The 112,190-nt window shown below is 70.5% G+C and carries 98 protein-coding genes and 10 pseudogenes (2 of these 108 only partly in view); 41 read left to right on the forward strand and 67 right to left on the reverse strand.

The features are described 5' to 3' along the window. Positions 1–1,281 carry the start of an alpha-mannosidase gene (locus ACFV7R_RS28060; RefSeq protein WP_385268291.1) on the reverse strand. 1,740 nt of this gene lie to the left of the window's left edge, so 1,281 of the gene's 3,021 nt are visible here — the first part of the coding sequence; the start codon lies at positions 1,279–1,281; its stop codon lies off the left edge, out of view. A gap of 200 nt (positions 1,282–1,481) precedes the next feature. Between ACFV7R_RS28060 and ACFV7R_RS28065 the strand changes: the two genes are divergently transcribed. From ACFV7R_RS28065 to ACFV7R_RS28075, 3 genes are all read left to right on the forward strand, one after another. Beyond that, on the forward strand, positions 1,482–2,153 hold the full coding sequence (locus ACFV7R_RS28065; protein WP_385268292.1) for a TetR/AcrR family transcriptional regulator: 672 nt from the start codon (positions 1,482–1,484) through the stop codon (positions 2,151–2,153). Positions 2,154–2,335: 182 nt separating this feature from the next. Next, positions 2,336–3,883, forward strand: coding sequence for a DHA2 family efflux MFS transporter permease subunit (locus ACFV7R_RS28070; protein ID WP_385268552.1), 1,548 nt, complete (start codon positions 2,336–2,338; stop codon positions 3,881–3,883). Positions 3,884–4,083: 200 nt separating this feature from the next. Continuing rightward, on the forward strand, positions 4,084–5,427 hold the full coding sequence (locus ACFV7R_RS28075; RefSeq protein WP_385268294.1) for an amidase: 1,344 nt from the start codon (positions 4,084–4,086) through the stop codon (positions 5,425–5,427). Positions 5,428–5,437: 10 nt separating this feature from the next. Here the strand turns inward: ACFV7R_RS28075 and ACFV7R_RS28080 are convergent, their stop codons facing one another. Continuing rightward, positions 5,438–5,920 (reverse strand): GNAT family N-acetyltransferase, encoded by a 483-nt coding sequence (locus tag ACFV7R_RS28080; RefSeq protein WP_385268296.1) that lies wholly within the window; start codon positions 5,918–5,920, stop codon positions 5,438–5,440. 64 nt (positions 5,921–5,984) lie between these two features. Next, positions 5,985–6,158, reverse strand: a complete 174-nt coding sequence (locus ACFV7R_RS28085; RefSeq protein ID WP_129802632.1) for a hypothetical protein — start codon at positions 6,156–6,158, stop codon at positions 5,985–5,987. A gap of 471 nt (positions 6,159–6,629) precedes the next feature. On the opposite strand from ACFV7R_RS28085, the gene ACFV7R_RS28090 reads away from it, so the two are divergent. Further along, positions 6,630–7,190 carry a metal-dependent phosphohydrolase gene (locus ACFV7R_RS28090; RefSeq protein WP_385268298.1) on the forward strand — a complete coding sequence of 187 codons (561 nt, stop codon included), beginning with the start codon at positions 6,630–6,632 and terminating at the stop codon, positions 7,188–7,190. Between the two features lie 41 nt (positions 7,191–7,231). On the opposite strand, the gene ACFV7R_RS28095 is transcribed toward ACFV7R_RS28090, so the two are convergent. The 5 genes from ACFV7R_RS28095 to ACFV7R_RS28115 all read right to left on the reverse strand — a co-directional run bounded on the left by ACFV7R_RS28095 (position 7,232) and on the right by ACFV7R_RS28115 (position 13,664). Then, positions 7,232–8,725, reverse strand: a complete 1,494-nt coding sequence (locus tag ACFV7R_RS28095; RefSeq protein WP_385268300.1) for an SDR family NAD(P)-dependent oxidoreductase — start codon at positions 8,723–8,725, stop codon at positions 7,232–7,234. A gap of 105 nt (positions 8,726–8,830) precedes the next feature. Further along, on the reverse strand, positions 8,831–10,192 hold the full coding sequence (locus ACFV7R_RS28100) for a wax ester/triacylglycerol synthase family O-acyltransferase (protein ID WP_385268302.1): 1,362 nt from the start codon (positions 10,190–10,192) through the stop codon (positions 8,831–8,833). 248 nt (positions 10,193–10,440) lie between these two features. Then, a complete protein-coding gene (glgC, locus tag ACFV7R_RS28105; protein ID WP_385268304.1) occupies positions 10,441–11,661 on the reverse strand; it encodes a glucose-1-phosphate adenylyltransferase in 1,221 nt (406 codons plus the stop codon). Between the two features lie 51 nt (positions 11,662–11,712). Further along, on the reverse strand, positions 11,713–12,864 hold the full coding sequence (glgA, locus tag ACFV7R_RS28110) for a glycogen synthase (RefSeq protein ID WP_385268306.1): 1,152 nt from the start codon (positions 12,862–12,864) through the stop codon (positions 11,713–11,715). A gap of 38 nt (positions 12,865–12,902) precedes the next feature. After that, complete coding sequence (locus ACFV7R_RS28115) at positions 12,903–13,664, reverse strand: (2Fe-2S)-binding protein (RefSeq protein WP_385268308.1); 762 nt, start codon at positions 13,662–13,664, stop codon at positions 12,903–12,905. Between the two features lie 211 nt (positions 13,665–13,875). On the opposite strand from ACFV7R_RS28115, the gene ACFV7R_RS28120 reads away from it, so the two are divergent. Further along, positions 13,876–15,006, forward strand: coding sequence for a DMT family transporter (locus tag ACFV7R_RS28120; protein WP_385268310.1), 1,131 nt, complete (start codon positions 13,876–13,878; stop codon positions 15,004–15,006). Here the strand turns inward: ACFV7R_RS28120 and ACFV7R_RS28125 are convergent. Beyond that, complete coding sequence (locus ACFV7R_RS28125; protein ID WP_385268312.1) at positions 14,996–16,144, reverse strand: transglycosylase family protein; 1,149 nt, start codon at positions 16,142–16,144, stop codon at positions 14,996–14,998. The genes ACFV7R_RS28120 and ACFV7R_RS28125 overlap by 11 nt on opposite strands. 303 nt (positions 16,145–16,447) lie before the next feature. Between ACFV7R_RS28125 and gndA the strand changes: the two genes are divergently transcribed. Then, positions 16,448–17,887, forward strand: coding sequence for an NADP-dependent phosphogluconate dehydrogenase (gene gndA / locus ACFV7R_RS28130; protein ID WP_129802623.1), 1,440 nt, complete (start codon positions 16,448–16,450; stop codon positions 17,885–17,887). A 514-nt stretch (positions 17,888–18,401) separates the two neighbouring features. On the opposite strand, the gene ACFV7R_RS28135 is transcribed toward gndA, so the two are convergent. The 10 genes from ACFV7R_RS28135 to ACFV7R_RS28180 form a co-directional block, all read right to left on the reverse strand. Then, entirely contained in the window at positions 18,402–19,049 is a 648-nt protein-coding gene (locus tag ACFV7R_RS28135) for an aspartate/glutamate racemase family protein (RefSeq protein WP_385268314.1), read from the reverse strand. Positions 19,050–19,067: 18 nt separating this feature from the next. Continuing rightward, complete coding sequence (locus tag ACFV7R_RS28140) at positions 19,068–19,415, reverse strand: GNAT family N-acetyltransferase (protein WP_385268316.1); 348 nt, start codon at positions 19,413–19,415, stop codon at positions 19,068–19,070. A 23-nt stretch (positions 19,416–19,438) separates the two neighbouring features. Further along, positions 19,439–19,858 carry an aspartate 1-decarboxylase gene (panD, locus tag ACFV7R_RS28145; RefSeq protein WP_224735807.1) on the reverse strand — a complete coding sequence of 140 codons (420 nt, stop codon included), beginning with the start codon at positions 19,856–19,858 and terminating at the stop codon, positions 19,439–19,441. Positions 19,859–20,054: 196 nt separating this feature from the next. Next, the gene (locus ACFV7R_RS28150) at positions 20,055–22,049 is read right to left on the reverse strand and encodes an acetoacetate--CoA ligase (protein ID WP_385268318.1); all 1,995 of its coding nucleotides are present in this window, start codon (positions 22,047–22,049) and stop codon (positions 20,055–20,057) included. Further along, complete coding sequence (locus tag ACFV7R_RS28155; RefSeq protein WP_385268320.1) at positions 22,046–22,669, reverse strand: RBBP9/YdeN family alpha/beta hydrolase; 624 nt, start codon at positions 22,667–22,669, stop codon at positions 22,046–22,048. Before ACFV7R_RS28155 ends, ACFV7R_RS28150 begins: the two co-directional genes overlap by 4 nt. Beyond that, positions 22,666–23,952: an MFS transporter gene (locus ACFV7R_RS28160; protein WP_385268322.1), complete on the reverse strand. Its 1,287-nt coding sequence runs from the start codon at positions 23,950–23,952 to the stop codon at positions 22,666–22,668. The genes ACFV7R_RS28155 and ACFV7R_RS28160 overlap by 4 nt, the downstream gene beginning before the upstream one ends. Positions 23,953–24,043: 91 nt before the next feature. Next, entirely contained in the window at positions 24,044–24,961 is a 918-nt protein-coding gene (locus ACFV7R_RS28165) for a TauD/TfdA dioxygenase family protein (RefSeq protein WP_385268324.1), read from the reverse strand. 36 nt (positions 24,962–24,997) lie between these two features. Beyond that, on the reverse strand, positions 24,998–25,972 hold the full coding sequence (locus tag ACFV7R_RS28170; protein ID WP_385268326.1) for a quinone oxidoreductase family protein: 975 nt from the start codon (positions 25,970–25,972) through the stop codon (positions 24,998–25,000). 73 nt (positions 25,973–26,045) lie between these two features. After that, the gene (locus tag ACFV7R_RS28175; RefSeq protein ID WP_385268328.1) at positions 26,046–27,104 is read right to left on the reverse strand and encodes a 3-keto-5-aminohexanoate cleavage protein; all 1,059 of its coding nucleotides are present in this window, start codon (positions 27,102–27,104) and stop codon (positions 26,046–26,048) included. Positions 27,105–27,409: 305 nt separating this feature from the next. Further along, a complete protein-coding gene (locus ACFV7R_RS28180; RefSeq protein WP_385268330.1) occupies positions 27,410–28,432 on the reverse strand; it encodes an AraC family transcriptional regulator in 1,023 nt (340 codons plus the stop codon). A 185-nt stretch (positions 28,433–28,617) separates the two neighbouring features. On the opposite strand from ACFV7R_RS28180, the gene ACFV7R_RS28185 reads away from it, so the two are divergent. Further along, entirely contained in the window at positions 28,618–29,727 is a 1,110-nt protein-coding gene (locus ACFV7R_RS28185; protein WP_385268332.1) for a TauD/TfdA family dioxygenase, read from the forward strand. A 23-nt stretch (positions 29,728–29,750) separates the two neighbouring features. Further along, complete coding sequence (locus tag ACFV7R_RS28190) at positions 29,751–31,256, forward strand: long-chain fatty acid--CoA ligase (protein ID WP_385268334.1); 1,506 nt, start codon at positions 29,751–29,753, stop codon at positions 31,254–31,256. A 20-nt stretch (positions 31,257–31,276) separates the two neighbouring features. Here ACFV7R_RS28190 and ACFV7R_RS28195 read toward each other — a convergent pair whose 3' ends face one another. From ACFV7R_RS28195 to ACFV7R_RS28210, 4 genes are all read right to left on the reverse strand, one after another. Then, the gene (locus ACFV7R_RS28195; protein ID WP_385268336.1) at positions 31,277–32,188 is read right to left on the reverse strand and encodes a bile acid:sodium symporter family protein; all 912 of its coding nucleotides are present in this window, start codon (positions 32,186–32,188) and stop codon (positions 31,277–31,279) included. A gap of 61 nt (positions 32,189–32,249) precedes the next feature. After that, complete coding sequence (locus ACFV7R_RS28200; protein ID WP_385268338.1) at positions 32,250–33,584, reverse strand: Dyp-type peroxidase; 1,335 nt, start codon at positions 33,582–33,584, stop codon at positions 32,250–32,252. A gap of 20 nt (positions 33,585–33,604) precedes the next feature. Beyond that, positions 33,605–34,543, reverse strand: a complete 939-nt coding sequence (locus ACFV7R_RS28205) for a hypothetical protein (protein ID WP_385268340.1) — start codon at positions 34,541–34,543, stop codon at positions 33,605–33,607. 145 nt (positions 34,544–34,688) lie between these two features. Further along, positions 34,689–35,222 carry a hypothetical protein gene (locus ACFV7R_RS28210; protein WP_385268342.1) on the reverse strand — a complete coding sequence of 178 codons (534 nt, stop codon included), beginning with the start codon at positions 35,220–35,222 and terminating at the stop codon, positions 34,689–34,691. Positions 35,223–35,421: 199 nt separating this feature from the next. On the opposite strand from ACFV7R_RS28210, the gene ACFV7R_RS28215 reads away from it, so the two are divergent. Then, positions 35,422–37,506 carry a SpoIIE family protein phosphatase gene (locus tag ACFV7R_RS28215; protein WP_385268344.1) on the forward strand — a complete coding sequence of 695 codons (2,085 nt, stop codon included), beginning with the start codon at positions 35,422–35,424 and terminating at the stop codon, positions 37,504–37,506. A gap of 257 nt (positions 37,507–37,763) precedes the next feature. Here ACFV7R_RS28215 and ACFV7R_RS28220 read toward each other — a convergent pair whose 3' ends face one another. Then, complete coding sequence (locus tag ACFV7R_RS28220) at positions 37,764–38,714, reverse strand: LysR substrate-binding domain-containing protein (protein WP_385268346.1); 951 nt, start codon at positions 38,712–38,714, stop codon at positions 37,764–37,766. Positions 38,715–38,825: 111 nt separating this feature from the next. Between ACFV7R_RS28220 and ACFV7R_RS28225 the strand changes: the two genes are divergently transcribed. After that, on the forward strand, positions 38,826–39,953 hold the full coding sequence (locus ACFV7R_RS28225; protein ID WP_385268348.1) for a YeiH family protein: 1,128 nt from the start codon (positions 38,826–38,828) through the stop codon (positions 39,951–39,953). Positions 39,954–40,477: 524 nt separating this feature from the next. On the opposite strand, the pseudogene ACFV7R_RS28230 reads toward ACFV7R_RS28225, so the two are convergent. Further along, positions 40,478–40,681, reverse strand: a pseudogene (locus ACFV7R_RS28230) (integrase); the annotation flags it as partial. Positions 40,682–41,921: 1,240 nt separating this feature from the next. Here ACFV7R_RS28230 and ACFV7R_RS28235 point away from each other — a divergent pair. The 3 genes from ACFV7R_RS28235 (at position 41,922) to ACFV7R_RS28245 (ending at position 45,344) form a co-directional block, all read left to right on the forward strand. After that, complete coding sequence (locus ACFV7R_RS28235; RefSeq protein ID WP_385268554.1) at positions 41,922–42,473, forward strand: CGNR zinc finger domain-containing protein; 552 nt, start codon at positions 41,922–41,924, stop codon at positions 42,471–42,473. Between the two features lie 1,055 nt (positions 42,474–43,528). After that, on the forward strand, positions 43,529–44,002 hold the full coding sequence (locus ACFV7R_RS28240; RefSeq protein WP_385268350.1) for a VOC family protein: 474 nt from the start codon (positions 43,529–43,531) through the stop codon (positions 44,000–44,002). A 226-nt stretch (positions 44,003–44,228) separates the two neighbouring features. Then, complete coding sequence (locus tag ACFV7R_RS28245; protein ID WP_385268352.1) at positions 44,229–45,344, forward strand: alpha/beta fold hydrolase; 1,116 nt, start codon at positions 44,229–44,231, stop codon at positions 45,342–45,344. Between the two features lie 600 nt (positions 45,345–45,944). On the opposite strand, the gene ACFV7R_RS28250 is transcribed toward ACFV7R_RS28245, so the two are convergent. From ACFV7R_RS28250 to ACFV7R_RS28260, 3 genes are all read right to left on the reverse strand, one after another. Then, on the reverse strand, positions 45,945–46,871 hold the full coding sequence (locus ACFV7R_RS28250) for a hypothetical protein (protein ID WP_385268354.1): 927 nt from the start codon (positions 46,869–46,871) through the stop codon (positions 45,945–45,947). 153 nt (positions 46,872–47,024) lie between these two features. Next, a complete protein-coding gene (locus ACFV7R_RS28255) occupies positions 47,025–47,528 on the reverse strand; it encodes a hypothetical protein (protein ID WP_385268356.1) in 504 nt (167 codons plus the stop codon). A gap of 178 nt (positions 47,529–47,706) precedes the next feature. Next, positions 47,707–48,048 carry a MerR family DNA-binding transcriptional regulator gene (locus ACFV7R_RS28260; RefSeq protein WP_385268358.1) on the reverse strand — a complete coding sequence of 114 codons (342 nt, stop codon included), beginning with the start codon at positions 48,046–48,048 and terminating at the stop codon, positions 47,707–47,709. 81 nt (positions 48,049–48,129) lie between these two features. Here ACFV7R_RS28260 and ACFV7R_RS28265 point away from each other — a divergent pair, with 81 nt between their 5' ends. Both ACFV7R_RS28265 and ACFV7R_RS28270 read left to right on the forward strand, forming a co-directional pair. Beyond that, complete coding sequence (locus ACFV7R_RS28265) at positions 48,130–48,726, forward strand: sigma-70 family RNA polymerase sigma factor (protein WP_385268360.1); 597 nt, start codon at positions 48,130–48,132, stop codon at positions 48,724–48,726. Between the two features lie 106 nt (positions 48,727–48,832). Further along, positions 48,833–49,629: pseudogene (locus tag ACFV7R_RS28270) on the forward strand (DUF4397 domain-containing protein); the annotation flags it as partial. A 247-nt stretch (positions 49,630–49,876) separates the two neighbouring features. Here the strand turns inward: ACFV7R_RS28270 and ACFV7R_RS28275 are convergent. Continuing rightward, positions 49,877–50,341 (reverse strand): DUF4383 domain-containing protein, encoded by a 465-nt coding sequence (locus ACFV7R_RS28275; RefSeq protein ID WP_385268362.1) that lies wholly within the window; start codon positions 50,339–50,341, stop codon positions 49,877–49,879. Positions 50,342–50,621: 280 nt separating this feature from the next. Beyond that, complete coding sequence (locus ACFV7R_RS28280; RefSeq protein ID WP_385268364.1) at positions 50,622–51,224, reverse strand: sigma-70 family RNA polymerase sigma factor; 603 nt, start codon at positions 51,222–51,224, stop codon at positions 50,622–50,624. A 108-nt stretch (positions 51,225–51,332) separates the two neighbouring features. Between ACFV7R_RS28280 and ACFV7R_RS28285 the strand changes: the two genes are divergently transcribed. Beyond that, complete coding sequence (locus ACFV7R_RS28285; RefSeq protein ID WP_385268366.1) at positions 51,333–52,496, forward strand: MerR family transcriptional regulator; 1,164 nt, start codon at positions 51,333–51,335, stop codon at positions 52,494–52,496. Positions 52,497–52,580: 84 nt separating this feature from the next. Here ACFV7R_RS28285 and ACFV7R_RS28290 read toward each other — a convergent pair whose 3' ends face one another. Together ACFV7R_RS28290 and ACFV7R_RS28295 are read right to left on the reverse strand one after the other, a co-directional pair. Further along, positions 52,581–53,969, reverse strand: coding sequence for a cryptochrome/photolyase family protein (locus tag ACFV7R_RS28290; protein ID WP_385268368.1), 1,389 nt, complete (start codon positions 53,967–53,969; stop codon positions 52,581–52,583). A gap of 154 nt (positions 53,970–54,123) precedes the next feature. Further along, complete coding sequence (locus ACFV7R_RS28295) at positions 54,124–55,653, reverse strand: SDR family oxidoreductase (RefSeq protein ID WP_385268370.1); 1,530 nt, start codon at positions 55,651–55,653, stop codon at positions 54,124–54,126. 635 nt (positions 55,654–56,288) lie between these two features. Between ACFV7R_RS28295 and ACFV7R_RS28300 the strand changes: the two genes are divergently transcribed. The 5 genes and pseudogenes from ACFV7R_RS28300 to ACFV7R_RS28320 all read left to right on the forward strand — a co-directional run bounded on the left by ACFV7R_RS28300 (position 56,289) and on the right by ACFV7R_RS28320 (position 59,346). After that, the gene (locus tag ACFV7R_RS28300; protein WP_385268372.1) at positions 56,289–56,801 is read left to right on the forward strand and encodes an SRPBCC family protein; all 513 of its coding nucleotides are present in this window, start codon (positions 56,289–56,291) and stop codon (positions 56,799–56,801) included. Continuing rightward, positions 56,794–57,345: pseudogene (locus ACFV7R_RS28305) on the forward strand (phytoene desaturase family protein); the annotation flags it as partial. The gene ACFV7R_RS28300 and the pseudogene ACFV7R_RS28305, both read left to right, overlap by 8 nt. Further along, positions 57,318–57,511, forward strand: a pseudogene (locus tag ACFV7R_RS28310) (hypothetical protein); the annotation flags it as partial. The pseudogenes ACFV7R_RS28305 and ACFV7R_RS28310, both read left to right, overlap by 28 nt. Before the next feature lie 89 nt (positions 57,512–57,600). Further along, complete coding sequence (locus tag ACFV7R_RS28315) at positions 57,601–58,482, forward strand: SDR family oxidoreductase (protein WP_385268374.1); 882 nt, start codon at positions 57,601–57,603, stop codon at positions 58,480–58,482. A 702-nt stretch (positions 58,483–59,184) separates the two neighbouring features. Continuing rightward, a complete protein-coding gene (locus ACFV7R_RS28320; protein WP_385268376.1) occupies positions 59,185–59,346 on the forward strand; it encodes a DUF6233 domain-containing protein in 162 nt (53 codons plus the stop codon). Positions 59,347–59,726: 380 nt separating this feature from the next. On the opposite strand, the gene ACFV7R_RS28325 is transcribed toward ACFV7R_RS28320, so the two are convergent. The 8 genes and pseudogenes from ACFV7R_RS28325 to ACFV7R_RS28360 form a co-directional block, all read right to left on the reverse strand. Continuing rightward, positions 59,727–59,945 (reverse strand): hypothetical protein, encoded by a 219-nt coding sequence (locus ACFV7R_RS28325; protein ID WP_385268566.1) that lies wholly within the window; start codon positions 59,943–59,945, stop codon positions 59,727–59,729. Between the two features lie 80 nt (positions 59,946–60,025). After that, positions 60,026–60,214: pseudogene (locus tag ACFV7R_RS28330) on the reverse strand (DUF4158 domain-containing protein); the annotation flags it as partial. A 244-nt stretch (positions 60,215–60,458) separates the two neighbouring features. Then, on the reverse strand, positions 60,459–61,076 hold the full coding sequence (locus ACFV7R_RS28335) for an SUKH-4 family immunity protein (protein WP_385268556.1): 618 nt from the start codon (positions 61,074–61,076) through the stop codon (positions 60,459–60,461). A gap of 731 nt (positions 61,077–61,807) precedes the next feature. Then, entirely contained in the window at positions 61,808–62,281 is a 474-nt protein-coding gene (locus tag ACFV7R_RS28340) for a carboxymuconolactone decarboxylase family protein (protein WP_385268378.1), read from the reverse strand. 206 nt (positions 62,282–62,487) lie between these two features. After that, positions 62,488–63,705, reverse strand: a complete 1,218-nt coding sequence (locus ACFV7R_RS28345; RefSeq protein ID WP_385268380.1) for an NAD(P)/FAD-dependent oxidoreductase — start codon at positions 63,703–63,705, stop codon at positions 62,488–62,490. Positions 63,706–64,445: 740 nt separating this feature from the next. Beyond that, positions 64,446–64,628: a hypothetical protein gene (locus ACFV7R_RS28350; RefSeq protein WP_385268382.1), complete on the reverse strand. Its 183-nt coding sequence runs from the start codon at positions 64,626–64,628 to the stop codon at positions 64,446–64,448. Then, positions 64,625–65,434: a nitrilase-related carbon-nitrogen hydrolase gene (locus ACFV7R_RS28355; protein ID WP_385268384.1), complete on the reverse strand. Its 810-nt coding sequence runs from the start codon at positions 65,432–65,434 to the stop codon at positions 64,625–64,627. Before ACFV7R_RS28355 ends, ACFV7R_RS28350 begins: the two co-directional genes overlap by 4 nt. A 357-nt stretch (positions 65,435–65,791) precedes the next feature. Beyond that, positions 65,792–66,439 carry a TetR/AcrR family transcriptional regulator gene (locus tag ACFV7R_RS28360; RefSeq protein WP_385268386.1) on the reverse strand — a complete coding sequence of 216 codons (648 nt, stop codon included), beginning with the start codon at positions 66,437–66,439 and terminating at the stop codon, positions 65,792–65,794. 71 nt (positions 66,440–66,510) lie between these two features. Between ACFV7R_RS28360 and ACFV7R_RS28365 the strand changes: the two genes are divergently transcribed. From ACFV7R_RS28365 to ACFV7R_RS28375, 3 genes are all read left to right on the forward strand, one after another. Then, positions 66,511–67,209: a hemerythrin domain-containing protein gene (locus ACFV7R_RS28365; protein ID WP_385268388.1), complete on the forward strand. Its 699-nt coding sequence runs from the start codon at positions 66,511–66,513 to the stop codon at positions 67,207–67,209. Next, entirely contained in the window at positions 67,206–68,177 is a 972-nt protein-coding gene (locus ACFV7R_RS28370) for a hypothetical protein (protein ID WP_385268390.1), read from the forward strand. The genes ACFV7R_RS28365 and ACFV7R_RS28370 overlap by 4 nt, the downstream gene beginning before the upstream one ends. A 462-nt stretch (positions 68,178–68,639) precedes the next feature. After that, complete coding sequence (locus ACFV7R_RS28375; RefSeq protein WP_385268392.1) at positions 68,640–69,836, forward strand: amidohydrolase family protein; 1,197 nt, start codon at positions 68,640–68,642, stop codon at positions 69,834–69,836. Between the two features lie 12 nt (positions 69,837–69,848). Here the strand turns inward: ACFV7R_RS28375 and ACFV7R_RS28380 are convergent. Beyond that, positions 69,849–69,941, reverse strand: a pseudogene (locus tag ACFV7R_RS28380) (IS5/IS1182 family transposase); the annotation flags it as partial. 2,149 nt (positions 69,942–72,090) lie between these two features. Here ACFV7R_RS28380 and ACFV7R_RS28385 point away from each other — a divergent pair. Then, the gene (locus ACFV7R_RS28385) at positions 72,091–73,110 is read left to right on the forward strand and encodes a LacI family DNA-binding transcriptional regulator (RefSeq protein ID WP_385268394.1); all 1,020 of its coding nucleotides are present in this window, start codon (positions 72,091–72,093) and stop codon (positions 73,108–73,110) included. Between the two features lie 61 nt (positions 73,111–73,171). Here ACFV7R_RS28385 and ACFV7R_RS28390 read toward each other — a convergent pair whose 3' ends face one another. From ACFV7R_RS28390 to ACFV7R_RS28405, 4 genes are all read right to left on the reverse strand, one after another. Beyond that, positions 73,172–74,014 carry a carbohydrate ABC transporter permease gene (locus ACFV7R_RS28390; protein WP_385268396.1) on the reverse strand — a complete coding sequence of 281 codons (843 nt, stop codon included), beginning with the start codon at positions 74,012–74,014 and terminating at the stop codon, positions 73,172–73,174. Further along, positions 74,004–74,966 carry a carbohydrate ABC transporter permease gene (locus ACFV7R_RS28395; RefSeq protein WP_385268398.1) on the reverse strand — a complete coding sequence of 321 codons (963 nt, stop codon included), beginning with the start codon at positions 74,964–74,966 and terminating at the stop codon, positions 74,004–74,006. The genes ACFV7R_RS28390 and ACFV7R_RS28395 overlap by 11 nt, the downstream gene beginning before the upstream one ends. After that, positions 74,963–76,330 (reverse strand): ABC transporter substrate-binding protein, encoded by a 1,368-nt coding sequence (locus ACFV7R_RS28400; RefSeq protein ID WP_385268400.1) that lies wholly within the window; start codon positions 76,328–76,330, stop codon positions 74,963–74,965. Before ACFV7R_RS28400 ends, ACFV7R_RS28395 begins: the two co-directional genes overlap by 4 nt. A 79-nt stretch (positions 76,331–76,409) precedes the next feature. Continuing rightward, on the reverse strand, positions 76,410–77,501 hold the full coding sequence (locus ACFV7R_RS28405) for a glycoside hydrolase family 172 protein (RefSeq protein ID WP_385268402.1): 1,092 nt from the start codon (positions 77,499–77,501) through the stop codon (positions 76,410–76,412). A 231-nt stretch (positions 77,502–77,732) separates the two neighbouring features. Between ACFV7R_RS28405 and ACFV7R_RS28410 the strand changes: the two genes are divergently transcribed. Together ACFV7R_RS28410 and ACFV7R_RS28415 are read left to right on the forward strand one after the other, a co-directional pair. Further along, positions 77,733–79,211 (forward strand): FGGY-family carbohydrate kinase, encoded by a 1,479-nt coding sequence (locus ACFV7R_RS28410; RefSeq protein ID WP_385268404.1) that lies wholly within the window; start codon positions 77,733–77,735, stop codon positions 79,209–79,211. 41 nt (positions 79,212–79,252) lie between these two features. Next, positions 79,253–80,890, forward strand: coding sequence for a fucose isomerase (locus ACFV7R_RS28415; RefSeq protein ID WP_385268406.1), 1,638 nt, complete (start codon positions 79,253–79,255; stop codon positions 80,888–80,890). Between the two features lie 143 nt (positions 80,891–81,033). On the opposite strand, the gene ACFV7R_RS28420 is transcribed toward ACFV7R_RS28415, so the two are convergent. The 6 genes and pseudogenes from ACFV7R_RS28420 to ACFV7R_RS28445 form a co-directional block, all read right to left on the reverse strand. Continuing rightward, positions 81,034–81,255 carry a hypothetical protein gene (locus ACFV7R_RS28420; RefSeq protein ID WP_385268408.1) on the reverse strand — a complete coding sequence of 74 codons (222 nt, stop codon included), beginning with the start codon at positions 81,253–81,255 and terminating at the stop codon, positions 81,034–81,036. 5 nt (positions 81,256–81,260) lie between these two features. Continuing rightward, positions 81,261–81,782: a hypothetical protein gene (locus ACFV7R_RS28425; protein ID WP_385268410.1), complete on the reverse strand. Its 522-nt coding sequence runs from the start codon at positions 81,780–81,782 to the stop codon at positions 81,261–81,263. Beyond that, entirely contained in the window at positions 81,779–82,780 is a 1,002-nt protein-coding gene (locus tag ACFV7R_RS28430) for an FAD binding domain-containing protein (RefSeq protein WP_385268412.1), read from the reverse strand. Before ACFV7R_RS28430 ends, ACFV7R_RS28425 begins: the two co-directional genes overlap by 4 nt. An 11-nt stretch (positions 82,781–82,791) precedes the next feature. Beyond that, the gene (locus ACFV7R_RS28435) at positions 82,792–83,211 is read right to left on the reverse strand and encodes a (2Fe-2S)-binding protein (protein ID WP_385268414.1); all 420 of its coding nucleotides are present in this window, start codon (positions 83,209–83,211) and stop codon (positions 82,792–82,794) included. A 261-nt stretch (positions 83,212–83,472) separates the two neighbouring features. Next, complete coding sequence (locus ACFV7R_RS28440; RefSeq protein WP_385268416.1) at positions 83,473–84,672, reverse strand: CaiB/BaiF CoA transferase family protein; 1,200 nt, start codon at positions 84,670–84,672, stop codon at positions 83,473–83,475. A gap of 81 nt (positions 84,673–84,753) precedes the next feature. Further along, a pseudogene (locus ACFV7R_RS28445) lies at positions 84,754–84,867 on the reverse strand (3-oxoacyl-ACP reductase); the annotation flags it as partial. 98 nt (positions 84,868–84,965) lie between these two features. Between ACFV7R_RS28445 and ACFV7R_RS28450 the strand changes: the two are divergent. Then, on the forward strand, positions 84,966–85,691 hold the full coding sequence (locus ACFV7R_RS28450; RefSeq protein WP_385268418.1) for an SDR family NAD(P)-dependent oxidoreductase: 726 nt from the start codon (positions 84,966–84,968) through the stop codon (positions 85,689–85,691). Positions 85,692–85,695: 4 nt separating this feature from the next. Here the strand turns inward: ACFV7R_RS28450 and ACFV7R_RS28455 are convergent, their stop codons facing one another. The 3 genes and pseudogenes from ACFV7R_RS28455 to ACFV7R_RS28465 form a co-directional block, all read right to left on the reverse strand. Further along, positions 85,696–86,463, reverse strand: a complete 768-nt coding sequence (locus ACFV7R_RS28455; RefSeq protein ID WP_385268420.1) for an SDR family NAD(P)-dependent oxidoreductase — start codon at positions 86,461–86,463, stop codon at positions 85,696–85,698. Between the two features lie 91 nt (positions 86,464–86,554). Next, positions 86,555–86,908: a cyclophilin-like fold protein gene (locus ACFV7R_RS28460; RefSeq protein WP_385268422.1), complete on the reverse strand. Its 354-nt coding sequence runs from the start codon at positions 86,906–86,908 to the stop codon at positions 86,555–86,557. A gap of 326 nt (positions 86,909–87,234) precedes the next feature. After that, a pseudogene (locus tag ACFV7R_RS28465) lies at positions 87,235–87,485 on the reverse strand (alcohol dehydrogenase catalytic domain-containing protein); the annotation flags it as partial. A gap of 191 nt (positions 87,486–87,676) precedes the next feature. On the opposite strand from ACFV7R_RS28465, the gene ACFV7R_RS28470 reads away from it, so the two are divergent. From ACFV7R_RS28470 to ACFV7R_RS28480, 3 genes are all read left to right on the forward strand, one after another. After that, on the forward strand, positions 87,677–88,558 hold the full coding sequence (locus ACFV7R_RS28470; RefSeq protein ID WP_385268424.1) for a helix-turn-helix transcriptional regulator: 882 nt from the start codon (positions 87,677–87,679) through the stop codon (positions 88,556–88,558). Between the two features lie 136 nt (positions 88,559–88,694). After that, positions 88,695–89,171 (forward strand): hypothetical protein, encoded by a 477-nt coding sequence (locus tag ACFV7R_RS28475; protein ID WP_385268426.1) that lies wholly within the window; start codon positions 88,695–88,697, stop codon positions 89,169–89,171. 133 nt (positions 89,172–89,304) lie between these two features. Then, positions 89,305–89,874: a hypothetical protein gene (locus tag ACFV7R_RS28480; RefSeq protein WP_385268428.1), complete on the forward strand. Its 570-nt coding sequence runs from the start codon at positions 89,305–89,307 to the stop codon at positions 89,872–89,874. 35 nt (positions 89,875–89,909) lie between these two features. On the opposite strand, the gene ACFV7R_RS28485 is transcribed toward ACFV7R_RS28480, so the two are convergent. The 6 genes from ACFV7R_RS28485 to ACFV7R_RS28510 all read right to left on the reverse strand — a co-directional run bounded on the left by ACFV7R_RS28485 (position 89,910) and on the right by ACFV7R_RS28510 (position 96,222). Next, positions 89,910–90,404, reverse strand: coding sequence for a TetR family transcriptional regulator (locus ACFV7R_RS28485; RefSeq protein WP_385268558.1), 495 nt, complete (start codon positions 90,402–90,404; stop codon positions 89,910–89,912). Positions 90,405–90,518: 114 nt separating this feature from the next. Beyond that, positions 90,519–90,851, reverse strand: a complete 333-nt coding sequence (locus ACFV7R_RS28490; RefSeq protein WP_385268430.1) for a non-heme iron oxygenase ferredoxin subunit — start codon at positions 90,849–90,851, stop codon at positions 90,519–90,521. 175 nt (positions 90,852–91,026) lie between these two features. Next, positions 91,027–92,220 (reverse strand): XdhC family protein, encoded by a 1,194-nt coding sequence (locus ACFV7R_RS28495; protein ID WP_385268432.1) that lies wholly within the window; start codon positions 92,218–92,220, stop codon positions 91,027–91,029. Between the two features lie 171 nt (positions 92,221–92,391). Next, positions 92,392–94,590 carry a xanthine dehydrogenase family protein molybdopterin-binding subunit gene (locus ACFV7R_RS28500; RefSeq protein ID WP_385268434.1) on the reverse strand — a complete coding sequence of 733 codons (2,199 nt, stop codon included), beginning with the start codon at positions 94,588–94,590 and terminating at the stop codon, positions 92,392–92,394. Further along, positions 94,587–95,567 (reverse strand): FAD binding domain-containing protein, encoded by a 981-nt coding sequence (locus tag ACFV7R_RS28505; protein WP_385268436.1) that lies wholly within the window; start codon positions 95,565–95,567, stop codon positions 94,587–94,589. Before ACFV7R_RS28505 ends, ACFV7R_RS28500 begins: the two co-directional genes overlap by 4 nt. A gap of 7 nt (positions 95,568–95,574) precedes the next feature. Further along, positions 95,575–96,222 (reverse strand): (2Fe-2S)-binding protein, encoded by a 648-nt coding sequence (locus tag ACFV7R_RS28510; protein ID WP_385268438.1) that lies wholly within the window; start codon positions 96,220–96,222, stop codon positions 95,575–95,577. Between the two features lie 281 nt (positions 96,223–96,503). On the opposite strand from ACFV7R_RS28510, the gene ACFV7R_RS28515 reads away from it, so the two are divergent. Together ACFV7R_RS28515 and ACFV7R_RS28520 are read left to right on the forward strand one after the other, a co-directional pair. Then, a complete protein-coding gene (locus tag ACFV7R_RS28515) occupies positions 96,504–96,911 on the forward strand; it encodes a YciI family protein (RefSeq protein ID WP_385268440.1) in 408 nt (135 codons plus the stop codon). 8 nt (positions 96,912–96,919) lie between these two features. Next, on the forward strand, positions 96,920–98,059 hold the full coding sequence (locus ACFV7R_RS28520; protein ID WP_385268560.1) for an RNA polymerase sigma factor: 1,140 nt from the start codon (positions 96,920–96,922) through the stop codon (positions 98,057–98,059). On the opposite strand, the pseudogene ACFV7R_RS28525 reads toward ACFV7R_RS28520, so the two are convergent. Together ACFV7R_RS28525 and ACFV7R_RS28530 are read right to left on the reverse strand one after the other, a co-directional pair. Further along, positions 98,049–98,384, reverse strand: a pseudogene (locus tag ACFV7R_RS28525) (CoA transferase); the annotation flags it as partial. The gene ACFV7R_RS28520 and the pseudogene ACFV7R_RS28525 sit on opposite strands and share 11 nt — an antisense overlap. A gap of 31 nt (positions 98,385–98,415) precedes the next feature. After that, a pseudogene (locus ACFV7R_RS28530) lies at positions 98,416–98,613 on the reverse strand (MaoC family dehydratase); the annotation flags it as partial. 222 nt (positions 98,614–98,835) lie between these two features. Here ACFV7R_RS28530 and ACFV7R_RS28535 point away from each other — a divergent pair. Then, entirely contained in the window at positions 98,836–99,279 is a 444-nt protein-coding gene (locus tag ACFV7R_RS28535; RefSeq protein ID WP_385268442.1) for a MarR family winged helix-turn-helix transcriptional regulator, read from the forward strand. A gap of 9 nt (positions 99,280–99,288) precedes the next feature. Beyond that, positions 99,289–100,059, forward strand: a complete 771-nt coding sequence (locus tag ACFV7R_RS28540) for an IclR family transcriptional regulator (protein WP_385268444.1) — start codon at positions 99,289–99,291, stop codon at positions 100,057–100,059. Positions 100,060–100,395: 336 nt separating this feature from the next. Here the strand turns inward: ACFV7R_RS28540 and ACFV7R_RS28545 are convergent, their stop codons facing one another. Both ACFV7R_RS28545 and ACFV7R_RS28550 read right to left on the reverse strand, forming a co-directional pair. Next, on the reverse strand, positions 100,396–102,063 hold the full coding sequence (locus ACFV7R_RS28545; RefSeq protein WP_385268445.1) for an amidohydrolase: 1,668 nt from the start codon (positions 102,061–102,063) through the stop codon (positions 100,396–100,398). A gap of 23 nt (positions 102,064–102,086) precedes the next feature. Continuing rightward, positions 102,087–103,610, reverse strand: coding sequence for an APC family permease (locus tag ACFV7R_RS28550; RefSeq protein ID WP_385268447.1), 1,524 nt, complete (start codon positions 103,608–103,610; stop codon positions 102,087–102,089). Positions 103,611–103,762: 152 nt separating this feature from the next. On the opposite strand from ACFV7R_RS28550, the gene ACFV7R_RS28555 reads away from it, so the two are divergent. Continuing rightward, positions 103,763–104,470, forward strand: coding sequence for a TetR/AcrR family transcriptional regulator (locus ACFV7R_RS28555; RefSeq protein ID WP_385268449.1), 708 nt, complete (start codon positions 103,763–103,765; stop codon positions 104,468–104,470). Positions 104,471–105,138: 668 nt separating this feature from the next. Here ACFV7R_RS28555 and ACFV7R_RS28560 read toward each other — a convergent pair. From ACFV7R_RS28560 to ACFV7R_RS28570, 3 genes are all read right to left on the reverse strand, one after another. Further along, positions 105,139–106,002 (reverse strand): flavin monoamine oxidase family protein, encoded by an 864-nt coding sequence (locus tag ACFV7R_RS28560; RefSeq protein WP_385268451.1) that lies wholly within the window; start codon positions 106,000–106,002, stop codon positions 105,139–105,141. Between the two features lie 97 nt (positions 106,003–106,099). Next, positions 106,100–106,975: a glutathione S-transferase C-terminal domain-containing protein gene (locus tag ACFV7R_RS28565; protein ID WP_385268453.1), complete on the reverse strand. Its 876-nt coding sequence runs from the start codon at positions 106,973–106,975 to the stop codon at positions 106,100–106,102. A gap of 383 nt (positions 106,976–107,358) precedes the next feature. After that, complete coding sequence (locus tag ACFV7R_RS28570) at positions 107,359–108,240, reverse strand: LysR family transcriptional regulator (protein ID WP_385268455.1); 882 nt, start codon at positions 108,238–108,240, stop codon at positions 107,359–107,361. Positions 108,241–108,674: 434 nt separating this feature from the next. Between ACFV7R_RS28570 and ACFV7R_RS28575 the strand changes: the two genes are divergently transcribed. The 5 genes from ACFV7R_RS28575 to ACFV7R_RS28595 all read left to right on the forward strand — a co-directional run. Continuing rightward, a complete protein-coding gene (locus ACFV7R_RS28575) occupies positions 108,675–109,406 on the forward strand; it encodes an alpha/beta hydrolase (protein WP_385268457.1) in 732 nt (243 codons plus the stop codon). Next, entirely contained in the window at positions 109,403–110,254 is an 852-nt protein-coding gene (locus ACFV7R_RS28580; RefSeq protein ID WP_385268459.1) for a sulfurtransferase, read from the forward strand. The genes ACFV7R_RS28575 and ACFV7R_RS28580 overlap by 4 nt, the downstream gene beginning before the upstream one ends. A 50-nt stretch (positions 110,255–110,304) precedes the next feature. Continuing rightward, positions 110,305–111,192: an ABC transporter permease gene (locus ACFV7R_RS28585; protein WP_385268461.1), complete on the forward strand. Its 888-nt coding sequence runs from the start codon at positions 110,305–110,307 to the stop codon at positions 111,190–111,192. Between the two features lie 5 nt (positions 111,193–111,197). Next, positions 111,198–111,923 carry an ABC transporter ATP-binding protein gene (locus tag ACFV7R_RS28590; protein ID WP_385268562.1) on the forward strand — a complete coding sequence of 242 codons (726 nt, stop codon included), beginning with the start codon at positions 111,198–111,200 and terminating at the stop codon, positions 111,921–111,923. Positions 111,924–111,991: 68 nt separating this feature from the next. After that, a protein-coding gene (locus ACFV7R_RS28595) for an ABC transporter substrate-binding protein (protein ID WP_385268463.1) crosses the window boundary here: on the forward strand, positions 111,992–112,190 show its beginning. The gene runs 794 nt beyond the window's last position; 199 of the gene's 993 nt are visible here — the first part of the coding sequence; its start codon is at positions 111,992–111,994; its stop codon lies off the right edge, out of view.

Consider the following 112,190-nt stretch of genomic DNA (forward strand, 5'->3'; position numbering starts at 1 on the left):
CGGGAAGTGGGCGAAGATCCGGGTGCCGTCGATGCCCTCCCACGTGAAGGTGTGGTGCGGGAACTTGTTGGTCCGGGACCAGGAGATCTTCTGCGTCAGCAGGTACTTGCTGCCCGCGGCCTTGATGATCTGCGGCAGTCCGGCGGCGAAGCCGAAGGTGTCGGGCAGCCAGGCCTCGTCGTTCTCGATGCCGAACTCGTCGAGGAAGAACCGCTTGCCGTGCACGAACTGCCGGGCCATCGCCTCGGATCCCGGCATGTTGGTGTCCGACTCGACCCACATCCCGCCGGCCGGCACGAACCGCCCGTCCGCCACGGCCTTCTTCACCCGCGCCCACACCTCGGGCCGGTGCTCCTTCACCCAGGCCCACTGCTGGGCCTGCGACATGGCGAACACGAAGTCCGGCTCGTCGTCGAGCAGCGCGGTCATGTTGGACGTCGTACGCGCCACCTTGCGGACCGTCTCGCGCAGCGGCCACAGCCACGCCGAGTCGATGTGCGCATGGCCGACGGCACTGATGCGGTGCGCGGACGGAGCCGCCGGGGCGGCGAGGACGTCGGTGAGCCGGGAACGGGCCTCGGCCGCCGTACCGCCCACGTCCTGGAGGTCGACCGCGTCCAGGGCCCGCTCCACCGCCCGCAGGATCTCCCAGCGGCGCGCCGACTCCACCGGCAGCTCGGCCATCAGCTCGCCGAGCACCTCCAGGTCGATCACCAGCTGCCACACCGTCTCGTCGAGGACGGCCAGATCCATGCGCGTGAGCGTGTACTGCGGCTCGCTGCCGGCGGTCTCCTTGTCGCCGAGCTGCGTGGGCAGGAACGGGTGGTAGCCGAGGACGACCGGGTTGGAGGCGGCCTCGATGTGCAGGCGCACCTCCTCGCCGCCCTCGGCCGGGGCGCCGATGCGCACCCACTGGTTGCGCGGGTTGAGGCCCTTCACCGGCGTGCCGTCGGGCCGGTAGACCAGGCCCTCGCACTGGAAGCCGGGCATGTTCTCGTCGAAACCGAGGTCGAGGATCGCCTCGACGGTCCGGCCGGCCCACGCCTCGGGCACGGTCCCGGTGACCCGGAACCAGCTGGTGCCCCAGGGAGCACCCCACCGGGCGCCCACCTCGATCGGGGCGGGCTCGGCCGCGAGCCCTTCGGCGACCGGCACGGGTTCGTCGGGGGCGTGCCAGACGGCCACGTCGAGTGGCACGGACTCGGGATACACGGCGGGTCGGATGCGTTCGTCGAGGACACGCCTCAGGCGGGCTTCCACGAGGCTGCGGTCGTCATGCATGCGGGGTGCCTCCGTAGCTGGGTCGCGATGGTTACCAGGTGTGGTTCACGGTCACGGGGTCCGACGAGGTGTAGAGCTCCCCTACGGCGCGCAGTTCGAACCGTGCCGCCCGAAGCGCAGGTCATCTGCGGAGGCGGCGGCACGGGGCGGCCGAGACGCGGGCCTGGGCCAATTTTGCAGGGCGTGCATCTTTGCATACCATGCAAGTTATGCCGGAGAAGGGTGCCGCAGGGGGCGGCCTGCGTGAGCAGAAGAAGCGGGCCACCCGGGCCGCGCTCGCGGAGGCGGCGGTACGCCTGGCCGCCGAGCACGGGGTGGAGAACGTCACCGTCGAGGCCATCAGTGCCGCGGCGGGTGTCTCCGTGCGGACGTTCTTCAACTACTTCGACGCACGTGACGACGCCTTCGTGGTGATCGACACGGACATCAGCGCCCGGGTGCGGAGCACCGTGCTGCACGCCCCGGCCGAGGTCCCCCCGCTCGACGCCGTGCGCGACGCCATCGCGGCCGAGCTCGCCGAGGCCGAGCAGCAGCACGAGCTGTGGCAACTCCATGCCGAGGTACTGCGGGCCGCGCCGCATCTGCTGGTGCGCAGCCTCGGCGCCCACCTGGCGGACGAGACCGGGCTGGCCGTGGCCATCGCCCGGCGCCTGCGCGGCGGCCCCGCGGACGTCCCCGGGACGACCGCGACGGACGAAGACGCCCGCCGGAGCCTCGACCTGTATCCGCGACTGCTGGCCGCGGTCGCGGGCACCGCCGTCCGGGTCGCCGTGGAGCACTGGAGCGCCGACCCGGCGGAACGCCAGTTCGCGGACGTGTTCCAGGAGACGTTCGCGAGCCTCGCCGCCGGGCTGCCGGCGCCGCCCGGCTGAGCATCGCACCCGCCGCCCGGTCCGACCCCGGGTCAGCGTCCCCTCTCCCGTCGCGCGCCGCCCGAGCACCTCCTCCCCGCCTCCCGAGCGTGCCCTCTCGCGCGGATCATCCGATCACCACCATCGAAAGAGCTGTCGTGACCGCACCACCGCAGACGCCGGAACAGGCGTCGCCCACCTCCATGACCCAACGGCAGATACTCCAGGCCATGTCCGGTCTGATGGCCGGCATGTTCGTCGCGATCCTGGCGGGCACCGTCGTCTCGAACGCGCTGCCCCGGATCATCGCCGACCTGGGGGCCGGCCAGTCCTCCTACACCTGGGTCGTCACCTCCGAACTGCTGGCGATGACCGCGACGGTGCCCCTGTGGGGCAAGCTGTCCGACCTCTACAACAAGAAGCTGCTCCTGCAGCTGTCCCTGTCGATGTTCGTCGTGGGGTCGCTGCTCGCGGGCTTCTCCCAGGGCGTCGGACTGCTCATCTTCAGCCGGGTCGTTCAGGGCATCGGCGCCGGTGGTCTGACCGCGCTCGCCCAGGTCGTCATGGCCGCCGTCATCCCGCCGCGCGAACTGGGCCGGTACGCGGGCATCTTCGGTGCCGTGTTCGCCGTGGGCACCGTGGCCGGACCGCTGGTCGGCGGTGTGCTGGTCGACACCGACTGGCTGGGCTGGCGCTGGTGCTTCTTCATCGGCGTGCCGTTCGCCCTGCTGGCCATCGCGCTGCTGCAGCGCACCCTGCGGCTGCCCACGGTCCGGCGGAAGGTACGGATCGACTGGCTCGGCGCGTTCCTGATCGTCGCCGGTGTCTGCGCGCTGCTCATCTGGGTCTCGCTGGCCGGCAACCAGTTCGACTGGGCGTCCTGGCAGACCGCGGCGTTCACCGGCGGTGGCGTGCTGCTGCTGGTGGCCGCGGTGTTCGTGGAGTCCCGCACCCCCGAGCCGGTCATCCCGCTCGGCATCTTCCGCAACCGCACGGTCACGCTGACCACCGTGGCCAGCCTGCTGGTCGGTGTCGCCATGTTCGGCGGGACCGTGTTCCTGTCGCAGTACTTCCAGGTGTCCCTCGGCAAGTCGCCGACTGTCGCGGGTCTGATGAGCCTGCCGATGATCCTGGGCCTGCTGGTGTCGTCCACCGTCGCCGGCCAGGTGATCAGCCGGACCGGCAAGTGGAAGCGGTACCTGGTGGCGGGCGCCGTCATCATGACCGCCGGACTCGGACTGCTCGCCACGATCGGCACCGACACCCACTTCGGCCTGCTCAGCATCTACATGGCGGTACTCGGCGTCGGCGTCGGCATGCTGATGCAGAACCTCGTGCTGGCCGCCCAGAACGACGTGCCCGCTGCCGAGCTGGGCACGGCGACCTCCGTGCTGTCCTTCTTCCGCAGCATGGGCGGCACCATCGGCACCAGCGTCCTCGGCGCGATCCTCGCCAACCGCGTGGCGACCGAGATGACCAAGGGCCTCGAGGAGGCCGGCCTCACCGGGGCGGCGGGCCAGGATTCGGGCGGCGAGTCCTCGCACGTGCCGGACATGACGACGCTGCCCGCCCCGATGCGGTCGATCGTGGAGCACGCCTACGGCGTCGCCACCGCCGACCTGTTCCTCATCGCGACGCCGTTCGCGCTGCTCGCGCTGATCGCCGTGGTGTTCCTGAAGGAGAAGCCGCTGAAGACCACCAGCGGCATGGAACGCCTCGCCGAGGAGTCGGCGGGCGCTCCGGTCGGCTGAGCCCGGAGAGGCTGCCCCGCCGCACGCGGGGCAGCCCCTTCGCCGTACGGTCAGTGACAGGGCCGGAGTTGAGGAAGTCGTCGGATGTCAGCCGGATTCGTGGTCGGCACTCTCGACGTGACGGGCGCGTCCGGGCACAGTTCTGCCTACGTACTCGCGAGTACGTGCGCATCAGCCGCCCCCTGCCCCAAGGAGCGCCCGTGACCCACTGGGTCGGACGGACCGCCGTCGAGATCGCCGCCGCCGTACGCGAGAAGCAGGTCACGCCGCGGGAGGTGGTGGCCGAGCACCTCGCGCGGATCGAACGGATCGACGGCCGTGTCGGCGCCTTTCGCACGGTGCGGGCACAGGCCGCGCTCGCGGAGGCGGACGAGGTGGGCGCCCGCGGTGATCTGGGCGAACTCCCGCTCGCGGGCGTGCCCGTGGCCGTCAAGGACAATCTGGCGGTGCGCGGCGAGGCCGTGCGGATCGGCTCGGCCGCGACTGCCGACACGCCGGCCGACCAGGACCATGTCACCGTCGCCCGGCTGCGGGCGGCGGGTGCGGTGGTCGTGGGGCTGACCAATGTGCCGGAGCTGTGCGTGTTCGGTACCACCGAGGGCGTGCACGGCATCGCCCGGAACCCGTGGGACACGACGCGCACGGCGGGCGGCTCGTCCGGCGGCAGCGCGGCCGCCGTCGCCGCGGGCCTGGTGCCGATCGCCCTGGGCAACGACGGTATGGGCTCGCTGCGGATACCGGCGGCCAACTGCGGTGTCGTCACCATCAAGCCGGGCCGCGGGGTGGTTCCGGCGGGCATCAGTGACGGCGACTGGTTCGGCATGTCGGAGAACGGGCCGCTGGCGACGACCGTGGCGGACGCGCGGCTGATGCTGTCCGTCCTCGCGGACACCGAGGTCGTACGGCGTGGCGCGCCCGACACCCACCGCGTCGCCGTCTCCCTGCGCAGCCCCCTCGCCGGGGTCACCGTCAGCAGACCGTATACGGCCGCCGCCCAGGAAGCGGCCCGGCTGCTGATCAAGGCAGGGCACCAGGTGCGGCGTGCTGATCCGCCGTATCCGCTGTCGCTGAGCTTCACCTCGCTCGCCCACTGGACGGCAGGCACCTCCGTCGACGCCCAGGGCCTGGACCGGCGGCTGCTGGCCCGGCGCACCCGGGTGCACGCGGCCGTCGGGAGGCGGTTCGTGGGAGCCGTGCGCGGCGGCGGGAGCCGGGACGCCCTGCGCCGGCGTCTGGAGCCGTTCTTCGCCGAGTACGACGTGCTGCTCACACCGGCGCTCGCCCGCCGTTCCCCCAAGGCCGGGCCCTGGCACGAGCGGGGCTGGCTGCGCAACGTGGCCGCCAACACCGCCTACTCGCCGATGACGCCGCCGTGGAACCTGACCGGCTGGCCCGCGATGACGGTGCCGCTGGGCACCCTCCCCTCCGGCGCCCCCTGCGCCGTACAGCTCGTGGGGCGGCCGGGTTCGGAAACGGAACTGCTGGGGCTGGCAGCCCAGTTGGAGGCCGCGCGTCCGTGGCAGCGGACGGCGCCGCTGGAGTAGGCGGCCCTGACTACAGCGCCTTGTACATGATGTGCAGCCCCACGGGGCCGTGCCGGGGGTGGTCGTAGGCGCCTGGCACGGTGCCGAGGATGGTGAAGCCGAGAGAAGTCCAGAGCTCGACCGCGGGGTTGGTCTCGACGACCGCGTTGAACACCATGCCCCGGTAGCCCTGGGCTTCGGCCTCGGCCAGGATGTGCTCGGCGAGGGCGCGGCCGATACCGCGGCCGCCCTGGTCGGGGTCGACCATGAAGCCGGCATTGGCGATCCGGGCGGCGGGGCCGCCGTAGTTGGGGATGAGGTAGGCGGAGCCGACGACGGCTCCGGTCTCGTCCTCGGCGACGTACACCCGTTTGGCCGGGCTCATCCACAGGGCGCGGGCCGCTTCCTCGGTGGTGTCCGGGTCCCAGGCGTAGGTCTCGGCGGCGGCGACGATGCGGTGCCAGAACGGCCAGATGTGCGGCCAGTCGTCGGCCGTTGCTTCCCTGATCAGCATGGGCGTGAGTCTCGCACGCCCATGCCGTCGGCGATCGCGAAGGGGCCTGCCGGGTATATCCGGGTCAGTCCACGCTGGGCAGGATGTGCGGCTCGGCGAGGTCGTCCTCGTAGCCCGCCAGGCGGATCGGGGCGGACCTGGCCCACACGTCGAGGTTGCCGAGCTCGCCGGGGCGGCGGCCCGCGCGCTCCGTGCGTTCCTTGGGGCGCTGTTCGCGATTCGTCTTCTCCGGTGTCACCGCGCACTCCTTATGTGTCGGGTCACCCTCGGGGCGCGTCGGCGGTCTGCGGTCCGCTGCCCGACGCCCGTTGGGTCTGACGTGCTGCTGCGCGGACGCGGTGGCGTCGGTGGGTCGCGTGAGAGCAGGCCGTTGTGCACCGGCTTGCCCCGGGACGGACGGTGGGTGTGGGTAGGGACCCGTTCTGGCTGTCCGCCTGAACCAGACTAACCAAATGAGCGGGGGTCCGCTCGATAGGGCTGAAAACAGTGGGTAACTATTGCGCGTCACCCCGTGCGCAATAAGGGGAAATCTACACTTATTTGTTACGCAATGGACTCTTTTGGTTCACTCGAACGGCCTACCCGGGCGAACACGCCCTCGACCAGCGGCTGCGGGGGGCCACGCAGTTCAAGTCCCGTTGGCCGATTCGCAAGGCGGCCATGATCTGCTGACGTCCGGCAACGGCTTGTCCGGCGGGAGGACTGGCGCATGGAGCTGCGCAGTATCGAAGAGCTGATGGATCTGCTGAACGCCTGCCGCGGAGTCCGGGACACCCCGGACTGCACCGGCGACCCGGTCGACCTGCACGACCACGCGCTGCAGACGGCCGCACTGCTGCGCCGAAGTCGCCCCGCCGACAAGGAACTCCAGATCGCGGGCCTGGTGCACGAGATCGGGTATCTGCTGCGGCCCGGCGACGACGCCGGTCACGCCGACCATGCGGCGGACGCCGTCCGGGCCTTGCTCGGTGAACGGGTCTCCCGTCTCGTACGACTGCATGTGGCCGCCAAGCGCTATCTGGCCGCCGTGTCTCCGGGGCGTGAGCTGTCCCCGCGAAGTGCTCAGACCCTGAGCAGGCAGGGCGGCCCGATGAGTCCCGCGGAGGCGGCCGCGTTCGAGCGGGACCCGCTCGCCGACGACGCCGTGACCCTGCGGCAGGCCGACGAGGCCGGCAAGGCCATCGGGTTCGACGCGGGGGTCCTGGAGGACTGGCGCACGGTCCTGGAGCTCGTGGCGGCCCGCAACTCACGGCTCGGGGCCGTCGAGTAGCGTCCGCCCGGTCCGGCCTCGTGGCGGACGCCCGCCGGGCCTCACCACTTGCCGGGCGCGTAGTCCTTCAGGAAGACGCCGTACAGGTCCTCGCCCGCCTCGCCGCGCACGACCGGGTCGTAGACGCGGGCCGCGCCGTCGACCAGGTCGAGCGGGGCGTGGAAGCCCTCCTCGGCCAGGCGCAGCTTGTCGTAGTGGGGGCGCTCGTCGGTGATCCAGCCGGTGTCGACCGAGGTCATGAGGATGCCGTCGGTCTGGAACATCTCCTGGGAGCTGGTCCGCGTGACCATGTTCATCGCGGCCTTGGCGGCGTTGGTGTTCGGGTGGCCCGCGCCCTTGTAGCCGCGGCCGAAGACGCCCTCCATCGCCGAGACGTTGACGACGTACGCGCGCCCGCTCGCCGCCTTCTTCGCGGCGTCGGCCATGACCGGGCGGAGCTTGCTGATCAGGATGAACGGCGCCGTGTAGTTGCACAGCTGGGTCTCGAGGAGCTCCACCGGGGAGATCTGCTCGATGGTCTGCACCCAGGTGTTGGTGTCGACGACGTCGGGGACGAGGCCGCCCGCGTCGATGGCGGTGCCGTCGTGGTGCCGGGCGACGCTGGCGTTGCCGGCGACCAGGGCGAGGTCGGCGACCTGCTGTGCGTCGAGGCCGGAGATCCCGACGGGCAGCGCGGCCAGGCCGTCGACGGCACCGGAGCCGAAGGCGCCGATCACGTGGTGGGCGGGCAGCTCACCGGCGGGCAGCGGGGCGCTCTCGCCCTCGACCAGGGCGGCGTAGGCGGAGGGCAGACGGCGTACGGTCTGCGTCGCGTTGTTGATGAGGATGTCCAGCGGGCCCGCCTCGGCGACCTGGTCGGCGAGGGCCACGGCCTGCGCCGGGTCACGCAGGTCGATGCCGACGACCTCGAGGCGGTGCATCCAGTCCGCCGAGTCGTCCATGGCCTTGAAACGGCGGATGGCGTCCTTCGGGAACCGTGTGGTGATCGTCGTGTGCGCCCCGTCGCGCAGCAGCCGCAGCGCGATGTACATGCCGATCTTGGCGCGGCCGCCGGTGAGCAGCGCACGCTTGCCGGTGAGGTCGGCGCGGGCGTCGCGCTTGGCGCGGTTCAGGCGGGCGCAGTCGGGACAGAGCTGGTGGTAGAAGTAGTCGACTTCCACGTACCGGGTCTTGCAGGTGTAGCAGGAGCGCGGGCGCTGGAGTATCCCCGCGATCTTGCCCTCTTCCGTGATCGACGACGGGAGGATGCCCTCCGTCTCGTCGTCGATGCGCTGGGCGGAGCCGGTCGCCGTGGCCTCCGTGACCGTCTTGTCGTGCGCGGTCTTGGCGGCCCGGCGCTCCTGGCGGCGGCGCTGCTTGACGGTGCGGTAGATGCCCGCGGTGGCCCGGCGCACGGCGATCGCGTCGGGGTGGTCGACCTCCAGCTTGTCGAGCTCCTCGAGCACGCTGAGGCAGACGGCCAGCCGCTCGGGGTCGATGCCGGGCCCGTACACCACCTCGTCCGTGATCGCCGAGCCGTCCTCTGTCACCGTCATCGCCGCTGCCGTTCCCTGTGTCTGCCGTCGCGGCGCTCCGGTCGCGCCCGCATTCGAACGGCAGATTTTACGGAGCGCCGGGCCGCACCACCAAACCCGTCACGATCAAGGAGCGCAGGCCTTGATCAGCGTCTCCACCTCGTCGGACACCGCCTGGGCGAACCGGTCCAGGTCCGGTACGGCCCGTGCGTCGGCGACGAGCCCGTAGTGGACCCGCCCCCGGTACGTCGAGACGGCGACGGCGAGGGACTGGCCGGCGGCCAGCGGGGCGAAGGGGAACACCTCCGTGAGGGGGTTGCCGCCGAGCTTCAGGCCGAGGCCGGGCAGCGGCACGCTGGTGACCAGGATGTCGAACCACAGCCGGGCGGCCTGGCTGACCAGCGGGCCGCCGAGCCGGTGGCCGAGCGCCGGCACATGGTCGGCGAGCAGCGCGACGGCACCCGCGCCCCGGTTGGGGCCGGCGTCCTTGTTGCGGCCCATGGCCGTGCGGACCGTCTCGAGGCGGCCGAGCGGGTCGGGGTCGTCGACCGGGAGCTGTATCAAGTAACCGGACAGCCGGTTGCCCCGTGGGTGCGCGGTGCGCGGGCGGCGCTTGGAGACGGGGATCAGCGCGCGCGGCGCGACGCCCTCGCTGCCGTCGCCGCGTTCGTCGAGCCAGCGGCGCAGGGCGCCCGCGACGACGGCGATCAGGACGTCGTTGACGGTGCCTCCGACGACCTTGCGGACGCGGTGCACGTCGTCGATGTCGAGGACCACTCCGGCGGTACGACGGGTGCCGGAGGGCTCCGAGGTCAGCGCGGGCGACGAACGCATACCCAGGGTGGACAGGGCGACGGAGGCGCCGATGTCGAGCGCCCGGCCCATGTCGGACACGGCGCCGCGCAGCAGTCCGGGCAGCTTGCGCACGTCGGGCAGCAGGCCGCGCGGGGGCTCGGCGGGGCGGGGCCGCGGGGCCGGCATGTCCGTGGGGTCCAGGACGGCCGCGGCCAGGGTCAGCGCGCGCAGACCGTCGGCCAGGGCGTGGTGGAACTTGAAGAGCACGGCGAACGAGACGCCGTCCTCCCCCGGCAGCACGTGCGCCTCCCACGGCGGCCGGCCGCGCTCCAGCGGACGCTCCATGAGCCGGCCCGCCATCCCCTGGAAGTCGGCGGTGGGGGCATGCAGCCGGACGTGGTCGAGCGGGTCGAAGTCGGGGGCGGGCTCCCTGGCCGCGCCGCCGAAGGCGAGCGGCCGGCGGAGTCCGAAGGGGAACGGCTGCCCCATGTCGAGCGGCCGCCACACGTCCCGGATCCGCATCCGCAGCCCGGGCACCGCGGCGGCACGGGCGGCGAGCAGATCGGCGGCGTGGGCACCGGCGGCGGGCGAGTGGGACGCGAACACGCCGAGCGCGCCGAGATGCATGGGATGCAGGTCGGACTCGATGTTCCAGAACGCCAGGTCGAGTGGTGCGAGCAGGTCAGGAGTCAATGGCTTGCCTCGCGACGATGACGGGTGGGCCAGCAGTCAATCGCCCTGGGGCGATTACGGTCAAGTACGATCAGGCTACGTACAGTTAACAGCAGATTAAGTCCCGCCTCCTGCGAAAGAGGCGGGACTTATGTGGCGTAAGAGGTCATAGTGTCGAGGTCAGCGCCCACGAAGGCGTGAACCGAGGCCCGGCCCGGCGTGTCCGCTCGATCGTGTGACGGGCCGCCGCTCCTGCCGAAGCGGCCGGGCTACGGCACCCGCTGCCCCTTGCCCAGCGCGATCACGCCGCCCTTGGACACCGTGTACAGCTCGGCGTCCCGCTCCGGGTTGACGCCGATCGTCGCGCCGGGCGGCACCTCGACATTCTTGTCGAGGACCGCGCCGCGCACCACCGCACCCCGCCCGATGTGGACGTTGTCGTGCAGCACCGACCCCTGCACCACCGCCCCCGGGTCGACCACGACACCCGGCGAGAGCACGGACCGCGTGACCTGCCCCCGGATCAGGCAGCCGGCGCTGATGATGGACTCGCCGGCGATGCCGCCGGCGTTGAAGCGGGCCGGCGAGAGCTGGTTGGAGTGGGTGTAGACGGGCCAGCTGCGGTTGTAGAGGTTGAAGGCGGGCCGCTCGGCGATCAGGTCCATGTGGGCCTCGTAGTACGCGTCGAGCGTGCCGACGTCACGCCAGTACCCCTGGTCGCGGCTGGTCTCGCCGGGGACGTGGTTGTCGCCGAAGTCGTACAGGTGGGCCTCGCCGCGCTCGGTGAGCTGGGGCAGGATCGAACCGCCCATGTCGTGCACGGAGCCGGCGTCGTCGGCGTCCCGCTGGAGGGCCTCGATCAGCGCCTTGGTGGTGAAGATGTAGTTGCCCATGGAGGCGAGGACGGAGTCGGGGTCGTCGGGCAGGCCGGGCGGGTCCGCGGGCTTCTCCAGGAACCGCTCGACGGTGCTTCCGTCCGAGCCCGGGGTGATCACGCCGAAGGAGGAGGACTCCGTGCGCGGGACGCGTATCCCCGCCACCGTCACGCCCGCGCCGGACTCGATGTGCTGGGCGAGCATCTGCCGCGGATCCATGCGGTACACATGGTCGGCGCCGAACACCGCGACGTACTCGGGCCGTTCGTCGTAGATCAGGTTCAGGGACTGCAGGATGGCGTCCGCGCTGCCCAGGAACCAGCGCGGGCCGAGCCGCTGCTGGGCGGGGACGGGCGTGACGTAGTTGCCGAGCAGGCTGGACATCCGCCAGGTCGTGGTGATGTGCCGGTCCAGCGAGTGGGACTTGTACTGCGTGAGGACACAGATGCGCAGGATGTCGCCGTTGACGAGGTTGGAGAGGACGAAGTCGACAAGTCTGTACGTGCCGCCGAAGGTCACCGCCGGTTTCGCGCGGTCCGCGGTCAGGGGCATCAGGCGCTTGCCCTCTCCGCCTGCCAATACGATCCCGAGCACCGAAGGCCCACCACGACGCATGGCCGCTCCCCTCACCCTGGTTGACCCATGATTGCCCTTGAGCCGGGCGGGCTAAGCCTGTTCGAGGATCTCCGCGTAGAGCCGGGCCGTACGGCGGGCGACCGTGTCCCAGCCGAACTCCCCCACCGCACGCTCCCGGCCCGCCTCGCCCATCCGCCGGGCGCCCTCCGGGTCGGCGAGGAGCGCGCCCAGGGCGCGGGCGAGGCCCGTCTCGAAGTCGTCGTCCACGGGCACCAGCAGGCCCGTCTTGCCGTCCGCGACGACCTCGGGGATGCCGCCGACCTGGGAGGCCACGACGGGTGTGCCGCAGGCCATCGCCTCCAGGTTGACGATGCCCAGCGGTTCGTACACCGAAGGACAGACGAACACGGCGGCGTGCGTGAGGAGTTGGATCACCTCCGGGCGCGGCAGCATCCGCGGGATCCAGTGCACACCGTCGCGGACGCGGCTCAGCTCCTGGTACAGGTCGCGGAACTCCCGGTCGATCTCCGGGGTGTCCGGCGCCCCCGCGCACAGCACGACCTGCGCCGCGGGGTCGATGTCCCGTGCCGCGCGCAGCAGATGGGGCACGCCCTTCTGCCGGGTGATCCGGCCGACGAACAGGAGGTACGGGCGGGCCGGGTCCAGGCCGAGGCGGGTCAGGACGTCGGTGGCGGGGTCGGGCCGGTAGAGGTCGGTGTCGATGCCGTTGTGCACGACGTGGACGCGGGCGGGGTCCAGCGCGGGATAGCAGTCGAGGATGTCCGTGCGCATGGCACCGGACACGGCGATCACCGCGTCGGCGGCCTCGATCGCGGTGCGCTCGGCCCAGCTCGACAGGGCGTATCCGCCGCCGAGTTGCTCGGCCTTCCAGGGGCGCAGCGGCTCCAGGGAGTGGGCGGTCATCACATGCGGGATGCCGTACAGGAGCTTGCCGAGGTGGCCGGCGAGGTTGGCGTACCAGGTGTGGGAGTGGACGAGTTCACGGCCCTCGATGGCGGCGGTCATGGCGAGGTCCACGGAGAAGGTGCGCAGCGCGTCGTTGGCGGTGTCGAGCGCGGGCCAGGGGCGATGCCGCAGCACGCCCTCCGCGCGGCCCTCGCCCCAGCAGTGCACCTCGAGGTCGACGAGGGATCTCAACTCCCGGGCGAGGAACTCGACATGGACGCCCGCGCCGCCGTACACGTCCGGGGGGTACTCCCGGGTCAGCAGTCCCACTCGCACCCGCAAACCCCCTGTCTCGGCGGCTGGTTCCCTCATGGTCACCCAGATGTGGCGCGTGGGGAAGAGCCCGGGGGCCGAGTGAAGCAGCAGTCGCCGCACAGTCCACCGCCGGGCACCCGGTAGTACAGGCAGCAGCTGCGGCGCCGGAAGGCAGTGCCCGTGAGCGTGCCGGTTGCGGTGAGGCGGGGGTGGGCGAACAGCTCGCCGGCCAGCGCGCGGGCCCGGACGGCGGCCTCGGTACGGCCGTTCGCGCACGCCCAGCGGTCCAGCTCGCGGACGGCGCCCGCCAGCGCGGATCCGGCGTTGCCCCACAGCAGCCCCGCCGCGAGCCGGTGGCGGGCGCGCAGAACGGCCGCCAGCGGTTCCAGGTGACCGTGCAGCACGACGTCCACGACGGTCGCCGCGTCCCCCGGCAGCGGGCGCACCTGAGCGAGCCACAGGTCGTCGGGTGCGCTGCCGTCGGCGTCCCAGTGCAGCAGCCGCGAGTCGAGGTCGGGGATGCGGCCGTACAGGACGGCGCAGCCGAGCGCCGTCGACCACAGCCGGGCCGCGAGCCCGAGGTGCGCCACCGAGGCCGCGATCCGCACCTCGGGAGCGCTCAGAGCGGCCGCCACTTTTCGGATCCGGACGCCCAGGGGATCCGGATCCGAGGCCGACAGGTCGTAGGCCTGCGCCAGGGTCGGCAGCGGTCTCCCGGGGACTGGCGGCCCGTCCACGACCGTGCGCAGGGCGAAGAACCCGCCGAGCGGACTCAGGGCGGCGAGATCGGGGTCGAGGTCCACGAGGAGCAGTAGTACCAAGCCCCCTAGGGGACGGGATCAGGGGGTCTCCGTCCCGGTTCACCCACCCTGGGGATGACCGGGGGGCGTTCGTACTCCATCGGCAGTAGGACTCATTGCGTGCTCAGGGACGACGACGGGGAACAGGGCGAGCAGGCATCGTGTTGGTCATGGAAGCCGACCGTTCGCCCCGCCGGGCCCAGCGCCCCAGCCTCAGGCAGAGGAGCAGCTCATGAGCGCCCTCGCGTTGTCCGTGCTCCTGTCGCTGGTGTCCGCTGTCGCGTACGCGGGCGGGGCGATCGTGCAGGAGCGCGTCGCGGTGTCGTTGCCGGGTGGTGAGTACGCGCCGATGCGACAGGCGGGCTGGTGGGCCGCGGTGGCGCTCAACGGTCTCGGCGGGCTGCTGCACGTGGCGGCCCTCGCCTACGGTCCGCTGAGCGTGGTGCAGCCGCTGGGGGCGCTGACCATCGTGTTCGCGCTGCCGATGGCGGCGCTGTTCGTGGGCCGCAAGGCCGGTGGGACGGCCTGGCGGGGCGCTGTGATGGCGACCGTCGGCCTCGCGGGTCTGCTGTCCCTGGTCGGCACGTCCGACTCGCGGTCGCTGGAGGGGGCACAGCAGGTGTCCCTGTTCCTGGCGACCGCCGGCGGGGTCGCCGCGCTGATGCTCGCGGGCCGCGCGGTCCGGCATCGTCCGGCGGTGCGGGCCCTGCTCCTCGCGACCGCGTCGGGTATCGCGTTCGGCATGTCCTCGGTCTTCACGAAGACGGTCGCGGTCGACTGGACCGGCGGGGTGTCGAGCGCGGATCTGCCGTCCCTGGCCGCGATCGGAGTGTTCGCCGTCTCGGGTCTGCTGCTGTCCCAGGCCTCGTACCGGGGCGCCGGCCTCGCGGCGCCGCTGGCCACTCTGACGGTGGTGAACCCGGTGGTGGCGGCCGCGGTGGGCATCACGATGTTCGGCGAAACCTTCCGCTACGGCGCCACGGGCACCGTGCTCGCCCTGAGCTGCGGGGTGGTGGCGGCGGGCGGTCTGATCCTGCTGACGACGGAGCGCATCCGGCAGTCCGACGACTCCGACAACGCGGAGCCGCTGCCCGAGCCCCTCACCGGGCAGCTGTCCGGCATCGTCGCCCCGGCGCGGCCCGCCGACGAGCCCGCCACCGCGTTCCTCGAGGGCCTCCCCGAGAAGCCCGCCGTGCACCGGGAGGGCGGCGTCTTCCTGCCGAGCCCGGTCACGGAGAGCACGTACGGCAACGACGCGCCCGTCGGTCGCGCCGACGGGACCGCGCCCTACTACTCCTCCCTGTACGGCGCCTCGTACATCCCGTTCCCGAGCGTGGAGCAGCGCGCCGGCGTCAGATCCTGACCCCGCCGGCCCGGAGGTACGCCACCGGGTCGACGTCCGTTCCGAAGCCGGGCCCGGTCCGCACCTCGAAGTGCAGATGCGGGCCCGAGCTGTTGCCGGTGGACCCGACCCGGCCGATCCGCTGTCCGCCGCCCACGGACTGGCCGGCCTTCACGGAGATCGCCGACAGGTGCGCGTACTGGGTGTACCGGCCGTCGGTGTGCCGGATGACCACCTGGTAGCCGAAGGAACCGCCCCATCCGGCGGTGACGACCCGGCCCGCCCCGACGGCCTTCACGGAGGTGCCGGTGGCTGCGGGGAAGTCGACGCCGGTGTGGTAGCCCTTCGACCAGCTGGAGCCGGTCGCCCGGTAGGGGGTGCCCAGGGAGCCGCTGACGGGGGCGACGAGGGAGTCCTCGCGCCGGTCGTCGGCGTCGTCCGAAGCGCTCGTCCTCGGCCGGGACTCGGGTGCCGCCGGTGTGGTCGGCGCGGGGGCCGGGGCAGCCGTGGCCTTGGCGCGCAGGTTCAGCCGCTGGCCCGGCAGGATCAGGTCGGGATCCGTCCCGATCGTGCTGCGGTTGGCGGCGTACAGCCGTTGCCAGCCGCCCTGGACGCGCTGCTCCTCGGCGATGGTGGAGAGCGTGTCGCCGCGGACGACGGTGTACATCTCGGTGGTTCCTGCGCGCGACTGGGGCGTGGTGTGCGGCCGTACGTCCGCCACGGAGCTCTTGGCGGTCCGGATCGAGGTGCCCCCGCCCGGCCGGATGTCGGGCGTCTCGCCACCGCGCGTGAGTCCGGCCCGCACCGAGCACATGGGCCAGGCGCCGGGCCCCTGCCCGTCGAGCACCTTCTCCGCGACGGCGATCTGCTGGTCCTTGGTGGCCAGATCCGCGCGCGGCGCATAGGCCGTACCGCCGTACGCCTCCCAGGTGGACTGGCTGAACTGCAGCCCGCCGTAGTACCCGTTGCCGGTGTTGATGTCCCAGTCGTTGGTCGACTCGCACGCGGCGACCTTGTCCCAGGTGTCCACGTCGGCCGCCTGCGCGGCACCGGTGCCGACGAACGGGAGGGCCATTCCGGCGCCGCCCGCCGTGACGGTGAGCGAGGCGCGGTTGATCCTGTTCGGCTGATACCGGCGGTGCCGGCCGCGTAAGGCCATGGAAGTGCCCCCTCGACAAGCGTCAGGAGGGCCAAAAGTAAGGGCCACGAACAGGCCATGACAAGACGGCAATCGGCCGCCCGGTCAGGCCAAGTGGCGCAGAAAGCACCCTCGTTGACGAGTTCGGGCGCGGACCGCTGAGGCACCTGGCCCCTCCCCTACGTACTGAGCCCCGTAGGGTCGGACGTGCGGTCGGCGTTTCGGCACGTCAGGATGGCCCGGGGGGCGATACTGACGGCATGACCGGCACGACCGGCAAACACGATCTACGGGATCCACTGGACCCCTTGAGGAGCAGGCGGAATGAGCACTTCAGCCCAGATCGGCGTCACGGGTCTCGCGGTCATGGGCCGCAACCTCGCCCGCAACTTCGCGCGCAACGGCTACACGGTCGCGGTGCACAACCGGACGGCGTCCCGGATGCACGCGCTGGTGGAGGAGTTCGGAAGCGAGGGCGAGTTCGTCAAGGCCGAGACCGCCAAGGAGTTCGTGGCCGCCCTGGAACGGCCCCGCCGTCTGGTCATCATGGTCAAGGCCGGCGATCCGACCGATGCGGTGATCCAGGAGTTCGCCCCGCTCCTGGAGCCCGGCGACATGATCATCGACGGCGGCAACGCCCACTTCGCGGACACCCGGCGCCGGGAGCGCGAGCTGCGCGAGCAGGGCATCCATTTCGTCGGTACCGGCATCTCCGGCGGCGAGGAGGGCGCGCTGCACGGTCCGAGCATCATGCCGGGGGGTTCGAAGGAGTCGTACGAGTCGCTGGGCCCGATGCTGGAGAAGATCTCCGCGAAGGCGGCGGACGGCGCGCCGTGCGTCACACACGTCGGTCCGGACGGCGCCGGGCACTTCGTGAAGATGGTGCACAACGGCATCGAGTACGCCGACATGCAGCTCATCGGCGAGGCGTACCAGCTGCTGCGCGATGTCGCCGGGTACTCCCCCGCCGAGATCGCGGAGATCTTCCGCACCTGGAACACCGGCCGGCTCGACTCCTACCTGATCGAGATCACGGCCGAGGTGCTGTCGCATGTGGACGCGGCCACGGGCAAGCCGTTCGTGGACGTGGTGCAGGACCAGGCGGAGCAGAAGGGCACCGGCCGCTGGACCGTGCAGATCGCGCTGGACCTGGGTGTTCCGGTCTCCGGGATCGCGGAGGCGGTGTTCGCCCGCTCACTGTCCGGACACGCGGCGCTGCGTGAGGCGTCTCGAGACCTGGCCGGCCCGAAGGCGTCCCCGCTGGACAAGGCTGAGGCCGGTGCCTTCGCCGACCGGGTCGAGCAGGCGCTGTACGCCTCCAAGATCGTGTCGTACACCCAGGGCTTCCACGAGATCGCCGCGGGCAGCGAGCAGTACGACTGGGACATCGACCTCGGCCAGGTCGCCTCGATCTGGCGCGGCGGCTGCATCATCCGCGCGGCGTTCCTGGACCGGATCCGCGCCGCCTACGACGCCCGGCCGGATCTGCCGAGCCTGCTGTCGGACGAGACGTTCGCCCAGGAGATCGCGGCGGCTCAGGACGACTGGCGCGAGGTACTCGTCGCCGCCACCCGGCAGGGCGTACCGACGCCGGGCTTCGCCGCGGCCCTCGCCTACTACGACGCCCTGCGCGCCGAGCGGCTGCCCGCCGCGCTCACCCAGGGGCAGCGGGACTTCTTCGGCGCGCACACCTACCGGCGCACCGACCGGGACGGTTCGTTCCACACGCTGTGGGGCGGGGACCGCTCGGAGGTGTCGGGCTGAGCGCTCCGCCGGAAGTCCGGTACGCCACGTGCAGGTGCGTCGTGGCCAGGGCCGGTCCTGCGGTACGGCAGTGGTGGGCGGCCTTCGTGGTCGCCCACCACGCGTCAGGGGCGCTCACCGCCCTTCGTGATGCGGCCGCTCAGGAGAGCGGCGGTCCCGGCTCCGGGTTCGGAACGGGCTCCGGGCCCGGGGGGATCGGGGAGGGATCGGGTTCCGGGACCGGGCGGGGCCCCGGCGGCGGCTCGGGAGCCGGAGGCGGAGGGGTCGGCCCGGGGCCGGGGGGCGGTTCCGGAGTCGGCACCGGGTCGGGGTGCGGCTCGGGGTGATGGGGATCCGGTCCGGGAGTGGGACCCGGCGGGACCGGATCGGGGTACGGATTGGTCATGATGTCCTCCGCCAGTCGGTGAACGTCGGCTGTGGACTACTCCCCGCCTACCCGGGGCCCGGCGCCGCCAGTCACTCGCCGAAGTCACCGCGTGCCCCAGGTGGACCCTCCGGGGTCTGTCCGGACACGTCAGCGCGACAGCCCGGTCCGCGCCGCCCGTGCCCCCGCCGCCAGCCCCGGGCGGGGGCTGGACAGCACCGGCACCGATGTCGTCGTCAGCTGCTGGGCCGGGGCCATGGAGGGCTGGGCGAGGACGAGCGCGTCGGCGTCGGTGACCTCGTCGGCCGCGGTGGCGACGAGACGTACGTAACTCTCCGTGTCGCCGGCCTCGAACCGCTGCCACGCGCCCTCCACGAAACGGGGCCGTACCTCGACGGAACGTCCGGCGCGGCGGGCCTCCTCCTCGATCAGCGACACGGTCGGCCCGAACGTGCTCTCCAGCGTCCCGAGGACGACGACCCGGGACCCCGCGGCCACTGCGGCGGCCGCCATCGGACGGTCACCGCGCAGCACCGGCACCCCGACGCCGGCGCCGGCCGTCTCGGCGACGCCGCCGAGGGTGGAGCAGGTGCACAGCACGGCCCGCGCGCCGTCGGCGACCGCCCGCTCCAGGACCGCGCGCAGGTCGTCCGCCACCGCTTCTGGGCCCTTGTCACGGGCCCGGTCCAGCAGTTTCTCGTCGACGAAGTGCCGTAGTTCCAGGCCCTGGTGGTCCTCGTCGCGCAGGGCGTCGAAGACGGGGACGTGGACGGGTGAGGTGTGCAGGAGAGCGAGCACCTGAGAGGGCTCCCTCTTTCAGAACCGGCCGGGGTGCGCGGACAGCCACTGCTTCGCCGCCCGCAGCAGCTCCGGGTCGGCCGCCGGAGCCTCCTCGGGGTGGCGTTCCGCCCACTTCACGACGTAGGGGCACAACGGGGCGACGACGATGCCCTCACGCTTCGCGATGGTGTACAGCTCGCGCGCCAGCGAGCCCGCGATGCCCTTCCCCTCGTGCGCCGGCTCGACGATGGTGTGCACGGGCACCAGCGCCCGCTCCGGCGCCTCGAGCACGAAGTACTCGATGTGGCCGACGACTTCGCCGCCGTCCCCGAGGGCCTCGAGGCGGCCGGCCGCCCGGTCGTCGCGGATCTCGATGTCGCTCATGGGCACGCTCCTGGTCGGAAAGGTCAGGCCGACACGGCCTGCGGGCTGCGCTCCTGGTCCGAGCCCGGCACCGGTGCGGACGGGTCGGCACCCAGGGCCACGATCCTGTTGTCGCGGTCCACGTGCACGACCCGCGGCTTCAGTGCCCGCGCCTCGGCGTCGGTGACCTGAGCGTAACTGATGATGATCACCAGATCGCCGGGGTGGACCAGATGGGCCGCGGCACCGTTGATACCGACGACGCCCGAGCCGCGCTCGCCCTCGATGACGTACGTCTCCAGCCGGGCGCCGTTGGTGATGTCGACGATGTGCACGAGCTCACCGGGCAGCAGATCGGCGGCGTCCAGCAGCTCGGCGTCGATGGTCACCGATCCCACGTAGTGCAGGTCGGCCTGGGTGACGGTGGCTCGATGGATCTTGGACTTGAACATGGTACGCAGCATGGAGGTACTCCCGGACCTAGGCTCCCTGCCTGCTCGGTGCAGGTCAAGGGCGTTTCCTCACCCTACAACGACACGCTTTGCCGACGGTGGGGCGACCTCTGTTCAGGAACGGATGCTGACCGCTTGCTGACTCGTCTGAGGGTGCGCCAGGTCGGTCACGTGAGGCCATTGATGTGCCCGATCATTACGTCTTGCCTCACATGTTCCCGCTCGAGTTCGTCCGTGCTCGGAATTCCGCGAACCAGTCCAGCATGTGGCCATTGGTGATGGCTCCAGGACCGGTGACGCCGGCCACGCGGGCGCCTTGCAGAATCCGTTTGACCGGCACCTCGAGCTTCTTCCCGGTCAGCGTGCGGGGCAGGGCGGGCACTCGCGCGATCACGTCGGGCACGTGGCGCGGGGAAAGCTGCTGTCTTATGGCCGCTGTGATCCGCTCCCGCAGGCCGTCGTCGCTTTCCGCGCAATCATCGGTCACGACGAAGAGTGGCATGAAGTATCCGCCGTCGGCCTGCTCGACGCCGACGACGAGGCTGTCCGAGATGCCGGGCAGCTGCTCCACCACGGCGTAGATGTCGGCCGAGCCCATCCGCAACCCCATGCGATTGAGCGTGGAATCGGACCGGCCGGACACGACGACCGACAGGTCCGTATCCATGGTCACCCAGTCACCGTGCCGCCAGACGCCTGGATAGGTGTCGAAGTAGCTGGCCCGGTAACGTGTGTCACCGGGGTCGTTGACGAAGTGCAGTGGCATGGACGGCAGTGGGGCGGTCACCACCAGCTCTCCCTGCTCGCCGGTCAAAGGCCGTCCCCTCTCGTCCCACGCGGCCAGGGCCACGCCGAGTGCCGGGCACTGAATGCGCCCTACGCGCACCGGGAGGAGCGGGGAGCCGCCCGCGAGCACGGAGCAGACGTCGGTTCCGCCGCAGATCGACTGCAGCCACACGCCGGGAGTAAGCCGGTCGTGGACCCACCGCCAGGTGCTCGGAGCCATGGCCGAGCCTGTCTGCAGGACCGAGCGGACGGCATCGAGGTCGAGGTCTGCTGCCGGATGCAGGCCGGACTTCTCCACGGCCGCGAGATAGGCTGCGCCCACCCCGACCATCGTCGCTCTGGTCCGTTCGGCGACGCGCCAGGCGCCGGCGGCGTCGGGAAAGGTGGGGCTGCCGTCGTAGAGGACGATCGTGCTGCCGTGCAGCAGACCGCCGACCAGGAAGTTCCACACCATCCAGCTGGTGGAGGTGACGAACAGGTACCGGTCCTCGGGGCGCAGGTCGACACCGAGCCCGAGCGCCTTCAGCAGTTCCACCACGATGCCGCCGTGGCTCTGCACGATGCCCTTCGGGACGCCGGTGGTTCCCGACGACCAAAGGATCCAGAGCGGGTGGTCGAAGGGTACGTCGGAGAAGTCCGGTGCCTGGTCGGTGGACGGCAGCGCAGACCATGCGTGCACGGTGACGTCGGATCGTACGGACCACGCGTCCGTCTGTGGTGGGAAGAGGTTGTCGACGGCGAGGAAGTGACGGACGGTCGGCAGCCCGTCCAGAAGTTCGGTGATCGTGGTCCGTTTGTCGTGCTCCTTGCCCCCGTAGCGGTAGCCGTCCGCGGCGACGAGGACCGTCGGCCGGGCCTGCGTCAGCCGGGCGAGAACGCTAGGCGTGCCGAAGTCGGGTGAGCAGGCCGTCCACACGGCACCGATCGCCGCGGTGGCCAGCAGTGCCACCACCGCCTGCGGCAGGTTGGTGAGGTAGCCGGCGACACAGTCGCCGGGCTTCACGCCCATGCGCCGGAGGGCGGCCGATACGTCGGCGACCTCGCGGTGCAGCTGCGCCCACGACGTCTCGACGGGTTCCCCGCCCTCGGTCACGCTCACCAGGGCCGGACGCGCGTCGGTGGCCTGGGCCAGGCACCGTTCGGCGAAGTTCAGCCGGGCGCCGGTGAACCAGCGGGCGCCCGGCATGGTGGCGTCGCCCAGCACATCGTCGTATGCCGTGACGGTGTCCAGCCCGTAGTACTCCCACACCGCCGACCAGAAGCCCGCCAGATCGGTGGAGCTCCACCGCCACAGCTCCGCGTAGCCGGCGAAGCTCAGACCGCGGGTCTCCTCCAGCCATTCCATGAACACCGCGACGTTGGAGTCCTCCAGTTCGCGGCGCCCCGGTGTCCACAGCAGTTCGGTGTCCGGCCTCATGTGTACCCTCCGGTGGGCGTCGCCCCGAGCGGTGCGCGGCCGGAGTCGGACTCCAGCACGCGGATCAGTTCCTCGGCCTCGGGCCACTCGCCGTATCCCGAGGCCGGGTTGAGGTGGCCGACCGCGCCCAGCTCCAGGAGGCGGCTGCCCCAGCTCCGGGCCAGCTCGGCAACGTGTTCGGGTGCGCCCAGCGGGTCGTCGGCGCTGGCGGCGACGAGGCTGGGGAAGGGCAGCGGCAGGCGGGGGACAGGGATCCAGCCGTGCTCCGCCAGTTCGGCGGGGGTGGGGTAGCCGTCCGGCAGTGGTGTCTCGAGGTCCGCCGGCGTGGCGAGCAGCGCGCCGCGCACGTCGGCTCGGTGGCGGCGGGCCCAGTGCACCGTGGTGATGACTCCGGCGCTGTGGGCGACCAGCAGGACCGGCCTGTCCAGGGACGCCAGCGTCGCGGCCAGGTTGCCGACTTGGGCGTCCAGGCTGAGTCGTTGCTTGGCCACTGGGGGAACGGTACGGACGACTCGTCCGGCCTCGGCGAGACGTTCCGCCAGCACGGTCTGCCAGTGGTCCGCGACGTGGTCGCGCAGACCGGGGACGATGACCACGGTGGGTTCCGCGGTGGCGCTCATGAGGGGATCTCCGAGGTGTGCTTGGGCTCCGCCTTCGTGGTGAGGTCAGCGATGCGGAGGAGGTCGCGTTCGTACCAGTGCCTGCCGACCAGGAAGGCCAGTGTGGCCACGACCGCGACGAGGGGCACAATGCGCAGGGCGCCCAGCAGGCCGAAGCGGTCGGCCAGCGCGCCCGTGATCGCGGGGCCGGGGGCCAGCCCGAGCAAACTGTTGGCCAGGGTGAGGGTGGCGAACGCGGTCGCCGCGATGGAGGCGGGGGTCAGGTTCGCCACCATGGCTGCCGCGGGTCCGGCGGAACCGGCCGACAGCAGGCAACCGACGGCCAGGGCTAGCAACTGCGCTGGTCCGGTGGGTAGTTGGAAGGTGAGGGTCAGCAGGAGGAGCGCGCCGATGCTGCAGCCGACCGCGACGGCCCATTTGCGGATGGGGGCGGTGGAGCTGATGCGGTCGGAGGCCACACCCCCGAAGATCATCCCCAAGCCGATGATCATGGCGAAGCCACCGGCGGCCCCGCCCGCCTCGGCCGGGGCCATGTGGTAGTAGCGGTTGAAGAAGCTGGGCAGCCAGGACAACAGCGCGCCGGCGATGAACAGTTGCAGTCCGCTGCCGACATAGGCGCTGATGACCGAGACGGACGAGAAGAGGCGGGGCAGGTGAGTGCGCAGCCGGTCGCGTGCTTCCGCACCGTCCTCGCCGTCGGAGGAGCGTCCGCGGGGCGCCAACCTGCTCTCCTTGACCACGACCGCGTACACGGCGGCGAGCACCAGACCGAAGATCCCCATTACGGCGAACGCCCAGCGCCAACCGGCCGCTTGGGCCACGGCGCCGCCGACGACGACGCCCAGCACCGAGCCGAAGGCGCCGCCGGCGATGAAGGCACCGGAGAGGGTGGCCCGCAGGGTGACCGGGAAGATGCTGAGGACCACGGCGATGCCCACACTGCCGTACGCCGCCTCGCCGATGCCGACGAAGAGTCGGCCGACGAACATCTCGCCGTAACTCGCCGATACGGCGCACCCCAGGGTGGCAAGGCTCCACATCGTGGCGGCGAGCAGCAGACTCCGGACCCTCCCCCATCGGTCGGCCATGAGGGACATGGGGAAGGTGAGCACGCCGACCGCCAGGGGCACGATGCCGCTGAGCGAGCCCAGGGCGGCGTCGGACAGCAGCCACTCGGCCTTCAGCATCGGGAAGACGGCGTTGAGGACCTGGCGGGACATGTAGTCGGACAGCAGCAGGCCGAAGCCGAGTGCGAAGACCGTCCAGGCATAGCCTTTGGACACGGGCCACTCCGACGCGGACGATGTCGGGGCCGTGTACTGCGCAGTGTTGTGAAACTCCATTGTCATCACCTCGACTGCTTGAAAGGGAGGGTCAGAACGGTCTGTCGCCCACGATTCCGGCGCGCTCCATCTTGCGGACGGCGGGCCAGTAGTCCTGGACGGCGTAGTGCTGGGTGGAGCGGTTGTCCCAGATGGCCACGCTGTTGGGGCTCCAGCGCCAGCGCACCTGGTACTCGGGGATCGCTGCCTGGCTGATCAGATAGGTGAGCAGCTGGCTCGCGCCCGGTGCGTAGTCCTGGCCGAAACGCACGTTCTCGGGCGTGTGGTAGTTGACGAAGTGCGTCGCGAACGCGTTGACGAAGAGGATCTTCTCGCCCGTCTCGGGGTGGGTGCGCACGACCGGGTGCTCGGCGTCCGGAAACCGCTCCTTCAGTGCGTGGCGCTGTTCCTCGGGCATGACGGCGCCGAAGGTGGCCTCGATGCTGTGCCGGGCGCGCAGCCCCTCGATCCGGGTCTTGATGTGCTCGGGGAGCCGACGGTAAGCCTCGGCCATGTTCACCCAGATCGTGTCGCCGCCGACCGCGGGCGACTCGACGCAGCGCAGTACGGCGCCCATCGACGGGTTCACCCGCCAGGTGCCGTCCGTGTGCAGAGCGTTCTCGTAGTGCTCCGGCGGGCTGTCCAGCTCCTTGTAGATCCGGACCAGTCCGGGGTGTTCCGGGTCGCTGCCGGCGACGGGGTGGTCCTCCAGTGGGCCGAAGCGCGAGGCGAACGCGACGTGGTCGGCACGCGAGATGTCCTGGTCCCGCAGGAAGAGGACCTTGTACCGCAGCAGCAAGTTCTTGATCTCGGTGAAAAGGTCGTCGTCACGGGCCGCGTCGGCCAGGCTCACACCGCTGACCTCGGCTCCTATGGTGCAGGTCAGCGGCTCGGCCGTGAGGGAGGTGCGGCGTGCGCTCGGGCGTACCAGGGCCGGGGCCTGCCGCGAGGACGAGAGGGTGTCTGGCATGAGTGCTCACTCCCTGGGATGGAAAGAGGTGCGCCCTCACAGGACGAAGACGGAGGACCCCGTGGTCCGGCCGGCTTCCAGGTCGCGGTGCGCCTGCTCCGCGTCCTCGAGGGCGTAGCGCTGATTGATTTCGATCTTGATGCGCCCGGCAGCGACGTGCTCGAACAGCTCGCCGGCCAGCGCGGCGCGCTCGGCGGGGTCGGCTATGTAGTCGGCCAAGGCGGGACGGGTGACGAACAGCGATCCGTGGACGGCGAGTTGCATCGCGTCGATCGGCGGCACGGGGCCGGAGGCGGTACCGAAGCACACGAGGAGCCCGCGGCGGGACAGCGAGGCCAACGAGCCTGCGAAGGTGTCCTTGCCCACGCTGTCGAACACGACCGGGACGCCCGCGCCGCTGGTCAGCTCGCGGACCCGGTCGGCCACGTTCTCGTGCCGGTAGCGGATGACGTGCTCGCATCCGTGTGCTCGGGCGATGTCAGCCTTCTCCTCGCTGGACACCGTTCCGATCACACGGATGCCGAGCAGTGCGGCCCACTGGCACACGATCAGGCCCACCCCGCCCGCGGCGGCGTGCAGCAGCACGGTGTCGCCGGGCTTCAGCGGATGGATCCTGCGCAGCAGATAGGCCGCGGTCAGACCGCGCATGGTCATCGCGGCCGCCGTCTCACAGCTGATCTCCGGGGGCAGCCTGATCAGATGCGAGGCGGGCATGACCCGCTCCGTGCTGTAGGCACCGAGCGGACTTCCGGTGTACGTCACCCGGTCGCCCTCGGCGACGTCGGTGACGCCTTCGCCCACCGCCTCCACCACGCCCGCGGCCTCGACACCGATGCCGTCGGGCAGGCGGACCGGATAGAGCCCGCTGCGGAAGTACGTGTCGGCGAAGTTGAGGCCGACGGCCTCGTGCCGGATCCGCACCTCGCCGGGGCCGGGATCGCCGACGGCGACCTCCTCCCACTTCAGGACGTCGGGGCCACCGGTTTCGTAGAAGCGGACGGCGTGTGCCACAGAGTGCTCCGAAGGATTGGCGCGGGTGGGTGTTGCCTGCGTGCGGGGCCGGGCCCTGCACACCGGGCATGGGTCAGGCCGTGACGTCGCGCAGCATGAAGCCGCGCTGTCCCGGGCGGCGGTTGGGCACCATGCCGAGCCGGGCGAGGGTCTCGTCGGCATCCGCGTAGTACTCGCCGATCTTGTAGATCCGCTTGGCGTCGGCTCCGGTGGCGATCTCGCGGCCGAGCGCCTCGGAGATCCGCACCATCTGCTCGACCTGGGCCACGGAGGACATCCGCTCGCCCTTGGCACGCCAGAGGTTGTCCTCGTTGCCGACGCGCACATGCTGGCCGAGGGCGATGGCGACCGCGTTCATCGGGGCCACGGCGCGCATGGAGCTCTCGATGGTCAGGACGGCACCGTCCGGCACGCGGCGGATGAACTCGATCAGATCGGCGGGGTGCCGACCGGCGAAACCGCCGCCGATGGCCACGTAGTTGAGGATCAGCGGACCGGTGTGGATGCCCGCGCGGATCAGCCGCTCCACGGTCTCCAGCTGGGCCAGATGGGCGAGCTGGAAGTGCGGCTGGATACCGTTGGCGTGCAGGCGCTTGAGGTGCTCCAGGTAGAACTCCGGACCGGCCTCCACGACCATGTCGCGGTAGGCCCGGTAGTAGTCCGGCTTCGCGATCGACGTGCCCTGAAGGTCGTCGTCGGTCATGATCTCGACGATGTTCATCTGGCTGGTGTTGATCGCGATCGTCACCTGGTCCGGCGCCGGGGTGAGTTCGGCGAGCAGGTGGCGGGTGTCGTAGGCGAGCCACTTGGCGTCGCCGCCCTCGCCCTCGGGGGCGAAGGAGATCGACCCGCCGATCTGGAGCACCATGTCCGGAACGGCCTCGCGCAGCCGCCCGAGCAGCTCGTTGAACATCGACATCCGCTTGGAGCCCTTGCCGTCGAGCTCACGCACATGGATGTGGAGCACCGTCGCGCCGGCGTTGTAGCAGTCGACGGCCGCCTGTACGTGCTCGTCCATGGTCAGGGGCAGGTCGTCCGCGTCCCCGGGAAGCCACTCGGGGCCGTACGGCGCGGCCTGGATCACCAGCTTCTCCTGGTTCTCCGGGAAGAGGGAGTCGTCGTGGAAGTGCACGGGGCTTCTCCTTGGCGTAGGGGTGATCGCGTCACGGAGCGGGCAGTGGACGCGACGACAGGTCCTGCGACGGCGGAAGTCGGGGCCGATGGCAACAACGGGCACAGTGGTTGCGGGCCGATCCGGAGGGAGTGCGCCCTCAGGGGAGCTGCGGAGCGCTCCCTCCGGAGGCCGACCGCCTGTGCGGTGGTGCCAAGGTAGGGCGGGCGGCACGCGGCCGCTTTGCCTGTGGTGACAGGTGACTTGCCAATCGGGGACATATGGCCGGGCCCACTCGTGCCACGGCCGGCGTGCGTCCTGCGGGCTCAGTTTCCGCCGGGCACTGCCGGGCCGCCCCGGCTCTTGCGCCACTCCCGCGGACCGGTGCCGAAGTGCTCGTGGAACCAGCGGGAGAACGCACTCAGCGACGAGAACCCCAGCAGCGTGGAGACTTCGGTCAAGGAACGGTTGGGGTTGGCGACGAACTGCTCCGCGAGCGCCGTGCGGGTCGAATGGAGCAGCGAGGAGAACGTCTCTCCGGAGCGGGCCAGATGGCGGTGAACAGTGCGCCGGTCGACGCCGAGGCTGCGTGCGATCTGCTCGATGGAGCATCGCCCGGTCGGCAGCAGCGCCTCGATGAGGTCGCGTACCCGGTCCACCTCGGATGCTTCCCTGGGGGCCGCGATGGGCTCGAAGTACTGCCGGGTGTAGCTGCGCAACTGGGCGTCGGCCATGGCGTTGGGGGCGTCCAGGTCCTCGGCGTAGAAGACGATGCCGTTGAAGTCGCGGTCGAACTCCACCGAGGGCCCGAACAGGCGACGGTGGCCTGCGGTGTCCCGCGGCGCCGGGTGGGCGAAGCAGACCGACGAGGGGCGCCAGTGCGGGCCGAGGAAGCCGCACAGAACGCGGTGGAACGCGCCCACGGCGAGCTCCGTGCCCTGACGGGCCGGCTGCGGTTCGCCGAGCCGGAGGTCCACCTTCAGCGTGGCCACCCCGTTGCCTTCCGAGAGCCGCGCGTGCAGGACCTCGTTGTACGTGTGCTGATGACGGATCAACAGGGCCAAGGCACTGCGCACGTCGGGCTCTTCACGGACGAGCAGGCTGATGGGGCCGAGGTTGGAGAAGCGCCGCCGCTCGGTCAGAAGCAGACCGAAGTCCTCGCGACCGGACGCGGCGGCCGACAGCTCCAGCAGTCTGACCACTGCCGTGCCGGAGATCCACCGGTCCTGCACGGCCAGGTCCGCGGTGTCCAGGCCGACGCCCTTCATCAGGGCGCGGGGATCGAGACCGAGAGATCGGCTCAGCTCGACGTAGCCGTTCAGCGCGGCGGTGCGGGCAAGGGGCCTCATGGGCACGCTCCAGGGGCAGGTCCCCAGAAGTTAAGTTTCTCGTCCCCGCACGTCAAGCGTGGGGAGCGGGTGATACGTAGCATCCCCGTTCAACGCGGCCCGTGCGGCGGTGCGGCGGCCGTGCCGCCCGGCCATCGCACCGCCGGAAGAAACTGCCCGGCTCATCAGACCTCGCGGAGGCGACCATGGCCGAAACCCCACACACGCCGACGGTGCCGACCGAACCGTTCACGGGCCCCGCCCTTTGGTACGGACCCGACCTGGCGGGCCATGACGACTGGGTTCTGAGTCTGTCCGCCGAGACCCGTGAGGAATTGCATACGGCACTGCACACCGCCCGCGCTCGCGCCGCCACCCTGCTGCGGATGACCGTCGCCGACTTCCCGCTGCCCACACTCGCCGCCGAGCTGAAGCGCGCTGCGAGAACACTGTCCGAAGGGCGGGGCTTCCTCCTGATCAAGGGCATCCCGGCGGATCTGCTCGGGGAGGCTGAAGCGAGCGCCGTGCTGCGCGGCATCGGCCAGTACCTCGGCAGGCCCGTCCCGCAGACCGCAGACGGCCGCACCCTCTGCCACATTCGGGACGCCGGCCCGACGCAGGACGACCCGGCACCGCCGGCGTGCCTGACCCGGGCGGCGCTGCCGTTCCATACCGCCGAGTCGGACCTGCTCGGCCTGCTGTGCCTGCGGCCGGCGCGCTCGGGCGGCCGTACGCTCCTCGCCAGTGCCGCTGCCGTGCACAACGCCGTGGTCGAATTCCGCCCGGATCTCGTCGCGCGCCTGTACCGCACCCACCTCTTCGACCGCCAGGAGGAGCGGGCGTCCGGCGAGGGGGCTGGCCTGGCCTCCCCTCTGGTCACCCGGCACGGCGACAGGCCCAGCATGCGATACGACCGCGCCCGCCTGAGCAGCGGAGCACGCACTGCCCGCGGGGATGGGCAGGACGGCGCCCGGGCCGCCGACAAGGAACTGTACGACTTCATCGAGACGACGGCCGCCTCGCCCGCCGTCCGACTTGAACTGGATCTCCAGCCCGGTGATCTGCTGCTGCTCGACAATCATGTGGTGCTGCACGCCCGCTCGGCGTACGAGGACTTCGACGCCGCGGAGCAGAAACGCCACCTGCTGCGTCTGTGGCTGGCCCGCCACGGGGACGCCGACTCGGCCGATCAGGCGGCCGGAGCACACTTCCGCCCTACGACACGCGCCGGGGTCACCCCACGCGACGTCATCCGCCCCCGGAGCCTGCGCAGGGCACGCCCCGGCTGCGGCTGTCCGCCGCTGTGCACCCACTGAGACGAATCGAGGACACGACGGTCATGAGCAATCTCGCCACGCTCCTGGTGAACTCCGCGGCTGTGCATGGAGCGCACATCGCCGTGCGCCACGACGACACCGCCCTGACGTACGAGCAGCTCGACGAGGCGAGTGCCCGGCTCGCCGGTGTTCTGCACGACCGGGGTGTCCGGCCGGGCGACGCGGTCACGATGACCATGCCCAATGTGCCGCTCTTCCCGGTCGTGTACTACGGCATCCTGCGGGCCGGTGGCGTGGTGGTACCGATGAACCCGCTGCTCAAGGCCCGTGAGGCAGCTTTCGTGCTCCGCGACTCGGGGGCCCGGATGGCGCTGGCCCATCCGATGTGCGCCGAGGAGGTCGCAAAGGCAGCCGCCGAGACCGGAGCGGCGTGCCTGGTCACGGATTCCGACGCCTTCGACGCGCTGCTGCTCGCTGCCCAGCCCGTGGCCGGCGTCGTCGAACGGGCCGACAACAACACCGCCCTGATCCTGTACACATCGGGCACTACCGGCACGCCCAAGGGAGCCGAACTGACCCACCGCAACCTGCTGACCAACACGGCCACGACCGCGCAGACACTGCTGCTGCTCGGTCCGGAAGACGTCCTGTTTGGCGGTCTCCCACTGTTCCACGCCTTCGGGCAGACCTGCGCCATGAACGCCTCCGTGGCGGCCGGCGCGACGCTCACGCTGCTGCCCCGGTTCGATGCGGGACGGGCTCTGGACGTCATGCGCCGCGACGAGGTCACCGTCTTCCTCGGCGTGCCGACGATGTACTCCGCCCTTCTGCAGGCCCGACGCTCCGACGGGCCTGACGCATCCCGGCTCCGGCTCGCGGTGTCGGGTGGTGCCGCCCTGCCGGTCCAGGTGCTGCACAGCTTCGAGCGGACCTTCGGGGCGACCGTGCTGGAGGGCTACGGCTTGTCGGAGACCTCTCCGGTGGCCGCATTCAACCACCCGGACCGCCCGCGCAAGGCTGGCTCGATCGGCACACCCGTGCGGGGAGTCGAGATGAAACTCGTCGCGGACGACGGGACCACCGTGGAGCCCGGCGCGGTCGGCGAGATCGCCATCCGCGGTGAGAACGTGATGAAGGGCTACTTCAACAACCCCCACGCAAGCACCCAAGCCTTCCGCGACGGCTGGTTCCACACCGGCGACCTGGCACGCGTCGACGAGGACGGCTTCTACTTCATCGTCGACCGGAAGAAGGACCTCATCATCCGGGGCGGCTACAACGTGTACCCGCGGGAGATCGAGGAGGTGCTGTACGGACACCCCGCGATCGCCGAGGCCGCTGTCGTGGGAGTTCCGGACGCGGTGCACGGCGAGGAAGTCGCTGCGGTCGTCGTGCTGAGGACCGGCGAGGAGGCGACGCCGGAGGAGATCCGTGACTACGTCAAGGAACGTGTCGCGGCCTACAGGTATCCGCGCATCGTCGCCCTCACCGCCGAGCTCCCCAAGGGCCCCACCGGCAAGATCCTCAAGCGGGAGATCACCGTCCCGCCGCCGTCGGTCCGCTGGTGAGCCTCACGCCTCGGCAAAGCTCAAGGGCGGGTACGGGCCGGCGGCGTGCCGTGGTCGGTGCCAGGCGGCGCCGGGGTTTGGCGTCGGCGGCTGAGGAGCGTGGCGATCGGCAGGGCCGCGGCCAGTCCGCTGAGCAGGACCGCTGCCAGCGCCCCCAGCACGGCGGTCTGGTTGTCGAACGCGAGCCCGATCGCGGCCAGCGCGGGACCCGCGTTACGTACCGAAGCGACGCCACCCATGGTGGTGCGGCGCACCGGCGGGCCTGTGGCCAGCAAGGTACCGACGCCGAAGGCGGCGGCCGCGAGCAGGAAGCCGGCGAGCAGGGAGAGGGAGCCGAAGAGCTCGACGACTGCTCGCCAGTTGCCGAGCAGCATGCCCGCCAGCACGATCAGAAAGGTGATGTTGGAGACTGCGGCTGCCGTGGGATGCCATGACTGCGCCGTGGGCATGGCGTAGCGGCGCATGAGCAGGCCGATGGCGAACGGCACGAGCTGGAGCAACGCCACGGTGCGGACCAGCGCCCCGACGTCGAGGGACACGTCGGTGCCGATGTCGGCGGCGGTGAGGATGCCGTTGACCGTGGGTGCGAACGTGAGGCTGCCGATGGAGGCGAGCAGTACCTGCATCGCCGCGCCCGCGACGACATCACCGTTCTGCACCATGGCCAGTTTCGCGCCGAAGGGGCCGCCCGGGGACGAGGCGACCAGGACCAGGGCGACGAACGAGGCCGAGGGCAGGCCGAGCACCGTGCCGATGCCCCAGCCGAGCAGCGGGATGATCACCATGTTGGCGAGCAGCGCCAGCAGGAGCAGCGGGACGTTGCTGAAGACACCCCGCAGTGCGGGGATGGTTGCCCCCAGGCCGGCCGCGAACATCGTGGCCATGATGAAGATGACGGTGACGGCGTTGAGCACCAGGTGCAGTGTGTCCATCGGCCTTCCCCTCCGGGGAGCGGAGATCTCCGGGCGTTGCCGCAGCGCGCGTCACCGCTTGTCAGTCCTGAAGATCGCCGAGCCAGCGCAAGGCGCTCAGGCTCGGCAGGAAGCAGTACTCACCGCCTCGGGTGACGACGAACCGGGGCAGCGGGGCAAGGCGTCGTCGCAGCGGCCGCCGGGGAATGGTGAAGCCGCTGGAGCCGTCCTGGGAGCCGGTCACGGGGTCCTTGCCATCTCCTCCGCCGAAGAAGACGCTGTCGTTCAGCCACTGCGACTGGACGAACTCGAACTGCCGCCCCAGGTGTGCGCCGATGAATGCGAACATCAGGCCGCGGTCCAGTCCGTCGTCATCCAGCGCCCCGTCCGGCAGTGGCGGTCCGTAGACGGCGCCGCGTCTGATCATGCGGTGCAGGCGCACTTCTCCTGCCACGGAGGCGTCGCGGGGGTTGGCCCGGCGGATGTGGCAGCCGCCGGGGGTGTGGAAACCGATCGGGTCGTCCCGCTGGTACAGGAAGGTGTTGCGCCGGTGCGGGTCGGCACCGAGCGCCGGATCGTCGTGCTGGGGGGCGAGTGCGAGGGGAGCCCCGCTGCGCCAGCGCCCCATGATCTTCGCGGCGATGAGTTCCTGGTCTTCGGGCCCAGTGGAGTTGTCCCTCAGGTAACGGCGGAACTGGGCGACGTTCTGGTGGAGTTTACGAAAGACGGCGTAGCTGCCGTTGCGCCCCAGCACGGCCGGCTGCGGGGTCTGGGTGCCGCCCAGCTCGTCGGGGTACCCGAGAACGAACTCACCGGCTTTCAGAGGTACTTCGAGTTGGTTCGACCCGGCGATGCCGCTTCCTTCGACGGCGGGGTGGCTGACTCCGTCGCGGTAACCGAAATGCTCGGTCTCGGTGGGCAGCGCGTAGCAGTCCTGCCGCCAGATCGCGGTAACGCCGGGGAGGCGGTCGTAGGCCGGGCGGGCGCGGTCGATGGCCGCCTGCAGGCTCAGGGAGTCGGGGGCGATGGCGGTGATCACCACGTGGACGCCGGGGGTGCCAAGCGGTGCTTCCCAGTGCTCCGGGGCACTGTCACCGACATCGCCGAGTGCTCGGGCACGGACAGCCATTCCCTGCCGGAATTCCCAGGCGAACGTGTCCAGCGATGCAGACGGCACTCCCAGGGCCTTGAGGCCGTGACAGGTCAGGGCGGCGCTGACCCAGGTGTCCCCGAGTGGACTGACCTGGTCGGTGGCGGAGGTCACCGCCCTGCTGATGCGCCGCATCAGCTCCCGCCCCTGGTCCCGGTCGTCGATCCGAAGGGCAAGGTAGGCGGCCGCGTAAGGGGTCGGCCGAGGGCTGAGGACGCCGCGCTGGATGTCGTCCAGCTCCAGCTCGGCTTCCAGGGGCTCACTCACGGATGACCTCCTTGCGGGCCCTACTTCGAGACGAGGTTCCGCCAGAAGTTGCGCAGGCTCTCATCACCCCCGAACAGGGAACTGAAGATCGTCGAGTCCGCCAGCAGCACGTCGCCCGCCCGGTCTCCGCTCGGCGGCATCCACAGGAACATGTTGAACTCGGTGTTGCCGGCCTCGGTGAACGGATGCGGCCTGGACGTGTCGATCGGCTGCCTCGCCAGAACATGGATGGCGTCCGGCTCGTCGGTCGTCACCTCATAGTGCGGCAGATGCATGTGGAAGTTGAAGTTCGTCACCCCGTCCAGCCACCCCTTGGCGTCCAGGTCCCCGACCGTGGACAGCGGAGCGATCTTGTTGCCCTCACCGGTCGCGGGACGCAGTCCGTAGCGGTTCACCACCGGAACGCCCAAACCCTTCATCAGATCCCTGACGTAGGTGGCGAACCGCTGCTGGCGAGGCACCAGGGGATCGCCGTGGTGGCGGTACTCCATCTCCCGCTCGGACAGATCGTCCGATGCACCGACGTCGTGATGGGGGCCGAGCACCAGGCGGACGTCCTCGCGGACGAGGAAGGCCCGCAGTGCCTCGATCTCGCCCGGCTGCGCGTCCTGCTCGGTGATCATGTGGTCCAGCCCGAAGACGAACAGGACATCGGTGTCCGCCAGGACCCGCTCGTCCAGTGGGGTGTGGAAGCCTGCCTGATCGATGCGCTGGTACACCGGAACCGGATGCCCCGTGGTCTCCTCGACGAAATCCTGGAACGGCACCCACGCCCAGAAGAACAGCTCCAACGCCCCGGCGATGCCCTGCTGGAACCGATAGGGGTCGGACCACTTCGGATCCTCATAGGCAGGCCACGCCACCCGCCTGACCTCGGTCATGGTCGAGAAGCGATTGTCCAACTCCGTCGCGTACCGGCCCGACTCGGCCGGATAACTCCACGAGACGTAGATACTCACCCGTTTCCCACCGGGGGTGCATTCCCGTGGGATGTGCCTCTGGTTGTATGTGCGCGCGGTCCTGACCTCGCCCATGTCGATCGCCTCCGATCCGCGGTCGCACGCTGCGCGGCGATTCACTCTCCGGCAGGGCCGGCCCCGGCCCTCACTGCAACTGGTCGAGCATCTCCGACAGAGCGCCCTTGACCCGCAGAGCCTTCTTGATTTCGTCCGCCGTCACGTAGGGGTACTCTCCGTACTCGATGAAGCTCGGACAGTGATGCTCGCGCACGAAGCGGATGAACGCCTCGGGGTTGGTCCGCCAGTCCTCGGGAAACCCCTCGAGATTCTCGAAGACGGTACTCACACCCGCTTTCGCGAAGAGCGCGATCGCGTCCTCGGTGTACTTGTCGAAGTCGGTGTCGAAGATCCCCTGGTACATGAAACGCGTGTCGTCGTCGAACAGAACCCACCGGAGGTAGTGCAACTTCAAGGGCGCGAGCAGATACGGATCTTGCTCCAGCGCCTTGGCCAGTGCGTAGCCGTACTCCCGCACCGCCTCTGCCCGTCCAGGCTTGACCCGCGCGACGATGGTGAACCCATAACACGCCGGGGTCCTGGGGAAAACGGGGCCGTACTTCCCCTGCTCCAGATGGCCGGTGTCCTTGGGGATGACGACTGCCTGCGGCTTGATTTCCATGCCCGTTCCTCCCGCCACCTGCCGGTCGGGACACCGTCATCGTCCCACCGGCTCACTGGTCGTGCCCGCTGAGCGGAGGAGGGCCGGCCATGATCTGGTGGGGTCGCCGTGTCGGCGGTGTCGGAGTAGACCTGAGGGAGAAAGCCCAAGCGGTTCGGGGATCCGCGGTCCGCCTCGGACGGCAGGGGAGGTGGCTTCCATGGCCGAAGACGGTGATGGCATAGGCGCGAGGGATGTCGGGACGGTGACGCTCGACGCACTGTTCACCCAGGCGCCGATCGGCCTGGCTGTGCTTGACAGCGACCTGCGGGTGGTGCGCATCAACACCGCCACGCCGGCCATGCAAGGCACGCTGGAAGAAGACGTGATCGGACGCACTTTCCCCGGATCGCACTACGTGGTCGATCCGGAGGCGGCCGAGACTCTCGTACGGGAGGTCCTGGAAAGCGGTGTGTCGGTGCGCGGGCGGATCCTGCGGGCGCGGCCCCCTGCCCACCACGGCGAGGAGCGCCTCTACGAACTCGCTGCTTTCCGTCTCCTGGATCCGGACGGCGCAGTGCTCGGCGCCAGCATCACGGTCGTGGACGTGACCGACCGGGAAAGGGCTCTGACCCGACTGCGTATGCTGGACACGGTGCGGGAGCGGGTGGGCCGCTCCCTGGACATGGTGGTGACCTGCCAAGAACTGGCCGACGCAGTCGTTCCGGAATTCGCGGACGTGGCAGTCGTGGAATTGGTGGAGGCCGTGATACGTGGCGACGATCCGCCGTCGCCGCTCCCGAGCTGTGTGACGCTGAGACGGGCCGCTTTTCGCAGCAGTGCCGGGGAGGATGCGCCACAGGCTCACCCCGTGGGACATGTCGAAGTGCTCCCCGCACCTACTCCCTTCAGCCGGGCCCTGGCCGAACAACTCCCCCAGGCCGTCGACCTCACCCCTGACTGGCCCTGGCTGAAGACCGACCCGGCCCGCGGCCGGGCCATCCGCGAATCCCGAGCGCACAGCCTCCTGGTCGTTCCTCTCACGCTCCGGGACGTGGTGCTCGGACTGGTGAGTCTTTACCGCACCACGACCGAGAACCGGTACGACGAGAACGACATTGCGCTGGCCCGCGATATCGCACGGCACACTGCCCTGTGCGCCGAAAACGCTCGTCGTTACACGCGGGACCACTCGGTCGCCGCGACAGTCCTCCGGCACCTGGTCCCCGTGCATGCCGCCTCCCGGACGGCCCTGGAGACCACAGGCATGGCCCGTCCCGGTGACGGTGGCAACGCCTGGTACGACACCATCGCCTTGTCCGGCGCTCGAACAGCGCTGGTCGCCGGATCGGTGTCCGGAGACAACATTCAGGCCACGGCCGTCGTGGGCCAACTGCGCACCGTGATCCACTCCTTGGCCTCGCTCGATCTGGACCCCGAAGACCTCATGGCCCGTCTGAACGACACCGCAACCCGCTTGATGACCGAGCAGGCATCACTTCCGACCAGCAGGAAACCAGACCGCCTCCCGGCCACCGCCAGTTGCGTCTATGCCGTTTACGACCCTCTGACGAGGAGCTGCACCATCGCGCGGGCCGGCCACCCAGGGCCTGTCATCGCCCAGCCGGACGGCACCATCAACCAGCCCGAGACGTCGCCCGGGCCACGGCTGGGCAGCGCTGACCAGGCGCCCTTCGCCGCAACCAGCATCCAGATACCGCACAGCAGCGTCATGGCCTTCCCTGGTCCCCCTTCGCTGGCCGCACACCTGACAACCGCCACCAGCGTCCTTAAAGCAGGGCAGGCGTCGGCGGATCTCACGCTTCAGAAGCTGGGTGACGACATCCTCTGTGCCCTCCCGGCCGACATCGGGGACAACGGCGCGGTGTTCTTGCTGGCCCGCACACGCCCATTCCCTGCCGACCGAGTCGCCACATGGCCACTGGACAACGAACCCACCGCTGCCGCAGCGGCTCGCACCTTCACCACCGATCAGCTCGCCGACTGGAACGTGGGGGACGAGATCGCGTTCAACACCGAACTCATAGTCAGCGAACTGGTCACCAACGCAGTCCGTCATGGCAGCCCCCCACTGGAGTTGCGTTTGATTTTGGACCACGCACTAACCTGCGAAGTGAGTGACTCAAGCGCTACGGCACCGCACCTCCGGCATGCCCGCACCACCGACGAAGGGGGGCGCGGACTGTTCATCGTCGCGCAGCTGGCCCAAACCTGGGGAGCCCGCTATTCGGCCGACGGCAAGACCATCTGGACCGAGCAGACACTACAAGGAGCGCCCCGCTGACCTCGGTGCGCGTGACGGCCCGTGCCTGCGCCGGGCTGCCAATTCCCATAGGAGGCGTCGCTCGGCCGAAACCGTCAGTCCCAGTTGCCGAACAGACCGGAATCCAGCTGTGCGTCGCACATGTTGTAGCCACCGGCGGCGTGCCCCTTCTTCCTTCGTCTTGCCATCAACGGTGCCGGAGCAGTTGATATCGACCCCGGACACGGGCGCCCTGCCGCGGCGGCACGGCGAGGCAGGCGCCGTAGTCCCCTCGGGCCCTACGCGCGGGCCGGCCTCTCGCGGGTGACAGCTCGGCGGGCCACCGTGACCAGTTCCGCCGCCGGGCCCACCAGACGCCGCCCGGTCGGCCAGACCGCGCGCAGGTCGCGCGTAAGGTCGACGTCCGCAACGTCGACGCCGATCAGCCGGCCCTCGGCGATGTCCCCGCGGACGGCCAGCTCGCTCAGGACGGACGGCCCGGTACCGGCGATCACCGCGCCGCGCACGGCGGCCGTCGAGCCGAGCTCCACCAGGGGCCGTACGCGTTCGCAGCCAGCCAGGTGCAAGGCGCGGTCCAGGGTCTGCCGCGTGCCGGAACCGCTTTCCCGCAGCACCAGCGGCGCACGGGACAGCTCCCGCGCCGACAGCGGCTCGGGTCGCCGAGCCCACGGGTGCCCGGGGTCGACCACAACGACGAGCCGGTCCTCGGCCACCTGCCGCGTGGACATCACACGGGAGAGGCGCGGCCCCTCGATGAACCCGATGTCGGCCTCGCCCGACTCGACCAGTTCGGGCACGTGTTCACTGTTGGTCACCTGCAGCCCTATGTACAGATCCGGCCGGCGGCCCCGCAGCTTACTGATCCAGGTCGGCAGCAGGTACTCCGCGATCGTCAGGCTCGCGGCGACGCGCAGTTCGGCCTCCCGCCGGTCGCGCAGCTTGCCGGCTCCGGCGAGCAGCTCGTCCAGCTCGTCCAGGACCCGCCGGGCGTGTCCGGCGACGACCTGCCCGGCCAGCGTCGGCCGGGACCCGCGGCGGGTCCGGTCGACCAGCACCAGTCCCAGCCCGCGTTCCAGCGTGGACAGCCGGCGGCTCGCCGACGGCTGGGAGATCCGCAGCCGCTCGGCCGCCCGGCCCAGGCTGCCCAGGTCGGCCACGAGCACGAGGAGCCGCAGCGACTCCAGGTCGGGGGTGCGCAGGGGGAGGGGAACGGTACGGGGATCCGCCATGGAGGGAGTGTGTCACAGCGTCGGCGTATGGGTCTGTCATGCATCTGGGCTATGACCTCCTGCTGGATCAGGGGCTACAGGATGAACGCAGGGCTGCCCAGAGTGGTGATCATGAAGGACACCAGCCTCTCCCGGTCAGGGAGCACCCGCCCGCTCCGCCTTGCCACCACCCGAAGGCCCGGCGCCGCCCTCGCCGCCCGGCTCCACGGCTTTGCCGCCCGGCTGCCCGGACTCGCCCTCGCCGTCGGTGTCGCCCTCGTCGCGACCGCGCTGGGCCGGCTGGCCCCCGTCGTCGGCGGGCCGGTGAGCGGCATCGTGCTCGGGGTGCTGGTGGCGGTCGCGGTGCGGCCCGGGCACCGGATGCGTCCCGGCATCACCTTCGCCGGGCGCGGAGTGCTCCAGGCCGCCGTGGTGGTACTGGGCGCGCAACTGTCCCTGGGCCAGGTGCTGCGGGTCGGTGTCGGCTCGCTGCCGGTGATGATCGTGACCCTCGCGGTCTGCCTGGCGGCGGCGTACGGGATCGGACGCCGCCTGGGTGTCGTCCGCGACCTGCGCACCCTGATCGGTGTGGGCACCGGCGTCTGCGGCGCCTCCGCGATCGCGGCGGTCACGCCGGTCATCGGCGCGGCCGGGGCGGAGGTGGCCTATGCCGTCTCCACGATCTTCGTCTTCAACATCGCCGCGGTGCTGACCTTCCCCGCCGTCGGGCATCTGCTGGGCATGGACCAGCACGCCTTCGGCCTGTTCGCCGGCACCGCGGTCAACGACATGTCGTCGGTGGTCGCCGTCGCCGCCACCTACGGCGGCCCGGCGGCCGACTACGCGGTGGTGGTCAAGCTGGCCCGCACGCTGCTGATCATCCCGATCTGCCTGGGCCTCGCCGCCCTCGCCCGCCGCCGCGCGCGGACGGCGGACGCACCGGCCGACGCCGGCGCGGCGGATGCCGAGCGGGTTCTCCCGGGCCCGGTGCGCGTCGGCCGGCTGGTGCCGCGGTTCCTCGTCGGCTTCCTCGTCCTGGCCGCCGCGAACTCCGCCGGCCTGATCCCGTCCGGCGCCCACGGCCCGCTCAGCACGCTCGCCGTCTTCCTGATCACCGTCGCACTGTCCGCGATCGGCCTGTCCACGGAACCGGCCAGGCTGCGCCGGACCGGCCCCGCACCCCTGCTGCTCGGGGGCTGCCTGTGGCTGGTGGTGTCCGCCACCAGCCTGGCCCTCCAGTTCCTGGCCCGGTATCTGTGACCGTCGTACCGAGCACGGCAGAAAGGGTCGCCCGACCATCGGCGTGCACCGCCGCGTCGGGCCAGGGCAGCGGCGTCGGCACTGCCGGCTTCTGTTGCGGACGGCTTCTCTCTGCGCGCTTCCGCGTCGGTCGCGGTCACATGCGAGCGGTGCAGGCGGTAGCGCACTGGCATCGTCGGTCCGGTGCCCGGGACGCCCCGGCTCGTACGAGCTGCCACCGGCGCGGCCCTGATCCAGGACGTTCGCGCCGGTCCCTGCTGATGGCCATGAGGGCCCGCCTGTCGGTACGGATGAACGGCGACCAGCTCAATAGCCCGACAGCCGGCAGCGGCTGCTGCCTGACCGAAGTTTCTCGGCAGCTCCGCTGCGGCGCGTTCTCCCTGACGGGCCATGGTCGCATCAAGCCGCTTCCCAGAGACCGGCGTCCAGGATGCGGGCCGCCTTGGTGATGCCGCGCCCGGCATCAGATGCCGATAGGTGCGATACGTCTCCTTGACGGACTTGTGGCCCATCCACTCCGCCACGTCAGTGATCGGTATCCCGTTCCCGAGGGCGTTCGAGGCGAAGTAGTGTCGGAAGCTGTACATGCCGACACCGTCCTCCGCGGGGAAGTCCCTGAAGAGCCGCTGCACACGGCGACGTTCCATCGGCTCCGTGTAGTACCCGCTCGGACCGCGCAGCAGATAACCGTTTTTCGTAGTTCCGTGCTTCTCCTCGTACCGCTCCATCGCCTCCCGTACCGAGCGCGGCAGAGGAAACCTCCCGGAACTCACCCGCTTTGCGGTTTTTCAGCTTCGCCGGCTTGTGCGTGTCGGAGTACATCTGCTCGTGCACCCGGTAGACGTCGTCCGCCACTACATTGTTGAGGTTCACCGTCCGGGCTTCCCCGTTTCGCGAGCCGCAGCCCACCATCATGACGATCTCAAGCGTGAGATCTACGTCAGCGACAGTCAGCACCTTCTTCACGTAGGTGAGGGACGGGATGACCACCCTCTCTTGGTTTCCGCGCCCGACCCCGTCCGCCTCCATCTCGTCCAAGAACCGCTCGACCACGATCGGCGTTACCGAGTTCAACTTCCGCGATCCGATACGGGGGGGTGATGTGCACATTGATGGAGCTGTCCACGTGCCAGCCCGTGGAGTACTCCGCCATCCGGCGTTGCCGGGGCCGCCACCGCTTCGTGCATTCCGCGACTGTCTGCTGACCGAGTTCCCGGCGGGCTTCGGCAACGGATGACGCCGTTTTCTTTCTCCGCGCGTAAATCTGTGTGAGGCGCTCGATCGCGTCGTCCTACGTGCCGTAGCTGGCCTCTTCACGCTGCTTACCGAGAGCGTCCCGGAACCGAATCGTGTACGGGTGCGGGCAGCGGGTCGGCCCGGAACAACCGCACTCCTTGAAGAACGACCCCATCCCACGGACGAGCTGTCGAGCCACGTATCAAGCTTTCCGAGCGGCGCAGCAGGCCCATGCGACGGGGTGCAGGTCAGCAAGCAAGGACACTGCCGGCCTCATGCCGACCGAATGCCGACTTTCCTGACGGCGCATCAGACGTCGGAAAGGGTGCTCGGGGTCGTCCCCACTCCCCCGGGCTGCCTCTCACCAACGGCCGAGGTCAGCGTACGCAACGACCCTCGAAGACCTTCGTGACGATCGCCACAGCGGGGCTCCACTCCTCCGACCGTCAGGTCGAACAAGATCCCTCGTCTGAACTGATGGCGCGCAACATGGCCGCTACTGACGTTGCCGGCGCATCAGGTGGTCGGGGGCGGCGTGGAGGGCGTCGAGCGTGGTACGGCGGTTGCTCTGCGCAGGGTGAGCCCTCACCTCGCAGGAAGGAAACTGGCACCGTAGCAGTTTCGCAAGTAACACTTCATGGTTTAGCTTTCCTTCGATCAAGGAGGCCGACGATATCCCCGCGCACGACCGAGCCCAGCCCGCTGATCCAGCCGCCGGCGGCTGACGCTGTCCTGCAGTTCGTCAACACACACCCCGCGGGACCCCACAGGTTGCCGGAACGCTTCGGAAGCGCCCAGGACCTGCATGCATGGCTGCTGGAAAAGGCGATGGGCTCGGAGACCGCCCACGTCACGGAGGCCGACGCGGCCAGTGCACGCGAACTGCGCGAGGCCTTGATCACCGTGCTGCTCGCTCATTCCGGCGACAAGGACACGACACCGGAGGTGCTCGCCGAGGCGGAGAGATACCTGCGCCATGCCGCGTCCCGGTATCCGCTGGTGACGGTCGTCACCGCCTCAGGGGCATCCCTGGCGCCCGCCCAGACCGGCATCCCCGGGTTGTTCGGTACCGTACTGGCGAACGTCACAGAACTCGCCCAAGCGGGCGTGTGGGACAGGGTGCGGGCGTGCCGGCACCAGCCGTGCCACTTCGGCTTCTTCGACCGGACGCGGAACAGAACCGCCGTCTACTGCGGCACGAAATGCGGCTCCCGCGAATCCATGCGGGCGTACCGGAAGAGGAAGAAAGCGCTGGCCTCCGATTGGGGCCCGTCTTCAAAGTGATCTTGCCGGCGGGATCACGTTCTGGTGCGTCGGCATGAACTCACCGATACATAAGGGGAGTTGCCCGCCGCACTCGCCTGGCCTGTGACGGGTCGAGCGCCTGGGCGACCGCAGGCTGGTCAACGGCATGATCTACAAGGCCCGCAATGGCTCTCCTGGGTGACCTGCCCGAACGCTGCGGTCCGCGGAAAACGGTGTCCACGCACTCCCGCCGTTGTGTGCTCGCGCGTGTGCTCGCCCTCGGGCGCTTCCGAGAGGGCTTGACCGCCAAGCTCCGCCCCGCCTGCGACGACGCGGCATCGGCCATACCACCCGGAGAAGCCCGACCAGCGACGGCACTGGCGCACCGCGGTCGACATGGCGGCCAGTCACCTGGCTTCGACCAGGCGGCCTACCACCGACGCAGCACCGTCGAAGATCCCGACGTACGCACGCGTCGGCACACGGCGGGCCGCCTTGTCATCGAACATCACATGCGCACCGTCCGGCTTTCGACCGCCGCAACGGGCCTCGGCACCGAGTCGCTTCCAGTGCGCCGTCCGTTCAGTTCCTGATGTCCGCACCACAGCACGGGCGCCTCGCCATCAAGCGACCTGGTCGCGTACGACCTGCAGGATCCATCGAACTCACGCGACACCACTGGCACGCCACCACACAATGCGATGTTCCTCACCCCGCGAGGATTTGCTCGTTAGGGTCTATCTGCCTACGGTCATAACCATGCCGATCGCACCACGCCCTGCGGAACAGCTCTGGGGAAGCCTGCTCGAGCTCCGCTCCCGGCCCGCGCACGCCGCGCAGGCACCTCTGGCGTCGGTGATCGCCGACAGCCCGCCGCTTTGCCGCTCGGACGGAGAGACCCGGAAGGGATCGACCGGAAGGACGGCCGTGCGGTTCGGGGTGTGGGTCCCGGTCACGGTTTCCCTCACATCTGCAGGACAGACATCCAGGTCGCATCGGCAGCTGGGCGGCACCCAGCGCTCTCCCGACTTCGGCCATGGAACCGGTGACTCGCGGGTGCGAGATTCGCCGAAATCAAGAAGGAAAGACCCGACATGTATATGAAGTACGAACTCACCGTGCTGCCCGTCTCCGACGTCGACCGGGCCAAGGCCTTCTACGAGGCGCTGGGATTCCGTCTGGACCTCGACAAGGCTGTCAGTGAGGACTGGCGCGCGGTGCACTTCACGCCGCCCGGCTCCGAGTGCTCGATCATCTTCGGCACGGGGATCACCTCGGCCGAGCCGGGCTCGTCCCAGGGCCTGTACCTCGCCGTCCACGACATCGAGGCAGCCCGCGCGGAGCTCGTCAGCCGCGGTATCGAGGTGAGCGAGATCTTCCACAACGCCGGTGGACTCTTCTTCCACGGCCACGAGGCCGGGGACATCACCCACCAGCTCGAGGGCCAGGACCGCATTGTCGGCCTGCACCCCGAGCGCGCCTCCTACGGCTCATTCGCCACCTTCAGCGACCCAGACGGCAACGGCTGGGTGCTCCAGGAGATCCAGCAGCGGTTCCCCGGCCGCTGACACCACGCCAGTCACCCGCGGGTGCGACCGGGCCTCACCAGCTGCGTGGCGGCCCGGCCCGTTCAGCCCTAGGCCTGTCCCCGGCGGAGCCGACGAACCGAACACGAGCGTGCTCCCTCGCCATTCGGTTCCGGCACCGAGCGCGCATGCCTCCTCACCGCTGAGTTCGCGGCTACGCCCTGACGTTCGAGAGACATCACCAAAGAAAACCCATGAATATCCCCCCATGGAGCCGGACCAGGACGGCCCCGGACGCGAGCCGGCGTCGCACCGAGCCCGGCGCGGGTTGTCGCGACGCCTCTTCGTCGGTGGCGCGGCCGCCTCCGCGGCTGCCGGCCTCTCGCTGGCCGCCGGACTGGCGCCGTCCGCCACCGCCGGCCCCACTGACGCCCCCGCCGTCCGCAGGCCGAAGGGCTTCGGCTCGGTCTCCACGGCTCCGCGGCTCCCCGCAGGGTTCGAGAAGACGTTCACCAGCCGCTTCATCCAGGCCGGTGGACTGCGCCAGCACGCGGTCATCGGAGGTGACGGACCGCCGCTGCTGCTCGTGCACGGCTGGCCGGAGAACTGGTACGCGTGGCGCATGGTGATGCCGGCCCTGGCCCGCAACTTCACGGTCATCGCGGTCGACCAGCGCGGTATCGGGCTCACCGACAAGCCCAAGAGCGGCTACGACACCGCCACCCTCGCCAACGACCTGGTCGCGCTGATGGACGCGCTCGGCTACGACCGGTTCGCGGTGGCCGGCCACGACACCGGAATGATCATCGGCTACGCGCTGGCCGCGGACCACCCCGACCGGGTCGAGTACCTGGCCGTCGCCGACGTCCCCGGACCCCCGCGCAAGGAGGCCTCTCCCCTCCTGTTCGAGCCCGAGCCGATCAATAACAGGCTCTGGCACATCCCCTTCAACCGGGTCAACCACGAGCTGACCGAGAAGCTCGTCAGGGGACGAGAGGAGATCTTCTTCACCTACGAGTTCGACATCCAGGGTGGGGAGAGGCTGCCGGAGTACGCGCGGGAGTACTACATCCGGCTCTTCTCGGACCCCCAGGCCCTGCGCGGCAGCTTCGGCTTGTACCGCGCATGGGACGCCACCGTCAAGCAGAACGACGATCGCGCGAAGACGAAGCTGGCGATGCCCGTCCTGGCGATCGGCGGATCGGAAAGCCGGGGTCCGGCGGTCGGGGGCGCGATGCAGGCCCTCGCCGGCGACGTGCGGAGCGTGGTCATCCCCGGCTCCGGCCACTGGGTCGCCGAGCAGGCACCACAGCAGGTGCTGACGGCGCTGACCGAGTTCCTGGCCCCGTACCGCGCTGCCGCCGCGTCCCGTTCGTCCCGCTAGCGGGAAACGCCCGGACGTCCGGCCGCCCTTGACGCCGAGCCCTCGGCCGTGCTGGTCCTGTCCGCCGGTGTCCCGGCGGACAGGACCAAGGCAAACCCACGTCAGGGCGCGGTCGCGTCTCCGGGCGATGAGCCAGGACGGTCCTCACGCCGTCGCACGGCCCGCTCCGCATGCGGGCGGCACAAGACGCTTCGCCGCCTGCCCGGGCGCGCCGGAGCCCTCACCGTCCCAGACGGGAGTCGCAGACGTTCAGCGACATCGGGCCGTTCGAAGTTGTGACACTGGTTGTGCTGGCCGTCATTCTGGTCGGGCCCGACAAGCTCCCCAAGATGGTGTCCGACACGGCGCGTGTCCTGCGCAGGGTCCGCCAGTTCTCGCTAAGAGGTCGTTTTCTCCCGATGTTTCATCCCGAAATGAGTGTTTGATCCCGGAGTGTCGGGTCGCGTCAGGAGATGGTGACTTCGCCGGTGAGGCGGCGGAACATCAGCCACCCGGTTGGGTCGGCCGCGCGGTGAGGTGCCCGCCGTGGCAGGTCCTGTTCCGCGCGGCCTCCCGCCGAACCGGACATGACGGTTTCCCGGTCATCCGGCTCTCCAGTGACTACTGCGTGTCTGTTTTGGCAGGCCGTTTTGAGTGAATTCGGTCATGGCAGGTGTCGCAGGCCACGACGGTCTTGCGACGCCGATGCAGCATGACGCGCGCCCAGTCGGAGGGCTGCCATCCGGCATGCGCGAGATCGGCGAGAGGAAGCTCTGTGAGGGCGTCCTCCAGGGCGGGCCAGGCCAGCTCCTCCGGCAGCCCTGCGCGCAGAGCGCGCAGCAGCGGGCCTGTCAGGTCCAGTGCGGTGAGGGCCTCCTCGACGCCGTCCAGTGCCGCGACGGTCGGCGGGTCGAGGAGGGTGGTGAGCTCGTCGATCGCTTCGTGCGCGGCGCCGAGGCCGCCGCCGCGCAGGGCGTCGAGGAGGCCGTTGATCCTGGTCAGGACCTCGGCGGCGATGCCCTCATTGCCGGGAAGCAGGGTGATCGCCGTACCGCCGAAGCCTCCGCGAAGGCCGGCATGGACCGTGCCCTCCAGGCGGCGCCCGAAGACGGGGTGTGCGGCCACGGCCTTCAGATCGCGGCGGGAGCGGTCGCCCCAGAACTGCAGCAGAACCGTCTCGCCCGGCTCGTGTACCTCAATGCCCTCGGCCAGGCAGGCGTCCAGCAGGTCCGCGTCCAGGTCGGTGTGGTGCCGCCACTTGGTCTCATGTAGCCGCACGGGCTCGCCAGCCGCCCGCAGCCGAGGGGCGAACAGGGGCAGCAGCTCGAACAGTTCGTGCGGCATGGGTTGGCGGGAGACGCCGCCGTACGGAACCTGGCGGTAGGCATACTCCCGCGCGAACCGGCTCGACCAGGCGGGCAACCCGCCTTCGGGGGCGATGCGTCCCGCCGCCACCGACTCGGCCGCGCCGGAGCGCAGCAGCAGCCGCATCCAGGGGGCGGCGTCCGCCCGCGTCGGCGGGAACAGGTCGAGCAAGGCCGCGTTCACGGGGTCGCTCCGGGGGGTGCTCGGCCAGTACGGTCGCCGCCGCGTCCAGCAGGGCGTTCGGCACTGCCTTGCCGCGTGCCGAACGCAGCACCTCGCCCGGCAGCCGGGCCTCCTCTGCCGCGCCCAGCCCAGCGGCGCGGGCCGAGGACCGGATCAGCTTGGCCAGATCGGCGGGGAGGTCCCCGGGGGGGCCGCCCACGCCTCCAGCAGCCGTACGAACTCCTGGTGCGCCCGCTCCGGCGGCAGCGTCGCCGCCAGCCACCGCTGATGCGCCCTCAACTCCTTGGCCGGCAGCGCCCCTGCCCGCGCGAACAGCAGCACGTTCGCCCGGTGCCGGTCCGCGTCCACGGGCAGCGCGTGGTCCCGCTCCGCCTTCCGGGCGAGTGCGTAGGCGCGGACCGCGGGCTTGGGGAACGACGGGCTCATGCGGTGGGTCACGGAGTCCCAGAACGGTGGCAGGTGCGCCGGAGGCAACTCCCGCGCCCGCCAGGCCATGTCGTCCACGAACCGGCCCGGCTTCCCGTACGCCCGGAATAGGCTCGCCTCCGCCGCCTCCATCAACTCGCGCGCGGCCGGCTCGGCGCCCGCGTCGTGGGCGAGGACCCAGTCGACGTACGGCACCAGGGAGTTGGCCTTCGGAGGCAGCGTGACGGTCATGCGGAAGATCCTGACACGCACCACTGACATTCAGGCACGAACCCTCGGGCGGAGCTGAACTTCGCGAATCTGGCCCGGCGGTGCCCCGCCCAGCACCTATAACCGGACCTGCCCGCACGGCCGGGCACCGTCCCGATCCCCACTCGGCCGTACGGACGACGGGCAATGGCTGTGCAGGTCAGCCGTCTGTCCGGGCTGCTGGGCAACCTCGCTGTGAGGGCGCACATCCGCTCCAGCCGTGCCACGTCGACGGCGGTCCAGCGGCGGTGCCGGCCACGGTGCGGCCGGTGGGGGCGAGGCCGTAGCGACGATCCCATGAACGGACCGTTGTGGGCGCCACCCCGAGCCGCCTCGCCACCTCACCGGTGGTCAGCCCTCCATCATGCGGTGCACCGGTCTGATCACCGTCGCTTCTGTCGCTGCCCACGCTCCGCTCGTACGACGCACAAACGATGCATGTTGTTTCGCGTCGTTTGTGCTTCTGAGACTGCAACCCACGAGTCCGGTCGCTGCGGCGCACGCCCTGGCCGGACCCGCTGGGCAGGCGGCTTTCCGTCCCGCACCGTTCGCCCGGCAGGAGGAACCGGTCAAGAGCCCGAAGATGCGATCCACAGCAGACCGCTTCCCGGCCGCGGAGGAGATCCGGTACGAGGACGAGTTGGCGCGCGGCCTGTGCGCGGCCGACGAGAACGCGTTCGCGGCCGTCTACCGGCGACGGGGGCCACTCGTACACATCTTGGCGACCCGCTCACTCGGCGACACGCACGAGGCCGAGGACGTGCCCCAGCAGGTGTTCCTTGGCGTCTGGCGCGGACGGGCCGGCTTCCGTCCGGAGCGCGGACCGCTCGGAGCCTGGATCGTCGGCACCACACGCCGGAAGATCATCGACGCTCTGGCAGCCAGAACGAGGCGTCTCACACTGATCGACTCGATCGCGCGCGACGCGGACACACACCGCACGGACGTGAGTGCACCCGACGACGTCGTGGACCGGGTGCTCCTGGTCGGTGCCCTGTCAGGTCTCCCCCACGGCCAGCGCGAGGTGCTGTGCATGGCGTTCTACGACGACCTGGCCCAAAGCCGGATCGCCGAACGGACCGGCATGCCTTTGGGCACCGTCAAGAGCCACAGTCGACGCGGCCTGCACCGGCTGCGTGAAGGGATCGAGCAGCGCCGCGTCGGTGGGAAGGCCGTGTAGCCGCCTCGGGATCCCCTTGGTCGCTCGCATCCGTGGTGGCGCCCGTGCCCGAAGCAGAGATGAGACTCCGCAACTGGCGGAACCTGTTTATGAAGGGATATTCCACATGACCTCCCGGACCCCCCTCGCCCTCGCCGCCATGGCCGGCGTCTGTGCTCTGGCCCTCGGCGTCACGGCGCCCGCCACGGCGGCCCCCGCCGCGGGCGGTGACGACGCGGCCATGGTGTCCGTCTTCCACGGCGTTCCCGGGCTGACCGTCGATGTCTATGCCAACGGTGACAAGCTGCTCGAAGACTTCAAGCCCGGCACCGTGACCAGCCCCCAGGCCCTCGACGCCGGGACCTACGACATCGAGGTCTTCCAAGCCGGCCAAAGCCCTGACGGCACACCGGCCATCGAGAAGGAGATCAAGGTACCGGCCGGAGCGAACGCCGCCGTCGCGGCCCACCTCTCCGCAGACGGCAAGCCCCGACTGACGGCCTTTGCCAACGACGTCTCCCGGACGGACACCGGAAAGGCACGGCTGACAGTGCGTCACGTCGCCGCTGCTCCGGCCGTGGACGTCCGAGCAGGCGGACAGCCCGTATTCAAGGGACTGGAGAATCCCAAGGAGGCCACCACCACGGTCGGCGCCGGCACCGTCTCAGCCGACGTAGTGCTCGCCGGCACGAACACCGTGGCGATCGGCCCGGCCGACCTGACCATGAAGGAGAACACCAGCAACATCGTCTACGCCTGGGGCAGCGCGGAGGACAAGAGCCTCGCGCTGGCGACCCAGACGCTCAGCGTCAAGGAATCTGCACCGAACGCCGCCCACTAGGGCGGCAGTGGCACCGCCATCAGCGCGAACTCCTCACCCCACCGGCTCGCTTGGCCGCCGCGGCCGGTGGGGTCACGCTGACCGGGAACGTCCTGGCCGCGGTCCTCACCCTCGGAACCCTCCTGTGGGGACAGGCGTCACCGCCGCCTGGCTTCGGCCCGGCCTTTTGCGGCCTGGCGGCGTGTCCCGCCGAGTTGGCCAGGCGCGGCGGGAACGCCGCTGACAGGTGGACAGTACACGCAGGTCCCCGCCCGGTGTTGCCGGGCGGGGACCTGCGTGTGCGAGGAGCTCGTCCTGCGGCCTGGGGGTCCCGCACAGGAGCTGGGGCCGTCACATCGCGGTCGGCGTGCGGGTCCCGCCCCGGGACCGGGACAGCAGGGTGCCCAGGACGATCATGCCGATGCCCAGGACGAAGTGCAGCCAGTCGTCGGCCGTGTCGAACGGTACGAAGTTCGCTCCGCTGTCGTGGTCGATGATCAGGCCGTACAGCCACAGCACCAGGTAGATCACGCCCCCGGCCAGCAGGAACGTGCGGGCGCCCGAGGCCGTGCGGGCCATGGCGATACCCGCTACGCCGAATGCCAGGTGCACGAGGTTGTGCAGGACGGACACCTGGAAGATTCCGAGCAGTTGGGCCCCGGAGTCTTCGGAGGCAAACTCCATCGTGCTGTAGTCGGTGGTGATCCCAGGGATGAACCCCAGGACCCCCACGAGCAGGAACACTGAACCGACCAGCAGCGCTGCCCGCTGGACGGGGACGCGGACGTTTGTCCTCGCGTGCGTGGAGGTCGTCATGGCCGCATTCCTTCCTGTCGCGGCGCCTTCGCCGGCGCCGAACGGCGGCGAGTACTCCTCGGGCGAGTACACCTCGCCCGGAGGCGCTGTCTCACGTTGGATTCCCGCATCCGACCGCGGTCGGATGCACGGAAGCGGTCAGGCCGGCCCGCGGGACCGCACGGCCGTCCGTCGGCAGGGCGGGCGGGGGGCATGCACCGGCCCGGCGATGCGTCGGTCACTGCGTTGACGTCGCATCGAAGCCCGGCGATGAGGATGTGCTGTGCCAGCCGTCATGTCCTCAGGCCTGGATGTGCCGTTCCAGTGAGTGTCGTAGGTGGTGCAGTCCGCGGCGGGCGTTGCTTTTGACGGTGCCCAGGGGCCAGCCGGTACGGTGGGCGATTTCGGTGTGGGTGAGGCCTTCATAGAAGGCCAGGTACAGGACCTGCCGCTGGGGCTCGGAGAGGTGGGCCAGTTCCTGTTGGAGCAGGATGCGGTCGAGGACGGCGTCGGTGGCGTCGGCGGGGCCGCCGCGGGGTGCGAGAACCGCGAGGGTCTCTCTGGCTGCGGCGATCAGTTCGCTGCGTCGGGTGCGGGCTGTGAGGGCGTCGGCGATGCGGTGGCGGGTGATCCCGATGATCCATCCGGCGATGCTGCCGCGTTCGGGCCGGTATCCGTGCCGGCCTCGCCACAGTCCGAGGAACACCTGTTGTGTGACGTCCTCGGCTTCCTTGGCATCGCCCAAAGAGCGCCAGGCGAGTGTGTGCACCAGCGTCGCCCAGCGGTGGTACGCCGCGGCGAGACAGACCTCGTCGCCTGCGATCAGCCCTGTGGCAAGCTCTTCGTCGGTGGGCGGCTGCCTTGTGGGCAAGACGGCGCTCGGAGTGAGCGGACAAAGGCTCATGGCGCTGGCTCCTTACCTCAAGGGCAGTTCTCCTGTCGACTCCGCCATCCTGGGAGTGCGGAAGCAAGCGCCACCACCTGCATCGATTGTGCGTCGTACAGTCGTCGTATGGCGCATTCGGGGCAGAACGGCACATCCGGGCGGGCCCGCTCCGCAGCCTTTCGGCGCGAGGATCCGGGGCTCACCACGGGGGCGGTCGCGCGCCGGCTGGGTGTGTCGCCCACGACGCTGCGGTCATGGGACCGTCGGTACGGCATCGGGCCCGCACGCCGTGCCGACGGCCGGCATCGCCGCTGGTCCGCGCGGGATGTGGCGATGCTGGAGGCGATGTGCCGGTTGACCGCAGCCGGGATGCCGCCGGGCGAGGCGGCGCGGGTGGCCAAGGGCGAGGCGGCGCGGGTGGTGGCCAAGGGCGAGGCGGCTGCCGTCCCGCACGACACGGCTGCCACCGCGCCGGCACCGTCCGGCGGCCTGGCACGGCCTGGCCCTGAACCGTCCGGCGTCCCCGGACCGGGCGGCCCGGAACCGGTCGGCTTGGCACTGCCGGGTGACCCAGGACCGGCGGGTGGCCCCGGGCCGGCGGGAACGCTTCCCGGGGGCGACGTGCTCCAGGCTTGTCGTGGCCTGTCCCGGGCGGCGGTACGGCTCGACGCGCCCGCAGTGGAAAAGCTGCTGGCACAGGTGGTCGAGGGGCACGGGCTCGCCGTCGCCTGGCAGGACGTGATGGTCCCCGCGCTGCACGCGGTGGGACGCAACTGGGAGTCCTCCGGCGACCGGTACGTCGAGGTCGAGCACCTGCTGTCCTGGCATGTCTCCACCGTCCTGCGCCGCTGCACGCCGCCTCCCGCGCCGCCGGGCGGGGGCATGGCGCCGGGGCCGGTCGTGCTGGCCTGTGTGCCCGGGGAGGAACACACGTTGCCGCTGGAGGCGCTCAATGCCGGGCTGGGCCGGCTCGGTCTGCCGACGCGGATGCTGGGCGGCGCCGTACCCGCCGAGGCGGTGACCGCGGCGGTGCGACGTCTTGGCCCCGCGGCCGTCGTCCTGTGGGCGCAGGCCCGCTCCATGGCCAGCGTGCCGCTGGCCCGGCATGTCGCCGGCATGCGGTGGGGGGTGAAGGGCGCGCGCAGGCAGCCGCTGGTGGTACTGGGCGGTCCCGGCTGGGCCGGTCACTCCGCCTCGGGGATGCTCAGGCCGACGGGGCTGCGGGAGGCGATGGAGATGCTGTCCGGTGTCCGCGGGGCACCGGTGGCGCCGGGCGATGCGGCTCGGTGACGGTCCGGGAAGCCGCGGCACGGGTGGTCGTGCCTGTGCCGCGGCACCGTGTGCGCGTGGGGCGGGTGGGCGCTCGCGAAGGCCTCAGGAGCAGGCCGCCGTGTCGCCCGCACGGGCGGTGCGGAAGCGGTCGAGGCCGTGGGAGAGGGCGATGACGGGGTCCGGGTAGTCGAGCGCGGCGCGGTCCGGGCCCGGCAGCTTCCACGGCTCGTGGATCGCGGGCCCCGCCAGGGCGGCCAGTTCGGGCACCCACCGGCGTACGTAGTCGCCGCCGGGGTCGTACCGCTTGCCTTGGAGGACGGGGTTGAGGACCCGGTTCGGGCGGGTGTCCGTGCCCGTCCCGGCCGTCCACTGCCAGTTGAGCTGGTTGTTGGCCAGGTCCCCGTCCACCAGCCAGTGCAGGAAGTGCCGCGCGCCGATCCGCCAGTCGACGTAGAGGGTCTTGGTGAGGAAGCTCGCGGTCAGCAACCGTCCACGGTTGTGCATCCAGCCCTCGTGATGCAGCTGGCGCATCGCCGCGTCGACGACCGGGTAGCCGGTACGGCCCTCCCGCCACGCCTCGATGTCCGCGAGAGCCTCCTCCTCGGTGCGCCAGTGGTCGTGCCGGGTGCGGTAGTCGGTGCGGGAGGTGTCCGGGCGTGCCGCCAACACCTGGCGGTGGAAGTCGCGCCAGGCGAGCTGTCGTACGAATGCCTCGGCGCCCGAGCCGCCCACGCGGCGTGCCCGGTGCGCGAGTTCGACGGGAGACAGGGTGCCGAAGTGCAGGTGAGGGGAGAGCCGGGAGGTGCCGTCACCGGCCAGTTCGTCGCGGCGGTCCTCGTACGCGCCGAGCCCGCCGCGCAACCAGGCGACCAGACGTTTTCTGCCCTCGGTCTCACCGCCCCGTGCCAGCCCCGGGGACAGGGCGCCAGGAGCGCCGCGGGAGGGCAGCGGCTGCGAGCCGATGCCGTCCGGGACGGGCACCCTTCGGGGCACGGCGAGGGGTGTCCGCAGGGGGTGCTGCGACCAGTGCCGGAAGTAGGGCGTGAAGACGGAGAAGTGGTCGGAGGAAGCGGGGGTGACCGCGCCGGGCGGCACGGCCGTGGCCACCGTGTCGTGCACGTGCAGGCGCCTGCCCTCCGCCTCCAGGGCCCGGCGCAGCCGCGCCTCACGCCGGTGGGCGTGCCCGCTGGCGTCGGCCGCCAGGTGCACCTCGTCGGCGTCGGCCTCGGCGGCCGCCTTGCACACCTCGGCCACCGTGTCGCCGGAGCGCACGACGAGCCGGCCGCCGCGCTCGCGCAACCCCGCGTCCAGATCGCGCAGACAGTCGGCGAGGAAGGCGAGCCGGTTGGGAGCGGCGAATCCCGCCGCGTCCACGGCCGGGTCGCGCACGAACAGCGGTACCACGTCTCGCGAGCCGTCCAGCGCCGCCCGAAGCGGCGGATGGTCGTGCAGCCGCAGATCGCACGTGAAGACGACGACCGAGACGTTCATGGCGGTGGCTCCGGTTCTGGGCGGGCGGGTGGTTCCCGGGGCGTGTGTTGCCTGTTTCCGGCTGGGGGCACCGGGCGGTTGTGTCATGTGTCCTTGGTTTACGGCGGGGGCTGAGTCCCTGGTTTCCGACTGGGGCGCTCCCCCGGATGCGTGGTCAGGAGACGGCGGCCCGTTCCCGCGGCGGCAGGAAGGGCGTCCTGGCCGCTGCGCGGGCGATGTTGCGTGCCATTCCGCCGAACACCAGGGCGTGGAAGGGCGAGACGCTCCACCAGTACACCTGCCCCAGCAGGCCGCGCGGATGGAACAGGGCCCGTTGACGGTAACGGGTGCGGCCCGCCGCGTCCGTGTCGGCGTACATCTCCAGCCAGGCCAGGCCCGGCAGCCGCATCTCGGCCCGCAGACGCAGCAGCCGGCCGGGGTCGATCTCCTCGACCCGCCAGAAGTCCAGCGAGTCGCCGACTCGCAGTCGCGCCGCGTCACGGCGGCCACGGCGCAGGCCCACTCCGCCGACGAACCGGTCCAGCCATCCCCTGACTGCCCAGGCCAGCGGGAAGGAGTACCAGCCGTTGTCACCGCCGATACCCTCGATGACCCGCCACAACGCCTGAGGGGAGGCGTCGACGGTCCGCTCACGGCGGTCGGTGTAGAGGCTGCCGCCCGCCCAGTCGGGATCGGTGGGCAGCGGGTCGCTGGGGGCGCCGGGCACGGAGGCCGACGACCACCGGGTGGTGACCTGCGCGTCACGTACCCGCCTGAGCGCGAGCCGTACCGCTTCGTCGAAACCGATCGGATGGCCGGGCGGGTCGGGCACATACCGTGCGATGTCATGTTCCTGGCAGACCACCTCGTGGCGCAGTGACTCCGTCAAGGGGCGGGCGATGGCGGCAGGTACCGGGGTGACCAGCCCCACCCAGTGGCTGGACAGGCGGGGGGTGAGAACCGGGACGGGCAGGATGCGACGGCGCGGCAGGCCCGCGACGGCGGCGTAACGGACCATCATGTCGCGGTAGGTCAGCACATCCGGACCGCCGATGTCGAACGACCGGTTGACGTCAGCGGGCATACCGGCGCTGCCCGCCAGGGTCCGCAGCACGTCCCGCACCGCCACCGGCTGGATACGGGTGTGCACCCAGCTGGGCGTGACCATCACCGGCAGCCGCTCGGTGAGATAGCGAAGCATCTCGAAGGAGGCCGACCCGGAGCCGAGGACGACCGCCGCCCTCAGCACCGTCGTGGGCACCCCTGACTCCAGCAGGATCCGGCCGACCTCGGCACGCGAGCGCAGATGCGGCGACAGGTCCTGCTCGGGCACCTCGGCGGGGGTCAGCCCGCCGAGATAGACGATGCGCCGCACGCCCGCCGCGCGGGCACACCGGGCGAAGACGCGCGCCGCACGCCGGTCGGTGTCCTGGAAGTCGCGGCCGGTGCCGAGGGCGTGCACCAGGTAGTAGGCGACGTCGACGCGGGCCAGGGCGTCGGCCACCGACGCGGCGTCCGTGACGTCCCCGCGCACCACCTCCACCCGGCCGGCCCAGGGATGGCCGCGCAGCCGCTCCGGCGAGCGCGCCAGGCACCGCACGCGATGGCCCGCGGCCAGCAGTTCGGGGGCCAGCCGCCCACCGATGTAGCCGCTGGCCCCGGTCACCAGGCAGGTCAGGCCCGCGTCCGTACCGTCAGCCGCCATCGTCCCGCCTCCTTCGCGGCGATTGCCTGTCCATGGTCGCTTCCCCGGCAAGGCGGGTTACGGATGCACAGCGGGCCGTTCGTTCCGGGCGGCCCGGCAGCCACACCGTCCAAGACCGCCAGCGCCACCCCGTACCGGGCGGCCGTAGCGCCCGAGCTCCTCGGCGGCCTTCGAGACCTCCGCCCTCAAGCGCTGTGGAGCCGCCGTAGCCGGGGGACGGCCTGAACAGCGTGTGCGGACCACAAGCCCGTTGCCGGGCCTGCCGAGGTGATGTGACGGCAGGGGAGGTGTGGTGACGGCAGGGGCAATACCGTCTGCCACGCGTGGGCGGGTGCGCCGAGGGCCCCCGTACGATGCCGACGGCGCCGCACCACACAAAGGCCCGTTCATCCGGTTTGAGCGGCGGGTGCATCCGACCGCGGCGTCGGCACCGCATACCTCTACGCGTCACACCGATGACGCCCTCCCCCACAGGCGTGCCGCCGGCCGAGCAGGCGGGCGGTTGTCCAGCTCTGACGCACCTCCCGCCGACGGACCGTGGAGGCTGCCGGGGCGGAGGGAGCGTGCAGGCCGTGCTCCGGGGCGCTGCGGTGTGGCCGACGAACCATCCGGGCCGACTGAACATGGAGGTACCCGTGGCCATTCGCCATCGTCTGATCCACGTCAGCCCCAGTGCCGTATGGGCCGTCCTCGCCGACGGCGACCAATACGCGCAGTGGGTGGTGGGAACCGCGAAGTCCCACCCCGTTCGCGGGCATTGGCCGCAGTCGCACGCGGCGCTGCACTACCAGATCCGCTTCGGCCCGCTGCGCCTCTCCAACGAGACGGTCGTCCGCCACAGCCAGGAGGACGTCAGCTTGGAGCTGGAGGCCCACGCCGGTGTGCTGGGCACGGCGCGCATCGCGATCGAGCTGCGGCCGTGGGGCGAGCACTGCCTGGTGATCCTGGACGAACACCCCCTGCGGGGAGCGGGCGGCCGGCTGCACAACGCCGGCTTCGAGGCGCTGATCCACCTGCGCCACCGCGCCATGCTCGCCCGGCTTGCTCGGCTGTGCGAGAGCCAGGCGCCCCGCGCCGGCCGTCCAGCCCTGCAGCAAGCGCAGTTCGCGTCGGCGGTGCCGGCCGCGGGCGGAGCCGGCCATGCCTGACGCCGTGGTCATCGGCGCGGGCCCCAACGGCCTGGTGGCCGCCGACGTTCCGGCGGACGCCGGGTGGAGAGTCGAGGTGCTGGAGCAGCAGCCGGAGCCCGGAGGCGCGGCGCGTCACGACCGAGGCGTCGATGCGGCCTTCGTCCACGATCTCTTCAGCTCCTTCTACCCGCTCGCAGCGGCCTCGCCCGTCCTGACCGCGCTGCGCCTGGAGGACCACGGGCTGCGGTGGAGCCACGCGCCCAGTGTCCTGGCGCATCCCCTCACCGACGGCACCTGCGCCGTCCTGGACCGGAACCTCGACACCACCGCCGCGTCCCTCGAGGCCTTCGCACCGGGCGACGCAGCCGCCTGGCGACAACTGCACGAGGTGTGGCAGCGCCTGCGCGACGACCTCCTGGACGCTTTGCTCACCCCGTTCCCTCCCGTCCGCGCAGCAGCGCGGCTGGCGCTGCGGCTGCGCGCGGCGGGCAGACTGCGCATGGCACGCTCCCTGGTGCTGCCGGTGCGGTCCCCGGGCGCAAGGCCATCCCCGGGCACTGGACGTTCCAGATCCTCCATGCCTGCGACGCCACCTACTACCGGCCGTTCCAGCACCTGGAGGCGAGCCCGCTGCAGGAGTCGGCCCAGGGCCGTGACCACCTGACGAGGCGGAGATGAAGGAGGGCCGCCGTACGCACGGCCACCCCGACCACACCGCGCGCCCGCCCGCCCACGCACGCGCATCCCGAAACCGCCCCCGCAGGGAAGTAGAAGTAGCCGACAACACGGCCACCGAACCGGGAAGGAAGGGCAGCCCATGCACACGAGCCCACTGGCCGACCGTACGGTCGCTGTCACCGGAGCCGCCCGCGGCCTGGGCGCGGCACTGGCCCACGAGATCGCCCGGCGCGGCGCCCGGGTGGCGCTGCTCGGACACGAGAAGGCCGCCATGGACGCGGTGGCCGCGGCCCTGCCGGGGCCGGCCCTGGCCGTCGAGGTCGACGTCACCGACCCCACCGCGCTCGACGCAGCGGCCCGCGCCGTACGCGCCGGCCTCGGACCCCCCTCCGCCGTGGTCGCCAACGCGGGCATCGCCGAGGGCGGCCCCTTCCTCGCCTCCCACCCAGCCGCCTGGCGCCGCGTGATCGACGTCAACCTCACCGGCAGCGCTCACACGGCCCGGGCCTTCCTGCCCGACCTGCTCGACACGGCCGGCTACTTCCTCCAGATCGCCTCACTGGCCTCGATCGGCGCCGCCCCCCTGATGAGCGCCTACTGCGCCTCCAAGGCAGGTGTCGAGGCCTTCGCCCACACCCTGCGGGCCGAGGTGGCGCACCAGGGGGTCGGCGTGGGCATCGCCTATCTCAACTGGACGGACACGGACATGATCCGCGACGCCGACCGGCACGCCGTCCTACGCGAACTGCGCGCCCACATGCCGGCGCCGGCCCGCAAGGTGTATCCCGTGGACACGGTCGCCGCCCGCCTGGTCCGCGGCCTGGAGCGCCGTCGTACGGCCGTGTACGCGCCGGCGTGGCTGCGCCTGACCCAACCGGTGCGTGCGGCCCTGCCACCCGTGGTACTGCGTATGTCGCGCCGTGAACTGCCCCGCCTGGAGGCCGTGGAGCCTCTCCGATACACCGGACCACTCGGCGCGGGTGGCCTGGCCGACCGTGCTGCCTCCGGGCCGGGTCCCTGACATCGTGGTGGACCAGCGCAGCCGGCCTCCCGCTGCCGGCGCGATCAGGTTCACCATGATCCCGTGCGACTCGCCGGCCGGCTTCGCGCCGCGGGCAGCCCGGCCACCCCAGGCCTTCGCTGCCGCGCACGACAGGTTGTTGTCCAGGCCGGACATGCCGCCCCGTCGTCAGGACGACTCGTCCGCAGCCCTGCTTGCTCGACCACGTACGCACACGCGGCCCGCATCGTGTGGGACGAGCCGATGAGTGAACGTCGAGGTGGGCTAGGGCTCGCTGAGGTGACTCGGGCAGGCCGCCCCGGCAGGTGATCCCGGCGTTGTCGACGACGATGTCGATGCGGGGGCCACCAGTCCGCGCGTGGGGCGATACGGTGCGGGGTCCAGGCGGGCGGGAGGGCGATGCTGAGGAAGGTGAGCCGCTCCAGGTCGTCGGACATGTGGTCTCCTCGGCGCTCGCCCCCCTTGCGATGCCGCCGCCCGCCCCACCCCACGCAATCGAACGCGCGAACGACGTGCCGCTGATCTATCGCCCGACCTGCCGCACCTCCGCAAGGTCGAGACATTCCTCGCGCTCGCCCAGGGGCGGGTCCGAGAGGAGATCGCCGAGCAGGAGCGCGGGGAGACGGAGCGGCAGCGCGGCGTCCAGGCTCGACCGCCCGCCCCGACCGGCTGACCGAGCGGGGCCTGCCCGGGCAGGACTCGGTGTACGTCCACGCCAGGGACTGCTGGACCGCAGGGAAGCAGTCGGCGGGGATCAGCCGGGAGCAGGCCCTGCGCGCGCTGGCCGACGGCATCAAGGGGTGTACGGACCTTGGCCTTGAAGGCCTTCCCGTTCGCCTTCGCTTCGGCCACCAGCTCGCGTAGCGTCATCCCCCCGACCACCGGAAACAGTGCCCGGCGTACGACCTCGTCCGGCTTGTCGACGGCCGCCGTCGCCAGCTTGAAGAGAGCTTCTCCACCCGCCGCTCGGCACGGGCGTTGATCTTGGACACCAGGGCGACCAGCAGGTCCACCAGGGCGGCGGTGATCTCCGCCGGGCGTGAGGAGCACAGCGCCGCGAGCAGGGTGATCCGTACGCCCTCGCTGGTGTCGCGGAAGTCGGAGGGGTACGTCTTGATCGCCCGTGCCCGTCGGGCAGCCCGAGCTTGCGCACGTCGTAGAGCTTGGTGATCTCGGTCAGCAGGGAGTCCAGGCCGACCGCGCCCGGGTCGCGCTTGAGCGCGGCCAGCAGGGCGGTACCCGCCTCATTGTCCTCGGCCACCAGACAGCAGCCGGGCCGTGCCCGTCTCGCCCAGGTGGCCGATCGTGCGGGCGCAGAACGTCTCCTCCCTCTTGCTCCGCCCCGCGACGAGTACCTTCTCGCCCCGGGTACAGCCCGGCGGCTCGATCTTCCGGGCCCGGCACTCGACCAGCAGGGCCTCGCGCGGCCGGTCCTCCACCAGCTCGACCGGGCAGACCTCCACGGCCAGCCACTCGGCCAGCGCCTCTCGTCCGCGACCGTTGACGGCCGAAACCCCAGAGCCTCGCGGATCTGCTTGCGGTGGTACTCGGCAGTCCGGCCGACCAGCGTGTACTTCGCGAAGTCGGTGGCCGGAACCTTCACCAGATCGGCAACGTACTCCACCGCGGCCGGCGGGCCCTCTTCCAGCACATCGGGGAACCGGCCTTCCAGCTCGAAGAACTTCAGCAAAAGGCTGAAGCCGAGCCGGGTTCTCACGCTCTTGTTCGCCACCGGGTCCCAGTCGCCGTCTACCAACGTCCAGTTCGCCAACAGCTCCTCTGGCGATCACTCTCGCCGCACGCCCGCTCCTTTGGCCTCGATCACTCGATCAGACCGACGACGGCGCCCAGGACAGGGAAACGGGACCCGTCCGGCTGTCCGAGACCTACTTTGCGGCTGGTGTCCGAGCTAGGACTCCGGGGCCGTCTCTACGAGTTCAATTAGACCGCCGTTCGTGGGCGATATCGGCCGGCGATCACCCGTAGAGCGAGCGGATTCCCGGGCTGTTGCCCTTGAAACGCTGGCCTGCGGCGATCTCCTCGCCGACCATCGACCAGACGGTCTCGTCGTCCTGGAAGGGGAGCGGGTCGATGCTGCTCGTCTCCTGACGGATACGCTCGACCTCGCGCTCCAGGCGCTCGAAGTCGGCTTCCTCGTCGCCGTCGTCACCGCTGAAGGTGAACTCCTCGAGCAGGCGCTGGAACCGGAGGGTGACCTGGACGAGGGAGGAGACGTCCGTGTGGAGTTCCCGCACGGCCTCCTCGTCGGCGTCGAAGGCGTGCACCTTGCCGGAACCGGGGTCGAGGGCGAGGTGGGCGTTGAGCAGCCAGCCGACGACGGGCCATTCGCCCGCCTCCTCCGAGGCGTCCTCGAAGTCCTCGGCGTCCACGACATCCTGGACGAGGGGCAGCCGACCGGAGTTTTCGTCGGGCTCACGCAGCCAGAGCGTCCCGGTCGGGACGCCGACGGTCTGCAGGAGGCGGGCGCCCTCGGTGTCCGCGGTGGAGGGCGGGAAGGCGGTGGCGGGGAGGGTCGCGAGCCGGTCCTCGCCGAAAATGTCGGCGAGTTCGCTGCGGGTGACGTCGAAAAGCACTGCCGGAACTCCGAACTCGGCGGCGGCATGGGCGCCATGGGACTCTTGGTGGACGGAAGCGGTCACAACAACAGCGTTGCGGATCGAGGTGCTTCGGGCGGCTCCGACCGCGGAGTTGCCACCTCAAACGCATGTTCCCACTTCCTCGTACCAAGCATCGAACGGATGGAGTTTCCACATCTCCGACCGACGAGCAGCATGCCCCCCTGAACGAACCAGTCGGTCCTGCGCGGTGTGCAGCCATCAGAAACGGCGCATGAGAAGGCACTCGTGTCCGTTATGAGTCGCGAGCCAGACGTCGGCGCATCATGCGCCAACCGAGACTTCGCTCTACGAGCTCGCAACAGGATCTTGTGGAGGTGCGCTGGTGGGCATGACCCCGCGGTGACCGAGCTGGACTTGAGGTCTTGGCAGCGTACAACTGCGACAACAAGGCCTTCTGCTATTTGAGTTGGTTGACGCTACCGAGCTACCAAGGGGCCCTGTTCTCATGCCCGGCCCCAGCCGCGATCACCCGATCGAGACTCCCGTTCGACGGACACCACTCAAGATCGGAAAGACAACAGCTTCTAGCGCTCCGGCCCAACACTCTCCAGGACAGTACGTTTTCGGCGCAGCTTGCCGCAGGGGAAACCGCTCACACAAGGGGCTGGGCAGTCGGAGCTCGGCTTCCCCGCCCGTACGTAGCGTGGTCGGGGAGCCATCGATCCTTGTGGCACGTACAGGCTGGTTCAGGTGCCGGCGACCGGGTATCGGCTTGTGATCGCGACGCGGTTGAAGGCGTTCATCAGCGTTGACAGCCAGGCGACCGCCGAGACCTGATCTGCGGAGAGCACAGCTGCGGCCGCGTTGTAGTCCGCGTCGCTCACGTGCCCTTCCGACACGCGGGCGATCGCCTCAGTCAGACGTAGGGCCGCGCGGTCGGTCTCTGAGAAGTAACCTGTTTCTTCCCACGCGGGCAGCACTGCGATCCGGTCCGGGTTCTCACCTTTCTTGAGCGCGTCGCGGGTGTGCATTCTGAGACAGAACGCACAGCCATTGATCTGGGATGTGCGGATTTTCAAAAGCTCGACCAGGAGCGGGTCGAGACCTGCCGCGGTGGCGGTCTCTTCCACCGCCGACGACAAGGCGAGAAGAGCCTTGTAATTGGTCGGGTGCTGCTTTCCCATGTTGACGCGTTGCTTCTCAGTCTCTGACTCAGTCATGGGTTCCTCCTCGTCGTGTGGCCGGACGACCCATAAGGGCTGCCTCGGCCTCGCCTCATCTGTGCCATTGTTGCGAGCGGCGGTGATGCGCAATGGGAATTACGTCTTCGAGCTTCTCACCGCGCTTTTGTTCCCGCCTGGTAAGGACCAGGGCCCGGTCGAAGCCGGTGCGCGGAGCAGCTTTCGGCTCGCCCCCAGCACGCCGGTCAGGCGTAGAACTCCTCCATGGACCAGCTGCCTTGGTAGTCGGCGAGCTTGAGGATGGCATCGGCGTCGTCGACCGGGGGGTAGATCCATTCGGCGTTGATCCGACGCTTGAGCGCCTTGCCCTGCTCTCTCGTCTTCTGGACGGTCCGGTCCCAGCCCGTGGTGACTACCGCGCCGGCGGCCCCCAGGTCCAGGCACGTGACGTAGGGATTCGGGGCGAAGGGCGCCAGGTCCAGCCCGAGAACATCGGCGGCCACGTTGTGGCCGGCGAACTTGCCCATCGGGATGGCGTGCTGGCAGCTCTGCATCACCGTGTGTCCCGCTTCGGCGACAGCCGCTGCGGTGTCACCCGTCGCGAACACCTCGGGCGCTCCGAGAACGCGCAGGAACTCGTCCACCCGCAGTCGCCCGCCCCGGTCGCGCTCGCCGGGGATGCACTGGGTGAGCGGGCTGGCGGCCATGCCGGCCGTCCAGATCACGGTGGAGGACGGGATCAGTTCGCCGTCGGAGAGCTCGACCTCGCTGTCGGTGACCAGCTCAACCGTCTTGCCCAGGCGCAGCTCGACGCCAAGATGACTCAGGGCGGAGCTGATGGGCGGGCGCGGACCTTCGCCCAGCTCGGGGCCCAAGACGTCGGCGCGCTCCACCAAAACGACGCGTACATCATCGGCGTCGCCAGCCACTTCCCGCAGTCGGGCGACCAGTTCCGCGGCTATTTCCAGGCCGGTGAAGCCTGCTCCGATGACGACTGCGGTGAAGCGACCGGCCGTCGCCGGGCGCTGCGGCAGGCGTCGCACGTGGTGGTCGAGGGCCGCGGCGGCATCCAGGGTGTCCACGTCGAAAATCCACTCGGAGCCGGGGATCGCCGGGCGCACGAGCTGGCTGCCGGCAGCCAGCACCAGACGGTCATAGCCCAGCACCGTGTTCCGGCCGCTTCGGACGATCGCGTTCACTGTCCGGCTGTTGGTGTCGATGTCGGTGACGGTCGCGGCGATCCGCCGTACCCCGATCGGACCGAGCACCCGGTCCAGCGCCACACGCATCACCTGCGGATCGGCCTCGTAGAGCCGCGGACGGATCACCAGGTCATCACCGCTGCTGACCACCGTCACCTGCAGTTGCTGCTGCGGCACGCCGTGGGCGCGTGCCGCGCGTACGGCGGCTGCGGCGGCCCACACACCGGCGAACCCACCACCAATGATCAGGATGTTCTTCATCTGGATGCATCTCCGGAAGGCACGGTCATGCCGCGCGGGAAAAGGATTGGTCGCACCCCAGCGCCTGGCGAACATGTCTTGCCACGGTGGGGAGCGTGTGCGTCGTTCTCGGCCTGCACGTCGGCGAGTCTCTGCTCGGCCAGCGCCTTCCGTCAGAACGCTTCGGCTCCTCATGGCGGTCGCCGTCCCGACGGACCATGACGCGTACGGGCACGTCCTGCAAGCGCAGGTGCTCGATGACATTGCGGCCCACGCCGCCCACGCCTGCGATGAGGACGAGGTGACTGGCAGCCATCGGTCGGTCTCCTTCTCTGTAACGGGACAAGATCGCGCATTCGCATCCGCGTAGGGGAACGGGGTCGCGCAGACGATCCCATTAAGAGCATATGCTCTTAATTCCAGAAGGTACCAGAGTCTGCCGCGCCCCCTGTTGTCGTGATGGGCGACACGAGACCGTGCCGGTCTTACGGGCACTACTGCCCGGCCGGATGTCGCCGGAGATCGAGGAATGCTTCCAGAGCGCGAAGAACGAGTACGGCCTGGACCAGATGGTGGCGAGCCCCGAATCCAGCAGCGAGCGGGTTGTCATCGGCGCGGCGGACGGGACGCCGTGGCATGCAAAGAGGGTGCGCGCGGTGGCCTTGTTCCGGCACGTCTGCATCACCTCGGGCGGGTTGGCGGTCGGGGACCGAGGGCGCGGGCGAGCCGGGCCGTGGGGACGAGGTACCACTCGTTCCAGGTCAGGACACCGGCAGGTCGTACCGTTCTGCGAGCGTGCGGCCGACCGCGAACAGGGCCGTGGTATCGCTGGGGCCGGCGACGACGTGGTCGATGATGAACGGTTTCTCCCACGTCGGCTCGGCCTCGCCGACGAGCAGGACACCGGCTGCACAAGGGACCTGTCGGCTCAGGGAACAGCTCACTCGCTCTCGGAGGAGCGACCCTCTTCCGTCACACGAACGGTCTGGGCCCGTCCGTGGCCGGCGCGCTCATGGACGGGGGGAGCCGGCGTGCGTTCGATCTGCAGGCTGAGCAGTTCCGGGCGGCTGTAGTGTCCGCGCGCATCCATCAGGCGCTTGCGCACGTCGATCTGCGCGAAATCCAGGTCGGCGATGACTTCACCTTCGCCGGACGTGAGCGGCTCCCCCAAGATGCGGCCTTCGGGATCGACGATGGCGATGAAGAAGCCGCCGGAAATCGCGCCGACCGGGCCGCCGGTGTCCTTGGCGATCTGCGCCTGCTGGCCGGTATCGAGCCAGGCGGTGGCGTTGACAACGAAGCAGGCCGACTCCAGTGCATGCTGGCGGATGTTGACCTCGATCTGGTCGGCGAACTGCTGGCCGCCGAAGGAGCCGGGGTACATCGCGGCGTGGATCTGCTCGCCGTCGGCGATCAGGGCATAGCGGGCCAGTGGAAGGTAGTGCTCCCAGCAGGCGAGCTGGCCGACACGGCCGACGGCGCTGTCCACCGCGCGCAAACCCGACCCGTCACCCTGGCCCCAGATCATGCGCTCGTGGTAGGTCGGCGTGATCTTGCGGCGACGCTGAATCAGCGCTCTGTCAGCGTCGAACAGCAGCTGCGTGTTGTAGATGGTGCCGCCGTCACGCTCGTTGACACCGATCGCGACGACCGTCTGCGCTTCTCGGGCGGCCTTGGCGAGCGCGTCGGTCTCGGCGGACGGAACGGTCACCGCCTCCCCGAGCAGGCGCAAGTGCTCCTTGGACATCATGTAAGGCGGCTGCACGAAGGAGAAGTAGGGATAGTGAAGTAGGAATAGTAGGGAACGACGGTCTCTGCGAAGACCGCGAACTGGACACCCTGCATCCCCAGGTCGCGGATCTTCTTCACGACCTTTTCCACGGTCCCGGCCCGGCTGTAGAGCACGGGGCTGATCTGTACTGCGGCGGCTCGTACGACAGTCACCGTAAGGCCCCTTCCGCATGCACTGACTGTGCGCTTCGCGGTGTTACGCCTGCCAAAGAGGCCGAGGGTTCAGCGCGGATCACTTCCACAAGCCACTGAAGGCAAGAACGGGCGCGGGTGGAGACGCCGGTCCGGCGACGCGAGCGACGTGCTGCAAGGCCGGCTATCGCTGCCCAATTGAACCCTGGTCGTAGTCCTTCAGCAGTGCCTGGCAGGCGGAGCGGGCGATCCAGGCCTGGGCGCGGTCGAACGGCCAGGCACGTTCGCCGACGAGCGTCATCCAGGCGTGCGGGCCGAGGTGGAACCAGAGGATGTCGACGGCCTCCGCGTGGGAGACGTCGGCACGGAGGCCGTCGAGCGCCACGAGGCGGTCAGCCACACGGGTCAGGGCCTGGACGTAGTCGTCGGCTCCCCTGTCCAGGACCGCTTGGACGGCGGGTTCGCCCGGCGGGTTTCGGTAGAAGAGCCCGTACACGAGGTCCCAGTGGCGTTCGTGGGTGAGCCGGGTGCCCTCGGCGGTCACCTCGATCACGGTGCGCGGGTCGTCGCTGGCCTCGACGGCGGCGAGGTTGTCGGCGATGGCCGGGTCGGTCAGGGCCGGCTCCAGCAGGGCCGTCAGGATGCCCGGCTTGTTCCCCACGCTGCTGTACACGGTCGGGACGGCGATCTTCGCCGCCTCCGCGATCTCCCCGATGGTGACCCCGGCATACCCGCGGGCCAGGAAGAGCGTGTGCGCGCTGCTCAGGACGGCCTCACGCGTCGCGGCAGCCGCGTCGTTGCGGCGGGGGGAATGGTACTTCCGGGTGGTCACCCACGCATCTTACCTCCCGCACAAGGAGTGACTATTGACAATAGTCACTTCTAATGAATATGTTCGATACTGTGACTATAAATCATTCTAAGGAATCTGTCGCGGTCATCGAGACCCGCCTTGCCCACCAGGTCCACCGGGTTGCCACCACCCTGCTGGCCGAGGCGGCCGTTCGCCCCTCGGTGCCGCTCGCCGCCTTGGCGCAGCTGCGCGACTTCCTCGTCGCCAACCTGCGCCACCACCACGAGACCGAGGACAACGACCTGTGGCCGCGGATCGTTGCGGCGCAGCCGGCCACGCAGCCCGGGCTCGGCGCGCTGAGCGAGGAGCACGAGCGGCTGGACGCCGCCCTCGACCTGCTGGCCGCGGTGAACCTGAGCGGCGACGAGGTTCAGGGCGGGCCCGACGAGGCCGTCGGCACAGGCCTCGGCGGCGGCGCGGCGGACGGCCCCCGGACCGCGCTGCGGGACGCGGCCGTCGCGGTGCGCGACACGGTGCACGACCACCTGGCCCACGAAGAGCCGCTCCTCTTCCCCGCGCTCCGCGACCACCTCAGCCCCGCGGAGTGGCAGGACTTCGCGCAGCGGGTGATCGCGACCACGCCGCCGGTGGCCGGACATCTGATGGTCGGTTTCCTCGACGAGGTGGGCACGCCCGCGGAGGTGGAACTGGTGCTCGCGGGCCTGCCGGAGCCGGCGCGCCCGCTCCTTGCCGCCATGCGCCTGCAGGCGACGGACGACCTGCGGATCCTGCGCGGGACCGGCTCATGACCTCCGCCGTCCGGTGGCCAGACGTCGCGGACGCCGTGATCAGGGGCGACCTCACGGTTGCGGTCGCCTATGTCACTCCGGCCGACGGTGCCGTGGTCACCAGCGTCTCGCCGGTAGGCCTCGCAGACCGGGAGGCGGGCCGGGTCGGCTTCACCACCTCGCTCGGCTTCCCCAAGAAGCTCGAGCGCATCCTGCGGGACCCGCACGTGGCACTCGCCTACCACACGCGTGAGCACGGCTTCGCCGCAGGCAGCTCGTACGTGCTCGCGCAGGGCACCGCTTCGGTCGACCTGCGCCCCTCGCCGCAGCGCCTGGCGGAGCTGATGCGGGCCTCTGAGCTCTTCCTCGGGGAGACCAGGCGTGGGCCGATATGGGACTGGCTACTGCGCGAGTACCACCAGGAGCGAGTCTTCGTCGACGTCGGGGTCGAGCGCGTCGCCCTCTGGCCCGATCCGGCAGCCCGCGGCGCGATGACGGTCACCGGCGCCGCCTGGCCGAAGGCACCGACCGCGCAGAGGCCGCCGAGGAAGGGTACCGGCCCGCGCGTCGACCTCGCCGCGCTCGCGCGGCAGATCGGCGGGCTGCCGCACCGGCTGCTGGCCTACCGCGGCGCAGACGGCTTCCCCGTCATCGTCCCGGTGGCGGTCACCGGACACGACGACGCGGGACTGCACCTCGACGTGCCCCCTGGACTGTTGCCGCCGGGCGGGCGCAGAGCCGGGTTCCTCGCCCACGCCTTCCGGCCTCAGTGCGTCGGGCTGGGCATGCGAACGCTCACCGGCTGGCTGACCGTCACCGATGAAAGTGCCCGCTACGCCCCCCACACGTCCAAGGGACTGGCCGCGCCACCGAACAAGACTCTCCTGACGGTCTCGAATGGCCTGCTGGCCAAGTACGGGCTGTGGCGTGCCCGTCGTGACGGCACGGCTGCCCGCCTGCAGAACCTCGCCCGCGGCCGGGTGGGCTGACATGGAAGGCCACGGGGCCGCCCCGCGATGCCGAGAGCCCTGACGGCCGGCAGAGCTGCACCTCTGACGGCCGGCGACATCTCCGCCCACCCACGGAATCTCGACGCCACCCGCCCGACGCCCGGCCCCCCAACGGCGGTGCGCTCGACGTCGGCACCGTCCTGAGAGCGCACCCCACTTGCTGCTGCACCGCTGACAGTGCCCGAACTACCCGGTGCCCGGCAGGAGTCGACCAGCTCCTGCCAGGCACGCATCTTCCGCACCTGCCTGAACAGGTCACATCTGACGTCGTCCGAGTAACTGACGAGAAGTAGCCGGCCACCTCACCGACCTGACGCGCTGGCCCGCTGACTGCCGGCGCCGCGGAGCCGACCACCGCGCTGCACCACCTGTCGAAGGCGCGGGATTCCTGTCCCGGGGCTGATCACACCTGACACGCACTTTCCGATCGGAGAAATACTGATGAATTCCTTTGCTGTACACGCCGGTTCGATGTTCGACGGCTTCAGCCTGTCCGGTCCCGCCACCGTGCACGTCTCGGGCGACCGCATCCTGCGCGTGGACCGCACCGGCGCGCTGCCCGCTGACGGCACCGAGGTGATCGACCTCGGCCCCTCGGCCTGCCTGCTGCCCGGTCTCATCGACACCCACGTCCACCTTGCCTTCGACGCCGGTCCAGACCCCGTAACCTCCTTGGCCTCTACCTCCGACAGCGACCTCCTGGCGCACATGCGGGCCGCGGCCCGGTCCGCTCTGCTGGCCGGCATCACCACCGTGCGCGACCTCGGCGACCGCGGCTACCTCTCGCTGGCCCTCGTGGAGGAGATGGCCCAGCACCCGGAGCTGGGGCCGGAGATCCTCCCCGCGGGCCCCCCGCTGACCACACCGGGCGGCCACTGCCACTTCCTCGGCGGCGAGGTCGAAGGCGTCGAATCGCTCCGCGCCGCTGTCCGCGAGCATCACACACGCGGCTGTGCCGTCATCAAGATCATGGCCAGCGGCGGCCACATGACACCGGATTCCGTGCCACCGCACGCGTCACAGTACGGCCTGGAGGACCTGCGTGTCGTCGTGGACGAAGCGCACCGCCTCGGGCTGCCGGTGGCCGCCCACGCCCACGGCGTCCAGGCCATCAGGGACGCCGTGGAAGCGGGCGTCGACAGCCTGGAGCACGTCTCCTTCCTCACCGGTGACGGCATCACCCCCGACCCCGACCTCGTCGACGCCATCGTGAGGAAGGGAACCTTCGTCAGCCTGACGCTGGGCCTGGCCCCCGGCAAGGCCGTGAGGCCGCCGAAGGCCATGGCCGCACATGTCATGGCCGCCCATGTCAATGCCGTCTTGGACGCCTACAGCAATCTGCACAAGCAGGGTGCCAACGTCGTCATCGGATCGGACGCCGGCACCGCGCCCTGGAAGCCTCACGACGTCCTCCCCCACGGCGTGGCCGACCTGGCCCGGTTGGGCGTGGCGCCGCTGGACGCGCTGATCTCCATGACCAGTCTGGCAGCCCGCCTGTGCCGTGTGGAGGGTCGCAAGGGCCGGATCACCGCCGGTGCCGACGCCGACCTCCTGGTCGTCAACGGCAACCCCATGTATGACCCTGCAGCCGTCCTGGACGTGCAGGCAGTCTTCCGCGCCGGTATCCGCGTGCGCTGATCAGGGTCGGGGGCCGCGCTCGCGGCGGTACGGGATGACCAGGCCGGTGCCCCGGTAACCGCCGTCGGCGATCACCGTGGTGTTGCCGACGTAGGGGTACGCGCCGGGGCCCGAGACGACGTCGTGCCACACGCCCTTGAGGGCGAAGCCGGCGCCGTTGGACAGGGCGACGCGGACGTCGGACGTCGCGTCGGCGGTGAAGCTGGCGACGTCGTCCTTGCCGTCACCGGTGACGTCGGTCGGCGAGCCGCCGAGTATCACACCGCCCGCGTTGCCGTAGAAGACCTCCCGCTCGGCGATGGACGTGAAGGTCTTCTCGCCGCCGGGCCGGCCGATGATACGGACCCCGTCGCCCGCGGTCGGGTCGAAGGAGAAGGTGTACGTGCGGTGCGCGCCGGCCGTGTTGTCGTACGGGTAGGCGGGGCCGATGCGCTGACCGGAGACGTCCGCCCACTGGTTGTCGCGCCGGACCTGCACGCGCAGGTCACCGGCGAACCAGCCGCCGTCGGGGAACATGTCGCCGGTCGTGTAGACGACCTTGTTCATCATGTACTCGCGCGGCCAGGTGTAGCCCCACCAACTGGCGCCCTTGTGCTCGTCGTTCCAGTCGTCCTCGTTCTGGTCGCGGTTGCCGTCGGCGTAGAAGGCGTCCTTGCCGAAGTGCGTGGCCCGCTGGACCGGGACGGTGCCGGGCTCCCGGCCGAGGTTGCGGGCCGGGTCGGCCGCGTTTCCGGGAGTGGTCTCGCGGCGGGGCTCCAGGCTCATCTTCCGCAGGGAGAAGGTGTACGCCCAGTGGTCGCCGTGCGGGTAACCGCCGCCGCAGGGGCAGACGTTGGACTGGAGCCACATCGACTTGCCGTCGGCGCTGATGTACTTCGACGGGATCGTGGTCGCGTAGCCGCCGTGCTTGGTGTGGGTCCACGGATAGCCGCCGAAGTCCTTGGTGGCGAAGTGCTTCCAGGGGCCCCACGGGGTCGGCGACTCGTAGAACTCGAAGGTGTACTCGGTCCACGAGGTGTAGATGTAGCGGTTCAGCGGCTTGTTGTAGACCACTCCGCCTTGGCTGAGGACCGTCATGTCCCGCGCCCGGCCGGCGGTGAAGACGTCCTGGTAGATGTGCCGGTCGTCGTGGAGGACGGGCTGCCGCCGGGAGATGTCCGGGGACCAGACGGGGTTGCCCGAGGCGTCCGAGCCCGCCATGTACTGCCAGGCGTTCTTGTCCATGATCGAGGACTTGTGGACGCGGGCCAGATACAGGTCGACGGGGTCGGGGACGGTGTTGTCGAAGGAGTCCCGCCAGTTGTGGTCCAGGCCGTAGGCGTAGACGTAGTCGTCGGGAGCGTTGGCGTAGTTCTTGCCGTAGTCCAGGAACATCACCGTGGTGAAGACGCCGCCGCCGAACATCGGCTCGTTGCGGTTCCAGGTCCAGGTGCGGCCCTTGTCGATGGACTTGGCGATCGTCGCGGCGGGCGCGTCGTTGAAGTCCATCGCCAGGTCCTGCACCGCGAGGTAGAGGTCACCGTTCACGCAGGCCATGCCGGTGGGCTTGCGGTTGTGGCCCGCGCTCCAGATCTGGCTGACGTCCGTGGAGAGCTGCGATCCGGTCAGGCCGCCGGGCATGCCGGAGATCTTCGCGACGCCGATGTCGCTGTAGTCGCCGCCGAAGCCGACGCCGTCGCCGTACGCGGTGTACACGTTGTCGTCGTCGGCCCAGCAGTTGGGCCACAGGTCCCCGTGGTTCTGGTTGTCGCCGACCGCGGGCGCACCCACGGTGGCTGCGGGATCCACGGAGACGGTCGAGAAGAAGTCGCTCGCCGGAGGGGAACCGGCCGCGAGGGCAGCGCGGGGTGCGGTGTCCGCGGCCGAGCTGGGCGGTACGGCGGTGAGCGCGGTACTGAGTGCGAGGAAGACCGCGGCCAGTGCACGGACCGCACTCCTGGCCGGTCTGAAGGGTGGGGCGGCTCTGTTCATGGACTGTGCTCCCGGTGAGGGTCGATCCAGTAGCCGAAATCGATTTCAGCGCACGCTACTAAAGAGCCTCATGAGCGTCAACCACCCTGGAAAACAAGGCGATTAGGCCGGAAAGGACGCGGTATGCACCTGGCCGGAGATCGGCCGGATCTTGGCTCCATGACCGCAGCAGTGCCCCGACCGTGAGAAACCCTTTTCAAACCCGGGTAGAGTCAAAGAACCCACGGTGAACGCGCTGGCGTGACAGCGCTCTGCCCGGCGGACGAAAGGTGTGGACACGACAGTGGTGACGATTCAGGACGTGGCGCGTGCCGCGGGAGTCTCGCCGGCGACGGTGTCGCGGGTCTTCAACGGCGGCAAGGTCACGGCCGCCCGCGCCGAGTCCGTGCGGCAGGCCGCCGCCGAACTGGGCTTCTCCCCGAACCGCCTCGCGCGGTCCCTGCGCAAGCAGCAGTCGAGTGTGATCGGCCTGATCATCCCCGACATCGAGAACCCCTTCTTCACGTCGCTCGCCCGGGGTGTCGAGGACGCGGCCCAGCGCACCAGCATGTCGGTGGTCCTGTGCAACTCCGACGAGGACGTGGACAAGGAGCGCCGCTACCTGGACATCGCCCTGGGCGAGCACATGGCGGGCGTCATCGTCGCCGCGGCGTCCCGCGACCGCACCGACCTCAGCCCGCTGCTCGACCGGGGCATGCCCGTCGTGGCCGTCGACCGCCGTCCGCACGACGCCGACATCGACGCCGTCATGGTGGACAACCAGCACGGCAGCGAGGTCGCCACCCGGCATCTCCTGCGCGCCGGATACCGGCGCATCGCCTGCATCACCGGACCGGCCGGGGCGTCCACGGCCGAGGAACGTCTGGCCGGCTACCGGTCGGCGCTGCACGGCGAGCTCGGCGGTGACCTCGGCGACCCGGCCCGCAGGGAGGCGTACGTACGGTACGGGGACTTCCGGGTGGAGGGCGGCCGGGCCGCCATGGAGGAGCTGCTGCGGCTGCCCGAGCCGCCGGATGCGGTGTTCGTCGCCAACAACTTGATGACCGTGGGTGCGCTGGAGGCGCTGCGCGAGGCCGGCCGGACGCCACCCGGGGTGGGGCTGCTGTCCTTCGGTGATGTTCCGTGGGCGGCGCTGACGGGGTCCTCGCTGACGACGGTCGAGCTGCCGTCGTACGACCTCGGGCGGACGGCCTGTGAGCTGCTGCTGGCGCGGATGGCGGGAACGGCGGGGCTGTTGCAGACGGTCGTGCTGCGCACGACGTTGCGGGCGCGGGAGAGCACGGCGGGTCCCACGGAGGGCTGACCGGGCCCGAACAGCGGAAGAGGCCGCCGGTGGCGAACCGGCGGCCTCCCTTGTGTGCGCGCTACTTGATGCCCGACGTCTTGATGGACTCCACGATCTGGCGCTGGAAGGCGAAGAACAGCGCCAGCATCGGGAGTGCGGCCACGGTCGCCGCCGCCAGGATGTAGTTCCAGTTGGAGCCGTACTGCGTCTGGAACGAGGCGATGCCGAGCTGGACCACGGTCAGGCTCTGGTCGTTGGTGGCGACCAGCGGCCAGACGAAGGCGTTCCAGTTGGCGAGGAAGAAGAAGACCGCCAAGGCGGAGAGGATCGGCCGGGACATCGGCAGCACGATGTTCCAGTAGACCCGCCAGTGTCCGCAGCCGTCGAGGACCGCGGCCTCCTCCAGCTCCTTGGGCAGCCCCAGGTAGAACTGGCGCAGCAGGAAGATGCCGAAGGCGTTGAAGATCGCGGGGATGATCAGTCCTGCATAGCTGTCGAGCAGGCCCAGTTCACGGACCACGACGAACAGCGGGATCAGCACCACGGGCGCGGTGACCAGCAGCGTCGAGAAGATCGCCAGGAAGATCTTCTCCCGGCCCGGGAACCTCAGTCGCGCCAGCGCGTACGCGGCCATGGAGTGGAACAGCAGCGCGACGATCGTGATGACGGCCGAGATGAAGAAGCTGTTCCAGAGGTAGCGGACGAACGGCACCTCGGTGAAGACGTAGACGAAGTTGTCGACGGTGAATTCACGGGGGATGAGATTGCCGTCGGTCACCGTCGAGCGGGTCTTGAAGGCCGCGGAGACCATCCACAGGACGGGCAGAACGCTGATCACCGACACCACGACGGCCAGCGCCGTCAGGCCGGCCCGCCCGGAGAGCCGGCGGCGGCCGCCCACCGTGTTCGCTTCACTCGCCATCGTCGAACCTCCCGCCTCTCGTGAACCTGAAGATCACCGCGGAGCAGATGACCATGATCAGCACCAGGAACGAGCCCATGGCCGAGGCGTAGCCGTACTCGCCGAATCCGAATGCCTGCTGGTAGATGTAGAAGATCGCCAGTGAAGTGCCGTTGGCGGGACCACCGTTGGTGAGCACGAAGACCAGGTCGAGGCCGCCGGTGATGGCGGCGACCGTCGACATCAGCAGGACGAAGAAGCTGGTGGGGCGCAGCAGCGGCCAGGTGATGGTGCGGAACGTGGTCCACGGCCCGGCGCCGTCGATCTTCGCGGCCTCGTAGTACTCCTTGGGGATCTCCTGGAGCCCGGCCAGGAAAATGATCATGTAGTAGCCCATCATCACCCAGACCATCACGGCGATGAGGCAGCCCAGGGCGAGCGTGGGGTCACCGAGCCAGGACTCCCCCTCGAACCCGAGTGCCCTCAGGCTCCGGTTGACCGCGCCGACCTGCTCGTCGAGCAGGAACTTCCAGAGCAGGCCGACGACGACGAGGCTGATGACGTACGGCAGGAAGAGCAGGGTCCGGTAGGCGCCCATGCCGGGGAGCTTCTGCTTGACCAGGAGCCCGAGAGCGAGGCTGACGCAGAACAGCACCGGGACGAGGATCACCACGTACAGGCCGGTGACCTTCATTGAGTCCCAGAACAACGGGTCGTTCATCATGCGCTCGTAGTTGCCGAGCCCGACCCACTCGTAGGAGCCGAATCCGCTGACCTGGAAGAAGCTCAGCACGATCGACAGCACCATGGGGATGCCGACGAATATCAGCAGGCCCAGGGCGTCGGGGGCCAGGAACAGGCCGGCGGCGAGCCACTCGCGCCGCTCACGGCTCGTTCTCGACCGGGGTGGCGCAGATGTCCGGGCCGCCGGTACGGCCGGAGTTGTACGGTCCTTCGCGGCGATGCTGCTCATACCAGGCTCGCCCCCTTGTAGCTCTTGGTGTAGGCCGCGATGGCTTCGGCGGCTCGTTCGGTCTCGCTCGCCACGCCGCGGCCGGCGAGCATGGTGCCCTGGATGGCGTCGGAGATCGCCTTGTAGACGACGGGTGGGTAGCGCGGCTCGGCGCGTCCGGCCGGGGCGATCTCGTCCTTGAACTGCTTCATCGCCACGGAGTCGTATCCGCCCTTGGCGGCGCCCCGTTCCAGCGCGCTGGAACGGGGAGCGATGTCGGTCTTGGCTACGGTGCACCAGTCGACCATGCGGTCCACCGACTCGTCGCTCATGGAACCGAGGGCCCAGGCGCAGAACTCGGCCGCCGCGTCCGGGTCGCGGCCCTGCGCGTTGGCGCAGAAGGACCAGCCGCCCAGCGCGGTGGTGTAGGTGCCGTCGGGCGGTGTGGGGAGCTTGAAGAGGCCGTACCGGAAGTCGGGGGCGAAGGCCTTGAAGCTCGCCACCTGCCAGATGCCCTGCTGCCACATGGCGACGTTGCCCGCCTTGAAGGCGCTGATGACGTCGCCGGCGGCGGGCAGGGTGCGCGGGGTGACACCGTGGCGGACCGCGTCCTGCCAGAACTGCAGGGCCTGCCGGGCGCCGGGCGAGTCGAAGGCGACGTTCCCCTGCTTGTCGAGGACGTCACCGCCGCCCTGCCACATGAACGGGTACCAGGTGAAGTTCTGGTAGTAGCCGGGGTTGGTCTCGAAGCACAAGCCGGCCCGGGTCTTTGTGCGCAGCTTGTCGCCGATGTCGAGCATCTGGTCCCACGTGGTGGGGATGTCGGCCTCGGACAGGCCCGCCTTCTCCCACGCGTCGACGGCGTAGAACATCGCCAGCGGCTCGATCTCCATCGGCAGGGCGTAGACCTTGCCGTCGACCTTGCGGCTGTCGAGCGCGGTGCCGAAGTCGTCGACGGCAGCCTTCTCCATGTGCGGGGTGAGGTCCGCGAGGATGCCGCCGTTGTAGTAGCGCAGGAAGTCGCCCGGGCTGAGCAGGAAGATGTCCGGGCCCTGGCCGGTGGCGAAGGCGGACGGCACCTTGAAGCCGTTGAGGTAGGTCGGCTGCGGGAGGTAGACCAGTTCGATCTGCCGTTTGTGGGTGGCGTTCCACCGGTCCACCAGGTCGACGAACCACTTGGACTGGGCGTTGACCGCGGGGTCGGGCGACCGCTGCGGCCCGTAGAAGTTCCAGAACTGCAGGGGGCCGTCCTTCGCCTGTGCGGTGCCGCACCCGGTGAGCAGGGCGGGGGCCGCGGCGGCGGCGCCCGCGCCGGCCAGCGCGGTCAGGAATCGGCGGCGTGAGGGAGGAGCCGGGAGCCCGGCGTCTTTGCCGTGCTGGAGCATGCGCACGCTCCTGTTTCGGAGGTGGGATGGGGAATGGCCCGGTGAGCGGGCCGGGAGCGGTGTGAGCACTCGGGTGCTGTCAGTCGACTTCGAGGGTGAGCAGATCCGGCGTCTGAGGCCGGAAGTCGCTGCTCGGCGCATCCAGATAGAACAGGGCGGTACTGGCGATGTCGTCGCTGGTGTGGCGGTAGCGGTGCGGCAGGCCGTTGCCCTGTCCGGGGCCGATGCCCAGGCTCTGCACCGTGATGCGCAGGTCCTCGGAGAAATGGATGGGGTCGAGGACGTGCCAGCGGTACATCCCGAACCGCTGCTGGCTGGCGTAGAGACCGTCGGGGCGCAGGATCTGGTTCAGTCCGAGGTACGGCGTGGTGTAGGCCGTGTAGCCCTGGCCGGGGACGTCGAAGTTCCAGGCGCCGCCGAAGTAGTCCTCGGTGCCGGTGCCGCAGATCGTCGGGTACTCGTCGTCCCCGTCGAGGTAGAACTTCAGCTCTCCCTCACCCCACCAGCCCGGGCTGTTGACACCCCACGCCAGGTAGGTGCCGACGTAGCTGCCGGAGCCGGTGACACCGTCGAGCAGGGTGTGCACCTCGCCGAAGGGGACGGGGTGGCTGCGGCGCCACTGCGCGTGGAAGTACGTGGCGTCCTCGGGGACCTCACCCAGCTCGTAGTCGACCTGGTAGTAGAGGGTGACCTGCTCGGCGGAGAGGTTCTCCAGGGTGATGCGGGCGGCGCGGCGGAACGGCATCGGCCAGTAGGCGTTGAACCCGCCGTTCGGGTTGGCCGCGACCGGCACCGAGGAGACCTGGCTGAACTTGTTCCAGCCGTTGCAGAAGAAGTCGCCCAGCGGCACCTCCACCGCGGGGTCCTGTTCGCCCTCCCAGTACACGCGGAGCAGGGTGGACCGCCAGGCGGCGTGCGGGGCCGTGGTGCACCACAGGTGGCGGATGGTGCCCGGACCCTCGATGTCCGCGAGGGTCGCGGTCTCGCCGGCCGCGATGTCGATGCTCGGTGAGATCTTCCAGCCGGGGCCGAGCCGGGAGGCCGCCACCGCTCCGGTTCCCTCGGTGGCCCTGCCACCGCCCGACTTGGCGCCGGTGAGGTTCTCGGCGCTGCTGGAGCGGCTGACTGCACGCGCCTTGCGGGCCAGGCCGTCGAGTCCAAAAGTCGTCATGATTCTTCTGCTCTCACGGGGTGAGGTACGGGTGTGGCAGTCCGCGCCTCGACGCTGCCGGCCGGGGCGCGGGTAAGGATCAAAGCGTCGCACCGACGTTTGAAATCCATTTCACGGCAACGTAAGGAGAGGCCGAGGGCAAGTCAAGGCATCTGTCGCAGAATCCGGCGCCACAGAAGGGATACGTGACGAAGCCTTGACGTTGAAATCGATTTCTGCAAGCGTTCGCGCATGCTTCGCAACGCAGTCATCGGTGTGGACATCGGCACTTCCAGCAGCAAGGGCGTCCTGGTCGGGCTCGACGGCACGCTGCTGCGGTCCGCCGTGCGGGAGCACACTCCCGCACGGCCGGGCCCCGGTCACTTCGAGATGGACGCCTCCTTGTGGTGGCGTGAATTCACGCAGCTGTCACGGGAGCTGACCGCGGCGGCGGACGCGACGGTCGTCGCCGTCGGCGTGAGCGGCATGGGCCCGTGCGTCCTGCTCACCGACGAGCACGACGAACCACTGCGTCCCGCCATCCTCTACGGCGTCGACACCCGGTCGGTCCAGCAGATCGAGCGCTTGGAGCGCGAGTTGGGCGCCGAGGAGGTCCTTGGCCGCTGCGGCTCGGCACTGACCAGCCAGGCCGCCGGACCGAAGATCACCTGGATCGCGGAGAACGAACCCGAGGTCTACGAGCGGGCCCGCCGCCTGTACATGCCGAGCTCCTGGCTGGCGCGGAAGCTGACGGGCACCTATCTGCTCGACCACCACTCCGCCAGCCAGTGCACACCGCTGTACGACACCACCGCCCAGGACTGGTACACGCCCTGGGCCGACCGGGTCGCCCCGGGCATCGAACTCCCGCCGCTGGCCTGGTCGAACGCCTGCGCCGGCACCGTCACCGAGGAGGCCGCCCGGGAAGCGAACCTCCCCGCGGGCATCCCGGTCACCGTCGGCACCATCGACGCATGGGCCGAGGCACTCAGCGTGGGCGCCCAGAACACCGGCGACCTGATGCTGATGTACGGCACGACCATGTTCCTGATCCACACCGTGCCGACGCCACTCACCAGTCCGTCGCTGTGGGGCACCGTCGGCGCACTGCCCGGCACCCGCAACCTGGCCGGCGGCATGGCCACCTCCGGCGCCGTGACCAACTGGCTGCGCGATCTGTTCGGCGGCACCGACCACCCCGAACTGCTGAGCCTCGCGGAGGCGGCCGGCCCCGGCGCCAACGGCCTGCTGGTGCTGCCGTACTTCTCCGGCGAGCGCACACCCGTCATGGACCCCAGGGCGCGCGGTGTGATCGCCGGGCTCACCCTGTCCCACACACGCGGCGACCTCTACCGGGCGGCGCTGGAGGCGACCGGCTTCGGCGTCCGGCACAACATCGAGGCCCTTCAGGCCTCGGGCGGCGACATCCGCCGGGTCGTGGCCGTCGGCGGCGGCACGCAGGGCCCGCTGTGGACCCAGATCGTCTCCGACATCACCGGCCGGCCGCAGGAACTGCGCGCCACGTCCATCGGCGCCAGCTACGGCGGCGCTCTGCTCGCCGCACAGTTCGTCGCCGACGTGTCGATCGACGACTGGAACCCGGTGCGGCGAACCGTACAGCCCCGGGCCGAACACACCGAACGCTACGACGAGTTGTACGCCCTCTACCGCCGGCTCTACGCGGACACCGCGGAGGTGGTCCACACGCTGGCGGAGCACCAGGACCGCTGACCACACCCCACCCCCGTGACACCCAGGGAGAAACCCACCGTATGAGCACCCCCTACGCCCTCCCCGTCCAGCACCCGGCGCCCGTCGCGGAGCCCGGCGTCGTCTACACCGTGGCCAGCGGCGATCTGCGTCCCAGCGCCAACGTCACCTGCTGGCCCACCCAGGAGAAGCTGGAGAACGACCTGGCCGCCGCCCTCACGGACCTCGGCCGGCAGGTCCGTCGAGGACACCCGTACGACCCCGACAAGGGGCACGGCTTCATAGACAGCCAGCGCGCCGGTATCGAGGTGTTCAAGAACATCCCCAAGGACGCGCCGCTCATCGTCGTCGAGGGCGTGTGGCAGTACAGCCACCACGTCCTCGCGGGTCTGCGCAGCCACCGTGGACCGATCCTCGTCGTAGCCAACTGGAACGGCGAATTCCCGGGCCTGGTGGGCCTGCTGGGCCTGGCCGGCAGCCTCACCAAGGCGGGCATCGCGTACTCGGTGCTGTGGAGCGTCGACTTCACCGACGACTGGGCCCGCGACGGACTGCGCACCTGGCTGGAGACCGGCGTGCTCGTCCATGACACGAGTCACGTCCGGCCTCTGCCGCCGCTGCCCAAGGACCCCGAGACCGAGCTGGGCGTGGCCCTCGCCCGTCAGCTGCGCGAGGAGAAGGCGGTGATCGGCGTCTTCGACGAGGGCTGCATGGGCATGTACAACGCCATCATCGACGACGAGTTCCTCAACCCGCTCGGCATCTACAAGGAGCGTCTGTCGCAGAGCACGCTCGTCGCCGAGATGAACAAGGTCTCCGACGAGGAGGCCCAGGCGGTGCGCGCCTGGCTCGACCACGCCGGCATGACGTTCCACACCGGCACCGACGAGGCCACCGAACTCACCGACGTACAGCTGCTCAGCCAGTTCAAGATGTACATCGCCGCGCTGCGCATCGCCGACGACTTCGGCCTCGACGCGGTCGGCATCCAGTACCAGCAGGGCCTGAAGGACACCGTCCCGGCCAGCGACCTCGCCGAGGGACTGCTCAACAACGTCCAGCGCCCGCCGGTACGCAGCCGCGACGGCGCCCGCGAGCTCTACCCCGGTGCGCCGCTGCCGCACTTCAACGAGGTGGACGAGGGCGTCGCCGTCGACTCCCTGGTCACCAACCGGATCTGGACGGCGATGGGCCTCGACCCGGCCACGACGCTGCACGACATCCGCTGGGGCGAGCAGTACGAGGGGCGCTTCGTCTGGGTGTGGGAGATCTCCGGCTCGGTGCCCGCCTCCCACAACGGCGGCTACGACAAGTCGTACAGCATGCGCCAGCCCCCGATGTACTTCCCGCTCGGCGGCGGCACCCTCAGCGGCGTCTCCAAGCCGGGCGAGATCGTCTGGTCGCGGGTGTTCCTGATGGACGGCCGGCTCCACGTCGACCTCGGCCGCGCCACATCGGTCGAGCTGCCCGAGGAGGAGACCCGGCGCCGGCTGGACGCCACCACCCCCCAGTGGCCGATCATGCACGCCGCCCTGCACGGCGTCAGCCGTGACCAGTTCATGGCCCGCCACCGCGCCAACCACCTCAACGTGGCCTACGCGCCCGACGCGGCCACAGCCGACAGGGCGCTGCACGCCAAGGCCGCCCTCTTCGCCGAACTGGGCGTCGAGGTCCACCTGTGCGGAGACGTACAGCTGTAGGGCCACATCCCCCTGAACCCCGGCGGGCGGGTCCCCCCGTTCCCCGCCCGCCGGATGGCTCACGTCACTCGCCGGTCGTCGAAGGACGACACGGCGGCCAAGCCGCGACCCGGACATCGTCCGTTTCGCCACCGCGAGTGAGTTCATCGCTCCCACGCCCAGCAGGTCAGCCGCAGTCGGCGGATCACCGGCCGGTCTCCGGCCCGGGGGCGACGGCGGGGAGTGCGGTTGGGCGTGCCGTCGGGCTGCACGCCGATGTATACGCCGTGACTGATCCGGTCGAGAGTGCCGCGCAGCCATGCGCGGTCCTTCTCCGTCGCATGCTCCAGCCGTATCCGCCTCGCCTGCAGGGGCACCATCCGCATGCCGCTCAGGCGTCCGGTGTCCGCCTCCACCGAGGCGGGGCAGCCGAGCCGGAGGTCGTCCCTGTACGCTCGGGTGTGTATGCCTGCTCGCGGCCCTGTTCCAGGGTGACGACCGGGGGCGTTTCCGCGTAGGACACGCGCAGCTCGCTCGCCGCGTGCCGGGCCCGCTCCCAGGTGTCGGCGACGACGATCGCGATGTGCTGACCCGCGTAGTGGACGGTGTCGTCCTGCATCGGGAAGAAGGTCTGCCCGGGGGCGGCGGTGCCTGCCAGGGAGGGGATCAGCGGTGGCTGCTCCGCGATCCTCGGCAGGTTCCGGTGGGTGAGGACGGCGAGCACGCCCTCCTCCGCCTGGGCGGCGCTCGCGTCGATGTCGGTGACGCGCCCGCCGGCGATGCGGGAGCCGACCACACAGGCGTAGGCCATGCCGGGGATCGGGATCTCCGCGGAGTAGCGGGCGCTGCCGGTGACCTTGGGGCGGCCGTCGACGCGGTCGAGGGGCTGTCCGATTGCCGGTGCGGTCGTCATTCCGGGCTCCCGCTTCCGTCGGCGGTGAGGGTTGCGAGGGCGCGTACGATCGCGCGCTGCGCGAGTTCCACCTTGAAGGCGTTCATGGAGGTGGGCCGGGCTTCGGCCAGTTCGGCGCGGGCCGCCATCGCGAAGTTGTCCCGTACCGCGGCAGCGCCGATCAGGAAGTCCTCCACCCGGCGGGCCCGCCATGGCTTGGTGGCCACGCCTCCGAGGGCCACCCGCACATCCGCGACGGTGCCGTCCACGACGGACACCGCGGCGGCCACCGAGGCGAGCGCGAACTCGTAACTCTCCCGGTCCCGGACCTTCAGGTAGAGCGAGTGGCGCGCCACGGGTGTCGCGGGCACCTCGATGTCGGTGATCAGCTCGCCGTGCTCCATCGGATGCTCGCGGTGCGGGGAGTCGCCGGGCAGGAGGAAGAAGTCGTCGAACGCGTACGTTCGTTCGCCGCCGGGGCCCAGCGTGTGCACCCGCGCGTCGAGGGACATCAGCGCCACGGCCACGTCCGAGGGGTGGGTGGCGATGCAGTGCTCGCTGGTGCCCAGGATCGCGTGACCGCGGTTGAACCCCTCGATGGCCGAGCAGCCGGTGCCGGGCTCGCGTTTGTTGCAGGGCGACTCCGCCTCCCGGTAGGAGGAGCACCGCACTCGTTGCAGGAGGTTTCCGCCCATGGACGCCATGTGCCGCAGCTGCGCGGAGGCGCCGAGCTCCAGGGCCTGGCAGATCACGGGGAAGCGCTCGCGCACCGTGGGCGCGGCGGCGACCTCGCTCATCCGGGCCAGGGATCCGATGCGCAGGCCGCCCTCCGGGGTGGCTTCGATGCGCGTCAGGGGAAGGTCGTTGATGTCGACGAGCCGCCGTGGGTGCAGGACGTTCTGGCGGAGCAGATCGATCTCGGTGGTGCCGCCGGCCAGGAAGTCGCTGGTGGGATCGGCGCTGACCGCGGCGATCGCCGTCGCGGTGTCGGTGGCTCGCGAGTAGGTGATCGGCCGCACGGCAAGGCTCCCTAGGCTCCGTCGCGGACGGCGCGGATCGCGGCCCGTATGTGGGGGTAGGCGGCGCAGCGGCAGATGTTGCCGCTCATCCACTCCTTGATCTCGGCGTCGTCGCCCGCATGGCCCTCCTTGAGCAGCGCCACGGCCGACATGATCTGGCCCGGAGTGCAGTAGCCGCACTGGAAGGCGTCCTCGGCGATGAACGCCTGTTGCATGGCGTGCAGTTCATCGCCCTCCGCCAGTCCCTCGACGGTGGTCACCTCACGTCCCTCGCAGGTCATGGCGAGCGTGAGGCAGGACAGCACCCGGTTGCCGTCCACCCACACCGTGCAGGCGCCGCACGTGCCCTGGTCGCAGCCCTTCTTCGCGCCGGTCAGATGCAGATGTTCGCGCAGCGCGTCGAGCAGGCTGACGCGTGGCTCGATTTCCACGGAGTACTGGACACCGTTGACCGACAGCCTGACCCCGACCGGCCGGGACCTCGCTCCTCGAGGATGTGCCCACGTTCGGTGCGGTTCTGACCGCGTACAGACATGGGTCACCTCCAGGAAGAGACCTTTTCATCCTCATACAGGCAGATATGTGCTGCAACCGTAGGGTTCCGCTGTGACCGACCGTGCGCCGGCATCCCGTGAGGCGTGACCGTGACCGCTTCCGGACGAAGTCGCGAACAGCGTGCGGGGCCGGGGAGTTCAGATGACCTGGTCGGCGCGCAGCGCGTCGATGTCGGCCGCGGTGTAGCCCAGTTCGGCCAGGATCCGGTCGGTGTGCTCGCCCGCCGCGGGGACGGCGTCCATACGCGCGGTCGTACCGGCGAGATCGACCGGCGGCAGCAGGGCCGGTACTCGGGTTCCGCCGGGGAGCGGGATGTCCCGCCAGCGGTCCCGGGCGCTGAGCACCGGGTGCGCCAGGAACTCCTCGACGTCGTTGACTTCGGAGTTGGCGATGCCCGCCTCGTCCAGGAGCTTCCTCACTTCGCCGCTGCCGGACTCCCGGAAGCGTTCGGCCACGATCGCGTTCAGCTCGGTGCGATGGGCCACCCGTGCGGAGCCGGTGGCGAAGCGAGGATCGTCGACGAGGTCGGGCCGCCTGAGGAACTGCTCGCAGAGAGCGGCCCATTCGCGTTCGTTCTGGATGGAGAACAGGACCTCCTTGCCGTCGGCCGCGGTGTAGGTGCCGTACGGGGCGATCGTGGCGTGCTGGGTGCCGAGACGTGGGGGCTGGGTGCCGCCGTGCCGGGTGTAGTAGGCGGGCTGGCCCATCCACTCGGCCAGCGCCTCGAACAGGGAGACCTCCACGGCCCGTGCCACGCCCGTGGTCGCGCGGGTGAACAGCGCGGTGAGGATGCCCGAGTAGGCGTACATCCCGGCGGCGATGTCGGCGACGGAGATCCCCGCCCGAGCGGATCCGTGCTCGTTGCCGGTCAGCGACACCAGGCCCGTCTGGCACTGCATGAGCAGGTCGTACGCCTTCCGGTCGGCCCAGGGTCCGGTGGAGCCGTAGCCGGTGACGGAGCACGGGATCAGGGACGGGAAGCGCTCGGCGAGGGCCTCCGCACCCAGGCCCGCCCTGGCGGCCGCGCCGGGCGCGAGGTTCTGCACGAACACGTCCGCCCCGCCGAGGAGTTGGTCCAGCACCCGCCTCCCCCGGTCCGACTTCAGGTCGAGGGACAGGGACTCCTTGGAGCGGTTGAGCCACACGAAATAGCTGGACTCGCCGTGCACGGTGGTGTCGTACCGGCGGGCGAAGTCGCCGCCGCCCGGGCGCTCCACCTTGATCACCCGGGCGCCGAGGTCGGCGAGCTGACGGGTGGCGAACGGGGCGGCCACCGCCTGCTCGACGCTGACGACGGTGATGCCGGACAGCGGCAGGTCTGCGGGGTGCTCGGTCATACGGCGGCCTCCAGGAGCGGGTGTGCCCCGACGGTATTACCCGCCCCGGCTCACGCGTAGCACCGCGTCACGCTCTGCAGTACGCACACCGGCCTCTGCGATGGATCTGGCGGCCTGCTCGGCGACGGCCTCGTCCACGTCGTTGACGACGACGGACGCACCCGCGGCGGCCAGGGCGTGTGCGTAGGCCGGGCCACCTTGTGATCAGGCAGCTGTCGCCGCTGTCCGGCTGCCCCGGTCGGCAGCGGCGACCATGAAGGAAAGAAGACCCTCCCATGGAAGGAGCAGCGATCGTGAGTCGGATCCTGGTGACCGGTTCCGCGGACGGCCTGGGACGTGCCGCGGCGGATTCACTGTTGTCCGCAGGCCACGACGTGGTGGTGCACGCCCGGAACCAGGAGCGCGCAGCGGATCTCGACGCGCTGGTCGGCCGTGGGGCACACCTCGTGATGGGCGACTTCACGGAACGTGACGCCGTACGGCGTATCGCCGCCGAGCTGAACGACGCGAAGCCGCTCGACGCGGTCATCCACAACGCCGGTGTGTGGAGCGGACCCGCGGTCATGCCGGTCAACATCATCGCTCCGTACCTCCTCACGGCCCTGCTCCGCGGGCCACGCCGACTGGTGTACCTCAGCAGCAGCTCGCATTTCGGTGGCCGCCCTTCGCTCACCGGTGTCGACTGGCAGGGCAGGAGCGCAGGTTCGTACTCCGACAGCAAGCTGTTCGTCACGACGCTCGCGGCTGCCGTGGCTCGCCTGCGCCCCGGGGTTCTGAGCAACGCCGTGGATCCGGGCTGGGTGCCGACCAGGATGGGCGGACCCGACGCACCGGACGACCTCGAGCTCGGCCATCGGACGCAGGAATGGCTCGCGTCGAGCGACGAACCCCAGGCCCTGACGACCGGCGGGTACTGGTACCACCACCAGCGCCTGGAGCCGCACCGCGCAGTGCACGACGAGGTGTTTCAGGGCCAGCTGCTGGAGGCGCTGGCCGAGGAGACAGGAACCGCGCTGTGAGGGGTCATTGGGCGACGTAGCCGCCGTCGACGGGAAGGGCGACGCCGACGACGAAGCCCGCTCCGGGGCTGCACAGCCACAGTACGGCCTGAGCGATTTCCTCCGCGGTCCCGAGCCGGTTGATGGGTTGGCCGGCCTCGGCCACGGCACGGTCGAGCTCGCCCATGGCGATCATGTCGGTGACCATGGGGGTGTCGATGGTGCCGGGGCAGATGGCGTTGATGCGGATGTTGCGCGGAGCGTATTCCAGGGCGGCGCTGGTGGTCAGGCCGATCACTCCGTGTTTGGTGGCGTGGTAGGAGGCGCGGCCGGGGAGGCCGACGAGACCGCCGAGTGAGGAGCAGTTGACGATGGCGCCGCTGCCCTGGGCACGCATGTGCCGCAGCTCGTGCTTCATGGCGGCCCAGACACCCCGGAGGTTGATGGCGTTGACGCGGTCGAACCGCTCGAAGGGTTCGTCGGCGGCGTCGCTGGGCGGTATCTGGATGCCGGCGTTGTTGTAGGCCATGTCGAGGCGGCCGAAGGTCTCGACGGTTCGGTCTACCGCGGCGGCGACCTGGTCCTCGTCGCTGACGTCGCAGGTGAGGGCGAGGACCTGGTGGCCGGCGTCGGTGAGGGCCTTGACGGCCACGTTCAGGGCGGCTTCGTCGACGTCGGTGAGGGCGACCGCGGCACCGGACTCGGCGAAGGCGCGGGCGGTCGCCAGGCCCATGCCGGAGCCGGCTCCGGTGACGAAGGCGACCTGGCCGGAGAAGTCGTAGGCGGGGTTCATGGCGTGCTCTCCCACCGAGGACTGATGTGTGGGCCGACTGGGCATGCGCTCGCTCGTCACCTGCTGTCCGGCCGGCGAGCAGGTCGAGGGGTTACATGGCGTTTTCGATGGTGACGGGGACCTCGTCCGCGGCAGCCAGCTGCTCAGTGGCGCTTTCGGGTATGCGGCCCAGGATGATCAGTCCGTCGGAGTAGGGAAAGTCACGGTAGAAGACGGCCAGGTTGCCCCAGGGCGCGTAGTAGGCGAGGTCGCCGGCACGCGGGGTGGCTCCCTCCGGAGCACCGGAAGTGGACAAGCGGCGGGGCAGGTCGGCGATCTTCTCGGTCTGGTGGAAGTCCGTGAGGGTCAGATCGAGGGGAAGCTGGTCGGCGAAGTCCCGGGCGGCGGCGCTGTCGTTCAGGGTGGCGTCGACGGGAGTGCCGTTGATCGTGAGACGGATGTTCACAGCAGTTCTGCCTGAGGGTGTGGTCGGTGCGGGGCTTGCCGTCGTCCGCTCCGGTGCGGTCGGTGCGGAGTCCGCCGTCGTCCGCTGCGATGTCGTCGGAGAGGAGGACGAGTCCTGCGTGCAGGCGGTCAGGGAAAGCAGGAGCGCGGCGGTTACGGCGGTACGGCTCGGGGTGGGAAGGGCGGCCGGCATCACGGGGCGTCCAGGGGTTCAGTCGGGCAGGGGCTCGGAACAGTGGCGGAAGCCGTCCCGCTTGTGGTGGATGTCGTACGGGCGCTGAGCCAGGGCCTCGGGGCTGCTGTGTTCGGGGTTGGCCGTACGGTGCTGGCGCCGTTGACGAACTGGCCCGGCTCGACCGAGGTGACCTCGCTGCCGACCTCCTCGACGATGCCGACGTACTCGTGGCCCATCGGCTGCGGCTGGGTGATGGTGTCCGTGCCGCGGTAGGCCCACAGGTCCGAGCCGCACACGCAGGTGACGACGGTCCGAACGACCGCATCGGCCGGTTTGATGATCTTCGGGTCGTCGCGCTCCTCGAAACGGATGTCGCCGGCGGCGTGAAGGCTGCTCCGCGCATGAGGGTGCTTCTTTCCGTGCGAGCGGTTCTGGCAGACAGCCCCGAACGCGACTGCACCATGTGCTTCGTTCCGGGCCGTTCGCTGTCGAGGCTCACACGCGGACGCAGGGGGGAAAAGCGGATAAATCCATCCTGGGAAAGAAACATCCTGGGAGAAAACTCTCCCCCCTTCCCGGGGTGCGAGCGATGCCATGCTGGGGAACATGACCAGCAATGTCCCCTTCGATGAGCTGGGAGAATTCCTCAGGAAACGGCGCTCGGAGCTGAGCCCGCGTGCGGTCGGGCTGCCGGAGACCGGTGGGCCCCGCCGGGTCGCCGGGCTGCGCCGTGAGGAGGTCGCTCAGCTCGCCTCCATCAGCACCGACTACTACACCCGACTCGAACAAGGGCGCATTCAGGCCTCCGCACCCGTCCTGGACGCCCTCGCCCGCGTACTCCACCTGGACGATGACGAGCGGGGCTATCTCTTCCAGCTCGCGGGCAAGACCACTCCGCGCACGCGACGCCGGGGCCGGCAGCAGGTCCAGCCGCAGCTGCAGCGCGTCCTGGACGACCTCACCGCCACTCCCGCCCTCGTGCAGGGCCGGCGCGGGGACATCCTGGCCTGGAACGCGCTGGCCGCCGCGCTGGTCACCGACTTCTCCCGTATCCCGGAGAAGCACCGCAACTACCCGCGGATCATCTTCACGGATCCGGCGATGCGCACCCTGTACGCCGACTGGGAGGCGTCGGCGCAGATCGCCGTGGCGCAAATCCGGATGGAGGCCGCCCAGTATCCCGAGGACCCCCGTCTGATCGAGCTGGTCGGTGAACTGTCCACGCATGACAAGCAGTTCGCCAAGTGGTGGGGCGACCACAAGGTCGCCGCCCGCACCGTGGGCACCAAGACCCTCAACCACCCGGTCGTCGGCGAACTCGTCCTCGACTGGGACACCCTCACCGCCAACACCGACCCCGACCAGCATCTGACCGTCTGGACCGCCGCCCCGGGCTCCCCCACCCACGAACGGCTGCGCATCCTCGCCTCCTGGGCCACCGACCAGAACCTCCAGGCCTCCTCCTCCCTCGCCTGACGGAGGCGCGGGGGATCACGCGAGGTTCTTGGTGAAGAACTCCTCCGGGCAGGACATGGTCCTAGTGCTTTCTTCCGAGGCCCATTGCGCCAAGAGACCGATTCCCGCCCGCCCGGACGACAATAGTGTGAGCCGCATGAGCGATGCAGCGCACAAGACCTCCCACGAGCGCGCGGTGGACATCGTCCGGGGCTACACGGACCGTGACGCCCTCGTAGTCGAAGAAGCGCTGGCCGGTCTGGACGCAGGCAGCTGGATAGAGGTGTACACCGTCCTGAGTGGGCTGTTGCGCTCCACCATCAGCCTCATGGAGCTGACCGACAAGCGGTGGAAGGTGGGCGACCTGGTCCGGCATGCCGACGAAATCGCCGCCGCAGCCCCGCCCCACTACGAGTTCGCCGTTGCCGAGGCAACGCGGGCTTGGGCCCGCGGAGACCAGCCGGCGATGCGCGCGTTGTCGGACCCGGACCTCCCCGGGGCCGTGCACATGACGGCCGTAGGCGTCGCCGTTCTGGGTCTGGGGCTGTGGGGCAGGACCGGGTTCCTCGACGTTCTCGAGGAGTTCGGCGAGACCGTCACCGCGCTCGTGAACGATCGGCCTTCCGGCGTCTGACCACTCGATCCGCGGCGTCCGGAATCAGACTCTCGTCGGCTTCGTCGTCGATGCCATCTGCCTGCGAAGCCGGCGAGACCCCTTGCCTCCTGCCGCATGGCCGACCGCTCACAGAGGCGGAGTATTTCGCACCATGAACTTCCAGAAGCCGCTGTCCGCCCTGTTCCCCGGAACGTCAGGCCGGCTCCTCACCGCCCTCGTCGAGCACCACACCGCCGACGCCGCCAGGACGCTGACGCTCGACGAACTGTCCAAGGACGCCGCAGTGACCGCCACCCAGCTCGAAGCGGCGCTCTTCCGCCTCGGCCTGCTCGGCCTCATCGCCCCCAGGCGCAAAGGAGAGGCCGTACATCTCGTCTCAGGCCACATCGCGTGGGGCGCTCTGCATCAGCTGCGCGACCTGCGTGGCCGCGTCATCGACGCGGTCCGCGAGCAGGCGGAAACCCACCTCCACCCCGCGCCGGACTACCTCGCGCTGAACGGCGCCGTCATCGAAGGAACGGCATCACATCCTGCGGACGTACTGGAGCTGATCGTCGTTCCGCCGGCAACTGCCCCGGCCGACTGGGAACGTGGCGTCGGTGCCCTGGTCACGAAGTTGTCCCGGGACCTGGGCAACGTCGTCGTCCACCGCGGCGCCCATGACGCCCAGGAGGCGGAGGCCATGGGCGGGAAGAACGCCGTGCGCCTCCTGCCCCTGTGAGGGCAACAAGGAGAGGGTGATGCCCTGTCACCCTCTCATGTGCGCTGTGGTTCGTCGCCTCCGGTCACCCGCCGTACCAGGTCCACCCAGGTGGTCTGCAGACGTGCGGTGGTGATCCGGCACTCGTTGCGCAGGTAGTCCATGGTCTCGAAGGCCGTGAAAGCGAGCATGGTGTGGGCGAGCATGTCGTGATCGCCCACCACTCCCGCTTCCCGCAGAAGGGACGCGATGTGCTGGTGGAAGGCCTGGCCGACGTCCGAGGCATGGCGCCGTTCGCAGGGGACGTGGCGTGCCAGCGCGGCACCCAGGTCCGCCTCGTCGGTGATGCGCTCGATCAGGGCACAGCCGAACGCCGTCAGCCGGTCTCTCGCCGGTGCTCCCGGCCCCAGCGGAGGGGGACCGGAGGTGTACGCCTCATGGAATTCCGCCTCGGCATCGTCCAGCAAGGCCAGCAGGAGGCCGGTGCGGTCGCCGAACCGGCGGAAGAGCGTGCCCTTTCCCACCCCGGCCGCCTGCGCGACCTCGTGCATCGTCACATGGTCTGCTCCCCCGTTCGGCCACCAGCCGATCGGCCGCCTCCATCAGCCGGGCGCGGTTGCGGGCGGCGTCGGCCCGCTCCGCGGCGGCCTCGTCCGGCGCCTGCCTCACCGTTCACCCCGCGGTACGACGCGTGCGTACACGCATCCGTCCTCGATCTGCACCGGGTACACAGGGACGGGACGTGTCGCCGGCGGGTCGAGGGGGTGTCCGGTGCGCAGGTCGAACCGGGAGGCGTGCAGCCAGCACTCGACCGTGCACCCGTCCACCTCACCCTCGGAGAGCGAGACGGCACTGTGCGAGCACATGTCGTGGATGGCGAACACCTCTTGCTCGGCCAGGACGAGGGAGACCGGAACGCCCTCCACCTCGAACCGTCGGGGGACGCCCTCCTCCAACACGTCGAACTTGCACAGGTACGTGTAGCCGCTGCTGGGCATTGCTCTCCTCCGGTACATCCACGACACGAGGGGCATCCGCTCCAGGGGTGCATCGGGCAGGCCGCGCGGGCAGGCCGGGAGCTACGCGCGTGTGATCGTGGCTGACCGCCAACGCTAGCGACGCACCCCGGGACTGAAACCCGCCCCCAGCCCGAACCGGCCTCGGCACATGGACCTAAGACGCTGCGGATTCCTCGAGTCCGGGCCTCTCGCCGGCCGAAACCGGTGTGCGACCGGTCGCCGAACGGATCGGCGTGGGTGTCGGCCGGTGGATCGGACCCGCGCCCTGTGAGAGGGGCAGGCCGCTTCCGTGGTGGGCGGACGCGATGATCTCGGCCGTGATGGAGATGGCCGTCTCCTCGGGTGTACGAGCGCCGAGGTCGAGACCGATCGGGGAGCGCAGGCGGTCCAACTGCCTTTCTGCCACTCCTTGTTCCCGCAGGCACCGCAGACGCTCCTCGTGGGTGCGCCGCGATCCCATGGCACCGATGTAGCCGACAGGCAGCTCGAGCGCGAGGCGCAGCAGGGGAATGTCGAACTTGGCGTCGTGGGTGAGGACGCAGACGGTGGTACGGGCGTCCACGGTGGTGCGTTCCAGGTAGCGGTGGGGCCAGTCGACGACCACCTCGTCCGCGTGCGGGAAGCGGGCTCGCGTGGCGAAGACCGGGCGGGCGTCGCACACGGTGACGTCGTAGCCGAGGAACTTTCCGGCCTGGCTGAGGGACGCCGCGAAATCCACGGCGCCGAAGATCAGCATGCGCGGACGGGAAGCGTGGACGTGGAACAGGACGGACAGCCGCTCCGGGCAGCTGTCGGCGTCTCCGCCCAGCTCGATGCGGGCGGTACGTCCGGCGCGCAGCTGGGCGACCGCCTGTGCGGCCACCGCGCGGTCCGTCTCGGCGCCGTCCAAAGTGCCGTGGGAGGCGACGCCGTCGCCGAGGACGCTCAGGGTGACACCGAGGAGATCGTCGGGACCGTCGACCACCTGGGCCACGGCCGTGGGCTTGCCCTGGACCATGTCCTCCAGGGCGGCGCCGATCTGCGGCTCGGTTGTGGGGTCGATGCGTCGGACGAGTACGTCGAGTTCGCCGCCGCAGGTCAGGCCGACGGCGAAGGCGTCGTCGTCCGAGTATCCGAACCAGGCGCGCTGCGGGGCGGCACGGTCGCGGAGCACCTGCCGGCACAGCTCGTAGACCGCGCCCTCGACGCAGCCGCCGGAGATGCTGCCGACCGCGTCGCCGTCTTCGTCGACCGCGACCGAGGTACCCACCGGCAGGGGTGCGCTGCCGCGGACGTCGACGACGGTGGCCAGGGCGAAGGGGCGGGCTTCGCGGCACCAACGGTGCAGTGTGTCCGCGATGTTCAGCATGAACGGGTCCTTCGTGGAAGGGATGACGTGGGCGGGCCGCCGCCGCACCCGACGGGGAGCGGGTCGGCGGCGGCCCTGGAGAGTCCGGCAGCCGGACGGGGGGACCGATCGCCGGACGAGGAAGGAGCGCCCCGGGCCGGAGCCGCTTCTTGGCGGCCCGGGGCGCTCTTCTCAGATCAACGCCTCTGCCGTGATGGGCAGTTCGCGGACCCGTCGGCCGGTGGCGTTGAAGACCGCGTTGGCGATCGCGGGGGCCACGCCCACGAGGACGACCTCGCCGAGTCCCTTGACGCCGAGCGGGTCGGCCTCAGGGTCCTCGCCGTCCAGGTAGATCGCCTTGACGTCGGGGACGTCGGCGTTGACGGGGACGAGGTAGTCGGCCAGGTTGGCGTTCACGATCCGGCCGTCGCGGTGGTCGGTGACCGTGTGCTCCAGCAGCGCCTGGCCGATGCCGCCCACCATGCCGCCGATCGCCTGGCTCTCGGCGAGCTTGGGGCTGATGATGCGGCCCGCGTCGTACACGCCGAGCATCCGCCGGACCCGCACCAGCCCGAGTGCCGCATCGACGGCGACTTCGGCGAAGGTGGCGTTGTAGGCGTGGACGGAGTGCCGCTCGGTACCGGACGGGCCGGTGTAGGAGCCGCGTGCTTCGAGGTGGGAGCGGTTGTTGCGGGCCAGCAGGCTGCGGTACGTCTCACCGCGCGCCGGGTTGCTCTTCACCTGCAACCGGCCGTTGCGGACGACGACATCGTCGGCGGCCACCCCGTACAGCGGTGACTCCCGGTCCTCGACCGCCAGCTGGATCGCCTGCTGCCGTACCTTGTTGCAGCCGTCGAGGACGGCGGAGCCGACGCTGGCCATGGTCATCGAGCCGCCGTGCGGCGGGGTCGGCGGGTAGAGCGAGTCGCCGAGCCGGAAGGTGACCGTGCGCATGGTCAGCCCGAGCGCGTCGGCGGCCACCTGGGTCTGGGAGGTGTAGGTGCCCGGTCCCATGTCGCTGGCCGCGGCCTCGACCAGCGCGGTGCCGTCGGCGTCCAGCCGCACCCGGGACTGGGCCTCCATGTTCCCCGAGTGGTAGACACCCGCGGCCATGCCCATCCCGATCAGCCAGTCCCCCTCGCGCCGGGAACGCGGCCGGGACGAGCGACGGTGCCAGCCGAACTCCCGGGCGCCGACCGTGTAGCACTCCCGCAGCCGTCGGGTGGAGAACGGCAGGCCGTTGGACTCGTCCTCGGACGGTTCGTTGCGCCGGCGCAGCTCGATCGGGTCGACGCCGAGCCTGTGCGCGAGTTCGTCCATGGCCGACTCGATGACGAACGATCCCGTGGCGAAGCCGGGCCCGCGCATCCAGATCGGAGTGTTCACGTCCAGGGGCACCGTCCGGTACGCCTGGCTCACGTGCGGCATGCTGTAGAGCATCTGCCCCGGCGCCCCGGTGGCCTCGGTGAACGTCTCGTACGAGGAGGTCTCGGCGTCCATCTCATGGACCGCGGCGGTCAGCCGGCCGCGCCGGTCGCTGCCCAGCCGCAGACGGTACTCGTAGGACGGCCGGAAGCCGGTACCGAAGTACATCTGCCTGCGGCTCAGCACCAGCTTGACCGGGCGGCCCGTCTCGCGGGCGGCCACCGCGGCGGCAACCGTGTGCGGCCAGCAGCGCAGCCCGCTGCCGAAGCCCCCGCCGACGAACGGCGAGATGACACGCACGGAGTCCATGGGCAGGTCGAAGACCATGGAGAGTTCGGTCTGCGTGCCGACCACCCACTGCGTCTTGTCCCACACGGTCAGCTTGTTGCCGTCCCAGCGTGCGATGGTGGCGTGCGGCTCCATCGGATTGTGGTGGTTGCGCGCCAGTCGGTACGTCAGGTCCATCCGTACGGCCGCGGAGCGCAGGCCCGCCTCGGCGTCGCCGCGCGCGTAGTTCGTCGGCTCGTCCGGCGTGGCCTCGCCCATGTCGGTCGAGGGCTGTTCGGCGTCGTAGCGGACCTCGACCAGGCTTGCGCCGTGCTGCGCGGCCTCCAGGGTGGCGGCCACCACGACAGCGACCGGCTGACCGTGGAAGAGCACCCGGTCGTCCTGGAACACGCGGAGCCGCCGGCCGCCGGGCGGGTTGTTCGAGCCGGGGTTGTCGCGGTACGGCAGCCTCGGCGCATTGCGGTGACTGATCACCCGCAGCACACCCCGGTGGGCTTCGGCGGCGCGAGTGTCGATGGACCTGATACGGCCGCGTCCGATGGTCGCGTCGACGATCGCGGCGTGCACCGTCCCGTCGACATCGTGTTCGGCGGCGTACAGCGCCTTGCCGGTGACCTTCAGCCGGCCGTCCACCCGGGACAGCGGCGCACCCACGGCTGCCTGCGGCTGGGGGCTCACTTCGTACCTCCTACGATGCGCAGCTGACGTTCGACGGTCCGCTGGAGCAGCTCGGCCTTGAACCGGTTGTGCCGAAGAGGGCGGGCGCCTTCCGCGGCTCGCGCCGCGGCGGCCTCCCACAGGGACTCCGAGGGACGCTCGCCGACGAGGTGTCGCTCGACCGCCGGCAGCTTCCACGGCACCGTGCCCACACCGCCGGCGGCGACCTTCGCCTCACGGATCACTCCGCCGCGGACGTGCAGCGCGACGGCCGCCGAGGTCAGGGCGAACTCATAGGACTGCCGGTCACGCACCTTCAGATAGCCCGACCGCAGCGGACGCGGAAGAGCGGGGATCTCCACCGCCGTGATCAACTCGCCCTGCCGGACGGCCTGTTCACGATCCGGAGTGTTGCCCGGCCGCAGCAGGAAGTCCGCGAAGGGGACACGCCGCTCCCCGTCCGGCCCCAGCAGGTGCACGGCCGCCTCCAGCGCCGCGAACGCCACGGCCACGTCGGAGGGGTGGGTGGCCACGCAGGACTCGGAGGTGCCGAGGATCGCGTGCGTACGGTTGAAACCCTCCCGCGCGGCACAACCCGAGCCGGGGTCGCGCTTGTTGCAGTCGGCGGTCACATCGCGGAAGTACGTGCAGCGGGTGCGCTGCATGATGTTCCCGCCGATGGTGGCCATGTTCCGCAGCTGGGCCGAGGCGCTCAGCTCCAGCGCCTCGGAGATCACCGGGTACAGGCTGCGCACCTTGCGGTCGGCGGCGGCCTGGGACATAGTCACCAGCGCGCCGATGCGCAGGCCCCCGCCCTCGGTGGCGGTGACCTCACGCAACGGCAGCCCGGTGATGTCGACCAGGGTCTCGGGCCGCTCGACGGTCTCTCGCATCAGGTCGACCAGGGTGGTGCCGCCGGCGATGTAACGGCCGCCCCGGCGGCCGGCGTCGAGGGCCTCGCGGGTGTCGGACGCTTTGGTGAAGGCGAAGGGGTACATCAAACCCTCACTTCCGGCCCGCGGTCTGCTCGACCGCGCGCACGATCTTGACGTAGCAGCCGCAGCGGCAGATGTTGCCGCTCATCGACTCCCGGATCTCCTCCGGTGATCCGGTGCGGCCCTCCTGGATGCAGCCGACCCCGGACAGGATCTGGCCCGGCGTGCAGTACCCGCACTGGAAGGCGTCCTCGTCGATGAACGCCTGCTGCAGCGGATGCAGCCGGTCGCCGTCGGCCAGGCCCTCGATCGTGGTGACCTCCGCGCCCTCCAGGCGCACGGCGAGCGTCAGACAGGAGTTCACCCGACGACCGTCGACCAGCACGGTGCACGCGCCGCAGGCCCCCGCGTTGCAGCCCTTCTTCGAGCCGGTCAGGCCGAAGTGCTCACGCAGCAGATCCAGCAGCGACGTGCGGTTGTCCACCGTCACGGTCCGTCGGGTGCCGTTGACCGTCAGTGCGACCCGGCTGGAAGGTGTCGCCGCTGCGGCGCCGGCTTCCTCCGGGCCGAGGAGCGTGCCCCCGATCACGCCGCCGGCAAGGACAACACCGCCGACCGCAGTACTGGTGGCGATGAAGGTGCGCCGAGTCGGCGCCGCGGAGGGCTCGCTGGAGTCGGTGGGGGGTGGAACGGCAGATTCAGGGAGATCAGTGGACATGGATATGCCTTCGCATCACGGACGGATCGGCCGTACAGAGCGGCACGGCAGGAGGCGGGATCGTCGTCGCCGCAGATGTGGGCGACCGCCGCTTCACCACCGCGGCCGTCCATGTGGGGAGTCTGGCATCACAGCTGATGCCTGTGGCAGGGAGAGTTTTGTCCCCCTCTTGGTTTTCTCACCCACGAGTGAGGCCGGCGATGTCGAGAACCCGTGACCGGCTCCGTCCCCGAGGTGAAGGCGACCACAATGGGTCGCACCAGCACCGAGGAGAGATCACGATGGCCAAGTACTTGCTGCTCAAGCACTACCGAGGCGCCCCGGCCGCGGTCAACGACGTGCCCATGGACCAGTGGACGCCGGAGGAGATCTCGGCGCACGTGCAGTACATGAACGACTTCGCGGCCCGGCTGGAGAAGACCGGCGAGTTCGTCGACGGTCAGGCGCTCGCCCCCGAGGGGATGTGGGTCCGGTACGACGGTGAGGGGCGCCCGCCGGTCACCGACGGCCCGTTCGCCGAGACCAAGGACCTCATCGCCGGCTGGATGGTGATCGACGTCGACAGCTACGAGCGCGCCGTCGAGCTGGCCGGGGAACTGTCGGCCGCCCCCGGGGCGGGCGGGAAGCCGATCCACGAGTGGCTGGAGGTGCGCCCGTTCTACGGCGTGACGTCCACCATCACGGAGTGACCTCATCGATGGACGAGGCCCTGCTCCGGAGCCTCACGCCGAGCGTTCTCGCCGTCCTCGTCCGCCGCGGAGCAGACTTCGCGGCGGCCGAGGACGCCGTCCAGGACGCGCTGGTGGAGGCGCTCCGCGTCTGGCCGGCCGACCCGCCGCGGGACGCGAAGGGCTGGCTGGTCACCGTGGCCTGGCGCAAGTTCCTCGACCAGGCCCGCTCGGACGCCGCCCGCCGCCGGCGTGAGGACCGCCTCGACGAGGAGCCGTCGCCCGGGCCGGCGCCCTCGGTGGACGACACACTCCAGCTGTACTTCCTGTGCGCCCATCCGTCCCTGACGCCGTCGTCGGCGGTCGCGCTCACGCTGCGCGCCGTCGGCGGGCTCACCACGCGCCAGATCGCCCGGGCCTACCTGGTGCCCGAGGCGACCATGGCCCAGCGCATCAGCCGCGCCAAACGCACCGTCTCCGGTGTGCGCTTCGACCGGCCCGGCGACGTCGCCACCGTGCTGCGCGTCCTCTACCTGGTCTTCAACGAGGGCTACTCCGGCGACGTCGACCTCGCCGCCGAGGCGATCCGCCTCACCCGGCAGCTCGCGGTCTCGACCGACCACCCCGAGGTGGCGGGGCTGCTCGCCCTCATGCTGCTCCACCACGCCCGGCGCGCCGCCCGCACCGCGCCCGACGGCAGCCTGGTCCCGCTCGCCGAACAGGACCGCCGCCGGTGGGACACCGCGTCGATCGCGGAGGGCGTACGGATCCTGCAGTCGGCCCTCGCCCGCGACCGGCTCGGCGAGTACCAGGCCCAGGCCGCCATCGCAGCCCTCCACGCCGACGCGCCCACCGCCGAGGAGACCGACTGGGTGCAGATCGTCGAGTGGTACGACGAGCTCGCGCGCCTGACCGACAGCCCGGTCGTCCGGCTCAACCGCGCGGTGGCCGTCGGCGAGGCCGACGGACCGCGCGCCGGCCTGGCGGCACTCGCGGCGCTGGACGACTCCCTGCCCCGCCACACCGCGGTGGCGGCATACCTCCACGAGCGCGACGGCGACCTGGCGACAGCGGCACGGCTGTACGCCGAGGCGGCCCGGAAGGCACCCAACCTCGCCGAGCGTGACCACCTGACGCGCCAGGCCGCCCGGCTCAACACCAGCCGGTGATGGAGCAGGGAACCAGGGACGGGAAGCGCTCGGCGAGGGCCTCCGCGCCGGGCGCGAGATTCTGCACGAAAACGTCCGCCCCGCCGAGGAGTTGGTCCAGCACCCGCCTCCCCCGGTCCGACTTCAGGTCGAGGGACAGGGACTCCTTGGAGCGGTTGCGCCACACGAAACAGCTGGACTCGCCGTGCACGGTGGTGTCGTACCGGCGGGCGAACGGGGCGGCCACCGCCTGCTCGACGCTGACGACGGTGATACCGGACAGCGGTGGGTCTGCGGGTGATCGGTCATACGGCGGCCTCCGGGAGCGGGTGTGCCCTGCCGGTATTACCCGCCCCGGCTCAACGCGCCGCCCCGGCTCATGCGTAGAACCGCGTCACGCTCTGCAGCACGCACGCCGGCTTCGCGCCGCCCTCGATCTCGATCGTGCCGTCGACGGTGATCTGCGCGCCGCCGGGGACGTCGTCGACCTCGGCGAGCCGTGCGACCAGGCGGATACGCGAACCGGCAGGCACCGGTGCGGGGAAACGGACCTTGTTCAGACCGTAGTTGACGCGTCACAAGAGGGTGCGGCGACGACGTTCGCAGGGAAGTGCGGCTACGAGATCAAAGCTAAGAGCAATAATTGTTGAGGTCAATAGTTGTTGCTGTCCTTCGGGTGCGTCAGACTGGGACCAGCACACGCAACCGCCCCGCCCGGGGCCTCGACCAGGGAGCCCGCCATCGCCCGCCAGCAGCACGCCACGAACACCGCCCCGATCGATGCGAACGAGCCCTGGATGCGCGGACTGCACGCGGACACCGGCTATCTGCTGTACCGGCTCGGCCTGCGCTCCGGGCAGCTCTTCAACGGCTTCCTCCAGGAGTCGGGCCTGCGGCTGCGCCACTACGCGCTGCTGCGCTTCCTCGCCACGAGCGGGGGCGCGCTCCAGCGTGAGCTGAGCACCCGCCTCGGCTACGACCCCAGCGCGATCGTCGGTCTCGTCGACGACCTGGAACGCGCCGATTTCGTGGAGCGCCGCCCCTCCCCGGACGACCGTCGCAGCCGCATCGTGGTGCTCACCGAGAAGGGCCGGTCATTCCTGCGTGACACCGACGAGGCCGGACAGCGTGTGACGAACGATCTCCTCCGGCCGCTGGACCCGGCCGAGCGGGAGACGCTGCACGACCTGTTGCTGCGCATCGCGGAGCCGGGGCTGTCCCGGGGCTTCACGGAGGGGTGACGCGGCACGATGACCCCGCGTTCGGCACCCGACCGGCTTCTGGCGGTGCTCGGCACCTTCGACCACGATCACCCTGCGCTTTCCCTGACGGACATCAGCCGCCGGGCGGGGCTGTCCCTCACCACCGCGCACCGGCTGGTCGGAGCGCTGACGGCGTGGGGTGCGCTGGAGCGTGATCCGTCCGGCGTCTACCACATAGGGCTGCGGCTGTGGGAGGTGTCGGCGCTCGCACCCCGCGGTCTCGCCCTGCGCCAGGTCGCGCTGCCCTTTCTGGAGGACCTGTACGAAGCCGCCCATGAGAACGTCGCGTTGGCCGTGCGCGACGGCTCGGAGGTCGTCTACATCGAGTGGATCTCCGCCCGCACGGCGATCGGCGTCCGCATCCAGGTGGGCGCCCGCTGGCCGCTGCACGCCACCGGGGTCGGCCTCGCCCTGCTCGCCCACACCGAACCGGAGTTCCAGGCCGCGTACTGCGCCGAGCCGCTCACCGCGTACACCGAGCACACCATCACCGACCCGGGCCGGCTGCGCCGCGCGCTCGCCGAAGTGCGCCGTTCCGGCTGCGCCGTGAGCAGCCGTCAGGTCACCGACGACGCCCTGTCCGTGGCCGCGCCCGTGCGGGGTGCGGGCGCGGCGGTCGTCGCGGCCGTCTCCGTCGTCGTGCCCGTCCGGGACGCGCAGATCCCCGCACTGGCCCCGGCCGTACGGCTGGCGGCGCGCGGTATCTCCCGCGCGCTGGGCTGGCAGCCACGGCCGGAGCCCGAAAGGGCTTCCGTCTGACGGAAGCGGTTGCCGACACGGGCAGCCTGCACGAGTCCCGCTTCTGCGGGGCCGAGCGGTGCATGGGGCCGACCGCAACAGCTGAACCTGGCCCGACCAAGACGTTCAGCCCTCGCCGCTGTACCGAGTCCGCGCGCCGGCCAGTGGATCGCTGCTTGTCGAACCACAGGCCGGCACGCGTTCCAGGTGTTACCGGATCACCGCGGCCATCGCCTGCCACGTGGCCCGCGCCGGCGGCACCGTCGACCGGCTACGGCCTCGCGGCCCATGCTGCCGTACGTGAACCCGCCGAACGGCATCGCGTGTTGGTCGCGCGCCTGCTCCGGTGGACCGGCATCAGGCGTCGGTGGCCGCGTGGACGCGTTGTCCTTCGACGAAGGTCTGCAGGACGCGGGTGGCGGCGATCTCTTCGGGCGGGCCCGCGAACGGGTCGCGATCGAGGACGACGAGGTCGGCCGCCTTGCCGACGGTGATGCTGCCGGTGGTGCCGTCGAGGTGGTTCACGAAGGCGCTGCCCGCCGTGTACGCGGCGATGGCGGTGCCCAGGTCGAGGCGCTGCTCCGGGAGGAAGGCCGGGGTGCCCTCGGGCGCGTGGGGGGAGATCCGGTTGACGGCGACGTGGATGGCCTGGAGCGGGTCGGGGCTGCTGACCGGCCAGTCGCTGCCGGCGGCCAACGTCGCGCCCGCGCGCAGCAGATCACCGAAGGGGTACTGCCGTGCGCCGCGTGCCGCACCGAGGAAGGGCAGGGTCAGCTCGTCCATCTGCGGTTCGTGGGCGGCCCACAGCATCTGCAGGTTGGCACTCGCGCCCAGGGCGCGGAACCGGGGGATGTCGTACGGGTGGACGACCTGGAGATGCGCCAAGTGGTGCCGTGTGTCGCGCCATCCGTTGGCCGTACGGGCGGACTCCACGGCGTCCAGCGCCTCGCGCACCGCGCGGTCGCCGAGCGCGTGGAAGTGGACCTGGAAGCCGAGCGCGTCGAGTTCGGTGACGTACTTCCTCAGCTCTCCCGGCTCGACGAAACTGATGCCGCTGTCGTCCGAGGAGCAGCCGCAGCCGGTCAGATACGGATCGAGCATCGCGGCGGTGTGGTTCTCGGCGATGCCGTCCTGCATGATCTTCACGGTGCCGGCGCGGAACCGGCCTTGGTCCAACTCCTCTCGACGCACGGCGAGTTCGGGGATCTGCTCGGCGCCGCGCTCGCGGTCCCACCACAGGGCGCCGACGACGCGGGCGGTGAGCAGGCCCCGGTCGAGGGCTGCCTGATAGGTGGGCGCCGGGTCGGCCATGTTGGCGTACGCCCCCACGATGGCGTCCTGCCAGGCGGTGACACCGTACGAGTGCAGCACGGCCTGGGCCCGGAGCAGGGCGGCGAGTTGCTCCTCCGGCGTGGGATCCGGCAGCAGCCTTCCCACGAGGTGGACGGCGCCCTCCTGGAGCATGCCGGTCGGGTTGCCGTCGGCGTCGCGCTCGATCCGGCCGTCGGCGGGGTCGGGCGTACGGGCGTCGATGCCCGCACGCTCCAGCGCCCGGCTGTTGACCCAGGCGCCGTGGTGGTCGCGGTTGGGCAGGAACACCGGGCGGTCCGGGACGATCGCGTCGAGGGCGGCGGCGGTGGGGGTGCCGCCGGGGAAGGCCTCCAGGGACCAGCCTCCACCCGTGATCCACTCGACGTCCGGGTGCCGATCGGCGTACGCCTTGATCCTGCGCAGGTACTCGGCCGCGTCGACGGTGTCGGCGAGATGGCACAGCCCGAGCTCGATGCCCGCGCCCTGCGGATGGACGTGGGCGTCCTGAAAGCCTGGGAGCAGCAACTTCCCGGCGAGGTCGACGACTTCGGTGCGCGGCCCGATGAGCTCGCGCACCTCCTCGTGGCCGACGGCGGCGATCCGCCCGCCGCGCACGGCCACGGCGGTTGCGCGGCTGCGGGCGGGATCGACGGTGTGCACGGGGCCGCCCGTGAGGACGAGATCGGCCGGCCCCGTGACCTGGGGATGCGACATGGAGTGAACTCCGTTGGGGGTGGTCAGACCGTCGTACGGTCCATCGGAAGGGTGAGGGACTCGGCGTCGGTGCCGCGCCCGGTGGTGAAGTACGGGGAATGCCTCACGTACTTGGCCACGGCGGCCATGCCCAGGCCGACGAGGACGATCACGGCGGGCAGCGAGAACATGAACCAGCCGTTGTCCGGGCTGAGTTCGAAGTGATCGCTCATGGTCAGGTACGAGTACCCGAGGTAGCCGCCCAGGCCCAGCAGGACCAGGCCGGACGCGGCGGGCACGCCGACGGCGAGCAGCGCCTCGCGCGCCCCTTCGCGCAGCGCGGAGCGGAAGCGCACGGCGCAGCCGAGCGCGGTGAGGCCGTAGTAGAGGGCGACGATCAGGCCGATGGCGTTGACGGCGGCCAGGAGCATGTCGCTCAGCTTGGGAATCGCGACGGCGAGCAGGGCGATCACGGCGGCGATGGTCATCACGACGACCGTGCCGGCGGCGGGCGTGCCGTATCGGGGGTGGATCCGGGTCCACAGCGGTCCCATGGTGCGGTCGCGGCCCATGGCGAGCAGTCCACGCGCCGTGGGGATCAGCGTGGCCTGCACGGAGGCGACCGCGGAGAACATCAGCGCGACCAGGGGCAGGGTGGCCCAAGGCTCGGCGGCCAGCTTCTCCCCGAGGTACGGGAGCGCCTGGGGGCCGTTCTGGACGAGTTCGCCCAGGCTCATCTCCCGCTGGAAGGCGACCGAGGCGAAGAGGAACAGGCCGAGCATGGCGAACAGGGCGATGAGGCCTCCTCGGGCCGCGTCGCCCGGGCTCTTCGTCTCCTCGGTGACGCTGAAGGCCGCGTCCCAGCCCCAGAAGAAGAACACCGCGAGGACCATGCCCTGGGCGAAGGTGGTGCCGCTGGAGATCTCGAAGGGGTTGAACCAGGAGAAGGAGAAGGCGTGGTCGCCGGTGACCAGGGCCCAGCCGCAGAAGCCCAGCAGCACCGCGTACTCGAAGACCAGCAGCGCGAACTGGAACCGGGCGACTGCCCGCATCCCGGTGACGGCCATGGCGGTGACGGCGAGGAGGATCACCAGCCCGACCGCCGTGCTGACACCGGTGGACGTCGGATCGAGGGCGATGCCGGCGAGACTGTGCAGGCCGGCCTTGTTGGCGAAGATCAGGACGACCGAGCCCATGATCGCGCTGGTGTAGGCACAGAAGATGATCGAGCCGACCAGGGTGACCCAGCCGGTCAGGAAGCCGGGCCAGGGGCCGAGGGACTTGCCGACCCACACGTAGCCGTTGCCCATGTTCGGTTCCGAGCGGTTCAGACGGGCGTAGGCGGTGGCGATGCCGAGCACCGGCAGGAACGCCAGGAGCAGCAGCGCCGGGGCCTGAAGGCCCACGACGGTCGCGATCGTGCCCATGCCGATGGCGATGCTGGTGGTGGCCGCGGTGCTGGACGCGGCGATGGCGATGCCGTCGACGACACCGAGGGATCGACGCAGGGCGGGGCCGGACCCGGCGGACGGGTTCGGCGGGGAGGACAGGGGCGGTGCGGACGACATGAAGGGCTCCTCGGGGAAGAGGACGGGGAAGAGCCGCGCGGGAATGCGATGGAACAGCCGACGTCCACATTGGGTCAACCCTGTTGACGTAAGGCAGTCGGGGGCCGTTCACTGAGCGTGCTTCGTCGGCGTGCAGTGAGAGGAACGTGGCCATGCCCACTCGTGTCCCGCAGGAACGCAGACGCCGGCGGCCCACCCGGTCCGGGATCCTGCTGTCGGAGGACCTGATCGTGGAGACCGCGCTGCGGCTGATCGGCGAACACGGGCCGGAGGCACTGAGCGTGCGCCGGCTCGGCGCGGCACTGGGCTGCGACCCGACCGCTCTCTACCGCTACTTCCACGGCACCGACGACCTGGTGCTCGCCATCGCCGACCGAATCATCGGCGACGCCATGGCGGGGTTCGTCCCCGGCGACGACTGGGTGGCCTCGCTGCGCGAGATGGCCCTGCGGGTCCGCGCAGGGTATCTCGCCCATCCCCGGGCGGCCGCCATGGCGGCGCATCGGGTGACCCGGCGCAGGAGCGAGATACAGGCGGTGGAGACGGGGATCGGCCTGCTGCTGTCCGCGGGCTTCGAGCCGGCCGCCGCCGTACGGCTCTACCTGGCCTTCATCGACACCGTGCTCAGCCACGCGGCCACGGACGCGGCGTTCCAGGCGCTCCCCCGACAGCAGCGCGAGGCCGATCACCGAGCGTGGCGGGACGTCTATCAGGGCTTGGACCCGGCGGCATACCCGGCGCTCACCGCAGTACGCCCCGAGTTGCCCGGGATGGCGGACAGCTCCTTCGAGGAGGCGGTGGACCTCCTCCTCGAGGCACTGGTGGCCCGCGCCCCGGCAGGGCGGGTACGCGGCCGCTGAGGCCCGCCGTGCACGCCGGGGACCACCGCCCTCACTGTGTCGCCGACCGGGCACTCTTCCGCCCCCGACGACGCCGGGTCGCTCGGGGCGCGAGAGTGTCGACTTCGACGGGTGACGTGGAGCGCCCCGGCAAGCGCGGGCGAGGGAGATCCCCCCCAGGCCTGCCCCGAGAGCCCGCTTCGGTCGGCTCGGGCGATTGCGGGCATCGCCTCATGGCTGCGTCACTTGGTCGCTCCCAGTTGCTGCGCCCTGGAGTAGCACCAGTGCACGAAGGAGGCCGGCGGCGGGCTGGTCACGCTGTCGTTCAGGTACAGGACATCCGCCACGTCCACCACGGGAATCCACGGCAGCCGGACGAACAGTCGGTACTCGAAGCAGGAGGGATGGCGAACGGGATCGTCTCGATCCTGGTGATCTTCACGTCTGGTCCGCTCGACCCAGGGCGCGATGGCCGGCCCAGCTGCCGTGGAAGCGGAAGGCATCCGGCTGGGCAGTCCGACCCAGCCGGCGGGATTTCCGGGCTGTTGACCCGCCACCGACCTCAACAGAACCATTTCCGCAGGTCGGCGCCATGAAAAGCGTGCACCAGCTGCAGACGAAGAGCCTGCCGGCAGGCTTCCGCTCCGTCGCCCCGCCGGTGATGACCACTGACACTCTGACCAGCCCTTTCACGGAACAACTTCCGCCTGGCAGAAGCCGCCTTGCGCGGTGCCCGCAGCCCTCAGGACCCTGAGTCCGACCACGGCACGCGGGGCGACGGCGCCCCGCCGACAGGGACGGGAACGCCATGCCCCAAGGGCTTGTACGAAGGCGGAGACCAGAGCGTCCATGCCGTCGGCCAGTTCCAGTTGCTCGACGTGGAAGAGCCCGAAGTAGTCGACCAGCACCTCCAGCAGGGAGGCGTGTTCGTAGTGGGCCAGGCCGCTCACCTGGCCCGCGAGGTCCCAGGCCTGCGGGGTGAGCCTGGTGCTGGCGTACTGCCAGAGTGAGGTGGACATCAGCGCCTCGACGTCCGGGTCGTCCACTTCGCCCGCGAGGATGGCCTTGTGCTGCTCGGGCCGCAGCCCGTGCCAGACGTGGTGCAGCAGTTCTTCGAGTAACTGGCGCGGGTCACGGGCCTCCGGTCCGGTCAGCCCGTACCGGCCGGACAGGGTGTGGGTGTCGCGGGCTCGTACGCGCTGTCCGCGCAGGTGGACGTCCGGGTTGGCGTTGACGAACGTCCGTGTGGGCAGCCGGAATCGGTGGACGTAGTGCAGCGTGGTGTGGTGGTTGGAGGGCAGCCGCATCGCGCCCAGCTCGCCGTGGGTGCCGTCCCAGAAGCGGTGCGTGCGGATGCGGCCGCCGGGACGGCCCGCTCTCTCGTAGACCGTGACCTCCAGCCTTCGGCGAACCAGCTCGTAGGCACAGGCCAGGCCGGAGATGCCGCCGCCGATCACGGCCACCCGGCCCGTGGCGCTGCGCCGCGCCTCCACCAAGTCCGCGGGGAACCGGAAGTGTTCGTCGAAGGGGCTGCCGGTGTCGGTGTCCGTCATGTCACGGGACGCTACGCAGCAGTGCGGGGCGCATGGCGGAGGCGGTATTGCAGTCGCATGAAAACGCCGGAGGCTGCGCGTCCGCCCCGCCTCCCGGTCAGCCGGACTGGCGCACCGGCTCCGATGCCTCCCGCCGTGCGTACGCCGCCCAGTCCACGATCTGTACCGCCGCGCCGGCGGCCTCAGTGCCCCGGCAGTGGGCGTGATGCCTGCGGGCGATGCCGTCCAGGTCGAGGTGAGAGCCGAAGGCGGGGTGCGCCGCCAGCCGTCGTGCATACGCCCACAGACGGGGATGGTTGGTGATCCGGTCAACCGCGGCGGCGTCCAGGTGGTGGCGGTGCACGGTGTCCAGCTGCACCAGCGTCACCCACAACTGCACATCGGCGAGGGTGAGTTCGCCGCCCAGCACGTGCTCCCGGGAGGCGAGCCGCCACTCCAGCACGTCCAGCGCGCGTAGCAGAGTGGCCAGCGCGGTGTCGCATGCCGACGGGTCGCCACCGGACTGTCCGGCGCGCTGGGCCACCCAGGTGATGCCCTGCTCGCAGAGCCGGCCCACGGCCTCGATCGCCTGCTCGGCACCGCGCGGGTGGAGGTCGGGGCCATGACCGCCGAACTGCCGGGCCAGGTCCCGCAGGATGTCGGGAGTGTGGATGCTGACGATCCGCCCGGTCCAGTTGTCGCTGAGGACCGGCGCCACGGCCGGACCGGGGTGCTGGTGTGAACTGGCCTCGTACAGCGGGCGCAGGGCCCGGTGTCCGCCGCCGGGTGCGTCGGGTACGGCGGGCAGCAGCGTCACCGGGAGGGTGTCGTCGAGGCCGAGCAGGCTGTGTGTGACGGCGATCTGCAGACTGTGCGGACAGGACAGCGACAGGTGAAGCCGGTAGCGGTGCGGTGCGGCGTGGTAGCCGCTGCGCGCGTCACAGCCGATCCTGCTCCGGAAGGACGGCACGGCTGTCGGGGATGTGGCGGACATGCGTCTCCCTGGGTTGCTCGGTCACAGGCATACGGGCATACGGAGGCGACGGCACGCGGCGGCTTCGGCACGGCCGGGATGCGGTACTTGTGCGGGAGGGTCAGGCAGCGGGGGCAAGGCCGCCATGGCGCAGGGAACTTGCCGCACTGCACACACGCACGAGATCGATGTGGCGGCGGGACGTCAGCAGGGGCAGCGGCCGGACGGCGACACGGACAGCGTCGCCGCCGTGGTCCAGCGCAGCACAGCCCATGATTCCCTACCAATTCACTAGGATTCCCATAGTGGAGTGTCAGGCTACGTCCAAGCTGCGTCAAGAGGGCCGTACAGACCGACACCAGGACGTCTCACCACGTGAGAGGGCCCCTGGCTCGCCGGGGCGGTCAGGCCACGCGGCCGGCCTCGCGGGCGGCGAGCAGCGCGCGGACCGCCTCGACGGCGGCACCGGTCACAGAGGGATCCGCTCCATGCCGAGGGCGCGCGCTGAGCCGTACCGGAGGAACGGTGGGCAAGCCCTCGACCGGAGACAGTCCCTCGGGGTGCTGACCACCGGGCACGGCGAGCAGCGCGGCGCCCAGTCCGGCGCGGGCCGCGTCCAGGACGCCCGCGAGATACCCGGCCTCGGCGACGACGGTGGCCGGGGTGTGGTCGGCGGCCAGCGCGGTGAGGGCGCGGCGGCGGATGACGCACGGTTCGTTGATCGCGACCAGCGGCAGCGGGGCAGGGGCGACGGGCGGCTTCCAGCCGGGGGCGGCGTACCAGCGCAGGGGCAGTCCGCCCACTGGGTTGCCCGCCGCGGCGGTCGCCTCGGTGACGTAGACGGCGAGGTCGAGTTCGCCGCGGTCGACCGCGTCCGTCAGCCGCGCCGAGCGGTCGATCCGCACCCGCACCTCGGCGCCCGGACGCACCTCCCGTACCGCCTCGGTGAGCACCGGGAGGATCTGGTCGGCGCCGTGCTCGGTGGCGCCGATGACGACGGTGGCGGCTTCCGGGCCGTCGTCACTCAGGAGCCTGCGTACGGCCGCGTCGTGCGCCGCGACGATCAGCCGTGCCTCCTGAAGCAGTTGGGCGCCGTGGGCCGTGAACCGGGTCTTGCGGCCGTCGCGTTCCACGACGGGGCGGCCCAGGGTCTTCTCCAGCCGCCGCACGTGCTGGCTGACCGCGGACTGGCTGAGCGCGAGCGCGCCGGCGGCGCGGTGGAAGCCGCCGTAGTCGGCGACGGCGATCAGGCTGCGCAGCGCCACGATGTCCAGGACCGGTCGCATGGGCGCAGGCTAGCACCGATTGATTAAGGATCGTGATCGGTTTTGATGGCGAATCGTCGTTGGACGTACGGCTTTCGCCTCCTGCATGCTGGGCGCATGCCGCGTCCAGCCAACGCGTCGGCCTGCGGGCCGCGCCCCCACAGCACCGGACCCCGGCCGACGGCCGTCGGGTCGGCGGTGTGCTGCGGTGCGGGCACCCGGCTGACGCAGCGGCGGGTGGTCGACCTCGGCCGCGCCGTCACGATGCGCTGTTGCTGATCGACGCCTGATCAACGCTTTCGCGATGCTCCGTTGAGCCGAACCCCGTCCAGCTGATCCCCGCACGCCTGGCGGCTGCGCGGGCCCTCGACGCATGTGCGCGTCCCGTTCTCGCCCGCCCACGGCACAGGTGCGCCCCGTTCAATCCCCTGAGCCCTCCGATGAATCGAGTCACCATGAGCTCTCCCCCGCCTGTCCACGCCTGGGACGAACCAGAGGGGATCGCCCCGCGCGGCACCCTGGTCGTCCTCCCCGGCCGCGGCGAACACAGCGGCGTGTACGAGCGGTTCGGCCGCCGCCTCGCAGCCGACGGCTACCGCGTCCGGGCCTTGACGGATCCCTCCCCCGACCCGACAACGGTCACCGATGAGGCCGCCAAGCTGCTGCGCGACGAAACGCTGCCGGGCCCCCGGGTGCTGGTCGGATCCGACACCGGCGCCCTGTACGCGGCGTCGCTCGCCGCACGTGGCACACCGGGCCTGGACGCGCTGATCCTCGCCGGGCTGCCCACCGCACCGCACGCCCTCGCGGCGGCAACCGACTGGGAGGCCGAACTCGACCAGCGCACCGCCTGCCCCACGCACCGGGGCAGGCTCACCTCCGATGTCTCGTTCCGGCGCGGCGCTCTCACGGACCCGGCCCCTGCCGAACTGCCCGCCCTGGACGGCATCTCCGTCCCCGTCCTCGCGCTGCACGGCGCCGACGACTCCGTCAGCCCGCTCCCTGAGGCCGCCCGCGCCTACCGTGCTCTGCCCGGCGTGGAGCTGGTGAGCCTGGCCGGGACCCGGCACGACGCCCTCAACGACCTCACCCACCGCACGGCCGCCGCCACGATCGTGCTGTTCCTGGAGCGGCTGCGGCTCTTCCCGGACCTCGCGCCCATCGCCGTACGGGAGGACCTCGCATGACCGCCCGGGTGCTGACCGGCGTGACCGAGTTGCACTCCCTGCTGCACAGCGGTGGTCCGAGGCCCGTCGTCCTCGACGTGCGGTGGCGGCTCGGCGACCCGAACGGACGCGAGCGCTACCTCAAGGAGCACATCCCCGGCGCCGTTTACGTCGACCTCGACACCGAACTCGCCGCCCTGCCCACGCCGGAAGGCGGTCGCCATCCCCTGCCCGACCCGGCGGACCTGCAAGCGGCCGCGCGCCGCTGGGGCATCTCCGCGGGCCGCCCGGTGGTCGTGTACGACGACAACGGCAACACGGCCGCCGCCCGCGCCTGGTGGCTGCTGCGCTGGGCCGGAGTCGAACACGTCACCCTGCTGAACGGTGCGCTGGGCGCCTGGCGCGCGGCCGGACTGCCCACGGAGGCCGGAGAGCCCGAAGCGCCCAAACCGGGCGACATCGCGCTCACCCCGGGACGGCTGCCGGTACTGGACGCGGACGCGGCGGCCGAAGTCGCCCGTGACGGTGTGCTGTTGGACGCCCGGGCCGCCGAGCGGTACCGGGGCGAGAGCGAGCCGGTCGACCCGCGTGCCGGGCACATTCCCGGTGCGCTGTCCGCCCCGACCGGTGACAACCTCAACCCCGACGGGACCTTTCGCGATGTGGAGGAGCTCGCCGTGCGGTTCACGGCGCTGGGTGCCGATGACGCGACCGAGGTGGGGGTGTACTGCGGGTCCGGCGTCACGGCCGCCCACCAGATCGCAGCTCTCGCCCACGCCGGTATCCCCGCCGCGCTGTACCCCGGTTCCTGGTCGGCCTGGTCCGCCGACCCGAACCGCCCAGCGGTGCTGGGCGAACTGCCGTACTGACCCCTGACCGCAGGCTCCCCCACCGCCACCCTTCCCGACGAGAGGCCCTGATGTCCTCCCCGAACACAACCGTCTCCGGAACGTCCCCGCCGACGCGCACAACCGCGCCCCCGGCACCGGCCGCGGCGAAGACGACCGCCCGTCCCCGGCCGCGCAAACGCCCAGCCCTCCGCGTGCCGCGCAGCGTCCGCCGAGCCGCCGGGCCGGTCGGACTGCTGGCGCTGTGGTTCCTCACGAGCACCACCGGTGTGCTGCCCGAGTCCGTCCTCGCCTCCCCCGTCGATGTCGTCCAACGGGCCGTCGACCTCACACAGACCGGTGAACTGCCGCAGGCCGTCGCCGCGTCCGGCCGCCGCGCCACGATCGGCTTCCTCATCGGTGCGGCCGTCGCCCTCGCGCTGTCGCTCACCGCGGGGCTGTTCCGGCTGGGCGAGGACGTGATCGACGCGTCGATGGGCATGTTCCGGGCCATCCCCTGGGTGGGGCTGATCCCGCTGTTCATCGTCTGGTTCGGCATCGACGAGACCCCGAAGATCGCGCTGGTCGCGCTCGGTGTGACGTACCCGCTGTACTTCAACATCTACGGCGGCATCCGCTCCGCCGACGCCCAACTCATCGAAGCGGGGCGGATGGCGGGGCTCGGCCGCCTCGATCTGATCCGGTACGTGATCCTGCCGTCCGCGCTGCCCGGAGCACTGGTGGGGCTGCGGTACGCGCTGTCGACCGCCTGGCTGGCGCTGGTCTTCGCCGAGCAGGTCAACGCCGACGCCGGCATCGGCTACCTGATGAGCAACGCCCAGCAGTACTTCCAGACCGACGTCATCGTGCTGTGCCTCGCCGTGTACGCGGTGCTCGGGTTGCTGTGCGACTTCGCGGTACGGCTGCTGTCGCGGCGGCTGCTGGCCTGGCGGGCCTCGTTCGAGGGGGAGGGGGCGTGACGGAGATGACCGCGCACGTGAAGGTCCGCGGACTGACCCGCGCCTTCGACGACAAGACCGTCATCGACGGGCTGGATCTCACCCTTCACCAGGGCGAATTCGTTGCCCTTCTCGGGCACAGCGGCTGCGGCAAGTCGACGCTGTTGAAGATCCTGGCCGGGCTGGACAGCGAGACCGAGGGCGAGGTGACCGTACCGCAGCGCCGCTCGGTGGCCTTCCAGTCGCCGCGGCTGATGCCCTGGCTGCGCGTGTGGCGCAACGTCGTGCTCGGACTGCCCGGCTCGCCGGACCGGGCGCTCGCCGAGCGGTATCTGGCCGAGGTGGGCATCCAGGAGTACGCGGGCCGGTGGCCCAAGACGCTCTCCGGCGGCCAGGCCCAGCGCGTCTCGCTGGCCCGCGCCCTGGTGCGCGAGCCCGAACTGCTGCTGCTCGACGAGCCGTTCGGCGCCCTCGACGCCCTCACCCGTGGCAAGGCGCAGCGCCTGGTCGCAGACCTGTGGCGGCGGCACGGCTGCTCGGTCCTGCTGGTCACGCACGACGTGGAGGAAGCGCTGCTGCTGGCCGACCGGATCCTGGTGATGGACGGCGGGCGGATCGCCTACGAGGCCGACGTCGGCCTGGGGCGGCCGCGCGACCTCGGCTCCCCCGACTTCGTACGGCTGCGCGGCGAACTGCTGCACCGGCTCGGCGTCGAGGACGCCTCGGCACATCTCCAAGAGGCCACGTCATGAACGACCGTCATCACAGAAACCGCAAGCACGACATCCATCGCAGAAACCGCACGCACGACAGGAACCTCATGACACGCACGACCGGCCGCGCGGTGCGCGCCCTCGGCGCCACGTTCTCCCTCACCGCCCTGCTCGCCACCACCGCCTGCGGCGGCGACAGCGAGGCCGCCTCCGACGGGAGCTCGTCGCGTGTGACGCTCACCATCGGTGACCAGGCGAAGAACCTCCAGACCTTGCTCAACGCCTCCGGCGCCCTCAAGGGGACGT

It is taken from the genome of Streptomyces sp. NPDC059866 (genome assembly GCF_042731325.1).
Classification (GTDB): domain Bacteria; phylum Actinomycetota; class Actinomycetes; order Streptomycetales; family Streptomycetaceae; genus Streptomyces; species Streptomyces flavusporus.

Excerpts from the sequence above, each read along its gene's own strand:
- ACFV7R_RS28065 (WP_385268292.1), top strand. The coding sequence starts at position 1,482 with ATGCAAGTTATGCCGGAGAAGGGTGCCGCAGGGGGCGGCCTGCGTGAG.
- ACFV7R_RS28070 (WP_385268552.1), top strand. The coding sequence starts at position 2,336 with ATGACCCAACGGCAGATACTCCAGGCCATGTCCGGTCTGATGGCCGGC.
- ACFV7R_RS28080 (WP_385268296.1), bottom strand. The coding sequence starts at position 5,920 with ATGCTGATCAGGGAAGCAACGGCCGACGACTGGCCGCACATCTGGCCG.
- ACFV7R_RS28090 (WP_385268298.1), top strand. The coding sequence starts at position 6,630 with ATGGAGCTGCGCAGTATCGAAGAGCTGATGGATCTGCTGAACGCCTGC.
- ACFV7R_RS28095 (WP_385268300.1), bottom strand. The coding sequence starts at position 8,725 with ATGACGGTGACAGAGGACGGCTCGGCGATCACGGACGAGGTGGTGTAC.
- glgC (WP_385268304.1), bottom strand. The coding sequence starts at position 11,661 with ATGCGTCGTGGTGGGCCTTCGGTGCTCGGGATCGTATTGGCAGGCGGA.
- ACFV7R_RS28120 (WP_385268310.1), top strand. The coding sequence starts at position 13,876 with ATGAGCGCCCTCGCGTTGTCCGTGCTCCTGTCGCTGGTGTCCGCTGTC.
- ACFV7R_RS28125 (WP_385268312.1), bottom strand. The coding sequence starts at position 16,144 with ATGGCCTTACGCGGCCGGCACCGCCGGTATCAGCCGAACAGGATCAAC.
- gndA (WP_129802623.1), top strand. The coding sequence starts at position 16,448 with ATGAGCACTTCAGCCCAGATCGGCGTCACGGGTCTCGCGGTCATGGGC.
- ACFV7R_RS28140 (WP_385268316.1), bottom strand. The coding sequence starts at position 19,415 with ATGAGCGACATCGAGATCCGCGACGACCGGGCGGCCGGCCGCCTCGAG.
- panD (WP_224735807.1), bottom strand. The coding sequence starts at position 19,858 with ATGCTGCGTACCATGTTCAAGTCCAAGATCCATCGAGCCACCGTCACC.
- ACFV7R_RS28150 (WP_385268318.1), bottom strand. The coding sequence starts at position 22,049 with ATGAGGCCGGACACCGAACTGCTGTGGACACCGGGGCGCCGCGAACTG.
- ACFV7R_RS28155 (WP_385268320.1), bottom strand. The coding sequence starts at position 22,669 with ATGAGCGCCACCGCGGAACCCACCGTGGTCATCGTCCCCGGTCTGCGC.
- ACFV7R_RS28165 (WP_385268324.1), bottom strand. The coding sequence starts at position 24,961 with ATGCCAGACACCCTCTCGTCCTCGCGGCAGGCCCCGGCCCTGGTACGC.
- ACFV7R_RS28180 (WP_385268330.1), bottom strand. The coding sequence starts at position 28,432 with ATGAGGCCCCTTGCCCGCACCGCCGCGCTGAACGGCTACGTCGAGCTG.
- ACFV7R_RS28185 (WP_385268332.1), top strand. The coding sequence starts at position 28,618 with ATGGCCGAAACCCCACACACGCCGACGGTGCCGACCGAACCGTTCACG.
- ACFV7R_RS28190 (WP_385268334.1), top strand. The coding sequence starts at position 29,751 with ATGAGCAATCTCGCCACGCTCCTGGTGAACTCCGCGGCTGTGCATGGA.
- ACFV7R_RS28195 (WP_385268336.1), bottom strand. The coding sequence starts at position 32,188 with ATGGACACACTGCACCTGGTGCTCAACGCCGTCACCGTCATCTTCATC.
- ACFV7R_RS28210 (WP_385268342.1), bottom strand. The coding sequence starts at position 35,222 with ATGGAAATCAAGCCGCAGGCAGTCGTCATCCCCAAGGACACCGGCCAT.
- ACFV7R_RS28215 (WP_385268344.1), top strand. The coding sequence starts at position 35,422 with ATGGCCGAAGACGGTGATGGCATAGGCGCGAGGGATGTCGGGACGGTG.
- ACFV7R_RS28220 (WP_385268346.1), bottom strand. The coding sequence starts at position 38,714 with ATGGCGGATCCCCGTACCGTTCCCCTCCCCCTGCGCACCCCCGACCTG.
- ACFV7R_RS28225 (WP_385268348.1), top strand. The coding sequence starts at position 38,826 with ATGAAGGACACCAGCCTCTCCCGGTCAGGGAGCACCCGCCCGCTCCGC.
- ACFV7R_RS28240 (WP_385268350.1), top strand. The coding sequence starts at position 43,529 with ATGTATATGAAGTACGAACTCACCGTGCTGCCCGTCTCCGACGTCGAC.
- ACFV7R_RS28245 (WP_385268352.1), top strand. The coding sequence starts at position 44,229 with ATGGAGCCGGACCAGGACGGCCCCGGACGCGAGCCGGCGTCGCACCGA.
- ACFV7R_RS28255 (WP_385268356.1), bottom strand. The coding sequence starts at position 47,528 with ATGACCGTCACGCTGCCTCCGAAGGCCAACTCCCTGGTGCCGTACGTC.
- ACFV7R_RS28265 (WP_385268360.1), top strand. The coding sequence starts at position 48,130 with ATGCGATCCACAGCAGACCGCTTCCCGGCCGCGGAGGAGATCCGGTAC.
- ACFV7R_RS28275 (WP_385268362.1), bottom strand. The coding sequence starts at position 50,341 with ATGACGACCTCCACGCACGCGAGGACAAACGTCCGCGTCCCCGTCCAG.
- ACFV7R_RS28280 (WP_385268364.1), bottom strand. The coding sequence starts at position 51,224 with ATGAGCCTTTGTCCGCTCACTCCGAGCGCCGTCTTGCCCACAAGGCAG.
- ACFV7R_RS28285 (WP_385268366.1), top strand. The coding sequence starts at position 51,333 with ATGGCGCATTCGGGGCAGAACGGCACATCCGGGCGGGCCCGCTCCGCA.
- ACFV7R_RS28290 (WP_385268368.1), bottom strand. The coding sequence starts at position 53,969 with ATGAACGTCTCGGTCGTCGTCTTCACGTGCGATCTGCGGCTGCACGAC.
- ACFV7R_RS28295 (WP_385268370.1), bottom strand. The coding sequence starts at position 55,653 with ATGGCGGCTGACGGTACGGACGCGGGCCTGACCTGCCTGGTGACCGGG.
- ACFV7R_RS28315 (WP_385268374.1), top strand. The coding sequence starts at position 57,601 with ATGCACACGAGCCCACTGGCCGACCGTACGGTCGCTGTCACCGGAGCC.
- ACFV7R_RS28340 (WP_385268378.1), bottom strand. The coding sequence starts at position 62,281 with ATGACTGAGTCAGAGACTGAGAAGCAACGCGTCAACATGGGAAAGCAG.
- ACFV7R_RS28345 (WP_385268380.1), bottom strand. The coding sequence starts at position 63,705 with ATGAAGAACATCCTGATCATTGGTGGTGGGTTCGCCGGTGTGTGGGCC.
- ACFV7R_RS28355 (WP_385268384.1), bottom strand. The coding sequence starts at position 65,434 with ATGATGTCCAAGGAGCACTTGCGCCTGCTCGGGGAGGCGGTGACCGTT.
- ACFV7R_RS28370 (WP_385268390.1), top strand. The coding sequence starts at position 67,206 with ATGACCTCCGCCGTCCGGTGGCCAGACGTCGCGGACGCCGTGATCAGG.
- ACFV7R_RS28375 (WP_385268392.1), top strand. The coding sequence starts at position 68,640 with ATGAATTCCTTTGCTGTACACGCCGGTTCGATGTTCGACGGCTTCAGC.
- ACFV7R_RS28390 (WP_385268396.1), bottom strand. The coding sequence starts at position 74,014 with ATGGCGAGTGAAGCGAACACGGTGGGCGGCCGCCGCCGGCTCTCCGGG.
- ACFV7R_RS28395 (WP_385268398.1), bottom strand. The coding sequence starts at position 74,966 with ATGAGCAGCATCGCCGCGAAGGACCGTACAACTCCGGCCGTACCGGCG.
- ACFV7R_RS28400 (WP_385268400.1), bottom strand. The coding sequence starts at position 76,330 with ATGCTCCAGCACGGCAAAGACGCCGGGCTCCCGGCTCCTCCCTCACGC.
- ACFV7R_RS28405 (WP_385268402.1), bottom strand. The coding sequence starts at position 77,501 with ATGACGACTTTTGGACTCGACGGCCTGGCCCGCAAGGCGCGTGCAGTC.
- ACFV7R_RS28410 (WP_385268404.1), top strand. The coding sequence starts at position 77,733 with ATGCTTCGCAACGCAGTCATCGGTGTGGACATCGGCACTTCCAGCAGC.
- ACFV7R_RS28415 (WP_385268406.1), top strand. The coding sequence starts at position 79,253 with ATGAGCACCCCCTACGCCCTCCCCGTCCAGCACCCGGCGCCCGTCGCG.
- ACFV7R_RS28420 (WP_385268408.1), bottom strand. The coding sequence starts at position 81,255 with ATGCGGATGGTGCCCCTGCAGGCGAGGCGGATACGGCTGGAGCATGCG.
- ACFV7R_RS28425 (WP_385268410.1), bottom strand. The coding sequence starts at position 81,782 with ATGACGACCGCACCGGCAATCGGACAGCCCCTCGACCGCGTCGACGGC.
- ACFV7R_RS28440 (WP_385268416.1), bottom strand. The coding sequence starts at position 84,672 with ATGACCGAGCACCCCGCAGACCTGCCGCTGTCCGGCATCACCGTCGTC.
- ACFV7R_RS28455 (WP_385268420.1), bottom strand. The coding sequence starts at position 86,463 with ATGAACCCCGCCTACGACTTCTCCGGCCAGGTCGCCTTCGTCACCGGA.
- ACFV7R_RS28470 (WP_385268424.1), top strand. The coding sequence starts at position 87,677 with ATGCTGGGGAACATGACCAGCAATGTCCCCTTCGATGAGCTGGGAGAA.
- ACFV7R_RS28475 (WP_385268426.1), top strand. The coding sequence starts at position 88,695 with ATGAGCGATGCAGCGCACAAGACCTCCCACGAGCGCGCGGTGGACATC.
- ACFV7R_RS28480 (WP_385268428.1), top strand. The coding sequence starts at position 89,305 with ATGAACTTCCAGAAGCCGCTGTCCGCCCTGTTCCCCGGAACGTCAGGC.
- ACFV7R_RS28485 (WP_385268558.1), bottom strand. The coding sequence starts at position 90,404 with ATGCACGAGGTCGCGCAGGCGGCCGGGGTGGGAAAGGGCACGCTCTTC.
- ACFV7R_RS28490 (WP_385268430.1), bottom strand. The coding sequence starts at position 90,851 with ATGCCCAGCAGCGGCTACACGTACCTGTGCAAGTTCGACGTGTTGGAG.
- ACFV7R_RS28495 (WP_385268432.1), bottom strand. The coding sequence starts at position 92,220 with ATGCTGAACATCGCGGACACACTGCACCGTTGGTGCCGCGAAGCCCGC.
- ACFV7R_RS28505 (WP_385268436.1), bottom strand. The coding sequence starts at position 95,567 with ATGTACCCCTTCGCCTTCACCAAAGCGTCCGACACCCGCGAGGCCCTC.
- ACFV7R_RS28510 (WP_385268438.1), bottom strand. The coding sequence starts at position 96,222 with ATGTCCACTGATCTCCCTGAATCTGCCGTTCCACCCCCCACCGACTCC.
- ACFV7R_RS28515 (WP_385268440.1), top strand. The coding sequence starts at position 96,504 with ATGGCCAAGTACTTGCTGCTCAAGCACTACCGAGGCGCCCCGGCCGCG.
- ACFV7R_RS28520 (WP_385268560.1), top strand. The coding sequence starts at position 96,920 with ATGGACGAGGCCCTGCTCCGGAGCCTCACGCCGAGCGTTCTCGCCGTC.
- ACFV7R_RS28535 (WP_385268442.1), top strand. The coding sequence starts at position 98,836 with ATGCGCGGACTGCACGCGGACACCGGCTATCTGCTGTACCGGCTCGGC.
- ACFV7R_RS28540 (WP_385268444.1), top strand. The coding sequence starts at position 99,289 with ATGACCCCGCGTTCGGCACCCGACCGGCTTCTGGCGGTGCTCGGCACC.
- ACFV7R_RS28545 (WP_385268445.1), bottom strand. The coding sequence starts at position 102,063 with ATGTCGCATCCCCAGGTCACGGGGCCGGCCGATCTCGTCCTCACGGGC.
- ACFV7R_RS28550 (WP_385268447.1), bottom strand. The coding sequence starts at position 103,610 with ATGTCGTCCGCACCGCCCCTGTCCTCCCCGCCGAACCCGTCCGCCGGG.
- ACFV7R_RS28555 (WP_385268449.1), top strand. The coding sequence starts at position 103,763 with ATGCCCACTCGTGTCCCGCAGGAACGCAGACGCCGGCGGCCCACCCGG.
- ACFV7R_RS28560 (WP_385268451.1), bottom strand. The coding sequence starts at position 106,002 with ATGACGGACACCGACACCGGCAGCCCCTTCGACGAACACTTCCGGTTC.
- ACFV7R_RS28565 (WP_385268453.1), bottom strand. The coding sequence starts at position 106,975 with ATGTCCGCCACATCCCCGACAGCCGTGCCGTCCTTCCGGAGCAGGATC.
- ACFV7R_RS28570 (WP_385268455.1), bottom strand. The coding sequence starts at position 108,240 with ATGCGACCGGTCCTGGACATCGTGGCGCTGCGCAGCCTGATCGCCGTC.
- ACFV7R_RS28575 (WP_385268457.1), top strand. The coding sequence starts at position 108,675 with ATGAGCTCTCCCCCGCCTGTCCACGCCTGGGACGAACCAGAGGGGATC.
- ACFV7R_RS28580 (WP_385268459.1), top strand. The coding sequence starts at position 109,403 with ATGACCGCCCGGGTGCTGACCGGCGTGACCGAGTTGCACTCCCTGCTG.
- ACFV7R_RS28585 (WP_385268461.1), top strand. The coding sequence starts at position 110,305 with ATGTCCTCCCCGAACACAACCGTCTCCGGAACGTCCCCGCCGACGCGC.
- ACFV7R_RS28590 (WP_385268562.1), top strand. The coding sequence starts at position 111,198 with ATGACCGCGCACGTGAAGGTCCGCGGACTGACCCGCGCCTTCGACGAC.